At 59.2% G+C, this 115,343-nt stretch carries 88 protein-coding genes, 1 tRNA gene, 6 pseudogenes and 2 riboswitches (2 of these 97 running past the window's edge); of the genes and pseudogenes, 51 read left to right on the top strand and 44 right to left on the bottom strand.

Translation table 11 applies throughout. The features are described from left to right. The 3 genes from ACK83U_RS16115 to ACK83U_RS16105 all read right to left on the bottom strand — a co-directional run. Positions 1-485: the 5' portion of a DUF692 domain-containing protein gene (locus tag ACK83U_RS16115; protein ID WP_112606860.1), read on the bottom strand. 370 nt of this gene lie to the left of the window's left edge; only the first 485 of its 855 coding nucleotides appear in the window; the start codon lies at positions 483-485; its stop codon lies beyond the left edge, outside the window. Positions 486-593: 108 nt separating this feature from the next. Further along, positions 594-878, bottom strand: a complete 285-nt coding sequence (locus ACK83U_RS16110) for a DUF2282 domain-containing protein (protein ID WP_112606858.1) — start codon at positions 876-878, stop codon at positions 594-596. A 46-nt stretch (positions 879-924) separates the two neighbouring features. Next, positions 925-1,191, bottom strand: coding sequence for a DUF2282 domain-containing protein (locus ACK83U_RS16105; RefSeq protein WP_092718462.1), 267 nt, complete (start codon positions 1,189-1,191; stop codon positions 925-927). 292 nt (positions 1,192-1,483) lie between these two features. Here ACK83U_RS16105 and ACK83U_RS16100 point away from each other — a divergent pair. The 7 genes and pseudogenes from ACK83U_RS16100 to rfbC all read left to right on the top strand — a co-directional run bounded on the left by ACK83U_RS16100 (position 1,484) and on the right by rfbC (position 6,710). Further along, a pseudogene (locus ACK83U_RS16100) lies at positions 1,484-2,049 on the top strand (sigma-70 family RNA polymerase sigma factor). Further along, positions 2,036-2,671 (top strand): NrsF family protein, encoded by a 636-nt coding sequence (locus tag ACK83U_RS16095; protein WP_112606856.1) that lies wholly within the window; start codon positions 2,036-2,038, stop codon positions 2,669-2,671. The pseudogene ACK83U_RS16100 and the gene ACK83U_RS16095 overlap by 14 nt, the downstream one beginning before the upstream one ends. 240 nt (positions 2,672-2,911) lie before the next feature. Further along, a tRNA-Gln gene (locus ACK83U_RS16090) sits at positions 2,912-2,985 on the top strand. A 177-nt stretch (positions 2,986-3,162) separates the two neighbouring features. Next, positions 3,163-4,230, top strand: a complete 1,068-nt coding sequence (rfbB, locus tag ACK83U_RS16085; RefSeq protein WP_112606854.1) for a dTDP-glucose 4,6-dehydratase — start codon at positions 3,163-3,165, stop codon at positions 4,228-4,230. Next, complete coding sequence (rfbD, locus tag ACK83U_RS16080; RefSeq protein ID WP_112606852.1) at positions 4,227-5,129, top strand: dTDP-4-dehydrorhamnose reductase; 903 nt, start codon at positions 4,227-4,229, stop codon at positions 5,127-5,129. Before rfbB ends, rfbD begins: the two co-directional genes overlap by 4 nt. Before the next feature lie 85 nt (positions 5,130-5,214). After that, a complete protein-coding gene (gene rfbA / locus ACK83U_RS16075) occupies positions 5,215-6,102 on the top strand; it encodes a glucose-1-phosphate thymidylyltransferase RfbA (RefSeq protein WP_112606850.1) in 888 nt (295 codons plus the stop codon). A gap of 59 nt (positions 6,103-6,161) precedes the next feature. Further along, complete coding sequence (rfbC, locus tag ACK83U_RS16070) at positions 6,162-6,710, top strand: dTDP-4-dehydrorhamnose 3,5-epimerase (RefSeq protein WP_112606848.1); 549 nt, start codon at positions 6,162-6,164, stop codon at positions 6,708-6,710. Positions 6,711-6,904: 194 nt separating this feature from the next. Here rfbC and ACK83U_RS16065 read toward each other — a convergent pair whose 3' ends face one another. From ACK83U_RS16065 to ACK83U_RS16020, 10 genes are all read right to left on the bottom strand, one after another. After that, positions 6,905-7,702 (bottom strand): glycosyltransferase, encoded by a 798-nt coding sequence (locus ACK83U_RS16065; RefSeq protein WP_112606846.1) that lies wholly within the window; start codon positions 7,700-7,702, stop codon positions 6,905-6,907. A gap of 28 nt (positions 7,703-7,730) precedes the next feature. Beyond that, on the bottom strand, positions 7,731-8,885 hold the full coding sequence (locus ACK83U_RS16060; protein ID WP_112606844.1) for a glycosyl transferase: 1,155 nt from the start codon (positions 8,883-8,885) through the stop codon (positions 7,731-7,733). Then, positions 8,885-9,985: a non-hydrolyzing UDP-N-acetylglucosamine 2-epimerase gene (wecB, locus tag ACK83U_RS16055; protein ID WP_112606842.1), complete on the bottom strand. Its 1,101-nt coding sequence runs from the start codon at positions 9,983-9,985 to the stop codon at positions 8,885-8,887. The genes ACK83U_RS16060 and wecB overlap by 1 nt, the downstream gene beginning before the upstream one ends. Before the next feature lie 7 nt (positions 9,986-9,992). Next, entirely contained in the window at positions 9,993-11,276 is a 1,284-nt protein-coding gene (locus ACK83U_RS16050; protein ID WP_246712135.1) for a glycosyltransferase, read from the bottom strand. After that, positions 11,276-15,049, bottom strand: a complete 3,774-nt coding sequence (locus ACK83U_RS16045; RefSeq protein ID WP_112606840.1) for a glycosyltransferase — start codon at positions 15,047-15,049, stop codon at positions 11,276-11,278. Before ACK83U_RS16045 ends, ACK83U_RS16050 begins: the two co-directional genes overlap by 1 nt. Continuing rightward, positions 15,046-17,310, bottom strand: coding sequence for a class I SAM-dependent methyltransferase (locus tag ACK83U_RS16040; protein ID WP_112606838.1), 2,265 nt, complete (start codon positions 17,308-17,310; stop codon positions 15,046-15,048). Before ACK83U_RS16040 ends, ACK83U_RS16045 begins: the two co-directional genes overlap by 4 nt. A gap of 55 nt (positions 17,311-17,365) precedes the next feature. Then, positions 17,366-18,736: an ABC transporter ATP-binding protein gene (locus tag ACK83U_RS16035; protein WP_112606836.1), complete on the bottom strand. Its 1,371-nt coding sequence runs from the start codon at positions 18,734-18,736 to the stop codon at positions 17,366-17,368. Next, positions 18,726-19,544, bottom strand: a complete 819-nt coding sequence (locus tag ACK83U_RS16030; protein ID WP_112606834.1) for an ABC transporter permease — start codon at positions 19,542-19,544, stop codon at positions 18,726-18,728. The genes ACK83U_RS16035 and ACK83U_RS16030 overlap by 11 nt, the downstream gene beginning before the upstream one ends. A gap of 651 nt (positions 19,545-20,195) precedes the next feature. After that, on the bottom strand, positions 20,196-21,560 hold the full coding sequence (locus ACK83U_RS16025) for an O-antigen ligase family protein (RefSeq protein ID WP_112607056.1): 1,365 nt from the start codon (positions 21,558-21,560) through the stop codon (positions 20,196-20,198). A 155-nt stretch (positions 21,561-21,715) separates the two neighbouring features. Continuing rightward, the gene (locus tag ACK83U_RS16020; RefSeq protein WP_112607054.1) at positions 21,716-22,291 is read right to left on the bottom strand and encodes a sugar transferase; all 576 of its coding nucleotides are present in this window, start codon (positions 22,289-22,291) and stop codon (positions 21,716-21,718) included. Positions 22,292-22,479: 188 nt separating this feature from the next. Between ACK83U_RS16020 and ACK83U_RS16015 the strand changes: the two genes are divergently transcribed. Then, positions 22,480-23,409: a UDP-glucose 4-epimerase family protein gene (locus ACK83U_RS16015; protein ID WP_112606832.1), complete on the top strand. Its 930-nt coding sequence runs from the start codon at positions 22,480-22,482 to the stop codon at positions 23,407-23,409. Positions 23,410-23,424: 15 nt separating this feature from the next. On the opposite strand, the gene ACK83U_RS16010 is transcribed toward ACK83U_RS16015, so the two are convergent. Next, complete coding sequence (locus ACK83U_RS16010) at positions 23,425-24,711, bottom strand: nucleotide sugar dehydrogenase (protein ID WP_112606830.1); 1,287 nt, start codon at positions 24,709-24,711, stop codon at positions 23,425-23,427. Between the two features lie 262 nt (positions 24,712-24,973). Here ACK83U_RS16010 and ACK83U_RS16005 point away from each other — a divergent pair, with 262 nt between their 5' ends. The 4 genes and pseudogenes from ACK83U_RS16005 to ACK83U_RS15990 all read left to right on the top strand — a co-directional run bounded on the left by ACK83U_RS16005 (position 24,974) and on the right by ACK83U_RS15990 (position 29,781). Then, complete coding sequence (locus ACK83U_RS16005; protein WP_075853439.1) at positions 24,974-25,162, top strand: hypothetical protein; 189 nt, start codon at positions 24,974-24,976, stop codon at positions 25,160-25,162. A 1,254-nt stretch (positions 25,163-26,416) separates the two neighbouring features. Beyond that, positions 26,417-27,101 (top strand): annotated as a pseudogene (locus tag ACK83U_RS16000) (YoaK family protein). Positions 27,102-27,251: 150 nt separating this feature from the next. Continuing rightward, positions 27,252-28,235 (top strand): UDP-glucose 4-epimerase GalE, encoded by a 984-nt coding sequence (gene galE / locus ACK83U_RS15995; protein ID WP_112607052.1) that lies wholly within the window; start codon positions 27,252-27,254, stop codon positions 28,233-28,235. Beyond that, on the top strand, positions 28,213-29,781 hold the full coding sequence (locus ACK83U_RS15990) for an alkaline phosphatase family protein (protein WP_112606822.1): 1,569 nt from the start codon (positions 28,213-28,215) through the stop codon (positions 29,779-29,781). Before galE ends, ACK83U_RS15990 begins: the two co-directional genes overlap by 23 nt. A 6-nt stretch (positions 29,782-29,787) precedes the next feature. On the opposite strand, the gene ACK83U_RS15985 is transcribed toward ACK83U_RS15990, so the two are convergent. Next, complete coding sequence (locus tag ACK83U_RS15985; protein WP_112606820.1) at positions 29,788-30,294, bottom strand: DUF1993 domain-containing protein; 507 nt, start codon at positions 30,292-30,294, stop codon at positions 29,788-29,790. A 372-nt stretch (positions 30,295-30,666) separates the two neighbouring features. Between ACK83U_RS15985 and ACK83U_RS15980 the strand changes: the two genes are divergently transcribed. From ACK83U_RS15980 to ACK83U_RS15970, 3 genes are all read left to right on the top strand, one after another. Next, on the top strand, positions 30,667-31,593 hold the full coding sequence (locus ACK83U_RS15980) for a sugar ABC transporter substrate-binding protein (RefSeq protein ID WP_112336142.1): 927 nt from the start codon (positions 30,667-30,669) through the stop codon (positions 31,591-31,593). A 73-nt stretch (positions 31,594-31,666) separates the two neighbouring features. Then, positions 31,667-33,208 (top strand): sugar ABC transporter ATP-binding protein, encoded by a 1,542-nt coding sequence (locus tag ACK83U_RS15975; protein ID WP_112606818.1) that lies wholly within the window; start codon positions 31,667-31,669, stop codon positions 33,206-33,208. Between the two features lie 32 nt (positions 33,209-33,240). Continuing rightward, the gene (locus tag ACK83U_RS15970; RefSeq protein ID WP_112606816.1) at positions 33,241-34,266 is read left to right on the top strand and encodes an ABC transporter permease; all 1,026 of its coding nucleotides are present in this window, start codon (positions 33,241-33,243) and stop codon (positions 34,264-34,266) included. Positions 34,267-34,303: 37 nt separating this feature from the next. Here ACK83U_RS15970 and ACK83U_RS15965 read toward each other — a convergent pair whose 3' ends face one another. Further along, on the bottom strand, positions 34,304-34,567 hold the full coding sequence (locus ACK83U_RS15965) for a hypothetical protein (RefSeq protein WP_412474882.1): 264 nt from the start codon (positions 34,565-34,567) through the stop codon (positions 34,304-34,306). Between ACK83U_RS15965 and ACK83U_RS15960 the strand changes: the two are divergent. The 9 genes and pseudogenes from ACK83U_RS15960 (at position 34,457) to ACK83U_RS15920 (ending at position 52,070) form a co-directional block, all read left to right on the top strand. Next, positions 34,457-35,526: pseudogene (locus tag ACK83U_RS15960) on the top strand (dipeptidase). The gene ACK83U_RS15965 and the pseudogene ACK83U_RS15960 sit on opposite strands and share 111 nt — an antisense overlap. Before the next feature lie 36 nt (positions 35,527-35,562). Beyond that, complete coding sequence (locus ACK83U_RS15955; protein WP_112606812.1) at positions 35,563-37,203, top strand: ABC transporter substrate-binding protein; 1,641 nt, start codon at positions 35,563-35,565, stop codon at positions 37,201-37,203. Positions 37,204-37,245: 42 nt separating this feature from the next. Next, positions 37,246-38,292 carry an ABC transporter permease gene (locus ACK83U_RS15950; RefSeq protein WP_405048007.1) on the top strand — a complete coding sequence of 349 codons (1,047 nt, stop codon included), beginning with the start codon at positions 37,246-37,248 and terminating at the stop codon, positions 38,290-38,292. Next, positions 38,289-39,215 (top strand): ABC transporter permease, encoded by a 927-nt coding sequence (locus ACK83U_RS15945; protein WP_041677726.1) that lies wholly within the window; start codon positions 38,289-38,291, stop codon positions 39,213-39,215. Before ACK83U_RS15950 ends, ACK83U_RS15945 begins: the two co-directional genes overlap by 4 nt. Further along, complete coding sequence (locus ACK83U_RS15940) at positions 39,212-40,045, top strand: ABC transporter ATP-binding protein (protein WP_112606808.1); 834 nt, start codon at positions 39,212-39,214, stop codon at positions 40,043-40,045. The genes ACK83U_RS15945 and ACK83U_RS15940 overlap by 4 nt, the downstream gene beginning before the upstream one ends. Then, complete coding sequence (locus ACK83U_RS15935; RefSeq protein ID WP_112336150.1) at positions 40,042-40,791, top strand: ABC transporter ATP-binding protein; 750 nt, start codon at positions 40,042-40,044, stop codon at positions 40,789-40,791. The genes ACK83U_RS15940 and ACK83U_RS15935 overlap by 4 nt, the downstream gene beginning before the upstream one ends. 161 nt (positions 40,792-40,952) lie before the next feature. Next, the gene (locus tag ACK83U_RS15930) at positions 40,953-41,141 is read left to right on the top strand and encodes a hypothetical protein (protein ID WP_112606806.1); all 189 of its coding nucleotides are present in this window, start codon (positions 40,953-40,955) and stop codon (positions 41,139-41,141) included. A gap of 1,113 nt (positions 41,142-42,254) precedes the next feature. Further along, entirely contained in the window at positions 42,255-50,765 is an 8,511-nt protein-coding gene (locus tag ACK83U_RS15925; RefSeq protein WP_112606804.1) for a GH36-type glycosyl hydrolase domain-containing protein, read from the top strand. A 90-nt stretch (positions 50,766-50,855) separates the two neighbouring features. Continuing rightward, a complete protein-coding gene (locus ACK83U_RS15920; protein ID WP_112606802.1) occupies positions 50,856-52,070 on the top strand; it encodes an OpgC domain-containing protein in 1,215 nt (404 codons plus the stop codon). 347 nt (positions 52,071-52,417) lie between these two features. On the opposite strand, the gene ACK83U_RS15915 is transcribed toward ACK83U_RS15920, so the two are convergent. Continuing rightward, a complete protein-coding gene (locus tag ACK83U_RS15915) occupies positions 52,418-53,173 on the bottom strand; it encodes a DUF3800 domain-containing protein (RefSeq protein WP_112606800.1) in 756 nt (251 codons plus the stop codon). Positions 53,174-53,365: 192 nt separating this feature from the next. Beyond that, a complete protein-coding gene (locus ACK83U_RS15910; RefSeq protein ID WP_112606798.1) occupies positions 53,366-55,135 on the bottom strand; it encodes a glucan ABC transporter ATP-binding protein/ permease in 1,770 nt (589 codons plus the stop codon). A 379-nt stretch (positions 55,136-55,514) separates the two neighbouring features. Between ACK83U_RS15910 and ACK83U_RS15905 the strand changes: the two genes are divergently transcribed. The 3 genes from ACK83U_RS15905 (at position 55,515) to ACK83U_RS15895 (ending at position 60,415) form a co-directional block, all read left to right on the top strand. Beyond that, positions 55,515-56,255: an autoinducer binding domain-containing protein gene (locus ACK83U_RS15905; protein WP_112607050.1), complete on the top strand. Its 741-nt coding sequence runs from the start codon at positions 55,515-55,517 to the stop codon at positions 56,253-56,255. Positions 56,256-56,371: 116 nt separating this feature from the next. After that, positions 56,372-59,833 (top strand): pyruvate carboxylase, encoded by a 3,462-nt coding sequence (gene pyc / locus ACK83U_RS15900; RefSeq protein ID WP_112606796.1) that lies wholly within the window; start codon positions 56,372-56,374, stop codon positions 59,831-59,833. A 117-nt stretch (positions 59,834-59,950) separates the two neighbouring features. Then, a complete protein-coding gene (locus ACK83U_RS15895) occupies positions 59,951-60,415 on the top strand; it encodes a GNAT family N-acetyltransferase (RefSeq protein ID WP_112606794.1) in 465 nt (154 codons plus the stop codon). 18 nt (positions 60,416-60,433) lie between these two features. Here the strand turns inward: ACK83U_RS15895 and ACK83U_RS15890 are convergent, their stop codons facing one another. From ACK83U_RS15890 to ACK83U_RS15875, 4 genes are all read right to left on the bottom strand, one after another. After that, a complete protein-coding gene (locus ACK83U_RS15890; protein WP_112606792.1) occupies positions 60,434-61,693 on the bottom strand; it encodes an MFS transporter in 1,260 nt (419 codons plus the stop codon). A 263-nt stretch (positions 61,694-61,956) separates the two neighbouring features. Further along, positions 61,957-62,718 carry an amino acid ABC transporter ATP-binding protein gene (locus ACK83U_RS15885; protein WP_112606788.1) on the bottom strand — a complete coding sequence of 254 codons (762 nt, stop codon included), beginning with the start codon at positions 62,716-62,718 and terminating at the stop codon, positions 61,957-61,959. Further along, positions 62,715-63,395 (bottom strand): amino acid ABC transporter permease, encoded by a 681-nt coding sequence (locus ACK83U_RS15880; protein WP_015341657.1) that lies wholly within the window; start codon positions 63,393-63,395, stop codon positions 62,715-62,717. The genes ACK83U_RS15885 and ACK83U_RS15880 overlap by 4 nt, the downstream gene beginning before the upstream one ends. A gap of 85 nt (positions 63,396-63,480) precedes the next feature. Beyond that, the gene (locus ACK83U_RS15875; protein ID WP_112410950.1) at positions 63,481-64,254 is read right to left on the bottom strand and encodes an amino acid ABC transporter substrate-binding protein; all 774 of its coding nucleotides are present in this window, start codon (positions 64,252-64,254) and stop codon (positions 63,481-63,483) included. Between the two features lie 414 nt (positions 64,255-64,668). Between ACK83U_RS15875 and ACK83U_RS15870 the strand changes: the two genes are divergently transcribed. Beyond that, positions 64,669-65,736, top strand: a complete 1,068-nt coding sequence (locus ACK83U_RS15870; protein WP_112606786.1) for an SGNH/GDSL hydrolase family protein — start codon at positions 64,669-64,671, stop codon at positions 65,734-65,736. 67 nt (positions 65,737-65,803) lie between these two features. Next, the gene (locus tag ACK83U_RS15865; RefSeq protein WP_162708038.1) at positions 65,804-66,802 is read left to right on the top strand and encodes an acyltransferase family protein; all 999 of its coding nucleotides are present in this window, start codon (positions 65,804-65,806) and stop codon (positions 66,800-66,802) included. A 79-nt stretch (positions 66,803-66,881) separates the two neighbouring features. Here the strand turns inward: ACK83U_RS15865 and ACK83U_RS15860 are convergent. Beyond that, positions 66,882-67,753, bottom strand: a pseudogene (locus ACK83U_RS15860) (DMT family transporter). 256 nt (positions 67,754-68,009) lie between these two features. On the opposite strand from ACK83U_RS15860, the gene ACK83U_RS15855 reads away from it, so the two are divergent. Then, positions 68,010-69,209 (top strand): MFS transporter, encoded by a 1,200-nt coding sequence (locus ACK83U_RS15855; protein ID WP_112606780.1) that lies wholly within the window; start codon positions 68,010-68,012, stop codon positions 69,207-69,209. A 127-nt stretch (positions 69,210-69,336) separates the two neighbouring features. After that, complete coding sequence (gene ispG / locus ACK83U_RS15850) at positions 69,337-70,590, top strand: flavodoxin-dependent (E)-4-hydroxy-3-methylbut-2-enyl-diphosphate synthase (RefSeq protein WP_112336173.1); 1,254 nt, start codon at positions 69,337-69,339, stop codon at positions 70,588-70,590. A 30-nt stretch (positions 70,591-70,620) separates the two neighbouring features. Here the strand turns inward: ispG and ACK83U_RS15845 are convergent, their stop codons facing one another. Together ACK83U_RS15845 and ACK83U_RS15840 are read right to left on the bottom strand one after the other, a co-directional pair. Further along, complete coding sequence (locus tag ACK83U_RS15845; protein WP_112606778.1) at positions 70,621-71,262, bottom strand: LysE family translocator; 642 nt, start codon at positions 71,260-71,262, stop codon at positions 70,621-70,623. Between the two features lie 230 nt (positions 71,263-71,492). After that, complete coding sequence (locus ACK83U_RS15840) at positions 71,493-72,407, bottom strand: polyprenyl synthetase family protein (protein WP_112606776.1); 915 nt, start codon at positions 72,405-72,407, stop codon at positions 71,493-71,495. Positions 72,408-72,506: 99 nt separating this feature from the next. Between ACK83U_RS15840 and mtgA the strand changes: the two genes are divergently transcribed. The 3 genes from mtgA (at position 72,507) to rpmF (ending at position 74,469) form a co-directional block, all read left to right on the top strand. Next, entirely contained in the window at positions 72,507-73,337 is an 831-nt protein-coding gene (gene mtgA / locus ACK83U_RS15835; protein WP_412474676.1) for a monofunctional biosynthetic peptidoglycan transglycosylase, read from the top strand. Between the two features lie 126 nt (positions 73,338-73,463). Continuing rightward, on the top strand, positions 73,464-74,111 hold the full coding sequence (locus tag ACK83U_RS15830; RefSeq protein ID WP_112607046.1) for a glutathione S-transferase family protein: 648 nt from the start codon (positions 73,464-73,466) through the stop codon (positions 74,109-74,111). 172 nt (positions 74,112-74,283) lie between these two features. After that, a complete protein-coding gene (rpmF, locus tag ACK83U_RS15825; RefSeq protein WP_006724402.1) occupies positions 74,284-74,469 on the top strand; it encodes a 50S ribosomal protein L32 in 186 nt (61 codons plus the stop codon). A gap of 339 nt (positions 74,470-74,808) precedes the next feature. Here the strand turns inward: rpmF and phaR are convergent, their stop codons facing one another. Then, the gene (phaR, locus tag ACK83U_RS15820) at positions 74,809-75,381 is read right to left on the bottom strand and encodes a polyhydroxyalkanoate synthesis repressor PhaR (protein ID WP_112336177.1); all 573 of its coding nucleotides are present in this window, start codon (positions 75,379-75,381) and stop codon (positions 74,809-74,811) included. Between the two features lie 242 nt (positions 75,382-75,623). On the opposite strand from phaR, the gene ACK83U_RS15815 reads away from it, so the two are divergent. Then, on the top strand, positions 75,624-76,805 hold the full coding sequence (locus ACK83U_RS15815; RefSeq protein ID WP_112606774.1) for an acetyl-CoA C-acetyltransferase: 1,182 nt from the start codon (positions 75,624-75,626) through the stop codon (positions 76,803-76,805). A 163-nt stretch (positions 76,806-76,968) separates the two neighbouring features. Further along, positions 76,969-77,694 carry an acetoacetyl-CoA reductase gene (gene phbB, locus ACK83U_RS15810; protein ID WP_112606772.1) on the top strand — a complete coding sequence of 242 codons (726 nt, stop codon included), beginning with the start codon at positions 76,969-76,971 and terminating at the stop codon, positions 77,692-77,694. 449 nt (positions 77,695-78,143) lie between these two features. Here the strand turns inward: phbB and ACK83U_RS15805 are convergent, their stop codons facing one another. The 3 genes from ACK83U_RS15805 to ACK83U_RS15795 form a co-directional block, all read right to left on the bottom strand. Beyond that, entirely contained in the window at positions 78,144-78,398 is a 255-nt protein-coding gene (locus ACK83U_RS15805) for a YMGG-like glycine zipper-containing protein (protein WP_112336180.1), read from the bottom strand. Between the two features lie 45 nt (positions 78,399-78,443). Further along, positions 78,444-78,599: a DUF3309 family protein gene (locus tag ACK83U_RS15800; protein WP_015341639.1), complete on the bottom strand. Its 156-nt coding sequence runs from the start codon at positions 78,597-78,599 to the stop codon at positions 78,444-78,446. Positions 78,600-78,867: 268 nt separating this feature from the next. Next, positions 78,868-79,089: a hypothetical protein gene (locus ACK83U_RS15795; protein ID WP_112606770.1), complete on the bottom strand. Its 222-nt coding sequence runs from the start codon at positions 79,087-79,089 to the stop codon at positions 78,868-78,870. 771 nt (positions 79,090-79,860) lie between these two features. Here ACK83U_RS15795 and ACK83U_RS15790 point away from each other — a divergent pair. From ACK83U_RS15790 to ACK83U_RS15770, 5 genes are all read left to right on the top strand, one after another. Continuing rightward, positions 79,861-82,992, top strand: a complete 3,132-nt coding sequence (locus ACK83U_RS15790; protein WP_112606768.1) for a helicase-related protein — start codon at positions 79,861-79,863, stop codon at positions 82,990-82,992. Positions 82,993-82,995: 3 nt separating this feature from the next. Beyond that, positions 82,996-83,400, top strand: a complete 405-nt coding sequence (locus ACK83U_RS15785) for an RNA-binding S4 domain-containing protein (RefSeq protein WP_112398122.1) — start codon at positions 82,996-82,998, stop codon at positions 83,398-83,400. A gap of 206 nt (positions 83,401-83,606) precedes the next feature. Further along, positions 83,607-83,945 (top strand): ferredoxin FdxA, encoded by a 339-nt coding sequence (gene fdxA / locus ACK83U_RS15780; RefSeq protein WP_015341635.1) that lies wholly within the window; start codon positions 83,607-83,609, stop codon positions 83,943-83,945. 399 nt (positions 83,946-84,344) lie between these two features. After that, a complete protein-coding gene (locus tag ACK83U_RS15775) occupies positions 84,345-84,917 on the top strand; it encodes a CarD family transcriptional regulator (protein WP_015341634.1) in 573 nt (190 codons plus the stop codon). 409 nt (positions 84,918-85,326) lie between these two features. Next, positions 85,327-86,190: an RNA polymerase factor sigma-32 gene (locus tag ACK83U_RS15770; RefSeq protein ID WP_015341633.1), complete on the top strand. Its 864-nt coding sequence runs from the start codon at positions 85,327-85,329 to the stop codon at positions 86,188-86,190. A 36-nt stretch (positions 86,191-86,226) separates the two neighbouring features. Here ACK83U_RS15770 and ACK83U_RS15765 read toward each other — a convergent pair whose 3' ends face one another. The 5 genes from ACK83U_RS15765 to ACK83U_RS15745 all read right to left on the bottom strand — a co-directional run bounded on the left by ACK83U_RS15765 (position 86,227) and on the right by ACK83U_RS15745 (position 93,199). Beyond that, positions 86,227-87,651 (bottom strand): M48 family metalloprotease, encoded by a 1,425-nt coding sequence (locus ACK83U_RS15765; RefSeq protein WP_041678015.1) that lies wholly within the window; start codon positions 87,649-87,651, stop codon positions 86,227-86,229. Between the two features lie 378 nt (positions 87,652-88,029). Continuing rightward, entirely contained in the window at positions 88,030-88,758 is a 729-nt protein-coding gene (locus ACK83U_RS15760; RefSeq protein WP_112606766.1) for an ATP-binding cassette domain-containing protein, read from the bottom strand. Continuing rightward, positions 88,751-90,391, bottom strand: a complete 1,641-nt coding sequence (gene thiP / locus ACK83U_RS15755) for a thiamine/thiamine pyrophosphate ABC transporter permease ThiP (RefSeq protein WP_112607044.1) — start codon at positions 90,389-90,391, stop codon at positions 88,751-88,753. The genes ACK83U_RS15760 and thiP overlap by 8 nt, the downstream gene beginning before the upstream one ends. A gap of 7 nt (positions 90,392-90,398) precedes the next feature. After that, positions 90,399-91,391 (bottom strand): thiamine ABC transporter substrate binding subunit, encoded by a 993-nt coding sequence (thiB, locus tag ACK83U_RS15750; RefSeq protein WP_412474861.1) that lies wholly within the window; start codon positions 91,389-91,391, stop codon positions 90,399-90,401. Positions 91,392-91,476: 85 nt separating this feature from the next. Beyond that, a riboswitch (TPP riboswitch) is annotated at positions 91,477-91,593 on the bottom strand. Positions 91,594-91,663: 70 nt separating this feature from the next. After that, on the bottom strand, positions 91,664-93,199 hold the full coding sequence (locus tag ACK83U_RS15745; RefSeq protein WP_112606762.1) for an MDR family MFS transporter: 1,536 nt from the start codon (positions 93,197-93,199) through the stop codon (positions 91,664-91,666). A 164-nt stretch (positions 93,200-93,363) separates the two neighbouring features. Here ACK83U_RS15745 and ACK83U_RS15740 point away from each other — a divergent pair, with 164 nt between their 5' ends. The 5 genes and pseudogenes from ACK83U_RS15740 to ACK83U_RS15720 all read left to right on the top strand — a co-directional run bounded on the left by ACK83U_RS15740 (position 93,364) and on the right by ACK83U_RS15720 (position 101,117). Beyond that, positions 93,364-93,891 carry a MarR family winged helix-turn-helix transcriptional regulator gene (locus tag ACK83U_RS15740; RefSeq protein ID WP_112336187.1) on the top strand — a complete coding sequence of 176 codons (528 nt, stop codon included), beginning with the start codon at positions 93,364-93,366 and terminating at the stop codon, positions 93,889-93,891. A 72-nt stretch (positions 93,892-93,963) separates the two neighbouring features. After that, entirely contained in the window at positions 93,964-94,617 is a 654-nt protein-coding gene (locus tag ACK83U_RS15735; RefSeq protein ID WP_112398117.1) for a thiamine diphosphokinase, read from the top strand. A 2-nt stretch (positions 94,618-94,619) separates the two neighbouring features. After that, entirely contained in the window at positions 94,620-96,449 is a 1,830-nt protein-coding gene (locus ACK83U_RS15730; protein WP_112606760.1) for an ABC-F family ATP-binding cassette domain-containing protein, read from the top strand. A gap of 320 nt (positions 96,450-96,769) precedes the next feature. Then, positions 96,770-97,945 carry an efflux RND transporter periplasmic adaptor subunit gene (locus ACK83U_RS15725; protein WP_412474860.1) on the top strand — a complete coding sequence of 392 codons (1,176 nt, stop codon included), beginning with the start codon at positions 96,770-96,772 and terminating at the stop codon, positions 97,943-97,945. Further along, a pseudogene (locus ACK83U_RS15720) lies at positions 97,942-101,117 on the top strand (efflux RND transporter permease subunit). The gene ACK83U_RS15725 and the pseudogene ACK83U_RS15720 overlap by 4 nt, the downstream one beginning before the upstream one ends. A gap of 112 nt (positions 101,118-101,229) precedes the next feature. Here ACK83U_RS15720 and ACK83U_RS15715 read toward each other — a convergent pair. From ACK83U_RS15715 to ACK83U_RS15695, 5 genes are all read right to left on the bottom strand, one after another. Then, positions 101,230-101,958: an SIS domain-containing protein gene (locus ACK83U_RS15715; protein WP_112607040.1), complete on the bottom strand. Its 729-nt coding sequence runs from the start codon at positions 101,956-101,958 to the stop codon at positions 101,230-101,232. A gap of 23 nt (positions 101,959-101,981) precedes the next feature. Then, complete coding sequence (nagA, locus tag ACK83U_RS15710) at positions 101,982-103,139, bottom strand: N-acetylglucosamine-6-phosphate deacetylase (protein ID WP_112606756.1); 1,158 nt, start codon at positions 103,137-103,139, stop codon at positions 101,982-101,984. Next, positions 103,139-104,170, bottom strand: a complete 1,032-nt coding sequence (locus ACK83U_RS15705; protein ID WP_112410969.1) for an SIS domain-containing protein — start codon at positions 104,168-104,170, stop codon at positions 103,139-103,141. The genes nagA and ACK83U_RS15705 overlap by 1 nt, the downstream gene beginning before the upstream one ends. Beyond that, positions 104,167-104,940 (bottom strand): GntR family transcriptional regulator, encoded by a 774-nt coding sequence (locus tag ACK83U_RS15700; protein WP_112606754.1) that lies wholly within the window; start codon positions 104,938-104,940, stop codon positions 104,167-104,169. Before ACK83U_RS15700 ends, ACK83U_RS15705 begins: the two co-directional genes overlap by 4 nt. Before the next feature lie 123 nt (positions 104,941-105,063). After that, positions 105,064-106,089 (bottom strand): aldose epimerase family protein, encoded by a 1,026-nt coding sequence (locus ACK83U_RS15695; protein ID WP_112606752.1) that lies wholly within the window; start codon positions 106,087-106,089, stop codon positions 105,064-105,066. A gap of 371 nt (positions 106,090-106,460) precedes the next feature. Here ACK83U_RS15695 and ACK83U_RS15690 point away from each other — a divergent pair. Together ACK83U_RS15690 and ACK83U_RS15685 are read left to right on the top strand one after the other, a co-directional pair. After that, a pseudogene (locus ACK83U_RS15690) lies at positions 106,461-107,129 on the top strand (DnaB-like helicase C-terminal domain-containing protein); the annotation flags it as partial. A 306-nt stretch (positions 107,130-107,435) separates the two neighbouring features. Beyond that, the gene (locus tag ACK83U_RS15685; RefSeq protein ID WP_112606748.1) at positions 107,436-107,762 is read left to right on the top strand and encodes a hypothetical protein; all 327 of its coding nucleotides are present in this window, start codon (positions 107,436-107,438) and stop codon (positions 107,760-107,762) included. Positions 107,763-107,786: 24 nt separating this feature from the next. On the opposite strand, the gene ACK83U_RS15680 is transcribed toward ACK83U_RS15685, so the two are convergent. From ACK83U_RS15680 to ACK83U_RS15665, 4 genes are all read right to left on the bottom strand, one after another. Continuing rightward, positions 107,787-108,980: a vWA domain-containing protein gene (locus ACK83U_RS15680; RefSeq protein WP_112606746.1), complete on the bottom strand. Its 1,194-nt coding sequence runs from the start codon at positions 108,978-108,980 to the stop codon at positions 107,787-107,789. A 3-nt stretch (positions 108,981-108,983) separates the two neighbouring features. Further along, a complete protein-coding gene (gene metA, locus ACK83U_RS15675) occupies positions 108,984-109,910 on the bottom strand; it encodes a homoserine O-acetyltransferase MetA (protein ID WP_112606744.1) in 927 nt (308 codons plus the stop codon). A gap of 45 nt (positions 109,911-109,955) precedes the next feature. After that, positions 109,956-110,033: riboswitch (SAM riboswitch) on the bottom strand. Between the two features lie 79 nt (positions 110,034-110,112). Then, positions 110,113-110,532, bottom strand: coding sequence for an NUDIX domain-containing protein (locus ACK83U_RS15670; RefSeq protein WP_112606742.1), 420 nt, complete (start codon positions 110,530-110,532; stop codon positions 110,113-110,115). After that, positions 110,532-111,374, bottom strand: coding sequence for an AAA family ATPase (locus ACK83U_RS15665; RefSeq protein WP_112606740.1), 843 nt, complete (start codon positions 111,372-111,374; stop codon positions 110,532-110,534). The genes ACK83U_RS15670 and ACK83U_RS15665 overlap by 1 nt, the downstream gene beginning before the upstream one ends. Positions 111,375-111,537: 163 nt before the next feature. Here ACK83U_RS15665 and ACK83U_RS15660 point away from each other — a divergent pair, with 163 nt between their 5' ends. Continuing rightward, the gene (locus ACK83U_RS15660; protein ID WP_112606738.1) at positions 111,538-113,388 is read left to right on the top strand and encodes an ABC transporter ATP-binding protein/permease; all 1,851 of its coding nucleotides are present in this window, start codon (positions 111,538-111,540) and stop codon (positions 113,386-113,388) included. Positions 113,389-113,495: 107 nt separating this feature from the next. Here the strand turns inward: ACK83U_RS15660 and efp are convergent, their stop codons facing one another. Further along, complete coding sequence (efp, locus tag ACK83U_RS15655; RefSeq protein WP_015341611.1) at positions 113,496-114,065, bottom strand: elongation factor P; 570 nt, start codon at positions 114,063-114,065, stop codon at positions 113,496-113,498. 152 nt (positions 114,066-114,217) lie between these two features. Between efp and epmA the strand changes: the two genes are divergently transcribed. Further along, complete coding sequence (gene epmA / locus ACK83U_RS15650) at positions 114,218-115,282, top strand: EF-P lysine aminoacylase EpmA (protein ID WP_112606736.1); 1,065 nt, start codon at positions 114,218-114,220, stop codon at positions 115,280-115,282. Next, on the top strand, positions 115,279-115,343 hold the 5' portion of the coding sequence (locus tag ACK83U_RS15645; protein ID WP_112606734.1) for a lysine-2,3-aminomutase-like protein. It continues 988 nt past the right edge of the window; 65 of the gene's 1,053 nt are visible here — the first part of the coding sequence; it begins with the start codon at positions 115,279-115,281; its stop codon lies off the right edge, out of view. The genes epmA and ACK83U_RS15645 overlap by 4 nt, the downstream gene beginning before the upstream one ends.

The raw sequence follows: 115,343 nt of genomic DNA, 5'->3' as shown, positions 1-115,343 counted from the left end.
GCAAGAAATTCCGTTTCCTCGATCGTGCTTTCTTCGAAGAGCAGATAGGTAGCCGGATTCTCGAGCAGCATCTGGCGACCGAGGATTGTCTGCACCTGATCGATATGGGCGCAGACCTGCGCGAGCGTCGCTTCGGTATAGGGCAGGGGCAGAAGATCGTTGAGAAAGGTCGTATCGTGTGTCGACCAGGCGAGGTGCTCCGAAAAGCTTTCAGGCTCGTAGCGATCGCAGACGATCTTCAGGCGAGCAAGATGATCCTGGTCCAGCGGCTGCATTGAGCCGATTGAAAGGCCGACGCCGTGGATGGACACGGCATAATCCTCGCGCAGCTTGCGAAGCTGCGCATGCGGTGGACCGCCATCGCCCATATAGTTTTCGGCATGGACTTCGAAGAAGCCGATCGGCTGCGCGGCCGCATCGATCGCGGAAAAATGCTCCGGCTTGAAGCCGACGCCGGCGTGGCGGGGAAGTTCTGACGGTTTCATTGCAGGCCTCCGGGTGAGAGTATTTCCAGCAAAGTTACGAAGCGGTTTGCGTTCGGAAGGGGCGGCGCTTGTGAAAGGCTGCGCCGCCCACATGTTTATGCTGTCTTGTCAGACCGGCGCCGGACCCTGCGCCAGAGTGCCGTGGCCGTTCGGTGTCTTGATCGTCTCGCAGGTTCCGGCGGGAACCAGCTTCCACGAGTTGCGCTGATAGTCGACCTTCGACGTGCCGGCGCAGGTCGTGCCGGCGCCGGCGGCGCAATCGTTCTGGCCCTTGAGGGCGACGCCGTAGCATTTTTCCTTGGCATCGGCTGCAGATGCTGTCGTTGCGCCGGCAACCAGCGTCACCGCCGTTGCGACCGATGCGGCCAGGGCGAGTGCGGACATCTTGCTCATGACAAACTCCTTACGAGAGATGATTGACGATCAATTCGGTTTCGGATCAGGCCGGGGTCAGCGAGCCGTGGCCCTTCGGGGTCTTCATCGAGGTGCAGGTGCCCGTCGGAACGAGCTTGAAGGACATCTTGTCGTAGCTCATCGTCGACTTGCCGGCGCAATCATGCTTGCCGGCGGCACAATCGTTCTGGCCCTTGAGGGCGACGCCATAGCATTTTTCCTTGGTATCGGCGGCCGAAGCCGGGACGGCGACGGATGCAAGTGCCGAGGCGATCGAGCCAGCAATGGCCAGGGTGAGGATGCTGTTCTTCATGGATCTGTCTCCTAGATGGATGCGAGCCGTCATTGGCTTGCAATGAGGTCTACGGAGCGTCTCGAGCGGATGTTACAGCCGCATCGGAATTTTTTTCGAGATGGTGTCATTCATATTGTGCCGGCTATCTGCTGCGGCGGGCAATAGCCGAGCAGGTGTGGCGGTGAGGCCGGCATGTGCATGGGTAGCGGACGCATCCGGCGGAGAATCTGTCGCGGAGACGAAAGGGCTTGAAAAATAGTTGCCGTTGCCGGTAACGAAAGCTTGCGGTCCCGCGTAGAGGAGATGTCGGATGAATCATTCGGCGCGCGAAGAGGAATGGGCAGTCTGGATGCGTGCCGCCATCAGCGGCGATGCGCAAGCCTATCACCGTTTCCTCACCGCTGTGACGCCGCATCTGCGCGCCATGGCGCGCCGGCGCTGCGACCAGCTGGGCGCGCCGGTAAGCGAGGCCGAGGATGTGGTTCAGGAAGTGCTGCTGGCCATCCATCTGAAGCGCGGCACATGGGATTCATCCCGCCCGATCGGACCCTGGCTGTCGACGATCGTGCGCAACAAGCTGATCGACAGCCTGAGAAGGCGCGGGCGACATATGAGCGTACCGATCGACGACGTGATCGATTTCCTGGAGGCGGAAGAGCACACCGACGCCTTGGACCGGTTCGATGTCGATCGTATGCTGGAACGCTGAAAGACCCGCAGAAGACGATCGTGCGCTCGATTTCCGTCGAGGGAAGCAGTGTGCGGGAAACGGCGGGCCGGCTGAAGATGACGGAAGGGGCGGTGCGCGTGGCGCTGCACCGCGCGTTGAAGGCGCTTGCGGCTTTGTATCGGAGTGAGACCAGTGAAAACCGATGATCTCATCAATCTCTTGGCGCAGGACGCGCCGGTCCGCATGCGGATCGGCAAGGTCCTGACCCTGGCGGTCGTCGGGGGTATCCTGATCAGCGGCGGTATCTTCTTCGCCATGATCGGCTTTCGAGCCGATATCGATACAGCCATGGAGACCGTCCGTTTCCTGTTCAAATTCGTCGTGACCATCGCGCTTGCCGCAACGGCCTGCGCTGTCGTCTTCCGCATCGGGCGGCCGGGCGCTTCACTGCGCCTGTGGGGCTGGACGCTGCTCTTGGCGCCCATCCTGCTGCTTGCCGCCGCCGCTGTCGAAATGGCCGTCATGCCGGCCGACAGCTGGAGTGCGCGGATGATCGGGCACAATGCCCGCTTCTGCCTGACACTAATCCCGCTGCTGTCGATCGGGCCGCTTGCCTGCTTCCTGTTCGCCCTGCGCCAGGGCGCGCCGGAAAAGCCGGGTATTGCCGGCGCTGTCGCCGGCCTTGCCGCCAGCGGCATCGCGGCGACCTTCTACGCCTCCAACTGCACGGACGACAGCCCGCTTTTCGTCCTGCTCTGGTATCCGATCGCGATCGCCATGGTGACCGCTGTCGGATATGTCCTCGGCAAGCGCCTGTTGCGCTGGTGAGACGAACGGACGCGTGACGTCGAAACTGGCAAAATCCCCCGTCGGGCAGCCGACTTCGGCCATTGGGCAGCGTGGCTTGGAAAGTCTGCTAGCAGCAGGCGGATTCGTGACCTATCATGGCGGTCCAGAGTGACTTTCAAAAAATCGCGTTTCCGCGCGTTAAAGTGTTTGCATCCGCGGCAAATTCGATTATAGAGGCCCTGCTTTCCCCGCAGGGGCAGTTTACAGCCCGGCGGCTGTTGGGAAATAGTTCAATGGTAGAACAGCGGACTCTGACTCCGTTAATCTTGGTTCGAATCCAGGTTTCCCAGCCAATATCAAGCTTCCTGAATTTTATGAGCATTTTTGGTTTGTCTCGGTGCTTGAGGCGGATATCCGTCTTCCGATGATTGAGATCTTTTCGAAGGGGATAGGCCTCCTTGTCATAAGATTGATTTGTCTTGGATTATGTCGACAATTTAGCTGTGTGCCTAAAATGGAAAAGGCTTTAGATGACGATATTGGTTTCGGGTGGGGCTGGTTTTATCGGCGGGAACTTTGTCCTGGACTGGCTTGAGCGACACGACGAGACGGTCGTTAACCTCGACAAGCTGACCTATGCCGGTAATTTAGATACGCTGAAGGGTTTGAAGGGCGATGATCGTCATGTGTTCGTGCATGGCGATATTGGCGATCGCGAGCTGGTGAGCGATTTGCTGTCGCTTCATAGGCCGCGTGCGGTCATCAATTTCGCAGCTGAAAGTCATGTCGACCGCTCCATCCATGGGCCTGGCGATTTCATCCAGACCAATATCGTCGGGACCTTCAATCTGCTGGAAGCCGTGCGCGGCTATTGGGATGGCTTGCCGGACGGGGAGAAGCAAGGCTTGCGCTTCCTTCATGTCTCGACGGATGAGGTCTATGGCACGCTGTCGAAGGATGATGCGCCGTTCAATGAGCTCAATCGCTACGAGCCGAACAGTCCTTATTCGGCCAGCAAGGCGGCATCCGATCATCTTGTGCGGGCCTGGCACCATACTTATGGCCTGCCTGTCTTAACGACGAACTGCAGCAACAATTACGGACCTTACCATTTTCCGGAAAAGCTGATCCCGCTGGTGATCCTGAACGCGCTTTCGGGAAAAAGTCTGCCGATCTATGGCGATGGCCAGCAGATCCGCGACTGGCTTTATGTCCGGGATCATTGCAGCGCCATTCGTCGCGTACTGGAAGCCGGCAAGCTCGGGGAAACCTATAATGTCGGCGGCTGGAACGAGAAACCCAATCTCGATGTCGTGCAGACGATCTGCGCCATCCTCGATGAGCTGAGGCCGAAGGCTGATGGCGGACGCTACAGTGATCAGATCACCTTCGTTAGGGATCGGCCGGGTCATGACCGCCGTTATGCGATCGATGCGCGCAAGCTCGAGCGCGAACTCGGCTGGAAGCCGGCGGAAACCTTCGAGACCGGCATTCGCAAGACGATCGCATGGTATCTCGAAAACCAGGAGTGGGTCCGTAACGTTACCAGTGGTGCCTATCGTGAATGGGTCGGCAAGCAGTACGAGGCCCAGTTGTGAGCGCCATTCTGGTCACCGGCGCCAATGGGCAGGTTGGTTTCGAGCTGCAGCGTTCGCTCGGCACCCTGGGGAATGTCGTTGCCCTGACGCGTGCGGACATGGATCTGGCTAGCGAAGCAGGCATCCTTGCCGCTCTTCGTGAGCACAAGCCACATATCATCGTCAATCCGGCTGCTTATACGGCGGTGGATCGGGCCGAGAGCGATAAAGAGCTGGCGATGGCGGTCAATGCTACCGCTCCGGGGATACTGGCGCGCTGGGCGGCGGACAATGGTGCCTTGCTCATCCATTACTCCACAGACTATGTCTTCGACGGCACGAAAGCCGATCCCTATCGAGAAGAGGATGCTGTCAATCCGCAGTCCGTCTACGGCGAAAGCAAGTGGCGGGGCGAAGAGGCGGTGCGCGCCTCCGGTGCACATCATGCCATTTTGCGCACCAGCTGGGTCTATGGTCATCACGGCAGCAATTTCCTGAAGACCATTCTTCGGCTGGCTGGTGAGAGAAGTGCACTGAACATCGTTGCCGACCAGGTTGGTGCGCCGACCTCGGCGGCCTTGATTGCCGATGTCACACGCACGGTGATCGAGCGCATCATGGCCTCGCGAGCTCCAGGCGACCTCTCGGGAACCTATCATCTCACGGCACAGGGCAGCACTTCCTGGTATGGTTATGCCGCGCATATCGTTCGCGAGGCATTGGCAGCAAACGTTAGGCTTGCGCTGTCTCTCGAGGCGCTGAAGCCTATATCGACAGCTGAATATCCGACCCCTGCCAAGCGCCCGGCCAATTCGCGGCTGGATTGTCGAAAGCTGACGGATCGCTTCGATATTGCGCTTCCTCTCTGGCAGGAGGGCGTCGATGACGTCCTGGCAAGATTGCGGGCTGTGGGGAATTGAAAACCGTATTTTTGCCGATGATTTCCGGCCATGTCCTCCCGCCGGTGAGACAGAGGCAGATGCACTAAGGACGAGACGCAGGATAATGACGAAGGCACGCAAAGGAATCATACTCGCCGGTGGATCGGGAACACGGCTCTATCCGCTGACACTTGCGGTTAGTAAGCAGCTCCTGCCGATCTACGACAAGCCGATGATCTACTATCCGCTGACGACTTTGATGTTGGCGGGTATCCGCGAGATCCTCATCATCTCGACGCCGCAGGATACGCCTCGCTTCGAGCAATTGCTCGGCAATGGCAGCCAATGGGGCATAAAGCTTGACTATGCCGTTCAGCCCAGCCCCGACGGTCTTGCCCAGGCCTTCCTGATCGGCGAAGCGTTTCTGGATGGCGCGCCGTCTGCCCTGGTTCTGGGAGACAACATTTTTTACGGGCATGATTTTATCCGATTGCTGCACGAGGCGAGCGCCAAGGAAACGGGGGCGACCGTCTTTGCCTATCACGTGCAGGACCCGCATCGCTATGGCGTGGTCGAGTTCGATCAGAGCGGCCGGGCGATCAGCCTGGAGGAAAAGCCGGGGATGCCGAAGAGCAACTATGCGGTAACCGGCCTCTACTTCTATGACGAAACCGTCGTCGACGTTGCTAAATCGATCCGTCCGTCGCCGCGTGGCGAACTGGAGATCACCGATGTCAATGTTCACTATCTGCAGGCCGGCCGGCTGGACGTCCAGACGATGGGCCGCGGCTATGCCTGGCTCGACACCGGAACGCATGAATCGATGCTGGAGGCGAGCCATTACATTGCGACGATCGAGAACCGGCAGGGCCTGAAGGTGGCCTGCCCCGAAGAGATCGCCTATCGCAGCGGCTGGATCAGTTCGTCCGATGTCGAGGCGCTGGCGAACCCGCTGAAGAAGAATGCCTATGGACAATATCTCATTGGCATCTTGCGCGAGCAGATATTCTAATCGCTCAGGCGTTTTATGCCGCCGCATCTCCCTTGCAAACAATCCGAACAGGACGACGAATGAAAGCCATTGATACCGCTATTCCCGATGTCAAGATTATCGAACCGACGGTATTTGCAGACGATCGCGGCTTCTTCTTCGAAAGCTTCAATCAGGCGAAGTTCGAAGCAGCGATCGGCCGAAGCGCCGATTTCGTGCAGGACAATCACAGCCGGTCGGGCAGGGGGGTCCTACGCGGTCTCCACTATCAACTGCCGCCGCATGCGCAGGCGAAGCTGGTGCGAGTGGTGGCCGGCGAAGTCTATGACGTTGCTGTTGACATCAGGAAATCCTCACCGACATTCGGCCAATGGGTCGGCGTTCTTCTGTCTGCGGAAAACAAGCGCCAGCTCTGGATCCCGGAAGGCTTCGCCCATGGCTTCCTGACGCTGAGCGACCATGTGGAGTTTCTCTACAAGACTACCAACTATTACGCGCCGGAGAGCGATCGCGGCATCCGCTGGGACGATCCGCAGATCGCCATCGACTGGAAAATTGCCGATCAGCCAATGCTCTCTGCAAAAGATCAGCGCCAGCAACTTCTGGCAGAGGCCGAAACTTTTATGTGAGATGCAGAACACCATAGGGTCTATCATCGCGATTTGCTGACCTCGCCGAAGGATTCTAGGATTCCCTGCATGATGCATGCAGAAAATCGCCGATCAGCACCCGGAAAGATACGTGGGCTTGCTTACGCGTTTACCTCGAAAAATGGCTCGCAGGCGCGGTATGGGTGCGCGCTCGCGAACCGGCCACAGCCGGATTAAATCAATCTGAAGCCGAACTTTCGATAGAAAACCCAACCGGAACGGATAAATTGCTCGACGTGCCAGAGACCCTTGCGAGCCGCGTCTCCACCGCCATGAACGATCTTTACTGTTGGCAGGAAGGCGATGCGAGTCACCTGGGCGGCACGTATGGAAAGATCAAAATCTTCGAAATAAAGAAAATAATTCGGATCAAACCCGGCAAGATTTCGAAAAATCTCGCCTCTGAAGAGCATAAAGCATCCACTGACGATCGGCGGGTCCCAAAAAACTTCGTTATCGGGCATATCCGCCATCTGATAGCGGTCTAGCCGTTTTTGAAAAAGCTGTCTGAGCCGCTTTGGTGCAAAGCCTCTTAATGCAAGGTCAAAGACTGTGGGATAGCGCTTGCACAGATACTGGCGTATGCCGTCTGTTCCCAAAGCTGAGGGTGTCAATAGACCGCATTCGGGGTGCAGCTTCAGAAACTGCACGGCATTTTCCAAGCTATCTGGGCTCAAAACAACGTCTGGGTTAAGTACTAGGTGCAGGTCGCCTATATTATCTAGTACCATATTGTTCGCGCGAGCAAAGCCGACGTTGCCGTGTCCAGTAAGCAGGTGAATGGAGAGATCCCGAAAGTTCTCCCTCAGCCAATCGGAAAGAGAGCCCCTCGGAGAGTTATCGACTATCGTTATGTCGGTCTTTGTATCACTTAGATGAGCGACCGCGGCTCGCAGGCTTTCGAGAGTTGCCTGGAGGACAGCAAGATCCTGGCTATAGGTGACAATGCAAATAGAGAGCAGTGTCGTCAATTTTGTCGGTGGTTCTGAAGGAAATGGGTCATTCTTCACTGTCTTTAGCCGACGATGATACTATAGCTGCGCTACCATAGCTCTTGATTGGGAGACTTGCGCTATCGAATCGCCTAGGCCAGCCATTTTCCATAATGAACGACTGAGCGAACTCAGCAGAATCGCGATGCAACAAGGCCTCTCGTGCCAGGTGATCAATATCCTCCAGGGACCGACTTATAAATGTCCCTTGGGATCCTCGCCGCAATGACATCTCACCAAAATCTGTTGAGATCACAGGAAGCGCCATTGCTCGATACTCATAGAATTTGATGGGATCGACCGATGCGGTCAAAGGATTATTCTTGAACGGGATAATGCCGACATCGAAGTTCGCCATAGCGTTGATAGCTTCCTCATGTACACATGGAGGCAGAAGCTCGATGTTGGCTGGAAGCGATCCGGGTGCAGGAGCAAATGCCGGTCCGATCAATCTTACGATATCATTCGGTCGAGTATTTGCCAGTTTAATAACCCATTCCCAATCAAACCATTTAGCAATGGTGCCGATGTAGCCAAATATCTTCCTATCCTCGGCATTCCTAATCTTGCTCAGGTTCGAATACAAAGCTGGCTCAAGCCCGTTGGGGACAAAGTTGAGGTTGGATCGCAGTTTGCTCCATTGTTCGTGCAACCGCGTGCTACTTACCCACATATGGCGGCATTTCAACGCAAGAGCCCTCTCCCGCCTTTTCATAACGGCTTTTGAGAGGCCGCTATAGAATGCGGGAAATTCGTCCATGGCGTCATACAAGGATAGTATGTTTGGATGCCTTGAGACGAGAAGATCTGCCAAAAGACTTGGCTTTCCCGCTGCAATTAACGCGTCATGACCTTCCACAAAGTGCTTTACCTTGAAAAATATCCGAGCCCACATAAACCTGTTCATTGATGACAACCACGGTAGGGGCTCAATTGGTATAGCCTTTGGTTTAACGACCTCTATCCATGTGTGGAGATTTTTAGGTTTACCTGTCGTCGGCGCATTACGGTGTTTGAAGTCAAGCAGTCTCGGGAGTCGGGTTGGATAAGGATCGATCCAAAGAACCTCGCCGCCAGTACGCAAATGAAACCATTCGGCAAACTTATGAGGCCGCTGGGCAAAGCTAGCCCATGGTACGGGCGACAAATAAACGAGGCGCATCAGGAAAAGAACTCGCGCAGGGTTTCCGTTATGCGCTTTGAGGCGAGACCATCTCCGTAGGGTGAGACGCCACGTGCCATCTCCTTATAGGCGTCCTCATCGTCCAAAAGTCGCTGTGCTTCGCGGACAATATTCTCATAGTGGGGTCCGACGAGTTTCACGACGCCCTGTGCGACTGCCTCCGGTCGCTCAGTTTCGTCGCGCAAAACCAAAACCGGCTTTCCGAGCGCCGGCGCTTCTTCCTGAACGCCGCCGGAATCCGTCAAAATGAGGTATGCGCGCTTCATTGCTGCCACGAAAGGCGCATAGTCCAACGGTTCGCACAGGATAAAATTGGAAGTGGGCCCCAAAATCTCGTGCGCGACATCCTTGACGTTGGGATTTGGATGAACGGGATAGAGAAATTGTACACCGGGGTTGCGCTCCGCCAAAGTCTTCAACGCTTCGCAAATGTCTCGGAAAGGTTTCCCGAAGTTCTCGCGCCGATGGGACGTCACCATCACCAACCGTTTGCTGTCGTCGAGGGGGACCGTGGTTTCGAGCGGCCTTGATGCCGTCATGAGCAGCGCGTCTATCACCGTGTTGCCGGTGACGAGCACATCGCTTTCAGCAATGCCTTCCTTGAGAAGATTTTGCCGTGCGCCTTCTGTCGGTGCGAAATGCCACTTAGCGAGTTTGCCCGCGATGACACGATTTGCCTCCTCGGGAAAAGGATTCTGGATATCCCAGGTGCGCAAACCTGCCTCGACGTGTCCAATCGGGATACGGCGATAGAAACACGCCAAAGCAACAGTCATCACGGTCGTCGTATCACCCTGAACGAGGACAACATCGGGCTTTTCTGCTTCCAAAACCTCGTCGATGGCTAGAAGCAGGCGAGCAGTCAAACCAGCCAGAGTTTGGTTTGGGCGCATGATGTCCAAATCAATATCTGGCTTGATATCGAAAAACTCCAGAACTTGATCGAGCATTTGGCGGTGTTGCGCCGTTGCCAGAACTTTTACATCGGACCAAGCCTCTTGCTTCAGCGCCAGAATGACTGGAGCCATCTTGATAGCTTCAGGTCGCGTGCCGGCAACGCAGATGACTTTTTTCTTCATAGGAACCTCAGAGAACAGGATCGGCACTTGCGATCAGGGATTCTATCTTGGAAACGTAAGTTTCTGCCCGAATATCCCATTTGTTCGCATCAGCAAGATCACGCAAGCGCTGCTTAAATGAGGGATCATTCCGGACTTTCAATGCATTTTCAATAGCTCGGGTAAACTGCACAGCATTATTGCCAGAGAAAACCTCCTCGTACACAACGCACTCCTGCATGTCACCCGTCACCACGACTGGTTTCTCGAGAGCAAAATATTCGAAGAGCTTAAGCGGCGACGTGGCGCGCGCTATGTCACCCATCACGAAGGGTATGAAACAGACATCGAAAAGACGTGCATGGGACGGGAGATTTTTGTAGTCGACAGGCCCCAGGTAAAGTACGTTTTCCTTGCGCGGAAGTTGCGGCACACAACCGCTGTAATCGGGACCGATGAAGACGAATCCGATATCGGGCATCAGTTCGCTGACGTCCTCCATCAGTTCATACCACAGCCATGGGGCTATCGCTCCGAAATAGCCGACGACGTGGCGATGGTTTTCTTTGAACGCTCGCAGCGTGTGTGGGATGTCGTGTGAAGCATTTGCTTTATTTCTATAGTGCGAAACATCGACACCGTTGGGAACAAAAACACAGCGGGATGCGCCGCTCGCCTGAACAGCCTCTTCCTGCAGCAATTTCGCGGAGGAAACGACAAGATCAGCATGGGCGAACGCCCCCTGTTTCAACGTTAGAAGGCGTTTGAGGCTGTGCGTACCTCCAGAAATAGAGGCGTCGATGTGGTCGATGTATTCGTAGATCACGAATCCATTTCTCTTGGCGGACAAGAGGTCTTGGTCATCAGCGAACAAGGTAGTGCTATAAAAACAACGAACTGCGCCGTCGATCGATTCTACGTTCGGATCGTTCGTAAGCCAGACGTTATTCTCAATGGGGCGAAAGCCGACAACGCCATCTCCCGTCGTCCGATACAATACCAGACAGCCAAGCCTCCCCAGCGCAAGCGCCATATGGTGTGGTCGCTGATACAGAGTTACTTCCCAGTCGATATTGGCTTCCAGAATGAAGACAAGACGATAGCCCTTGTTGGAGAGCGGTCCGTCGCGAAAACTCTCCCAGCCGATATCATCGGCCTGTCGCTGCCCCTGGCTTCCTCCTTTGCGAAGCCACCGCACGAGAGAATGCCGAAAGCCATGCAGATGATGGCGCAGCGGTGCCGGCAGCGCCCAGAATATCTTCCGGAAGCTAGCATAAGCAAAATTTCGAACGATCCCACGCCAATAAGACATCATGCCGTCCGAATTTGAAATTCAGTTGCGCATTCCTTGTCTTGTGTTAGCTGCGCTTTCATGAGCGCGCTATATTTTTGATAACTCGTACTTCTTTCAAGCTTGCTTAGTTCGTCGTCGCTGAAATTCGGGCGAACGGGATTTGTCCAGATGCGGATCATCGCATCCGCCATTCGGCTTTCGAACTCTTCGGTAGATTTCAACTCCCAAATCGCCCCTCGATACTGCGCAATGTCTTGAGGGGGCGGAACAACTTCGATTCCGGGACGTCCCTCAAACGAAGAAGAGAAGCCAACTCTGCTGGTTACGATAGGCAGATTTGAGCGGATAGCCTCAAGCAGAATAAGCTGACCACCTTCAAAGAAGGCGCCGCTGACAAATGCGTCAGCCATGGCAAAATGTTCGTGGGACCGCGGCGCAGCTCCGCAGTATATGACTTTCTTTTCAAGGCCTTTGGCGGCAATGTACGCATTGAGCTCATCCATCAGAACGGTCTCGTAGACCGGCCCCAATATAGCGAGCTTGGCATTCTCGCATGCGCGCGCGGCGATCTCGAATGCCTTCAGCGTGCCCAAATGATTCTTCTGATGATTTACGGCGCCGATGTCGACAAACACGAAATCGTCTTTTTTGATTCCGTATTTCACGCGAAGGCTCTCGCGCGCTTCGGAGGGCACAAAATCATGGAATGGCGCAAAATCGATACCGTTCGGAATGACGACGCATTTCTCCTCGGGAACCCCGAGGCGGGAAATGCTGTAATCTCGAACATAGTCGGAAACGGCAATAAATTTGGTCGTAAGCTTGGCGTTGTCGGAAAACTCCTGCCGCTGCTGCTCATTAAACCACATGTAGACATTGTGGATGACTTGCAGGAACGGAATATCCCTGTCGTTGCAAGCCTGCAGTCCCTGCGTCGAATAATGAGCAAGGATCAATTTTGGCTTGAGATGGTCGATAACCCTTTCATAAGCCACCGGGCTATATGTTTGGCAAATCATCTTTTGACCGCGGCGGCGCGCCTGCTCCACTGCGGCTCCACGATTACCGAGCACAAGAAGGACGATTTTATAATTTGCCTTCGCAAGCGTATCGTTGAGATCAAGGACGACGTTCTCCAACCCGCCGGCTTCAAAATTGTCGACCTGAACGAGAATATCGCATTCGCGTGGGACGCTGGTCAGATCTGTCAAAGGGACACTGGCGGTCGCCTCGACAATAGGTCTGCGGACAGTGGGGGAGATTTTCCGCCAGAAACGGCGCGCGAACCGTCCACCAATTGTTTCAGGAGGAAGAGAACGGTGTAATCTCGTTGCGACGCGGGAACGGATGGTAGCCGCGCGTTGCGGAGAGAAAAATTGGTAAATCTGCTCTGCGCCTGATTGGCGGACCTCTTGGAGCCTTTCGTAAACGGCCAGATTTTCATGCGCCATCCGGGCACGGGTGCTTTCATCTGGTAATTCGGACGCGAGGAAGTCAGGTAGCGTAATGTACTGCATGCCGAGCGATTTAAAATCGCCGATATTTTCGGAATCGATAATGGGAACGATCCCCATCGCCAGATATTCGACGAGCTTGGTGGGGCAGGCGACCTTATTGACGATACTGTCCTCGCGCAGGATGAAGCCATAATGGCAATGCGGATAGATCTCCATCAATTCGGCATGTGTCTTCGATTCCACAACGACGGAATCCACCAGATTTGCCGATAGCATCGCCTTCACCGCGTCCGGTTGCGGAGTGTAGAAGCGGTGCTGGCAATGGTCCGCAGTTTTCGCGATTGCATCGATCATCTTCGGCACCTGTTGCCAGCGATGTAGCCCCCCGGCGTATACGACGATCGGTTTTCCGTTTTCCAGCGGTCGCGTCGCTATCGATGGCTCAAAGGTCGGGAACATCGGGAACGAAATGCTTCGAGCCTTTAGCGCATCGCGAAACTTCTGCCGGAGGTAATTCTCCATTGCCTTCGTGACGACAATCACGATGCCGGCTTTTTGAACTGCCAGGCGCTCCTGCTTGTCATAGATGAGTGCGCTGTAGAAATCGTCATGCATCCGGAATTCTTCCGGTACCACGCCATGGATGTCGACAGCCTTGCGTATGAAGGGCAGATGCAGAAACTTGCCGAAGCGATTGTCATACATCCGCAATACGCTGTGGAAATAAATCTTGCGCGTGCGAAGGACCGCTGCGGCGGCTAGCAGCCGCACCAGCATCTTCAGCTTTCTGTTGCCCATCACCCTCAGTACGAGAACATTCGGTTCCGGGCGATCAAACCATATATTGCGGCCGGTCAGCTCTTCGCTCTCTACATAAATGCGCCAACGATCCCGGAAGAGCCGGTCAACGATCTGAATTCGCTGAAAATACCCATCGCTCTGGCGCTCGGGGTAAAAATAGCCCCCGAAAAACACGATACCATCCAGCTGCCGCAGAAACCCGATGCCTCTTCTCGCAAGCCACATGAGCCTGGAAATTTTTCCGGCGGGACGGCCCGTTGGCGCCGCGCTTGAGGGGCGACGCAGTCTTGCTGTGGCGCCTTTGCCATCACGCTCGAGGGTCGAGACAAAGTCATGGACGGCAAAATTGCATTCGACGCGAATGTGGACCGCCTCCGCTATACTGTTCAGGTCGGCCGTGATCGTAGCGATGCTTTCCGCGGCGATCGAAGCGGTCTTCACGAGCTTGACGATTGTCGTTTTTGTACGCGTCCATGCGGCAGCTACGTCTCCAAATGCCTCTGCCGCCGACACCCGCTTTGCTAGATCCTCCGAAGCGAGGTCGCGATAGGCTTCGAAGGCCCCCGAGAGATTTTGGAACTCGGTTTCAAAATAGTCTATCTGACGGTCGAGATTGCGCATGTATGCCGCCAAATCGGAGCGGCATGAGGAATCGCCGGGTTTGCCAAGGGCAAACACCGCATCCATGCAAAAGGAGACGATCGGTTTTTCCGGTCGCCTGCTCCAGCTAAAGCCGTGCTTTTTCTCCAGATAGCGCTTGTTCTTTTCGGCCCGGGCGCTGAAATATTCATATTGCAGCTTGCCGAATGAAGCTGATCCCCAATGATGGATGAACGTATCGCGCGCCAGAAAGATATCGTAGCCAAGCTTTCGGGCGCGAAGGCAATAGTCGTCATCCTCGAAGCCGCCGGGAAAGAATGTTTCATCCAAAAGACCGATGTTCTGACAGGCGTCCCTGGTCAGAAGGACGCAGAAGAACGTGACGTCCGCCTCAACGAGATTGCCTTGCCAGGCTTCGTATCGGCGGTCGGCGAAATTCTTCACGCGCTGATAGGGCGCCTCGGAAATTTTCGTCGTGCCAGCCTCGATGAATTCGCTCAACTCTGCGCTGTAATCGACCGGTATGCATTGCTCGCTGTCGGCCTTGTTGGTGACGGAGCTGATGATATCCTTCCCATGCGCCAGCATTCTGTCCAGCCAATGATCCGTCACGATCACATCGCTATTTAGTAGACAGATGTGGGTTATCGTATCGTCAGCAAGAAATTCTCGGATGCCGACATTGTTGCCGCCCGAAAAGCCGAGGTTTTCCGGTTCCTCTATGTAACGCCAGTCGCTGCCAACCTCTTCGATGTGGGCTGTGATTGCCGACCTTATCTTGTCACGCTCGTCGGAATTGGATGCATTATCCACCAAGATGAGCTTAACCGAGCTTTCGTTATGCGCCCTTCTTACGCTGGCCAACGTCGCAATGAGCGCGTCGGGAGCGTTGTAGGAAACAATGACGATGCCAGTGGTTGCAGCTTTGGTCATGGATTGTTCTTCGAGATCAGCCTGGAGATTCGACGCGAGAGAAAACGAACGCCTCGCGCCATATGGAAACGCAACGGACTTTGCGTGCTCGCCAAATTGCGGGCAAGCTCTTGGGCACGTGCGTCCAACGCGATGACCTGGCGTCCGAGATCCTGCGCGCGCGCTTCAGTCTCGGCGACCTGGTGACCTAGCTCCTGCCTGGACGCTTCGGCACTGATGAGTTCGCGGGCAAGCGAATTGACCGTCGTCTCCAGTTCTTGCGTTCTTGCCGACGCGGCTTTCAGTTGCCTTTCGAAAAACCCTTGGCTTTCATAGCGGAAAAGCCCCGGCTTTGCGGCGTAGTCATCAAGCGAATCCAGCATGTAGGCGGCTCGTGCCGCCCTATCCATCAGCTGGGATATTTCCGGAAAGCCGAAAGGCAGCGGCTTTGTCGGAGTTCCGATTATGTTCAGCCAGGAGGCGGATATCAGGCGCTGTGCTTCGCCGACGCTTTTTTCCAGATACGTCCGTACCTGCGAAAGGTCGCCCTTGGCGAGCGCATAGATGCTCAGCCAATAGAGGGCATCAAGCGTCTTGTTTCCCAGCAGCGGGCTATAGGGCATAACGTCGATTGCCGCGCATCTGGAATAGAAGTCCGCGGCGACGCCTGCTTTCCCATGTCTTCTTGCTGCCTCCCCGATAGCAAACAGCAGCGAAACCTGCCATCGCAGCTGATGGGGCGATGGCGTTGCGATGGCAGCATAACGCAGAGCGGCTTCCTGCAGCTCCTGGAAGTGCGATTCCGTACATCCGTCCTGTTGAGCCGCGGCATAGATTTGGCCGCAAAGGGCGCTGCCGAAGTCCGCCGACGCGGGGCTGGATGCTTTCAGCACCTGCTCCTGCATGTCCGAAAGCAGTTTCTCGCAACGGGCGCGCATGCCGATTGCGACCATGCCTCTCACCAGCCAGGGATTTTCGTAGTCTCGGGCGAAGGCCGATACATGAAACTCCGGTGAGTCAGGCTGGTTCCAGGCGGTCTCATGATAGGCTGTGCCCTTGCCCGCGACCGGATCGGCCATGCACAAAAGCAGGACCCATTCGCCGTCCTGTTCGCTTTCTTTCCGCGGCGGCACTTCGATCCAGCTGCGGGGCGAATGATGGTAGCGCATGCCGCCGCCCGCCGTCTGGAAAAAGCCGTTCTCCAGCAGGAAATACGATCCGCACTCGTCGATGAGGCGTTCCCAGGTATAGACGTGGAGATGATAGGGATTGGGATCTTTGCCGGTTTCGTCAACCCAGTTATTCGGGGCACAAACCATCAAACGTCCGGATGGCTTGAGGACGCGCTTCAGCTGGGTCAGATAGGCATCGGGGTCCGGAACGTGCTCTATGGTCTCGAACGCAGTAATGAAATCGATGCTGTTATCAGGTATCTGCGAGAGAGCCTGGGCATCTCCAACCTCAAATCTGACGGCGTCCGAACGGCCGTAATGGGCATTTGCATAATCGATGCTAAAATCGCTGAGGTCTATCCCGATCACCGATCGGGCTTTCGATATGCTATAGAGGATGTGGCTCCCATAGCCCTGCCCACACGCGACATCGAGCACACGGTCGCCTGGGCGAATATATTCAGCCGCCTTATGATAGCGAATGCAATGTGCGTCACTTCGTCTGCCCGTTTCGCGAAGCATGTCCGTATGCAGCAGACGCTCCTCGACGAGAACGGTCAAATCATAGTGCTGCAGCGCTGCCCGAGGAACCTTTTCGAGCGGGATCAGGATATGGGCACCATCGCTGTTCAACGATTCATATGGGTTGATCTGGTAAAATAACGGATGCTTGCGGAAGCCGGCTTCAAAGCAATGGGTTTCCCACCATGTTCGGTCTTGAGACGCATGCGGCAAAGGGGCTTCTGCACTCAGTCCGGTCGACACTCGCAAAAAGACATAGCGGGACGAGACGCGATACAGCTCGCCCAACGCTGCCGTGATATCCCCGGCGTTCAACCTTTCGAGACAGCCGATCGAGACGACGGTTTCAAAACTTTCATCGGAAAATGGAAGCTCTAAGGCCGAACCTTCAATGCCGCGGCCGGGAAAGCTTGCATTGATACGCTTGACGTCCGCTTGGGATTGTTCGACGGCATAGCCGTCAACGCCAGCCTCCAGCAGCTTCGGCAGCAGCAAGTCCGTGCCGTTGCCGCACTCCAGGAGCTTGCCGTAGCCGCAGGACTCAAGGATCAGATCCACAAGTCTGGAGTTGGATGAGCGAGTTTGCATATTGTTCTCTGGTCGTTCTCAACGGTTTAAATGATGGCAGAGATGCAACTCGGCGTCACCACATCGCTTTCATGCGCAAATCGGTCATGCCACCAAACGCGTATTCGTTTTGGCGCATCAACGTCTGGAAAAATGCTGCTTCATCCTTCCAATGCAGTATGCGTTGCTCGGTATAATCCGGCTTCCCCTCATAGGAAATGGCGGCCTGGATCTCATATAAATTGGGACCGAGAGTGCAGCTGCATTCGAACCATACATCGAAATCTTCGTTCTCCTGAATTTCCCGCGTCCAGAATACTTCGCCGCCAAGGGCGCCGTTGAGAACCTGCATGTCCTGGTTCAGCGTTCCCCAAGAGTATATCTTGATGCCTTCCCGGCTTCTGATACGTATCGAAACGTTGATGCGATCAGTTGTGATTGTGGAATGGCACCTCACTCGTATTTTGACCGGATCTCCCGGATAGAAGACCGCACAGGTTTCACCGTCGGCATCGAAAGTCTGAACCGCTGTCACCTCGATGCCTCCGTCCCCGAAAGACAGGTTGTCGCTGCGTCCCGGCAAGGAAGTGCCCTTGTTCGCGCTGTTCGATGCCGCCGGCTTCTTAGAGCCGTTGGAGGCCGTGGTCTGCTTGGGCGCCAAGCGCGAGAAATAGGATGATTCTTCTTCGTGCAAAAGCTTCCGGTAGGAAAGCAGGACTTCCGAGGAGCTGCCTGTCAATACCTCCTGCCCACCTCTTAATAGAATGGCGCGATGCGTAAGCGTTCTAACGGACTCTTGATCGTGGGATACGAACAGTAGCGTCACTCCGTCCGAGAGCAGTTTCTCGATGCGAGCAAAGCAGCGCTTTTGAAACAGGGCGTCGCCGACGGCGAGCGCCTCATCGACGATCAGGATGTCGGGGTCGATCTGTACTTGAACGGCAAACGCGAGACGGACCAGCATGCCGCTCGAATAGGTTTTTACCGGCTGCTCGAGATAGTCGCCGATATCGGCAAATGCGGCGATCTTGTCAAAGCGCTCGTCGACTTGTTCGCGGGTCATGCCGAGCAACATGGCATTGAGATACACGTTCTCTCGCCCGGAAAATTCCGGGTTGAAGCCGGAGCCCAGTTCAAGAAGTGCGGCGATGCGCCCCTTCGTCGTCACGTTCCCGACGGTTGGAGCGAGAGTTCCGGTGATGATTTGCAGCAGTGTGCTCTTGCCGCTTCCGTTCCGGCCGACGATGCCAAAGGCCTCCCCTTTTTTGATCTCGAATGAAATGTCCCGCAATGCCCAATGTTCTTTGTAGTGGGCTACGACATCCCTTCCGATCACGCGTTGGATCGGCGGCAGAATAAACTGTTTCAGCCGTTCGCGCGGCGACGAATAGATCTCGTAACGCTTTCCGAGACCCTCGACTCTGATGGAGATTTCGTCAGAGGACATCGGCAAAACCTCTTCGCGTCTTCTGAAACCAGACGTAGCCGAACCATGCGAATATGCCGGAAAGAACCGTTTGAATAAGCCAGTGCCCCCAATGGAGGTCCTGTTTCCAGATCAAGACTCCTCGGGCTTCCTCAATGAGGAAAGTCAGTGGATTGAGCTGGAAGATGATGTGGAGCTGTTCCGGCAGAGCGCTTATGGGAAAGAAGACCGGCGAAAGGAACATCAATGCGGGAATGACCGCGGTAACGATTTGGTTCACGTCGCGAAGATAGACGCCTAGTGAGGAAAGGAACCAGGCAGATCCCATGGCCAAAAGAATCAGCGGAATCAGGATGAATGGAAAATATAAGGCTTGCACCGATGGCAGGCCGAAAAAGATGAGGTAGAACAACAGCCAAATAACCATGCTGGCCAAAAAATGAAATCCGGCTGAGGCCACCAAGACAAATCCCATTATCTCCAGCGGGAAAACGACCTTCTTGACGTAATTTACGTTGCCGACGATTAAGGAAGGCGCTCGTCCGAGACTTTCCGAGAAGAAATTGAAGATCAGCAGACCCGAGAAGAGGATCAAAGCAAATTCGGTTTTCGACTCGCTTCCGCCGGGCCAGCGCGCCTTGAACACCGTGCTGAAAAAGAATGTGTAAATCGTCAGCATCAGAAGCGGATTGAACAGCGACCACATAATGCCGAGAAACGATCCCTTGTAACGACCGATAACTTCGCGCTCGGTCAGCGCCAAAATGAGGCCGCGATTATTCCAAAAGCTTGTCAGCATTCCGATAGGAGATAGCGAAAAACGTTGCATCACTGAACGACCTTACAAGCTTCAGAGGCAAAGCAACCTATGTGGGAAATTACGGATTTATCCCCCGGGCTGCTCAGCATTGATGCAGATCTGGAATGGGATGTTTGCAAGCGCCAAGCTGGTCGACCGCTTTGTTTGCTGACAATGATTCCGTTCGTCTCACGGATGATTTTCGCGCGGTCCAGTGACGGTGTAAATCTTGGCGCATGCCTTTTTGATTGCGTTGGAGTTCCAAAGGCATAACGAGATTCTCCGTTCGCCCGGCGTGAGCTGAGTACTGGATCTAGGTTGTATCCGATCCTCTTATCCTCGATCCTGAAAATCAGCTGCGCCCCTCGAAAGATGGTTTTTCCGTAACTACCAAGGGTAGAGTGGAAAGCCCCGAGTCGTGGGCGCATATAGCCTAGAGCTCCGACAGAATCAAGAACGCGAGCTGTAAGCAGCAAATGGTGACGGAAGACCCTGCTGTTTGCCTGATGCGATCCCATCTGCGTCAATTTTCCTTTTTTCGTACAAGAGTGTGCGATGGCGTTTTGGATTCCTCTTTCGCGCATGGCGGGTTGAATTCAGCATGCGTCGCGGCGCTGCACCAATGATCAATGAATGTGTCGCTTGATGCCTTGTGGCTCAAGCGCTCACAACTGCCTACCGTCATATCGTTGAGTTCCCCGCAGCCAAATACTCCCCCTTCAGTCGCATGTGGCACCAGCAGGCGAAGGCGGAGCTTGCGAAGGCCAGGCTTTCGCCGATCGCCAGGCGGTTGTTGGAGTTGCTGAGGAGCGTCAATGAGAAAAAGAAAAGGCAGGCGATGTAGGCGTGCCATGCGGCGCGCGGGATGATGCCGGCCTTGCGGGCGCGCCAGACGGCGCGGATGAAGATGGCGAGCATGAAGCCCATGATTGCCGCACCGAACAGGCCGTAGCGCACTAGGATTTCCAGATAGCCGTTGTGCAGCAGCGTGTACTGGACATGCGAGTAGCGCGTCTCGGCCCAGCGTTCGAGCCAGCGGTTGCCCCAGCCGAAAATCGGTGCGGAGGAAAAGACCTCCCAGCTGTTCGACCAGAGCTGCAGGCGCTCGTCCATCGATACCGGCGTATTGCTGGAACTGATGGCGTTCGAAACCACGCCGCCCATCTCATGGCCGTTCGCCACATTTTCGACCATCGAAATGGCTGCCGACACAGTTGGGCCGGCCGTCTTGTCGAGATTGTGCCTGACACCATAGATGCCGGCGATCAACACGGCTGCGACGGCGATGATGATGATGACGCCGCTCTTCAGGCGCAAATAGGTGAGCGTAATGAGCGCCAGGACAGGCAGTGTTATGCCGAGTGCCAGCCAGACGCCTTTCGATTTGGCGCCGTAGATGGCGATGAAACAGAGCGCGAAGATGAAGGGCGAAACGATATAGGCGAAGCGGGCGATCCGGCGGTCGCTCGATTTGTCCGTCAGGTAGTGCAGCAGCCAGAACAGGGTGAAGATCACGATCATGCCGCAGGCAACGGCGCCGTGGATCTGGTTGTTCATGATCAACGGCCGGATGGTTTCGCCGGCAAAGACCTCGCGCAGATGCTGGGTGGCGACCAGCATGATAAGGACCATTGCGAAATAGGCCGCGACGATCTTCTCCATCAGCTCTTCATAGAGCAGGAAGGCGACGCCCATGATGGGGAAGAAGAAGGGAAAGGCATAGAGCCAGTCCGAGGCGCCGATATCGTGTTGCGGCGTCAGCCAGAAGGTGATGAAGAACCGCGCCATGACATAGAAGGCCCAGCCCATGCAGAGCCAGCCGATCCAGTCCGTGCGCGGCCGTATGGGCGCCTTCATGTAATAATAGAGGGCGATCAGGGAGAGGAGCGCCGTCGCATAGCGATAGGCGTCGCTCTCGACCACGGTCGGCGAGGCGACCAGCAGCCAGAGAATGCCGCCGATGACGGCGACCGGTTTCGTCAAGCTGCTCCCAGCCTTTGTGACGCCGATCGGCTCGGCTGCAAGGTCAGCATGCGGATTGTTCATGCGCGAGTCGTCCAATGTCGTCCGCCTTCGTCCAGAATCGGTTCATCATCCGGCATTTCTCGCCCCCATGACGGCCCCTATGGTCGCAAAAGGGCAGGAATACGGCAATTTTCCCATGCCGATGCGCCAACGATGTCGATTTCGCCGATTGTATGTTAATGAGCAACTCCGTCGCGCCGGACCACTTTCAGGGCTGTCAGGAAAATGATCTTGAGGTCGAAGAAAAAAGAGCGGCGGCGCAGATAATCTTCGTCCAGCGCCACCTTCTCGGGGATCGGCAGTTCGTCGCGGCCGTTGACCTGGGCCCAGCCGGTCAGGCCTGGCAGCAAAGCATCGACACCGCGCTCCGTGCGCAGGGCTATGAGGTCGTGCTGATTGAACAGCGCCGGGCGTGGGCCGACGATGCTCATCTCGCCTTTCAGGATGCACCAGAGCTGCGGTAGCTCGTCGAGGCTCGACTTGCGCAGGAAGGAGCCGATGGGCGTCAGATAGATATTCGGGTCCTTCAGCAGATGGGTCGCGACCGCCGGCGTATCTGTGCGCATGCTGCGAAATTTCGGCATGCGGAAGATCTTATTTTTCCGGCCGACCCGATCCGACCAATAGAGGATCGGACCCGGCGAGGTCAGCCGCACTGCGAGAGCAACGATCAGGATCGGAATGAAAAAGATGATGGTCGCGGCGAGAGCGGCGAGAAAATCGAAAAGGCGCTTGGCGATCGTATAAAGCATCGTCTCTTGTCGTTGCATCGCCCTCTGTTCTAAGGGTGATGAAGGTCGTCAATGCTCCGTCCATCTCATATCGCGATTTCAAGCACAACTATCCCCGGAAAGATTCCCCGCCCTTGTTCCGAGCGGATATCCCGTGCAAAGCATGTCTCCGCTATTCATGGTGCGGAAAAAGCGGAGGCAGTGCGCGGATGATCCTGGTAACGGGTGCGACGGGTTTTGTCGGACAGGCTCTGTGCACGGAGCTTTCCCGCCGGCGGATGGATTATCGGCCGGTCAGTCGCAACTTCCGCCCGGGCTTCGTCGCCATCGGGGCTATGGATAGCCACACGGATTGGTCCGATGCACTTGCTGGCGTCGATACCGTCATGCATCTGGCGGCCCGCGTCCATGTCATGAACGAGAGTGCCGCCGATCCGTTGGCCGCATTTCGCGCCGTCAATGTCAATGCAACGGTCAACCTGGCGCGACAGGCCGCAGGCGCCGGCGTGAAGCGCTTCGTCTTCCTGAGCTCGATCAAGGTCAACGGCGAGGGAACAGTAGCGGGAAAGCCCTTCAGGGCCTCGGACGTGCCGCATCCGGAAGATGCCTATGGCCGCTCGAAGCTGGAGGCGGAGACGGCCCTGCTCGCGATATCAGCGGAAACGGGGATGGAGGTCGTCATCATTCGGCCGCCGCTCGTCTATGGTCCCGGCGTTAAGGCGAATTTCGCAAGCCTGATGAAATGGGCCGCACGACCGTTTCCCTGGCCGTTCGGTGCGGTTCGAAACCGCAGGTCGCTCGTTTATGTCGGCAATCTCGTCGATTTCATGCTGCTCTGCGCGAAGCATGCGTCCGTCGGTAACCGCGTCTTCCTGGTCAGTGACGGCGAAGATCTTTCGATCGGCCAGCTGATCGCCAAACTATCCCTGTCGAGGGGGCGTAAAGCCTTGATGCTGCCGGTGCCACCCGTGTTGCTCGAGGGACTTGCGGCGCTGCTGGGGCGTCGAGCCGCCGCGCAGCGGCTGCTTGGCTCGCTTCAGGTCGATATCGGCGAGACGCGGGCGCTCACCGGCTGGTCGCCGCCTTACTCGGTCGAAGAAGGATTGGCGGCCACGGTCGCCGGTGCCGGGGCGAGTTGAGCTGGCCTTTCGGCCTTACAGGCTCCATACCGAATGACCTTCCAGCAGAGGATTGGCTCGATCGAGCGCCGCCTTCACGTCGACGACGACACCGTTCTCGCTCAAGAGATCGAGGATCTGGGCGGCCCCTTCGGCCAAATAGGATTTGTGGGGAACGGCAAGCACGAGGGCATCCAGCTTGTCGAAATCCTGCAGTTCTTTGAGCTTTATGCCATATTCTTCTTCAGCTTCCGAATGGCTTGCCATCGCATCGTGCACCAGCGGCTCCAGGCCGAACTGATGCAGTTCGCTGATAATGTCGGGAACGCGGCTGTTGCGCAGGTCGGGTACATTTTCCTTGAAGGTCAGCCCGAATATGCCGATGCGCGCCCCGTTGATCGGCTTTTTCGCCGCGACCAGCATCTTGATGAGTTTCTGGGCAATGAAGGCGCCCATGCCGTCATTGATGCGGCGCCCGGAGAGAATGACTTCCGGGTGGTAGCCGAGCTCTTCCGCCTTGGCCGTCAGGTAATAGGGATCGACGCCGATGCAGTGACCGCCGACCAGGCCGGGAGTGAAGGGCAGGAAGTTCCATTTGGTCCGCGCCGCCTTCAGCACGTCGGCCGTGCGGATATTCATTTTCTCGAAAATGATCGAAAGCTCATTCATCAGTGCGATGTTGACGTCGCGCTGGGTATTCTCGATCACCTTGGCGGCTTCGGCCACCTTGATGCTGGGGGCGCGGTGGATGCCGGCCTCGACCACGGCACCATAGATGGCGGCGATCCTTTCCAGCGTTTCCGCATCATCGCCGGCGACGACCTTCACGATGCGCTCGAAGGTGTGTTCCTTGTCGCCGGGATTGATGCGCTCCGGCGAATAGCCGACATGGAAATCCTCGCCCTGACGCAGCCCGGAAACCTCCGCCAGCACCGGGCCGCAGACGTCTTCGGTGACGCCGGGATAGACTGTGGATTCGTAGACGACGATCGAACCCTTGCGCAGAACCTTGCCCACCGTGCGGGAGGCCGAAATCATAGGCCGCAGATCCGGCTGCCGGTTCTGGTCGATCGGCGTCGGCACGGCGACGATAAAGATATTGCGATCCCTGAGATCCTCAATCTCGCTGCTGATGCGCAGTCCGCTCGACCGCAGCCGTTCGGTGGAAACCTCCCGGGTATCGTCCTCGCCCGCCTTCAGCGCGGAGACACGGGAGGCCTTTATGTCGAAGCCAACGACATCATGGAATTTTTCGGCAAGCGCAATCGCGACGGGCAGGCCCACATAACCGAGGCCGATAACGGCAATTTTTTCGTTCAACACAACATACCTCGAACACTCCGCCTGAATTAGCCCGAATACGAAGCGGATGTCAGCGCTTAATATTTGCCTTCAGGATCATTTCAGCTGTGGGTCGCATGAATGTGATGACCGGTCAGCGGCTTTGCAATGGCCCGGGCGTATAGCCTTATCGCATATTGCGCCTCAGCTTTGACGCAGATGCATAGGATGCCTATCGAAACTTTCTGGCTTCGACCCCATTTATTTGGGTGAGACCTAATTTTTTCGGAAAGCGTGGTTCGCAATGCGAAACAGCTATCTCAAACATCTACGCACCCAGCGCGAGCAGCTTGAAGCCAAGCTCGAGCTGCATATAGCCCGCTATTGTTTCGGCGACGAAGAGGTGGACGACGGCACGGAGGCGGAGCTGCGGCAACGCATCGCGGAACTGTCTGATGAAATCACCGAACTTGAAACCCAATGGGGTGAATAGTCGGACGATTGCTGAACGCAGTCGCTGCCTTGCGAGCTTCGGTCGGTACTCGGTGCGATAGAGGGTGCAAGGAAGTCCTGTACGGGATTCAGTTGCCAATCCGCGAAGGGTGGATTGGCGAAGCGAGCCGCCGAATCCGTGGATACCGGTGCTTGGCAGGCCGAAAACGGCTGGCCAGCCGCGCAGGCTCCGGCCTTTATCAGGTCGTCAGCGGAGGCTTGATCGGTCATCAGCCTGATTTTCATCGCTTCATCCGGCGTAAGCAGCCGTATCGAACTCGGAGCGGCACTCATTGCCATGTCGAGGATCGACCGATCGATGCCCATTTCCTTGAAGTAAGCGAGAAATTTTGATCGCTGTGATTTCGACAGCGTCGTGCTGTCGCGCAGCCCGATAAACTTGCGGCTGATTTCCTGGCGACTGATGAGGCGCTTCTTGCCGTTAACGATCTGATATTTCATCCGGTAGAGTATCCGCTCCCGATCATAGGTCGTCTTGACTTGATGCACGCCTACGATACCGAAAGGGCTGATGACGCGTCTGACGCCGGCGGCCAGTACGAAAGGGCAGGCCGAGAAACATCTGGCGCCAGCGGAATAGACGACGCCTTTTGCGCCGGCGTGCCAGCCATCGCCACAGAGTGGCTGGTCGTTCGGGCAGGATCGAAGTCTCGTGCCGCCCACCGCCACCGACAGGCCGCGCTTTCGGATGATCTCCCCCATTTCCATCGCAGCCGCTACATTTCCGCCGGGCGAGTTCACGATTATGGGCAGCTTCCTGCTGCCGATACTGGCCAGAAGTTTGCGCAGATCGCCAGGAGATTTCGCATCGATCATGCCTTCTGCGGCAATCCAGTCGACGCAGCCCTCGGGTCGACAGCTGCCGGAGCCGGGATCGGCATGGACCAGCATGAACTGCATGGGTGCGCCCGGTACCTGAGCTGCTGCCATCGGCGCCAAGGTAAAGAGCGCTAGTCCTGCTGCAGCCCCTAGCCGACAGTTTTGGACAAGGAGGCGCGCAAGATGCGAGAAAACTACTGGAATCATGAAGCGATGCCTCCCAGCATCTTTGTGACAGACGGCCAGTAAAACACAACTCCGTTAAGCAAGTCGATGCAACCTTATCTGCAGCATGCCGTCGCCGTCCGGTTGGCGTTCCACGGCGGTGTTTCGTTTCGCGGCCACGCAAGTATCTCGACATTGACGGCTGTTCGGCGCGATAAGGTCGGAGACGATAAAAGCGCGCGAGGAGCCGATGAAGTCGAGCCTGCCTACACTTCTGAGCATCAATGGCGGTTATGTCGATACCGCCGGGTTCCTTGCCCTGCATGGACTGTTCACAGCGCATGTGACGGGCAATTTCGTCACGCTTGGCGCTTCCCTGGCGCTTGGAACCTCGGGTGCGCTGGCCAAGCTTCTGGCGCTGCCGACCTTCTGTGCCATCGTCATCCTCGCACGTCTCATTGGCGGCGAGCTCTCGCGGCGCAATCTGCCGACGCTGCGGATCATCCTGACGCTGAAATTCCTGCTACTCGCGTTTGCGGCGATCCTCGCTTTGCGCTTTGGCCCGTTCGGCGATGGAGATGGCTGGCAGCCGCTTCTGATAGGCATGACGCTTGTCGCCGCCATGGCCATTCAGACGACGGCGCACCGCATTCACCTCGGCTCGACGCCGCCGACGACGATGATGACGGGCACGACGACGCAGATCATGATCGACATCGCCGATCTGCTGCGAGGCGCCAAGGCGGAGGAAAAAGCGGCAATGAAAGCGCGGCTGGGCCGCATGGGGACTGCGGTCGGGCGGTTTTGCCTTCGGTTGTGCGCTGGCGGCGGCGCTATTCTTGTTTGTCGGCATGGCCTGTTTCCTGCTGCCGCCGGTTCTGGCGCTTGCGGGAATTCTCATGCATACCGGCAAGGTGGAGGTGAAGCCGGCTTAGCTTTCGGCCTGGGCTTGCTCTTGATACTACCAATCTTGCTCCTTTCTTGCGCCTTGCAAGTCGGCTACAGCTCTCTAAGTGTAACCGTCGGATCGAACTGGTCCGTCGCGCTTTAGGCGGCAAATCCTTGTGAGTTAAGAAGGGATGGTCATGGCAGGAGAAACGGTGCTTGTGGTCGGCGGAGCCGGATATATCGGTTCGCACACATGTCTGGATCTGGCGAACAAGGGGTTCAAGCCCGTCGTCTACGACAATTTCTCCAACGGTCATCGTGAATTCGTCAAATGGGGTCCCGCCGAGGAAGGCGATATCCGCGATCGCGCCCGTCTCGACGAGGTGCTGGCCAAGCACAAGCCCGCCGCCATCCTGCATTTCGCCGCGCTGATCGAGGTCGGCGAGTCGGTCAAGGATCCCGTTTCTTTCTATGAAAACAACGTCATTGGCACGCTGACCCTGCTTTCGGCAGCCCAAGCGGCCGGTGTGAAGGCTTTTGTCTTTTCCTCGACTTGCGCGACCTACGGCCTGCCGCAGAGCGTGCCGCTGGATGAAAGCCACCAGCAGGTGCCGATCAATCCCTACGGCCGCACAAAATATATCGTCGAGCAGGCGCTCGCCGATTACGACCAGTACAAGGGGCTGCGCTCCGTCATCCTGCGCTATTTCAACGCCGCCGGCGCCGATTTCGAGGGGCGCATCGGCGAGTGGCATACGCCGGAAACCCATGCGATCCCGCTCGCCATCGACGCCGCCCTTGGCCGTCGCCAGGGCTTCAAGGTCTTCGGCAGCGATTATGATACGCGCGACGGTACCTGCGTGCGCGACTATATCCATGTGCTCGATCTTGCCGATGCCCATGTCCGTGCCGTGGAATACCTGCTTAATGGTGGCGATTCCGTCGCGCTCAATCTCGGCACGGGCACGGGAACGACGGTGAAGGAGCTGCTGGGCACGATCGAAACCGTGTCGAACCGTCCGTTCCCGGTTGAATATGTCGGCCGTCGCGAGGGCGATTCGACGACGCTGGTCGCCAACAACGACAAGGCCCGCGATATTCTCGGCTGGTCGCCGCAATATGATCTGACCGAGATCATCCAATCGGCCTGGAACTGGCATGCCAAGTCCAACCAGCACTGAACGGCGCTCTGTCGCCGGTGTTGGGAGTAAACGCCCGAACGTCCTGCTGATCTCAGCCGATCAATGGCGGGGAGATTGTCTCTCCGCCGTCGGGCATGAATGTGTAAAGACGCCGAATGTCGATGCGCTGGCGAAGGAAGGCGTGCTGTTCCGGCGGCATTATGCCGGAACGGCGCCCTGTTCGCCGGCGCGGGCGACGCTCTATACCGGCCTCTATCAGATGAACCATCGCGTTTGCCGCAATGGTTCGCCATTGGACGCACGTTTCGACAATATCGCGCTTGCCGCACGCCGGGCCGGCTATGATCCGACGCTGTTCGGCTATACCGACGCCGCACAGGATCCGCGTGACCGCGATCCCCATGATCCGCATCTGACGACCTATGAGGGCGTGTTGCCGGGCTTTACGGCGCGGCAGCTTCTGCCTGAACATGAGAAACAATGGCTCTCCTGGCTGCGGTCGCGCGGCCATGCCAATGCCATCAGCCGCAATATTCATATTCCGGTCGGCGCCGAGCCCGGCGAAATTTCCAACAATGCGCCCGCCTATTCCAAGGACGAGACGCAGACAGCCTTTCTGGCGGGCGAGTTCATCCGCTGGCTCGGCGAACAGGATCAGCCCTGGTTCGCGCATGTTTCGTTCCTCCGGCCGCATCCGCCTTTCTCGGTGCCGGAGCCTTATAACCGCATGTTTTCGGCGGCTGACGGCCCGGCTTTCGCGCGCGCCGCCGATCGCGAAGCGGAAATGACAGCGCATCCGCTGCTCGCTTTCGGCCTGCCGCTGATCGGCAAGGGCGGCTTCATCTATGGCGGCAAGGGCTCCATCGATGAGTGGACGCCGGAGGATTTTGCGGCGATCCGCGCCATCTATTACGGCATGATCGCCGAGGTTGACGCGCAGCTTGGCCGGATCTGGCAGGCATTGAAGGACGCCGGCGCCTGGGACGACACCGTCATCGTCTTTACCTCCGACCATGCCGAGATGATGGGCGACCACTGGATGCTCGGCAAGGGCGGCTTTTTCGACGGCAGCTATCATGTGCCGCTCGTTATTCGTGATCCCTACCAGCCCGCCATGTATGGCCGGCAGGTAGAGCATTTCACCAGTGCCGCGGATATTTTCCCAAGCCTGTGCGAACGGCTCGGCATCGCGCCGGCAAACCATGTCGATGGCGAAAGCCTGCTGCCGTTCCTCGCAGGATCCCAACCAATTCACTGGCGCGATGCCGCCTTCTGGGAGTTCGATTTTCGCGATATCGCCGAGGGTGTCCCGGAGCGGCATTTCGGCTTACGATCGAATGCCTGCAATCTGGCCGTCGTGCGCGATGAGCGTTTCAAATATGTCCATTGCGCCGGGCTTCCGCCGCTGCTCTTCGATCTGGCGAAGGATCCGACGGAGCTTTCCAATGTCGCCAATGACAGCGCCTACGCGGCGATCAGGCTTGCCTACGCCGAAAAGCTGCTTTCTCTTCGGGCGGAGCATCTGGACCAGACGCTCGCCTATACGGAGCTGACGGAAAAAGGGCCGGTGTCGCGCCGGCCCTGAATAATTTTAGCCGAGTGCACCGAGGTAGTTCATCTTACCCACCGCCAGGCCGCGGCTGCGCAGAATGTCGTGCGCCGTCGTCACGTGGAAGAAGAAGTTCGGCAGCGCGAATTTCGCCAGATAATCTTCACCTTTGAAAACGATCTTGTTGCCTCCCGGCGCGATCGTTACTTCCCGCGTGTCACTGCCTTCCATCGTGGCCGGGGTGATCGTCGCCAGGAAATCCTGCGTTTTCTTCAGACGTTCGCGCAGGTCTGCGACCGTCGTCTCGTTATCTTCGAAACGCGGCGCATCGATGCCGGCGAGACGGGAAATGGTAAGCTTCGCAGTATCGGAAGCGCGCTGATATTGGCCGGAAAGCGGCAGCATGTCGTCGATCAAGCGCGCGGAAACGAGCTCCTCCGCCTCAATGCCTTTTTCCGCCGCATGGGCTTCGATCTTGTCGAGATAGGCCGAAAGGTTTTGCAGGCCGCGTTGAAAGATCGGGACCGAGAAACTGTACATCGAGGGCATGCGTGTTCTCCATTGCGGGGCCGCGGCGCGGCTGGTTGGTTTGCCGACATTCTATTCCGTTCCCATGTCGATGGAATAACCATTCCATGGTGTCGGCGCCTGTATGTAGGGTTTGGCCGCCGTTTCTTACAGCAGCAGAGACGAGAAACTCGTCGTGGCCTGCGCCCCTCTCGGGGGCGAGAATTTGCTGTTGACCTTTGTCTTGAAAAATGGAATGAATATTCCGGATAAAGAATTTTACGGTTTGTTTGTTCCGTTTTCGATATGGCTGCCATGGGAGTGACAGCCGATTGAATAAAGGCCCCGCGGTCGAAACCGGGGGCTCCGGCATTCAGGAGGGGTGTGGCCGGGCACCGTATCTGGGAGGAAAACATGAAGAAATTTATCCTTGGCTCTGCGATGGCACTTCTGCTGTCGACCGCTGCCCACGCCCAAACCATCGGCGTTTCGATGGCCCTGTTCGACGACAACTTCCTGACGGTTCTGCGCAATGGCATGCAGGATTACGCCAAGGACAAGGGCGTGACGCTGCAGGTCGAAGACGCCCAGAACGACATCGCCAAGCAGCAGAGCCAGATCCAGAACTTCATCGCCAGTAAGGTCGATGCCATCATCGTGAATCCGGTCGATACCGACGCGACGGCCGCGATTTCCAAGCTTGCCGCCGATGCCAAGATCCCGCTCGTCTACGTTAACCGCGAGCCGGCAAACGTCGATAGCCTTCCGGACAAGCAGGCTTTCGTCGCCTCCAACGAACAGGAATCCGGTACGCTGGAGGCCAAGGAAGTCTGCCGGTTGCTTGGCGGCAAAGGCAAGGCCGTCATTATGATGGGCGAGCTTTCCAACCAGGCTGCCCGCATGCGCACCAAGGACGTCCATGATGTCGTGGCGACCGATGAGTGCAAGGGCATCAAGATCGTCCAGGAACAGACCGCCAACTGGCAGCGCACCCAGGGTGCTGACCTGATGACCAACTGGCTCTCCAGTGGCATCGAATTCGATGCCGTCATCTCCAACAACGACGAAATGGCGATCGGCGCCATCCAGGCGCTGAAGGCGTCCGGCAAGTCGCTGGACAAGATCATCGTTGCCGGCGTCGACGCCACGCAGGATGCGCTTGCCGCGATGCAGGCCGGCGACCTGAAGGTCACCGTGTTCCAGGATGCTGCCGGCCAGGGCAAGGGTGCGGTGGACGCCGCACTCAAGCTCGCCAAGGGCGATAAGATCGAGAAAAAGGTCTACATCCCCTTCCAGCTCGTCACCCCGACCAACGTCAAGGACTTCGTCAAGAAGAACTGACGACGAGAGTGATTGACGGATGCGGGCTTGAAAGCCCGCATCCTTTGAAATCCGATCTGCCCGGGAGGGAAAAATGGTTGTGAGCCCATCCACCATGGCGGCGGTGCGCGCCAGCGGCGTTGTCCCCAATGCCGCCTATCTGCTGAGCGCCGAAGGCATCCGCAAGGAATTTCCCGGCGTGGTCGCCCTGGACGACGTTTCCTTCCGCCTGAAGCGCGGGACGGTGCATGCGCTGATGGGCGAGAATGGCGCGGGCAAGTCGACGCTGATGAAGATCCTTGCCGGCATTTATATTCCCGATCAGGGCGAGGTACGTCTCAAGGGCGTCGAAATCCGGCTGAAGTCACCGCTCGACGCGCTGGAAAACGGCATTGCCATGATCCATCAGGAACTGAACCTGATGCCCTTCATGACGGTTGCCGAGAACATCTGGATCCGGCGTGAGCCGAAGAACCGGTTCGGTCTCGTCGATCACGCGGAGATGAGCCGCAAGACCGAGGAGCTCTTCCAGCGCCTCAACATTTCCATCGATCCCGAGATCCAGGTGCGCGAGCTTTCGGTCGCGAGCCGGCAGATGGTCGAAATTGCCAAGGCGGTTTCTTATAATTCCGACGTGCTGATCATGGACGAGCCGACCTCGGCGCTCACCGAGCGTGAGGTGGCGCATCTCTTTCAGATTATCCGCGACCTGCGCGCCCAGGGCATCGGCATCGTCTATATCACCCACAAGATGAACGAGTTGTTCGAGATCGCCGACGAATTCTCGGTGTTCCGCGACGGCAAATATATCGGCACGCACGCTTCGACCGATGTGACCCGCGACGACATCATCCGCATGATGGTCGGCCGCGAGATCACGCAGATGTTCCCCAAGGAAGAGGTGCCGATCGGCGAAACCGTGCTGTCGGTCAAGGATTTGAGCCTCGACGGCGTCTTCTCCAACGTGTCCTTCGACGTCAGGGCTGGCGAAATTCTCGGCGTGGCCGGGCTTGTCGGATCGGGCCGGTCGAATGTCGCCGAAACCATCTTCGGCGTGACGCCCGCCTCGTCCGGCACGATCGAGCTTTTCGGCAAGAAGACCGAGATTTCCTCGCCGGCCGCAGCGATCCGCCACCGCATGGCCTTCCTCACGGAAGACCGCAAGGATACGGGCTGCCTTCTCATCCTCAGCGTGCTGGAGAACATGCAGGTCGCGGTGCTGCATGACCAGTTCGTGCGCGGCGGCTTCGTGCAGGAAGGCGCGATCGAAGAGGCCTGCGAGGAGATGGCTAGAAAGTTGCGCGTCAAGACGCCGAACCTTGATGAGCGCATCGAAAATCTTTCCGGCGGCAATCAGCAGAAGGCGCTGATCGGCCGGTGGATGCTCACCAATCCCCGCATTCTGATCCTGGACGAGCCGACGCGCGGCATCGATGTCGGCGCCAAGGCGGAGATCCATCGTCTCGTCACCGAAATGGCGCGCAACGGCGTCGCCGTGATCATGATCTCCTCGGAAATGCCCGAGGTGCTCGGCATGAGCGACCGCATCATGGTCATGCATGAAGGGCGGGTCACCGGCTTCCTGGATCGCGCGGATGCAACTCAAGTGAAGGTGATGGAGCTGGCCGCGCAGTGACGCCGCCAATCATCGCAAGGGAGGACTGAACCATGGTTAGCAAAGTTGCAGAGGCGGCCGCTCCGGCAGTCACACGGCCAAGACGTCGCCGCGTGCCGCCCGAACTCGGCATCTTCCTGGTGCTGATCGGCATCGCGCTTCTCTGCGAGATCCTCGGTTGGATCTTCGTCGGCCAGAGCTTCCTGATGAACCTGCAGCGCCTGAAGATCATGATCCTGCAGGTGTCGGTCATCGGCATCATCTCGGTCGGCGTGACGCAGGTCATCATCACAGGCGGCATCGATCTGTCGTCAGGCTCCGTCGTCGGGCTGACCGCCATGGTCGCTGCGAGCTTTGCCCAGTCGTCGACCTGGGCGAGGGCCGTCTATCCCGCACTGACCGATATGCCCTTCTTCGTGCCGATCGGCATCGGCCTGCTCATCGGCCTCCTTGCCGGCTTTATCAACGGGCAGCTGATCACGAAGACGAAGATTCCGCCCTTCATCGCGACGCTTGGTATGATGGTCTCAGCCCGCGGCCTGTCCAAGCTCTACACCAAGGGCCAGCCGATCTCGGGCCTCACCGATCAGTTCAATTTCATCGGTTCCGGCATCTGGCCCGTCATCGTTTTCCTGATCATCGCAATCGCCTTCCACATCGTGCTGCGCTACACACGCTACGGCAAGTTCACCTACGCGATCGGCGCCAACGTGCAGGCGGCGCGCGTGTCGGGCATCAATGTCGAGGCGCATCTGGTCAAGGTCTATGCGATCGCCGGGCTTCTGGCGGGCCTTGCCGGCATCATCACCGCCGCCCGCGTGCAGACGGCGCAGGCCGGCATGGGCGTCAATTATGAGCTGGATGCGATCGCAGCTGCTGTCATCGGCGGCACGTCGCTGACCGGCGGCGTCGGCCGCATCGCCGGTACTGTGATCGGCACCGTCATTCTCGGCGTGATGATCTCCGGCTTTACCTTCCTCAACGTCGATGCCTATTACCAGGAAATCGCCAAGGGCTTCATCATCGTCGCGGCCGTTGCCATCGACGTCTACCGCCAGAAGAAGCGGGCCAAGCGCTGAAATGCCCGACACATCATCAGCGTTGTAAAGCATGCCTTCAAGGCGGGGTGTTTGCCCCGCCTTTTTCCATTCGAATATGCAGTTCCATGCAAATGCAAATTTTTTTCATTTGGGTATGGCGAATCCTGTCAGCTTTTCTATTCTGGCCGCTTTCCATTCGCTCGCTCGAGCGCTTCGTCCGGGATAGACAATGCAAGCCGTATTCGATGGTCACAACGACGTTCTCTTGAGGCTCTGGCATCACGCGCGCGACGGCGCCGATCCGGTTGCCGAATTCAGGGATGGGACGTCGAGCGGCCATATCGATGCCCCGCGAGCGCGCGCTGGGGCTTTGGCCGGCGGCCTCTGCGCCATTTACATTCCGTCGGGCATCTCGTCTTCGCCGATCCCGATAGCAACGGCCACTATGCCACGCCTTTGGCGGCTCCGTTGGAACGTGCGCCTTCCCTGGATATCGCTCTCGAAATGGCGGCGATCGCGCTGCGGCTCGACCGCGCCGGCGCCTGGAAGCTCTGCCGCTCCACCGCCGAGATTCGCGATTGCATGGAGAAAAGAATTTTCGCGGCCGTGATGCATATGGAAGGCTGCGAAGCGATCGACGCCGATCTCGTCGCACTTGAAACCTTCTATGCGGCCGGCCTGCGTTCGCTCGGCCCTGTCTGGAGCCGCAACAACGTCTTTGCCCATGGTGTGCCCTTCGCTTATCCGAGCTCCCCGGACACGGGACCTGGCCTGACCGACGCCGGCTTTGCGCTAGTCCGCGCCTGCAACCAGCTCGGTATCCTGGTCGATCTCGCGCACATCACCGAGAAAGGCTTCTGGGATGTGGCGAAGACCTCGGATCAGCCGCTGGTCGCGAGCCACTCCAATGCGCATGCGCTGACGCCTGTCGCGCGCAACCTCACCGACAAGCAGCTCGATGCTATCAAGGAGAGCCGCGGAATCGTCGGCCTCAACTATGCGACGGCGATGTTGCGCGACGATGCGCGCTCGGATGCCGATACGCAGCTCGAGGCGATGGTGCGGCATGTCGATCATCTCGTCGGCCGCCTTGGCATCGATTGCGTCGGCCTCGGATCGGATTTCGACGGCGCCACGATTCCGGCTGAGATCGGCGATGCCGCAGGCAATCAGAAGCTGATTGAAGCCCTTCGGAACGCTGGTTATGGTGAGGCCGATCTTGTAAAGCTGTGCAGGGAGAACTGGCTTCGCGTCCTGGCGTCCGCTTGGAAGGAAGGCAGCCGTTCGAGTGCGTCCTGAATATTGCGTAGAGTTTAAAAAAGGGGAATGAAAACAATGATGATGACCAAGATGAACCGCGGTTTGCGGGCACTGTCTGCCGGCGTGGCTCTCTCGCTTCTGCTGATGGCGGCGCCGAACGCTTATGCTGCGACGCCCAAGGACACGCTGGTCGAGGGCTTTGCCTTCGATGATATTCTGAGCATGGATCCGGCCGAAGCCTATGAACTGTCGGCTGCGGAAATCACCGGCAACACCTATAGCCTGCTGGTCCGTCTCGACATCAACGACACGTCCAAGATCAAGGGTGACCTCGCCGAGAGCTGGTCGGTTTCCGACGATCATCTGACCTATACGTTCAAGCTGAAGCCCGGCCTGAAGTTTGCGTCCGGCAATCCGATCACGGCTGAAGACGTTGCATGGTCCTTCGAGCGTGTCGTCAAGCTCAACAAGAGCCCGGCCTTCATTCTCACGCAGTTCGGCATCACGGGCGACAACGTGACGGAAAAGGCCAAGGCAACCGATGCGAACACCTTCACCTTTACCGTCGACAAGCCTTATGCGCCGAGCTTCGTGCTGAACTGCCTGACGGCAACCGTTGCCGAAGTGGTCGACAAGAAGCTGGTCCTGCAGCATGTAAAGCCGGCAACGCCGACTGCCGATTACAAATATGACAACGACTTCGGCAACAGCTGGCTGAAGACCGGCTTTGCCGGTTCCGGTCCGTTCAAGCTGCGTGAATGGCGCGCCAACGAGGCCGTCGTGTTGGAGCGCAATGACAATTACTACGGCGAAAAGGCGAAGCTGAACCGCGTCATCTATCGTTTCATGAAGGAAAGCTCGGCACAGCGCCTGGCGCTTGAAAACGGCGATATCGATATCGCGCGTAACCTGTCTCCGACCGACCTTCAGGCTGTCGAGAAGAACGCGCAGCTCGCTTCGACCAGCGCGCCGAAGGGCACCATCTATTATATGAGCCTCAACCAGAAGAACGCCAATCTGGCCAAGCCGGAAGTGCAGCAGGCGTTCAAGTATCTGGTCGATTACGATGCCATCGGCAAGACGCTGATCAAGGGCATCGGCGAAATCCACCAGACCTTCGAGCCGAAGGGCATGCTCGGCTCGCTAGATGAAAACCCGTTCAAGCTCGACGTCGCCAAGGCCAAGGAATTGCTGGCCAAGGCAGGCCTGCCCAACGGCTTCTCGATCACCATGGACGTGCGCAGCATCGAGCCGGACACGGGCATCGCGACTGCGATCCAGCAGACGCTCGGCCAGGCTGGCATCAAGGTGGAGATCATCCCGGGTGACGGCAAGCAGAAGCTGACGAAGTATCGTGCCCGCAACCACGATATCTACTTCGGCAATTGGGGCCCGGATTATTGGGACCCCCATTCCAACGCCGATACTTTCACCACCAACGACGACAATTCCGATACCAGCAGCAACAAGACGCTGGTCTGGCGCAACACCTGGACCACTCCCGAACTGGAAAAGCTCGCCAAGGCTGCGCTCTTCGAAGGCGATGCGACCAAGCGTGGCGCCATGTATCAGGACATCCAGAAGAAATTCCTGGAAGCAAGCCCTTTCATCATCCTCTATCAGCAGACGGAAGTCGCCGGCTATCGCAAGGACGTGAAGGACTTCAAGCTTGGTCCGAGCTTCGACAACAACTTCGTCTGGCCGATCTCCAAGTGATGATCCGGCAGGACTAGGTCTTTGAGCACTGTCGAACGGAAAATGCAGGTGCGGCCCAAGAAGGGCCGTGCCGCTCCCTTTTTCATGGGGCTACTACGATTCCTCGTCGTGGCCGTCACCACCTATCTCGGTCTGCTGGCCGTCACCTTCTTCATCGGACGCGTCATACCGATCGATCCGGCGCTGGCGATCGCCGGCGATCACGCGCCGCAGCAGATATTGGAGCGCCTGCGGCGCGAGATGCATCTCGACCAGCCGCTTTATCTGCAGTTCTATTATTACCTCGTGAGCGCGCTCAGCGGCGATTTTGGTACGTCGGTTCTGACAACCAATCCGGTCATGGATGACATCAGGCGCGTCTTTCCGGCGACGATGGAGCTTGCAACGGTCGGCACGATCATCGGGGCCTTGTTTGGGGTTCCCTTCGGCGTACTTGCCGCGGTGCGCCGCAACAGCTTCATCGACCAGATCGTCCGCGTGATCGGCCTCGTTGGCTATTCCGTGCCAGTCTTCTGGCTGGCTATGGTTTCGCTCGTCATCTTCTATGCGAAGCTGAACTGGGTGGCCTATCCCGGCCGCATCGACATCGCCTATGAATATAGTTTCACGCCGATTACGGGCTTTTTCCTGCTCGACAGCGCTCTGCAGGGGCAATGGGATGTCTTCTGGGACGTGTTCCGCCACATCATCCTGCCGGCGTCTCTGCTCGGCTATTTCTCGCTTGCCTATATCAGCCGCATGACCCGCAGCTTCATGCTGAACGAACTGGGCCAGGAATATATCGTGGCCGCGCGCGCCAAGGGTCTTTCCGAAACGCGGGTAATCTGGGGGCATGCCCTGCGCAGCGCCGCTGTGCCGCTGATCACGGTAATCGCGCTCTCCTATGCCGGGTTGCTCGAGGGATCCGTGCTGACGGAGATCGTCTTCTCCTGGCCGGGCATCGGCTTCTACATCACCAGCTCGCTGCGTAATGCCGACATGAATGCCGTTCTCGGCGGCACGATCATCGTCGGCACGGTGTTCATCGGCATCAATCTGATTTCCGATCTTCTGTATCGGACGCTCGACCCAAGGACCCGACGCAAATGACTGTCGAGACCACCCAACCCAGCTTGAGGGACTGGCTGCTCTCCGATCGGCCGCAGTCGCGCCGGCAGGCGAGGCTAGGGCGCGCCTACGTCACCTGGCGGCAGTTTTCCGCCAATCGTCTGGCCGTGATCGGGCTCCTCATCATTATCGCCCTCGTGCTGGTGGCAGCACTTGCCGATGTCATCGCACCGCATTCGCCTGTTATCGGCGACCTGACCAATGCCTATCTGAAGCCCCCCGGCACGCCGGGCTATCTTCTCGGCACCGACGATCTCGGGCGCGATATCCTTTCGCGCCTCATCTACGGGTCGCGCTGGACGCTTTATATCGTTGTTCTGGTCGCGATCATCTCGGCGCCGATCGGGCTGATCATCGGCATGGTGTCGGGCTATCTCGGCGGCTGGGTGGATGTGATCCTGATGCGCATCACCGATATCTTCCTTGCCTTTCCGAAGCTGGTGCTGGCGCTTGCCTTCGCCGGCGCGCTCGGCGCGGGCATCGAGAATGCGGTCATTGCGATCGCCATCACCTCATGGCCACCCTATGCGCGCCTGGCGCGGGCCGAGACGATGACGGTGCGGCGTTCGGACTATATCGCCGCCGTGCAGCTTATGGGTGCCTCGCCGCTGCGTATCATCTTTCGCCATGTCATGCCGCTTTGCATCTCCTCGGTGATCGTCCGCGTTACGCTCGACATGGCCGGCGTCATCCTAACGGCCGCCGGTCTCGGTTTCCTCGGGCTCGGCGCGCAGCCGCCGCTGCCCGAATGGGGCGTGATGATCGCAAGCGGCTTCAAATACTATCTCGATCAATGGTGGGTGGCGGCCATGCCGGGCATTGCGATCCTCATCGTCAGCCTCGGCTTCAATCTGCTCGGCGATGGCCTGCGCGATGCGCTCGATCCTAAGGAGAGCGGCCAATGACGACACTTTTGACCGTGGAGAACCTCAAGGTTCGCTATCCGACCCGTACCGGCGTCATCGATGCGGTGCGCGGCGTGTCCTTCACGCTCGGCCGCGAGCGTCTTGGTATCGTTGGCGAGAGCGGCTCCGGTAAATCGCAGACCGGCCGCGCGATCATGGGGCTGACGCCGCCGCATGGCCTCGTCACCGCGGACAAGCTGAATTTCAGCGGCATCGACCTCCTGTCGATTTCGGCCAAGGAGCGCCGGTCGTTGCGCGGCAAGCGCATCGCCATGGTGCTGCAGGATCCGAAATATTCGCTCGATCCCGTCATGACCATCGGCCGGCAGATCACTGAGACCCTGCGTACGCATGAGAAGGTGAGCAAGGCCGAGGCGCGGGACCGCGCCATGGCCATGCTGGAAGCCGTGCAGATCCGCGATCCCGGCCGTGTCTACGGCCTACATCCGCACGAGGTCTCGGGCGGCATGGGCCAGCGCGTCATGATCGCCATGATGCTCATCGCCGGACCGGAGCTTTTGATTGCCGACGAGCCGACCTCGGCGCTCGATGTCACGGTGCAGCTCGATGTCCTCAAGATCATGGACAAGCTCGTCTCCGAGCGTGGCATGGGGCTGATTTTCGTCTCGCACGACCTGCGGCTGGTGTCGTCCTTCTGCGACCGGGTGATCGTCATGTATGCAGGCAAGGTCGTGGAAGAACTTAAGGCTTCCGAATTGAACAATGCCCAGCATCCCTATACGCGCGGCCTGCTGAACTGCATGCCCGTCATCGGCGAAAACCGGCATCCGCTACCGGTGCTCGACCGCAAGCCGGAGTGGGCGGCATGACGACAGCACTCGTAGTTGATGGCCTCAGTGTCGTCTATGACGGTTATTATGCGCTCGATGCCGTCGGCGTCGAGGTCAACAAGGGCGAATCCTTCGGCCTGGTCGGCGAGTCCGGTTCCGGAAAGTCGACGTTGCTGCGCGCCGTTGCCGGTCTTGCGCCCGTCACGGACGGCAAGATCCAGGTTGGCGGCGAGCAGCTGAAGGGCGCCAGGCGCAGCAAGGCCTTCTATCGCCAAGTGCAGATGGTGTTCCAGGATCCCTATGGCTCCCTGCATCCGCGCCAGACGATCGACCGGCTGCTGCTGGAGCCTCTGTCGATCCATGGGATCGGCGATGCCGAAACCCGGATCGCGAGAGCGTTGGATGAGGTGGGCCTCGGAACAGGTTTTCGCTTCCGCTATCCGCACCAGCTCTCCGGCGGGCAGCGCCAGCGCGTCGCCATTGCCCGCGCACTGATCGTCGAACCGTCGATCCTGCTGCTCGACGAGCCGACCTCGGCGCTCGATGCTTCGGTGCAGGCCGAAGTTCTGAACCTGCTCGAACAGGTGCGTAAAGACCGCCATCTGACTTTCGTGATGGTGAGCCACGATCTCGGCGTCGTCACCCACATGTGCGAGCGACTGGCCGTCATGCGCAACGGCGCTGTCGTCGAGAGATTGACCGCCAAGGAGCTTTCGGCGGGTGACGTGAAGGAAGATTACACGCGCAATCTGATGGTCGCCAGCAAAGGGTTTGTCCGCGGCTAAGCGGGCGGCACCTTGCGCCTTCGCCGCATTAACGAATGGGGCGGTTAAACACGACCAATCGTATAGACTATTGACACCTGCCGCAATTCTGTCATGATCTCGTTAATGGCAGTTAACTTTCGTGATCCCGATGACGGGTCAGACGTTAAGTGGAGGCAGGCATGTTTTTCATGGGTGGCATGACCATGGGCTATCTTCATCCGCCGGTGCCGGCGAAGCGGGAAGGTGCACGGTCTGCCACTCTTTCTGAGGAAAACAGCCGCCGTCAGGCCGGATCTGCCGAAGAGCAGACGGCCGATACCAGCGCCATCGAGCGTAGCTTGATTTGGGCCCGCCGCATTCTCTGCTGATTAGGCGTTGCCGATCTTTCGGGTCCTCGACTTCAAATGGTTTAATTTTTCTCGGCTCGCGTTCTGGACGGAAATTCATCTCTACCTAATTGATAGGATATGTATGAATATCCGTCCCGGGCTTGACCTGAGAGACATATAAGAAACGAACGGAGGCGACACATGGCGAATTTGGGTATTTCGAATACGCATGTGAATCGGTTCGATGTTTCCAAGCGCGCTGCGAATAAGCGGCAAAAGATTCAAACGGCTGTTCACGTCGTCCTGTTTTCGGCTGCATTCCTCTTTGTCGCGGCCATTGTTTGCGGCATCGTCGTTTAAGGTGGTGCCTTTGGAAGCGGCAGGGAATACTGCCGCTTGTTTGGCCGATTTCTCGGCGACCCCCGGTAAATTCCATTCAGTTTTCCTGGCATCATTTTGCTGCGCAAAGAAATTTGCTCGGCCGATAGAATGTGCCGTGTGAAAACAGTAAACTTCCCCCCAAATACGCTCGCGTAAGCGCTTGGCGCGTTGCCATTCGGCGGCTCGGCATGGTCGCCATGCTATTCCGTATTGCCTCTCTTTTCGGAGTGAAGGCGAATCGCTGCGATGGCATGACAGGGAGGATGTGTCTTGGCTCTGCGGGGTTGCCATTCACAGGCAGGTATGGCGCTCAGTTCTGCGCAGCTTCGAAAAGCGATGCGCTCCGACAGGAATTTGCGAATCTTTTTATGGGGTTCAGTTTAAGTTCATCTTCTGCGGGATATGGAGGATTCAATATGCCGAACCATGCTGAATTTCCGAAACGGGATGAATCAGCCCAGGGAGAATGCCTCATGACCTTGATCGATTGTCGTTGACCTCTGCGGATCGCTGCCGGAACGATCTGGTCGCGTATCCAGTTTCACGGACACCCTTTTGGATGATGACGAATAGTCGCCGCAATCTTTAAGAACGCCCCGTGAAATCTTCGCCTGTATAAGTTTGTTCTAAGCCGTCACTTCGAATTCACCCCCTTCGCCCGCCGGGAAGCGAAGCAAAAGGGTCCAAATGCGTGAATTCTTGCGTCGGGCAGGGCAAAAACGATAAAGGCGACAATGCCACTCACTCTGTTTGGACCCAGAACCCGAATCCATGACATCTCAAAATCTCTCCACCGTTACGCCGCGCGATTCTGATGCCAAGCAGATCGATCATAATGATGCGATCCGCGCCACCTATTTCTCCAATGAGCAGATAAAGGAATGCGGCGCGGCCTTCGCCCGCAACGGCGCGAAAACCAAGCTGCCAGGCTTTGCGCCCTTTGATTTCTTCGCCCGGCACAAGGAAAACGAGAAAGAGATCCTGCGCGTCTATCGCTCGGCCAATGCCGATGTCGATGCGGGGGAATCGATCACGCCGGCGGCCGAATGGCTGCTCGACAACCACTACGTCATCGAAGAGGCCATTCAGGAAGTCCGACGCGATTTTCCGAAGAAGTTTTATGACCAGCTGCAGACGCTGACCATCGACGGCATGGTTATGCCGCGCACCATGGCGCTTGCCTGGCTCTACGTCGCCCACACGCATAGCACCGTATCCAATCAGGGCCTGCTGGCGCTCGTCGAAGGTTTCCAGTCGGTGGAGATGCTGAAAATCGGCGAGCTTTGGGCTGTTCCCTCGCTGGTGCGCTATATCCTCGTCGAAAACCTGCGTCGCATTTCGAGCCGCGTCGAGCAGAGCCGTATCACCCGCAAGAAAGCGAATGCCGCCGTCGACGAGCTGATCCGTCTGAACGACGACGCCAAGGTCGCCGAGTTCCTGAAGACGCTTGAGCCCTATACCTCGGACAACACCTTCGCCACACAGTTCCTCTACCGTCTGCGCGACGGCTCGCATACGTCCGGCCTCGCCGTCACCTGGCTTGAGAAGCGGCTTGCCGAGGCGGGCACCGACGCCGAAAGCGTCATGATGGCCGAGCATAATCGCCTGTCATCCGGCAATGTGACGATGGGCAACATCATCAAGAGCCTGCGTCTCATCGACGATACCGATTGGTCCGTCTGGGTCGAAGAGGTCAGCGCCGTCGACAAGCTGCTCTGGGACGAGACCGACTACGCCAAGCTCGATCCCGGCTCGCGCAACAGCTATCGCCGCCGTATCGAAAAGCTCGCGCGCCGTTGCGACAAGACCGAAATGGAAATTGCCCAGATCGCCATGGCGATGACCGAAGCCGCCAAGGCATCGAGCGAAGGGCAATCGCGCGAGCCGAATATCGGCGACTTCATCATGGGCCAGCAGACGCAGAAGCTGGAGAAGGCGATCGGGTATCGTGTGCCCCTTTCGGTGAGCTTCGTGCGTCAGTGGCGCAAGCTCAACTGGCTGTCGATCGCAGCCCCGGTGTTGTTCCTGACCGTCGTGGCCCTCGGTATCGTCGGTTATTTCATGCTGCATGCCGGCATGGGCTGGGCAGAGACCATCCTCTTGCTCCTGATGTTCTCGCTGCCGGCATCGGAAGGCGCCACCGGCCTCTTCAATTTCTTCGTCACCATGTATCTGACGCCGGCGCGGCTGGTCGGTTACGAATTCAAGGAAGGCATTCCGCAAGAGGCCCGTACGCTGGTCGTCGTGCCGACGCTGATCGGCAACCGCGACAGTGTCGATGAGCTCGTGCGCAATCTCGAGGTCCATTATCTCGCCAATCCGCGCGGCGAAGTCTATTACGCGCTGCTCAGCGACTGGCCTGACAGCCAGGAGGAAGAGAGCGAGCGCGATCTGGAAATCCTCGATTATGCCCGCCGCGAAGTCGCCAATCTGGCGGCGCGCTATGACGAGGACGGCATTCAGCGCTTCTACCTGCTGCATCGCCGCCGCCTCTACAATCCGTCCGAAGGCGCCTGGATGGGCTGGGAGCGCAAGCGCGGCAAGCTGCACGAGCTGAACATGCTGCTGCGCGGCGACCGCGATACCACCTTCCTACCCGGCGCCAATATCGTGCCGAAGGACGTGCAGTATGTCATGACGCTCGATTCCGATACGCGCCTGGTGCGCGATACGGTGACGAAGCTCGTCGGAAAGCTGCATCATCCGATCAACCGCCCGGTTTTCGATCCCGAGAGCAAACGCGTCGTGCGCGGCTACGGCGTGCTGCAGCCGCGCGTCACCCCGTCTTTGACCACGGGTAAGGATGCGTCGGTCTTCCAGCGCGTCTTCTCGGTCAACCGCGGTCTCGACCCTTACGTCTTCGCCGTTTCCGACGTCTATCAGGATCTGGTCGAAGAAGGCACCTTCACCGGCAAGGGCCTCTATCATGTCGATGCCTTCGAAGCGTCGCTAAAAGGCAAGATCGACGAAAACGCCGTCCTCAGCCACGATCTGCTCGAAGGCTCGATGGCGCGCTGCGCCCTCGTCACCGACTGCGAGCTGGTCGAAGATTTTCCGATCCGCTACGAAGTCGAGGTCTCGCGCCAGCATCGCTGGGCGCGTGGTGACTGGCAGCTGCTTCCCTATCTCTTCAACCCCAAGCGCGGCGTCACCGGCCTCGGCCGCTGGAAGATGATGGACAATCTGCGTCGCTCGCTGACGCCGATCGCCTGGTTCTTCGCCTCCGTGCTCGGATGGTATTTCATGGAGCCGCTGGCGGCGCTCCTCTGGCAGATCCTGCTGATCTTCTGCCTGTTCGTCGCCCCGACGCTGTCGCTCATCAACGGCATCATTCCGCGCACCAGCGATATCGTCGCCCGTGCCCATCTCTATACGGTCTGGTCGGATATCCGCGCCGCCAATGCCCAGGTCGCGCTGCGCATCGTCTTCATCGCCGATGGCGCCTGCGTCATGGCCGATGCCATCGGCCGTTCGCTTTACCGCGCCTTCGTCAGCCGCAAGCTGATGCTGCAATGGCGGACCGCGGCGAGCGCCCAAGCCGCGGCACAGACGACGATCCTCGGCCACTACCGCGTCATGTGGCATGCGCCAGTGCTTGCGCTGCTGGCACTTGCCTTCGCGTCGCTTTCCGGCAACAACGCCTTCTTCGTCGGCATTCCCTTTGCACTGCTCTGGGTCCTGTCGCCGGCGATCGCCTGGTATGTCAGCCAGTCGGCCGAGACCGAAGATCGGCTGGAAGTGCCGGAAAGCGTTTCGTTCGAACTGCGCAAGATCGCGCGGCGCACCTGGCGCTATTTCGAAACTTTCGTCGTCGAACAGCAAAACCATCTGCCGCCTGATAACGTGCAGCAGACCCCGAATGCGGTTGTGGCATCACGCACGTCGCCGACCAATATCGGTGTCTACCTGCTGTCGGTCATCTCGGCGCGTCATTTCGGCTGGACCTCCTTCGAGGAAACCATCGATCGCATGGAAAAGACCATGGCGACCGTGGCGAAGCTCGAAAAGTTCCGCGGGCACCTGTGCAACTGGTATCACACCGATACGCTGAAGCCGATGGGCGCTCGCTACATCTCGGCTGTCGATAGCGGCAACTTCGCCGGCCATCTGATCGCTGTCTCGTCCGCTTGCCGTATCTGGGCGGAGGCACCGTCTGCACATATGCAGGGCAATCTCGACGGTATCGGCGATGTCGCCGGCATTCTCGCCGAAACCCTTGCCGAGCTTCCGGATGACCGCAAGACGGTTCGCCCGCTGCGTCGCCGCCTGGAAGAGCGCATCGCCGGCTTCCAGAACGCGCTTGCTGCCGTCAAGCGCGAACATGAATTCGCCTCGATCCGCGTCATCAACCTGTCTGTTCTGGCGCAGGACATCCAGAAGCTTGCGGCAAACCTCGACCATGAGGTGAAGTCGACGCAGAGCGGCGAGGTGCTCACCTGGTCGCAGTCGCTGGTCAAGGTCTGCGAGGGCCATATCGCCGACAGCATCTTCGATCTCGCCAATGTGGATTCGCTGCGCCAGCGTCTGGCGAAGCTGCGCGACCAAATGCGCGAACTCGCCTTCGGCATGGAATACGCCTTCCTCTATCGTCCGGAACGGCGCCTGCTTTCCATCGGCTTCCGCGTCGAAACCAATGAGCTCGATGCCGCCTGCTACGACCTTCTGGCCTCCGAAGCACGCCTCACCAGCCTTTTCGCCATCGCCAAGGGCGATTTGCCGACGGAGCACTGGTATCGACTCGGCCGTCAGGTCGTGCCTGTCGGCTCGCGCGGCGCGCTGGTTTCGTGGTCGGGCTCGATGTTTGAATATCTGATGCCGCCGCTCGTCATGCAGGAGCGCCAGGGCGGTATCCTCAACCAGACGAATAATCTGGTCGTGCAGGAGCAGATGAACTACGCCAAGCGACTTGGCTCCGATATCCCCTGGGGTATTTCAGAAGCGGCCTTCAACGCCCGCGACCACTATATGCACTACCAGTACACCAATTTCGGCGTGCCTTCGCTCGGCCTCAAGCGCGGCCTCGGCCAGAACGCCGTCATCGCGCCTTATGCCTCGATCCTCGCCAGCCAGTATCGCCCGGCTGCGGCGCTCGAAAACCTGCAGAAATTGCGTAAGGTGGGCGCGCTCGGCATCTACGGCTTCCATGATGCCGTCGATTTCACGCCGACCCGCGTTCCCGAAGGCAAGAAGTGCGCGGTGGTCTACAACTACTATGCACACCATCACGGCATGTCGATCGCCGCGATCGCCAACGTCGCCTTCAACGGACGCCTGCGCGAACTCTTCCATGCCGATCCGGTGATCGAAGCGGCCGAACTGCTGCTGCAGGAAAAGGCGCCGCGCGATATTCCGGTCATGGCCGCCAAGCACGAGAGCGACCAGCCGGCTAATATCCAGGAGGACATGCTGCGTCCGGAAATCCGCAAGATCGCCGATCCGGCGACGCAGGATCGCGAGCTCGCCTTCCTTTCCAACGGTCATTATTCGGTCATGCTGACCGCGACCGGCGCGGGCTATTCGCGCTGGAACGGCCTGACCGTCTCGCGCTGGCGGGCCGACCCGACGGAGGACCGCTGGGGTACCTTCATCTTCCTGCGCGATACCGCCTCCGGCCAATGGTGGTCGGCGACCGCGGAACCGCGCAGCATCGAAGGGGAAAAGGCCAAGGTCGCCTTCAGCGATGAAAAGGTCGAATACAGCAAGACGGTCGGCGATCTCACCAGCGACGTCGAATGCATCGTCGCCACCGAGCATGATGCCGAAGGCCGCCGTGTGACGCTGCTCAACATGGGCACGGAGGACCGCTTCATCGAAGTGACCTCCTATCTTGAGCCGGCCCTTGCGAGTGACGACGTCGATTCCGGTCACCCGGTCTTTACGCGCATGTTCGTGCGCACAGAGATCGGCAACAGCGGTGACGTGATCCGCGCAGAGCGCAACAAGCGCGACTATAACGAGCCTGACATGTCGGTCGCCCATCTGGTCGTCGACAATGCCGGATCGGAACGTCCGACCGAATTCGAAACCGACCGCCGCAAATTCCTCGGCCGCGGCCGCACGCTTGCGGAAGCTGCAGCCTTCGATCCGGGTGCGACGCTCTCCGGCACGGACGGCTTCACCATGGATGCCTGCCTGTCGCTGCGTCGCGTCGTGCGCGTTCCCGCCGGCAAGAAGGTCAGCATCATCTTCTGGACCATTGCCGCGCCGAACCGCGAAGAGGTCGATAAGGCGGTCGAGCGCTACCGCAATCCCGACACCTTCGGCATCGAGCTGACGCAGGCGTGGACCCGCACGCAGATGCAGATGCGCCATGTCGGCGTTACCTCGCAGCAGGCGGCCGCCTTCCAGAAGCTCGCCCGCTATCTGGTCTATCCGGACATGCACCTGCGCGCCGACGGCGCCACCGTGCAGGCCGGCCTGCATTCGCAATCCGCGCTCTGGCCGGTGACGATCTCAGGCGATTTCCCGATCTTCACCCTGCGCATCAACGACGATATCGACCTCGAAATCGCCCGGGAAGCGCTGATGGCGGCGGAATATCTGCGTTCACGCGGCATCAGCGCCGATTTGGTGATCGTCAACGAAGGCGCTGTCGAGCAGGCCCAGGACATGCAGCGCGAGCTGGATAAGCTCGTCGAGCACGTCCGTCACAACCAGGGCGACGGTCTCAGGCAGAATATCTTCTCGGTTCGCAAGGACCAGATCGAAAACGAGACCTACCAGGAGATCCTTGCCGCATCGCGGGTGATCTTCCATGCCCGCAACGGCAAGCTCGTCGATCAGATCGCGCGCGCGGCGACGCTGTTTGCCTCGACCCAGTCCGATGAAACGACGCCGGTCAATCGTCTCTCCGTACCGCTCGCGCTGCAAGATTCCGTTTTTGCGGCCGAGCCTATCGAGGCGCAGGACGATCTCGATTTCTGGAACGGTTACGGCGGCTTCTCCAAGGACGGTCGCGAATATGTCGTGCGTCTGCCGGGCGGTCAGTCGACGCCGCATCCGTGGATCAACGTCATCTCGAACGAGCGCTTCGGCTTCCACGTTCCCGCCGAAGGCGGTGGCTTCACCTGGAGCCACAATTCGCGTGACTATCAGCTGACGCCCTGGACCAACGACATGGTCATCAACCGTCCGGGCGAGGCGCTCTACGTCGCCGACCTCGACAGCAACAAGGTCATGACGCCCTATGCCGGCTTGTCGCGCAATGCGAAGGTCCGCTTCGAGGCCCGTCACGGTCTCGGCTATTCCGTCTTCTCGAGCGAAGACAATGGCGTGGCGCTGGAGCTGACGCAGACCGTCGATCGCGAGCGTCCGGTCAAGCTCTTCCGTCTGCGGCTCAGCAACAAGGGCGCCGGCAGCCGGCGGCTGCGGATCTACAATTATGCGGAATGGGTGCTCGGCACCAATCAGAACAAGACCAGACCCTTCATCCTGTCGACGCTGGATGAGGAGACGGGCGCGCTGTTTGCCAACAACCCCTACAGTATCGACTACTTCAAGCGGACCGCCTTCATGGCGGCGAGCGAGACGCATTCGAGCTTCTCGGCAAGCCGTCGCGAGTTCATCGGCCGCCATGGCACGATCCAGATGCCGGAAGCCGTCGTGACGGCTGCCGCGCTTTCCAACTCGACCGATCTCGACGGCGATCCCTGCGGCGCTCTGGCCTTCGACGTGACGATTGCCGCCGGCGAGCAGAAGGAAATCTGCTTCTATATGGGCGATACGGCCACGGTCGAAGAGGCCCGCGCGCTGGTCTCGGAAATCCGCAAGGCCGATTTCGAGGCCGTGCTTTCGGCAGGTCGGGAGTTCTGGGACGGCTTCACCGGCCATGTGAAGATCTCGACGCCGGACAAGGCGATGAACAACATGATCAATGCCTGGCTGCCCTATCAGAGCCTTGGCTGCCGTATCATGTCGCGTACCGCCTTCTACCAGTCGTCGGGTGCCTTCGGCTTCCGCGACCAGTTGCAGGATACGCTGGCATTCCTGGTGCATAAGCCGGAGCTTGCCCGCAACCAGATCCTCAATGCGGCCCAGCGTCAGTTCCGCGAAGGCGACGTGCAGCATTGGTGGCTGCCGGGCAGCGGCGCCGGCGTGCGTACCCATATCTCGGACGACGTCGTCTGGCTTGCCTATGCCATCGACCAGTACTGCACGGTAACGGGCGACAAGTCGCTCCTCGATGAGGAACTTGCCTTCGTCGAGGGTGCGGCGCTGATGCCCGGCACGCATGACGTCTTCTACCAGCCGACCGTGTCGCAGGACAAAGTCAGCGTCTACGAACATGCGGCTCTGGCTCTCGATCTCGCGATCAAGCGCAAGGGCGGCAGTGGCTTGCCGCTGATCCTCGGCGGCGACTGGAACGACGGCATGAATCGCGTCGGTATACAGGGCCGCGGCGAAAGTGTCTGGCTCGGCTGGTTCCTTGCCGGCATGCTAACCGCATTCCTGCCCTATGCCGAAGCACGCGGCGACAAGGAGCGCGTCAAGCGCTGGTCCGACCATCTGCCGGAACTGCGCAAGGCACTGGAATCGGCCGGCTGGGACGGCGGCCACTACCGCCGCGGCTATTTCGACGATGGCAGCCCGCTCGGCTCCAGTGAGAATTTCGAGTGCCAGATCGATTCGATCGCGCAGTCCTGGAACATTCTCTCCGGCGAAGGCGATAGGGCGCGCGGCGAGAAGGCGATGAATGCCGTGCTCGAGAAGCTGGTGGACGATGAAAACCGTATCATCCGGCTGTTCACGCCGCCCTTCGCGAAGTCGGCGCGCGATCCGGGCTACATCAAGTCCTATCCGCCCGGTGTGCGCGAAAATGGCGGCCAGTACACTCACGCGGCCACCTGGGTGGTCATGGCGCTGGCAGAAATGAATCGCGGCGACGATGCCTGGCATTGCTTCGACATGCTGAACCCGATCAACCATGCACGCGATCGTGATCAGGCCGATACCTATCGTGTAGAGCCCTATGTGGTCGCTGCTGATATTTACGGCGAAGGACAGTTGACGGGCCGTGGCGGCTGGACCTGGTATACGGGATCCGCCGGCTGGCTCTATCGCGTCGCTGTCGAAGGCATTCTCGGCATCCGGGTGAAAAACGGACGACTTTTCGTCAAGCCGGCATTGCCTTCGAACTGGGATGGCTTTGCGGCAGATATCCAACTGCCGAGCGGAAATTACCGTATTTCCGTCTCAAAAGCGCCCGATGCGACGGGATACTCGGTCACTATCAATGACAGGGCGGTCGCCCATCCCGAAGAGGGCTTTCCGATCGGACAGTAGCGTTTCTGCACTGCTTCGCTTCGACGATCGGGGCCAAAGGGGGAACTCTTTGGCCCCGATTGCATTTGAGTGTCGGAACAGGAGAGTTTGATGAATTCAAGGGCGCAGATGAGCCTGGCACCGGCGCAACGGGTGAGCGTGCCGAAGCCGGTCTCGCAGAGGGATACCCGACTGGATGTTCTCAGAGCCCTGGCTCTGATCATGATCTTCATCAACCATGTGCCGGGGCAGATCTTCGAGGATTTGACCTCCAAGAATTTCGGCTTCTCCGATGGCGCCGAAGCCTTTGTGCTGATTTCCGGCATGTCGGTCGGCCTTGCCTATGGAACGAGATTTCTTCCGGGTAATCGGCTGAAGATGGCATGGAAGGCGATAAAGCGGGCCTTCACGCTTTATACGGCGCATATGATCACGACCTTCGTGACGCTGGTGCTCTTCATCTCCGGCGCGTGGATTTTCCACCAGAAGGGCCTGCTTTGCGAAGTGAATATCCTGGCCCTGCTGATGGATCCGGCGCGCGGCATTCCCGCGCTACTGACGCTCGGACATCAGATCGGCTATAATAATATTCTGCCGATGTACGGTGCCCTGTTCCTCATGCTGCCGCTGATCATGCTGCTGCAGGCGAGGAGCCCCTTGCTTCTGCTCGCAATTTCGGTCGGCGTCTGGCTGGTATCCGGCATCTATTACATCGCGCCGCACACGACGCTGCTTGACGGTTTCTGGTTCCTCAATCCGCTATCCTGGCAGCTGCTTTTCGTCATCGGCTTCGTCGCCTGCATGCATGTCAAGCGTGGCGGGCAAATCCCTGCCCATCCGGTTCTGATCGCGCTGGCCTGCGCCTATGTGCTCGTGTCCTTCATCTGGGTGACCGACAAGCTATGGATACTCGGCGACTACCTCGCCATGCTCGGTCTGCCGACCGTCGTCACCGGCTTCGACAAGACCTTCCTGTCGCTGCCGCGGCTGCTGCATGTTCTGGCGCTCGCCTATCTGATCGTCAGTATCCCCGCCATTTCGGCGTTCCTGCGCCGTTCGACGAACCACCCGCTGACGATTCTCGGGCGGCATTCGCTGAACATCTTCGTTGCCGGCACCATCCTCGCCATGGCCGGCCAGGTCCTTCTCTATGTGACCAACAAGAGCCCGGTCGTCGGTGCCATCTATGTCGTCTTCGGCATTACCGCACAATTCCTCTATGCCTATCATCTCGAGCACAAGCGGCTTCAGCTTGCTGGCCAGAGCACGGCGAAAGCACCGGCGAGGCCGGTCGCCATGCCTGCTCATTTCGTGAAGCGTCACTGAGGGCTCAGCCGCGCCGCGTGCCTGCGCGGGTCGGCCTATCGATCTTTCCGCAGTCGCCGAGGGAGCTGCGGCTCGATTAACTGGATCGGCACTGACAACTGGACGGGCCTGCTTAGGCTTCGAGTGCAAGTTCTGATCCAATGCCGGTCGGGTGCCGGCCTTAACTCCAGTCGGCATTCAGTCGTATTGACCTCCGATCAGAAAACGGCGGGGCTTGGTTTTCCCGCCCGGCTCTTTCTTGTTTCAGTTCTTAGGCGGAATTGCTATTTCAAGGAGCTTAGTGAACATTTTCGCTTAAGAGCCTCCTGGCCATCACCGCGGTCTAAAAATATAATCTTAAGTCGTCGTCAGGCGGCTGAAGCCTTGCCAAATATGCCACTAAGAATTCCGGCAGATTTCATCTCTAAGAGTTCTCTTCTGCCTAAATGAACTGCATTAACTCTATGTTCTAATAGGGCTTCGCAATCTTTTCGACGCGCTCGACCTTCCATCTGGTTCTTTTTGTCTTTGCACCATTGCCAAGCGAGCAAATCAGCCGCCTGAACCGCTGGGCTTTTCATCTTCTCAACGAAGCCGTGCCCAGCGTAACGATATTCATTCTGCTTCTGATTAAAGAGTTCGTTCATGACAGAGTTTGCATTGGAGGCACTGCTATGGCCGGCTTCAAAAAAGTACGAGATTTCTCCCGCTCGTGGATTTTCTCCGATCCAAGCTAGAACGCCAGCAAGAATCACATGAACTGAAAAAGAATAGGCGCTGTCATAAACTTTTTTGATTTCGGGAAGCTCTTTAAGGACCTGTTTGAACTCACTCTCGATAATAGTTACTGCAAATCCCTGTATCGACCGCTTCTTTATGAGTTCAATAAGCTTACTTTCTACATCTATTCTCTCTTGTTTTGTTAGATTCGCGAAATGTTCATTACCGTGCGCGCAATCCACCATATGAAAATATGGAATATTTTTCCACTTTAGTATTTTTCGCCACTCGTGGCCAAGTTTTGTGGCTTCGCTTTTTCTGAAAATATAGCCGGCGATTCCCAAAACTGGCGAACCGTCGTGAGAACCACTTTCATCAAAAAAAGCTTGAATCTTAATGGTCAATCAACAGTACCCAACCATGAGAAGCATCTAATCATCGAAAATTATTTTACACAGAAATACTTTTCCCGTGAACAATGATTCATGTTCAGCAGTCCGATACTACAAACGGCGACGCGGTAAAAAGAACATCTCATAGCAAAAAGCCGGAAGAGCATCGCTCTCCCGGCTTCGATCTTGAGGCCCTTGCGAAGATCAGGCGGCTTCGGTTTCCGTCGTGTGTGCCTTGCGGACTTCCTCGTCCGTCAGGATGCCGCTGGCACGCAGCAGAGCGGCAAAGCGACCATTGCTCTGGCTGAGCTCGTTGAAGCTGCCATTTTCGATGATGCGGCCGTTGTCCAGGAAGAGGACCATGTCGGCCTCGCGAACCGTCGACAGGCGGTGCGCAATGATGAAGGTCGTGCGGTTCTGGCGCAGGTTGTCGATCGCCGTCTTGACCCGGTTTTCGGTTTCGACGTCGAGCGCACTTGTCGCTTCATCGAGCACGAGGATTGGCGCATCCTTCAGGATGGCGCGGGCGATCGCGATACGCTGGCGTTCACCACCCGAGAGCTTGTTGCCACGCTCGCCGACGCGGGTATCGTAGCCGCTTTCGCGGGTTTCGATGAAGTCGTTGGCGGCGGCGGCCTGGGCAGCACGGATCATTTCTTCCTGTGTCGCACCTTCACGGCCGAGGCGGATGTTGTCGCTGATCGAGCGGTTCAGAAGACCAGCATCCTGGAACACGGTGGCGATGAAGCGGCGCAGCGACTTGCGGGTCACCTTGGTGATGTCGTGACCATCGACCAGGATCTGGCCCCTCTGCGGATCGAAGACACGCTGCAGCAGGTTGACGAGCGTCGTCTTGCCGGCGCCGGTCGGGCCGACGATGGCGACGGTCTGGCCAGCCTTCACCTTGAAGGAGATGTCGTGCAGGCCCTGCGACGAGTTGGCGAAGCCGAAGGAGACATCGCGGAATTCCACTTCGCCCTTGACGTCCTTGATTTCGGCAAGGCCGGCCGGCTCTTCGCGGTCGCGAACCGAATCTTCCAGCGTGTAGAAGTCTTCGAGCTTGGCACGGGCTTCGAAAATCTGGTTGGCGAAGTTGCGCAGCTGCTCCAGGCGGCCGATCAGCACGTTGGCAAAGGCGATGAAGGTGATGAGCGCGCCGAGGCTCAGGCTGCCATCCTGTACGAGGACGGTACCGATCATCAGGATCGCCATCATGGCAACGGTCGAGGCCGTGCGGTTCAATGCGCCGGCAAGTGCCCACCAGTCGAGGACCGGATACTGAGCTTGCAGGAGGCGTTCGGTGAACGACTTCAGCGCCTTCGTTTCAGCTTCGATGCGGTTGTAGCTATGCAGCACCGAGACGTTGCTGATCGAGTCGCTCACATGCGAGAAGACGGTATTGTAGTGGCTTTCGACCGAGGTCTGGCCATCCTTCGTGCGGCTCATGACCAGACGGCCTATGAACCAGTAGAAGACGCCGAGCAGGACGAGGACTGCGGACAGGCGCAGGTCCATGGCCATGGCTGTCGGGATCATGATGACGAGCGCGACGGCGGTCGTGAGGTGGTTGCGCATGAATTCGAGCCACAGGCCGAACAGCGCTTCGCAGGCGCGCAGCAGGGTGTTCAGCGCGCTCGCCGTGCCGCGCTGGCTATGCCAGGAAAGCGGCATCGAGATGATGCGGCCGAATGCTTCGGTAAGCAGGGAGGCGCGGCGACCATGCGCAAGGCGATCGGCCTCGCGCGACACCACGATGAAGGCGACAGCACTGAAGACGGCGAAGCCCGCCCACAACATCATGGTCGGCGTGACGGCTTCCTTCTTGGCAATGGCGTCGAAGATCCGGCCGAACAAAACCGGTTCGTAGATGGTGGTCATCGCAAGCGCGATGTTTGCGATCACGACCATCCATACGCGGTATCGATACGCGCCAAGATACTTCAGGGCTCTTGCATAGACTTTGAACAGTGACACGTCAGGCACCCTCTGTGCATCAGCAAAACTCGGAATGTTGTGACACTACAGATCGGTACCTGAACCGGCGATTAACGGAATCTGAAGCTGTTTTTTAAGGGGAATTTCTCGCGTTAGACGCGTTGCCGCGGAAAGTGGTGCTATCGTTCGCCGCAGGAATATGACAGTCTGGAAGTGAATCCACCGCTGCGTTAACCGTTACCTTTAAGTCACGCAAAGGACGGCTATTCAGGGTTGAACGGCAAAAAAATCGCCAAAGGCGTTCAATTTTGCGTCGGCCTGAGTATGTTGCCGCCGATTAAGCTCGGCTATGGGACCGGGCGAGCAGGATGGCAAGCTCGTCCGCCGATCATTCGGGCTGCGAGGCCAAGAGGTAACTGTGAATATCCATTCGCTAATACAATTGCTTGTCGTGATCGAGGAATGCAAGCTCGCGGAGGACGTCGTGGCCGAGCTCGAGCTCGCGCTTCGCTCCTATAAGTTCGATTTCTATGGCGTCTTGAAGCGAGCGCGGCCGAATGTCGATGTTGCGCATTTCATGCTGGCGGGCCGCTGGCCCGATCAGTGGCCGCTGACTTATGTCCGCAAGAGGTACATGCTCGTCGATCCGGTTGCGCGCTATGCGGCCCAGGCGCAACGCCCTTTCCGCTGGAGCGATGCCGTGGCGGCGCTGAAGAAGGACCCGCTGCGGCGGCGCATGGAGCAGATGATGGCGGACGCCCGCGCCAACGGGCTTGCCGACGGCTATCTCTTCCCGATCCATGGTCGCAACGGCCTGCTGGGAAGCATGACGATCGGCGGCGAGGCGGTCGATCTCTCTCCAACCGAGATTTCCGTTTTCGAGGCGGTTGCCAAAAAAGTCTTTTGGCGACTTCTGGAGTTTCGAGACGAGGCCCAATACCTTGAGAGAGTGGGAGCGGCCGAGCTGAAGCTGACCAAGCGTGAGATGGAAGTGCTCAGCCATCTGGCCGACGGCATGACCTCGATCGAGATCAGCCGGCTGCTGAAGATTTCCAATCATACCGTCGACTGGTACATGAACAGTATCCAGGACAAGCTGAAGGCCAGAAATCGGCAGCATATCGTGGCAATCGCCTTCAGAAACGGACTTATTCCGTAAAGGCAACTATTTTGATGCCGGATGTCGCAGGAGAAATTGAACTTCCCGTGACAAGAAGTTAAGAATTCTCTTCGCGGGTGCAGCATTGCCCGTTTCGATGCCGTGAGGAGACAGCATTGCCCATTTCCAAGATCCTGGTTGCCAACCGTTCCGAAATCGCCATCCGCGTATTCCGCGCCGCCAACGAACTTGGCATAAAAACGGTGGCCATCTGGGCCGAGGAAGACAAACTCGCGCTGCATCGCTTCAAGGCGGACGAGAGCTATCAGGTGGGCCGCGGTCCACATCTTGCCCGTGACCTCGGGCCGATCGAGAGCTATCTGTCGATCGAGGAAGTCATCCGCGTCGCCAAGCTCTCTGGCGCCGATGCCATCCATCCCGGCTATGGTCTGCTGTCGGAAAGCCCCGAATTCGTCGATGCCTGCGATGCCGCCGGCATCATCTTCATCGGGCCTCGCGCCGATACGATGCGCCAGCTTGGCAACAAGGTTGCTGCGCGTAATCTGGCAATTTCGGTCGGCGTGCCGGTCGTGCCGGCCACCGATCCCCTGCCTGACGACATGGCTGAAGTCGCCAAGATGGCGGCTGAGATCGGTTATCCGGTGATGCTGAAGGCCTCCTGGGGTGGCGGTGGCCGCGGCATGCGCGTCATCCGCTCCGAGGCCGATCTCGCCAAGGAAGTGACGGAAGCCAAGCGCGAGGCGAAAGCCGCCTTCGGCAAGGATGAGGTCTATCTTGAAAAGCTCGTCGAGCGCGCCCGCCATGTCGAAAGCCAAATCCTCGGCGACACGCACGGCAACGTCGTGCACCTGTTCGAGCGCGACTGTTCGGTGCAGCGCCGCAACCAGAAGGTCGTCGAGCGCGCGCCGGCCCCCTATCTCACGGAAACGCAGCGCCAGGAACTGGCCGCCTATTCGCTGAAGATCGCCAACGCGACGAACTATGTCGGCGCTGGCACCGTCGAATATCTGATGGATGCCGACACCGGCAAATTCTACTTCATCGAAGTCAATCCGCGCATCCAGGTCGAGCACACCGTCACTGAAGTCGTCACCGGCATCGATATCGTCAAGGCGCAGATCCATATTCTTGACGGTTTCGCCATCGGCACGCCGGAATCGGGTGTTCCGCGCCAGGAAGACATTCGCCTCAACGGCCATGCCTTGCAGTGCCGCGTAACGACGGAGGATCCGGAACATAACTTCATTCCGGATTACGGCCGCATTACTGCCTATCGCTCGGCATCCGGCTTTGGTATCCGTCTTGACGGCGGCACCTCCTATACCGGTGCGATCATCACCCGTTATTACGACCCGTTGCTGGTAAAAGTGACGGCCTGGGCGCCGAACCCGCAGGAGGCGATCGCCCGCATGGACCGCGCGCTGCGCGAATTCCGCATTCGCGGCGTGGCGACGAACCTCACCTTCCTCGAAGCGATCATCACGCATCCGAAATTCCGCGACAACAGCTATACGACGCGCTTCATCGACACGACGCCGGAGCTGTTCCAGCAGGTCAAGCGCCAGGACCGCGCCACCAAGCTCCTGACCTATCTCGCCGATGTCACCGTCAACGGTCACCCGGAGACCCGCGGGCGCCCCGCGCCATCGTCCAAGGCTGCCAACCCGGTACTGCCTTATATCGACAGCGCTATTCCGGATGGCACCAAACAGCTGCTCGACAAGCTCGGCCCGCAGAAATTCGCCGAGTGGATGCGTAACGAGAAGCGCGTGCTGATGACCGACACGACCATGCGCGACGGCCATCAATCGCTGCTTGCGACCCGCATGCGTACCTATGACATCGCCAGCGTCGCCGGCACCTATGCGCGCGCTTTGCCGCAGCTCCTGTCGCTCGAATGCTGGGGCGGCGCCACCTTCGATGTTTCCATGCGCTTCCTCACGGAAGACCCGTGGGAGCGTCTGTCGCTGATCCGTGAGGGTGCGCCGAACCTGCTGCTGCAGATGCTTTTGCGCGGCGCAAACGGCGTCGGCTATACGAATTATCCCGACAATGTCGTGAAGTATTTCGTCCGCCAGGCGGCCAAAGGCGGCGTCGATCTCTTCCGCGTCTTCGACTGCTTGAACTGGGTCGAGAACATGCGCGTGTCGATGGATGCCGTTGCGGAGGAGAACAAGCTCTGCGAGGCGGCGATCTGCTACACCGGCGATATCCTCAATTCCGCGCGGCCGAAATACGATCTGAAATATTACACCGATCTTGCCGTCGAGCTGGAAAAGGCCGGCGCCCATATCATCGCGCTGAAGGATATGGCGGGCTTGCTGAAGCCGGCGGCCGCCAAGGTGCTGTTCAAGGCGCTGCGCGAGGCGACCGGTCTGCCGATCCACTTCCACACGCATGATACGTCGGGTATTGCGGCTGCGACGGTGCTCGCTGCGGTCGATGCCGGCGTCGATGCCGTCGATGCGGCGATGGATGCGCTGTCCGGCAATACCTCGCAGCCCTGCCTCGGCTCGATCGTCGAGGCGCTGAAAGGCTCCGAGCGCGATCCGGGCCTCGATCCCGAATGGATTCGCCGCATCTCCTTCTACTGGGAAGCCGTGCGCCATCAGTACGCCGCCTTCGAAAGCGATCTCAAGGGACCGGCTTCGGAAGTCTATCTGCACGAAATGCCAGGTGGTCAGTTCACCAACCTCAAGGAACAAGCCCGCTCGCTCGGTCTCGAGACCCGCTGGCACAAGGTGGCGCAGGCCTATGCCGATGCCAACCAGATGTTCGGCGATATTGTCAAGGTGACGCCGTCCTCCAAGGTTGTCGGCGACATGGCGCTGATGATGGTGAGCCAGGACCTGACGGTCGCCGATGTCGAGAACCCAGCGAAGGATATCGCCTTCCCGGATTCGGTCGTTTCCATGCTCAAGGGCGATCTCGGCCAGCCGCCGTCCGGATGGCCGCAAGCGCTGCAGAAGAAGGCGCTGAAGGGCGATAAGCCCTATACGGTCCGTCCCGGTTCGCTGCTTGCCGAAGCCGATCTCGATGCCGAGCGTAAAGTCATCGAGACGAAGCTCGAGCGCAAGGTCGACGATTTCGAATTCGCCTCCTACCTGATGTATCCAAAAGTCTTCACCGACTATGCACTGGCTGCCGACACCTACGGCCCGGTCTCGGTATTGCCGACGCCGGCCTATTTCTACGGTCTCAAGGAAGGCGATGAGCTCTTTGCCGAGATCGAGAAGGGCAAGACGCTCGTCATCGTCAACCAGGCGATGACGGCGACCGACGAGAAGGGTATGGTGACGGTGTTCTTCGAACTCAACGGCCAGCCGCGCCGCATCAAGGTGCCGGATCGCGCCCATGGCGCCTCCGGCAGCGCGGTGCGCCGCAAGGCCGAGACCGGCAATGCGGCTCATGTCGGCGCGCCGATGCCGGGCGTCATCTCAACCGTCTTTGTCTCGCCCGGCCAGGCGATCCAAGCCGGCGACGTGCTTGTTTCCATCGAGGCCATGAAGATGGAGACCGCGCTGCATGCGGAAAAGGATGGTACGATCTCCGAGGTGCTGGTGCGCGCCGGCGACCAGATCGACGCCAAGGATCTGCTCGTCGTCTATGGGGCGTAGTCTTACGCTTCGCTTGGATGTGGAAGGCGACCGTTGAAGCCGGTCGTTTTCGAAATATGAGGCGCTTTCGTCTTGGATGGCGCCGGCGGGCAGGCGCACGGGGAGGTGCGAAGAGCAATGGCAACGACGCAACCTCCTACCTTGCGTGCGGCAGCGGATGCGGATGTCGATGCCATCCGTCAGCTGACGCGCGAGGCCTACGGCAAATGGGTGCCTCTCATCGGTCGCGAACCGCTGCCGATGATCGCTGATTATGCCGAAGCCGTCCGCAAGCACCGCATCGATCTTCTGGACATCGACGGGCAGCTTGCCGCATTGATCGAAATGGTCCCCGCTGCGGATCATTTGCTGATCGAAAATATAGCCGTGTCACCAGCGCAGCAGGGGCAGGGCATCGGTAAAAAGCTGCTTGCCCATGCCGAACAGGTTGCCGCGTCGCTTGGGGTGGCGGATATCCTGCTCTACACCAACAAGCGTTTTGTCGAAAACGTGCAGCTCTATCTGAGAAACGGCTATGCGATCGATCGGGAAGAGCCGCTCAAGGACGGCTTTTTCGTTCATATGCGCAAGCGTGTCGGATAGGCGATTGCGCGCTGTGCGTTAGCATGCCAGGCGCTGATGGCGCCGCTCGACGGAGGCGGCCCAGAATGCCGCCACGAGTGCGAGCACGGCCGATGCCAGCATCAGGGCGAACAGGGTATGGATATCGGCCGATTGCGCCAGAAACAGCCCGGCGACGGAGCCTATCAGCGCTCCGCCGGATATTCGCATGGCAGCGGCAAGCCCCGCGGCCGTTCCGACAAGATCTGACCGCACCGACATGGCGCCGCTATTGGCGGCGGGCATGGTCAAGCCGTTGCCGAGGCCGATGAAGATGCAGGGGCCGAAGAGTGCAAGACTATAGGTCATGCCCGACAGCGACAGGATCAAACCCGTCAAAAGGCCCAGGCAGGTCAGAAGGCGCGCAACGATCAGAATGGTGCCGAGCGGGACCTTGGCGGCATAGCGGCCGGCCAGATAGCTGCCGAGAATGAAGCCGGCGGGAACCAGGCCCATGTAGAAACCGAGCATGGCGCTCGAGCCGCCAAGGGTATTGCCGACCGTCAGCGGCGCCCCTCCGAGGAAGATGTAGAGCACGCCCATCGAGCAGGCCATGCAAAGGGTGTAGGCCCAAAACCTTGTCGAACGCAGCAGCAGGCCGTAGGAGGCGAGGTAGTTCCTGCTTGTTCCTGACGAGGGTGCTCGCGATCCCTTCAGTTCCCGCATCGAGAGAATGAAGGCGGCCATGCCGAGGATGGCGAGGACGATGGAGATCGATTGCCATCCGAAAAGCTCGTCCAGCGTTCCGCCGAACAGAGGGCCGACCATGGGAGCAAGCGCCCATCCCATGGCGAGGTAGCCGAATTTGCTGGCGGCTTCGCGTTCATCCGATGCTTCCTTGATGACGACGAGGGCGACGGAATAGCAGGGTCCGATGCACGCCTGCATCATGCGGAACAGCAGGAAGATGCCGATATTGGGCGCTAGGGCGCAGCCGATGGATGCGATGATGAAGATGGAGAGTGCCGTCAGGACTACAGGCCGGCGGCCGAACCGATCCGATAGCGCGCCGCCGATCGCCTCCAGAAAGGCCGTGACGAAGGAAAAGCCGGAAACCGAAAGGTTCACAAGGGCGAAATCGGCGTGGAATGCCGCAGCGATTTTCGGCAGCGACGGCAGGATGATGTTAACGGGCAGCACGGCAAGCGCCGAGAGCAGGACGAGGGTTATCAGCCGCGGCTGTGCGACGGTTGATGCGAGGGGCCGGTCTTCGGTTGCTTGGCTGGCTGAATGGTCGATGCGGCTTTCGGTGCGCGTCATGGCCTTGTCCGTCATGTGGATGGGAAGTCGAACGGGATCTGACGAGGCGCCGCCCGGAATCCGGGCAATAAAAAAGGCCCCGTCAGGAGCCTGCTTACCGCGCATGGGTGCTTTCGCCGGATGGCTACGCCATCCCGCCCATGCGCCTTCCTACCACTACGATAACGAGTGCCGCGTTCATGGCATTAGAGCTAACCGCAAAGCCGCGCAGCGTCAATGCGCGGCTTGCCCAAACATCGGAGCTTTCGACGGAGGTCGGCGGCTCAAATGTCGTAGCTGTGGCCGGCATTCAGCGTCGAGATGAACTGCTTGGTCCGCTCCTGTGCAGGGTTGGAGAAGATATTGCGTGAGGAGCCGGTCTCGACGATGTTGCCCGCCTCGAGGAACACGACATTGTTGGCAATCTTCGATGCCAGGCGCAGGTCATGCGTTGCCATGACCATGGTCGTACCTTCGTTGGCGAGCTTGCCCAGGACATCGACGACTTCAGCCGCGAGTTCCGGATCGAGCGCCGAGGTGGGTTCGTCGCAGAGCAGTACGCGCGGCGAGGGGGCAAGCGCCCGGGCGATGGCGACGCGCTGCTGCTGGCCGCCAGAAAGCGTCGAGGGCCAGGCGTCGATCTTGTGGGCCATGCCGACCTTGGTCAAAAGCTCGACGGCACGGGCGCGTGCCTTGTCTGCCGGCCAGCGCAGCACGGTGGTCAACCCTTCCATGACGTTGCCGATCGCGGTCTGATGCGGAAAGAGCTGGAAATTCTGGAAGACCATGCCCGTCTGGCGGCGGATTTTCTGGATATCCTGCCAGGAGGGCTTCTTGCCCGGCTGGAAGGTGGCCGTCTCCCCGCCGATGCGGATCGTTCCGGCGGTCGGGATTTCCAAAAGGTTGATGCAGCGAAGCAGCGTGCTCTTGCCGCCGCCCGAAGGCCCCACAAGCGCCGTCACCGTTCCCTCCGGGATCATCAGGCTGATATCCTTGAGGATGACATTGTCGCCGAAGCGCTTTTCGATATGGGAAAGCTCGATCATGCCTGTGCCTCCAGTGTGCCGCCCGAGCGGGCGAAGCGGCGTTCGAGGTAACCCTGCAGCGTCGAAAGAAAGGTGCTGAGCACGAGATATATGATGGCGGCCTCGATATAGAGGATCAGCGGCTCATAGGTCGTTGCCACGATGCGCTGCGCGGCCTGGAACAGCTCCGGCACGGTGATGGCGGCGGCGAGCGACGTATCCTTGACCAGCGAAATGAAGGTGTTCGACAGCGGCGGCACGGCGACGCGCGCTGCCTGCGGCAGGATCGTGCGGCTCATGGCCTGGCGCCAGTTCATGCCGATCGAATAGGCGGCCTCCCACTGGCCCTTCGGCACGGAGGAAATGACGGCGCGGATGATTTCGGACGTATAGGCGCCGACGCTCAGCGTAAAGCCGATGATGGCGGCGGGAAAAGCATCGAGCAGGATGCCGAGGCTCGGCAGGCCGTAGAAGATGACGAAGAGCTGCACCAGAAGCGGCGTGCCGCGGATCACCCAGACATAGAAGCGGGCGATGGCAACGAACGGCGCCGGGGCAAATAGCCTGACGACGGCGGTGAGCAGGCCGAGCAGAAGGCCGAGAACGAAGGTGATCAAGGTGAGCGGGATGGTGAAGACGAGCCCCGCCCAAAGCAGCGTGCCCAGTGACTCCCACATCAGTTGCAGCCAATGCTCCAAGGAGAAGCCTTTCGATAACAGAATGCGTCCGGAGGTGACCCCGGACGCATCTTTTTCACAGTTTTATGTCCCTGCCTATGCCTTCTTACTTCGAAACGTCCTGCCCGAAATATTTCTTGGAGATCTTGTCATAGGTGCCGTCGGCCTTGATATCGGCCAGCGCCTTGTTGATCGCAGCAAGCAGTTCCGGCTCGCCCTTGCGGATGATGACGGCGGAGAAATCGGCATTGGCCTGTTGGGCGACGATCTTCACCGGCGCGTCGGGCTTGTGCTTCTTGAAATCGAGGAAGGAAAGGCTGTCATTGATGGTCGCGTCGGCGCGGCCAGTCAGCACGAGCTGGATCGATTGGTCGAAGCCATCGGTGCCGACGAGTTCGGCGCCGGCTTCGGTTGCGAGCTTGCCGAAGTTGCTGGTCAGCGACTGTGCCGCCTTCTTGCCCTTGAGATCCGCGAAATCCTTGATGCCGGTGTTGCTGTCCTTGACGATCAGCACGGCCTTGGAGGCGATGTAGGGCTCGGAGAAGTCATACTTCTTCTTGCGGGCTTCGGTGACGCCGACTTCGTTGATGACGGCATCGTAGCGGTTGGCATCGAGGCCGGCGATCAGGCCATCCCACTTGCCTTCCAGGAACTGCGCCTTGACACCGAGCTTGCCGGCGATGGCTTCCGCGATCTCGACATCGAAGCCGGTCAGCTTGCCGCTCTCGTCATGAAAGGTGAAAGGCGCATAGGTGCCTTCCGTGCCGACCTTGAATACGCCGGCCGATTGGATCGCCTTGAGGTTTTCGCCGGCATGGGCGGGGAGCAGGAACGCTGCCTGCACGAGGGCGGCGGCGGCAACAGTCTTCAACCAGTTCATCGTTTTCTTCCGTTTCTGGAGCGGTTTCATTCAATGTCGCATACATCGCAGAAAATTTGCACCGCGAAAGCGTAGAAAACTGCAAGATAAACGGGCAAATGCGAATATTTTTCTCAAGAAATTGCGAACGGAGCGTCGAGGAAGCCGCTGCTTCCGTTACCGCTAATAATTGCTGATCAATGTTGCGGTGCGGCATAGTGACAATTCTCAATGCTGCCCTATTATTCTTAATGCTGCCCTATTTCGTCATCTCATCGATGTCTTGGCGCGGCACCTTTCATTCCAGGCATGCGCATGCGCCTCCATTAACGTGTCCCGGCAGTTTGCCGCGAGACACCGGCAGCAATCAAACTGCGATTCTACTAGAAATTTAAAGTGCAAAATTGATCTGACGCAGCCCGAAGAGGTGATGAATTGCCCGTCATTGCGCGCTGCCGGCCATGGCCGGTCATGAGGTTTGATGTCGCGATTGCGTTTCTTTTTCTGAGTTTATGTACATTCATGCCGTGCTTTGCGGCAGAAACGATCGAGCGGCCATCGAAATGGATCGGCCGCGTTGCTGCCAGCGATGCGGCTTTCGGTTGGCCGGGCAGTGGTTTTGCGTTGCATTTTGAAGGCACGTCGCTCTCGGCTACCCTCGTTGATACCGGGAAAAATAGCCTTGAGGTCGAGCTGGACGGCGTTCCCCAGCGTCTTGATCTGCAAGCGGGGCAGCACCGCTACCAGCTTGCCGATGGCTTGCGGCAAGGCGCCCACGAGATTCGCGCGACGCGTCGCACCGAGGGATGGATCGGCGATACCATATTCGTTTCCGCCGAAACCGATGGGTCGTTCCTTCCCGCGGAAATACCGGCCACAAAGCTGGTGGCAATCGGAGACTCCATTACCGCAGGCTATGGTCTCGAGGGTGTTGGTCCCGGATGTAAATTCAGCCCCGGAACGGAAAATCAATACCTGACATATGCCGCGGTCGCGGCGCGCAGCCTCGGGATGGAACTTACGACGCTCGCTGTTTCCGGAATCGGCCTTTCGCGCACAGGCAAGAATGCGAAAACCATGCTTGATGTCATCGACAGCGTGACGCCGTTGAGAAAGGGCGTGCCCGCTCTTCCTGACGAACGCGTTTCCGCGGTGGTCGTCAATCTGGGGACGAACGACTTTTCGGATAACAGGAATCCCAGCGATTTCATCGAGGAATACGTCAAGCTCATTTTCAGGCTCAGAAATCAGTTTCCAAAGGCCTATCTGTACGCCGCACTCGGCCCGATGATGTCCCAGAAGGATTTCGATGTGGCCGAGAAAGCAATCGAGGCCGTCGTCCAGGCGAGCGCCGCGAAAGGCGAAACTCGCCTGCGATATCTGAATTTACGCGTCAAACCGAAGGATTTCGGATGCGATTGGCATCCAAGCCGCAGCACCAATGCGGCTATGGCAACCTTGTTGGAACAAGCTATCAGAGCGGATTGGGGCCCTCATGATTAACGAACAGACGCTTTCCATTCGGCGGTCAAACTTAAAACAATTGGATTCTCTCCAGTTTCTTCGGTTCGTGGCCGCTTTTTCCGTCGTTCTCTTCCATTTCGGAAGCGGCCTTGCGATCGAATACCATCTCGATCGAAATTACTTCTTCATGGGTGCGACCGGCGTCGACGTTTTCTTCGTTCTCAGCGGCTTCATCATCAGCTACTCCTCCAATCCGACGCGGGGACTTGTCTATTTCGCACGCAAGCGCATTGCCAGAATCGTTCCGCTCTACTGGCTGTTGACGTTCGTCGTCGTCTTGATTGCGCTTGTGAAACCCAGCCTGCTCAATTCGACGATCGTGACCATGGAGACGATCGTCAAATCTCTTCTTTTCGTCCCCTATCAGAAAAGCGGCGGCGCCGTGCAGCCGATCCTTTTTCTGGGCTGGACGCTTTGTTACGAGGTGTTCTTCTACATAATTTATGGCGCCTGTCTGATCTTTGGCGCCAGGGCAACCTGGTTCGCCTCCGCGGCCGTCCTCTTCCTGATCGCGCTGCATGAGATTTGGCCGGAGGGATCGGTCGAATGGCGTTTCTATACAAATCCGATATTGATCGAATTCGTTCTCGGCATGATGCTTCATAAGGCATATTCGGCATACAGCGCCTTCAGGAGCGGATCGAATATAGCCGCCGCTCTGCTCATTCTTCTGGCCTGCGGGGCTCATTTCTTCATCGTGACATTCGCCGGCCCCAGTCTTTTCGCCTCGAGCCTGCTTGCCGTCCTGCTCGTCTCGGGCTTCCTGCTGATGCGGATGCCAGCCGGGAGAATATGGGCCATTCTGGTTCTGCTGGGAGACGCCTCCTATTCGCTCTATCTCATCCACCCCTACACGCTGCAGCTTCCGCTCAAGCTGTTGGGCAAGCATCTCTCCCTACCCTTTGTGACCGGAATACTGCTGGTGGTCACGCTTTGCACGATCGGGATTTCGGTGGTGCTCCTCAAGTTCTTCGAGCGGCCGATGCAGGCTCTTCTGATGCGGCAGCCGAAACCCATCGAACAGACCGTCGCTCCGGTGGGGTGACGGCTATCCGCCGGCGGTTGAAGCGTTTGCTTACGACTCGCTCTCTGGCTTGTGCTTGCCGAAAGCACATCTAGGCACCTCAAGCCGCCGCCGCCCGCCGCTTCATCCGTTCGCTGATAATGATGATGAACCCCGCGCTCAGGATCAGGATGGCGCCGATGAAGGTGTTGGGGCCGGGGATGTCGCCCCAGATCAGGTAGCCGAGCAGGAAGGCCCAGACGAGCGAGGTATATTCGAACGGCGCCAGCACCGAAACTGGCGCCTGGCGCATGCCTTCGAAAAGGGCGAGCTGGCCGGCGCCGGCGATGATGCCTGTCAGTGCCAGCAGCACGATCTGGAAGGGCGTCGGTGTGTGCCAGTGGGCGATCGCCATGCCGGCGGTCAGGATGATGAACAGAATGTTGGAGACTGCCATCTGGATATGGCTCTTTTCGTGCAGCGCGGTCTTGCGCAATAGCACCATGCCGCTTGCCCAGAGGACGGCGGCCTGCAGCGCCAGATAAACCGGCCAGGAAATCGATAGCCCCACGGGGTTGGAGGCGATCACCACGCCGCAGAATCCGACGCCGACTGCCATCCAGCGGGCGACGGTGCTTTTTCACGCAGCACGATGGTTGCGAGGATAGTGCCGACGATCGGTGCTGCATAATAGAGCGTCGTCACTTCGGCGAGCTGCAGGTAGGAGGCTGCCGAGTAATAGGAAATCCAGGCGATCAGAATGATGACGCTGCGCAGGATCATCGGCTTGATGATCGGCGAGCGCGCCACTTTCTGAACGAGCGAGGGGCCTTCGAAGACGAAGCAGCCGGCAAGAATGGTGCAGCTTCGGATGAACAGCACCTGCCAGACGGGGATGGAGGCGACGAGCAGCTTCACCGCCGAATCGTGGGCGGTGAACAGCATGTAGGCAAACACCGTAAGCAGGATGCCATAGCTGATGGAGTTTTTCACGGGGATGCACCAGAGGATGACCCGACTCGACGCCGGCCAAAGAATCTTTCTGGCCTCAACCGATAGGAGCCTAATTTTACGCCGTCAATAGGACTTTTTATCAGGGTGACGCCCGGTAGTGTTATTTATTCGGGGTTGTAGCGCCATCGTCCCCACTTTAACAGACGGAGACGAAATGTGACTGACGCGGCTTTTTCGATTGTTGAGATTTCAATCGATTTAAATAGACTGCGACACAGATTTGGGAGGAGTTTTTATGGACAACGGAACGAGACTGGAGGGTTTGAAGGAGCGCAGGAGCCCATTTTTCACCAAATCGCGCGCAGCCGTCTCGCTGATGTTCCTGATGAATGGCTTCATGGTTGGTTGCTGGGCACCGAAAATTCCCGAATTCGCCGAGCGGCTGCAACTGACGAAATTCGAGCTTGGGTTGATGATCCTCGTCTTTGGCGTCGGCTCGCTCGTGATGATGCCGCTTGCCGGCGCGCAGATCGCCGTGCGCGGTTCGCGCGTCGTCGTGCGCGCCTTCGCGGTGCTGCTGCTGCCGATGATCCTGGCGCTGACGCTCGCGCCGAATGTCTGGACCGCGGCCGTCGCTCTCTTCCTCTTTGGCGGTTTCATCGGTGCAATGGATGTGGCGATGAACGCCAATGCCGTCTCGGTCGAAAAATCCATGCGCCGGGCGATCATGTCCTCCTGCCACGCCTTCTGGAGCCTCGGCGGCCTTTTGGGCGCGGCGATCGGCGGGCTCTTGATTTCGCGCTGGGGCATTCTCGGTCATGCCGAGGCCTCGACCGCGATTGCCGTGCTTTTCGTCGCCATTGCCTGGCCGATGGTGCTTGGCGATCAGCCGCATCACGATGAGGCCAAGCCGAAGGCAAAGCTGCCGATGATTCCGCTGCCGTGGCTGCTCGGCATCGTTGCGCTGTTCTGCATGGTGCCGGAAGGCGCGGTCCTGGATTGGAGCGCTCTTTATCTCAGCCAGGAAAAAGGTGCGTCGGTGGCGCTATCGGGTTTCGGCTACGCCGCTTTCTCCGCCACCATGGCGACCATGCGCTTTGCCGGCGATTTCGTGCGCGATTGGCTGGGCGCCATCAGAACGCTGCGCATCTGCACGGTATTTGCCATCGTCGGCATGCTGACCGCGGCGCTGGCGCCGAATGCGGAGATCGCCATTCTCGGCTTTGCGCTCTGCGGCATCGGCATTTCCAACATGGTGCCGATCGCCTTTTCCGCTGCCGGCAATATTCCTGGCCTGCAGCCAGGGATCAGCATTTCCGTCGTCACGACGCTCGGTTATTCCGGCATGCTGGTCGCGCCGTCGGCCATCGGTTTTGCCGCCGAGCATGTCGGCTTCTCACCGGTCCTGATGACGCTGCCGGTGCTGCTGCTCGTCGTGCTAGCCTTCTCGTCGCTCGCGCGCTACGCCGACGGCATCGGGGATGCCAAGCATTAATTTCGTCGCTTTTGCTCGGTAACGGCTAAACTCCGTCCGATCAAAAGAGATCGCCGGAGCGGTTGACAACGACCGCTTCGTGATCCACCTGAAAGGCACCCATTTTCGAGGCCTGCGAGAGTTTTCCATGTCGTCCGCCACCGATTTCGATCCGAAACCGCGCCGTTCCTCCGTTGCCGTCGATGTCGGCGGCGTGATCGTCGGCGGGGGTGCCCCCGTCGTCGTGCAGTCCATGACCAATACCGATACGGCCGATATCGATTCGACCGTCGCCCAGGTCGCTGCCCTCTACAAAGCCGGCTCCGAGCTGGTGCGCATCACCGTCGATCGCGATGAAAGCGCTGCCGCCGTGCCGAAGATCCGCGAGCGGCTGCTGCGGCTCGGCATGGACGTGCCGCTGATCGGTGATTTCCATTATATCGGCCACAAGCTGCTCGCCGATCATCCGGCCTGCGCCGAGGCGCTGGCGAAATACCGCATCAATCCCGGCAATGTCGGCTTCAAGGACAAGAAGGACAAGCAGTTCGCCGAAATCATCGAGATGGCGATCCGCTACGACAAGCCGGTGCGCATCGGCGTCAACTGGGGCTCGCTCGATCAGGATCTCTTGACCGCGTTGATGGACAAGAATGCCGCCGAAGGCTCGCCGCTCTCGGCCCGGCAGGTGACGCGCGAGACGATCGTGCAATCCGCGCTGATCTCGGCCGATCTTGCCGAGGAGATCGGCCTGCCGCGCAACCGCATCATCCTGTCGGCCAAGGTCAGCCAGGTGCAGGATCTGATCGCCGTCTATTCCATGCTGTCGGAGCGTTCCGACCATGCGTTGCATCTTGGCCTCACCGAGGCCGGCATGGGCTCGAAGGGCATCGTCGCGTCGTCCGCTGCCATGGGCTATGTGCTGCAGCATGGCATCGGCGACACCATCCGCGTTTCCTTGACGCCGGAGCCGAACGGCGACCGTACCCGCGAAGTGCAGGTGGCGCAGGAGTTGCTGCAGGTCATGGGCTTCCGGCAGTTCATTCCCGTCGTTGCGGCATGTCCCGGCTGCGGCCGCACGACGTCGACGGTCTTCCAGGAACTGGCGCAGAACATCCAGAACGACATCCGCAAGAACATGCCGATCTGGCGCGAGAAATATCCGGGCGTCGAAGCGCTGAACGTCGCCGTCATGGGCTGCATCGTCAACGGTCCGGGCGAAAGCAAGCATGCCGATATCGGCATTTCGCTGCCCGGCACCGGCGAGACGCCGGCGGCTCCCGTCTTCATCGACGGCCAGAAGGCTATGACGCTGCGCGGCCCGAACATTGCCTCCGATTTCGAAGCGCTGGTGACCGATTATATCGAAAAGCGGTTCGGCCAGAAGACCGTCGCGGCGGAGTGATCCGCCGCTTAAACTTAAAGCGAGGCCGGATCAGATATTGCTCGTCAGCAGCTTGATGCCGGCAAAGCAATAGAAGCCGGCCATGGCGCCCTCGATCCAGCGCCGGGCATTGCGATATACTTTCAGCGCATGCGATGTCGAAAACAGGATCGCATAGCCCATGAACACCAGAAAACCGGTCGTGCAGCAGACGGCGATGATCAGCACGGCCACGGAAGCGGGCGCGCCCTGCGGCATGCCGAGCACAATGATGGCGAGCCAGGCGAAGATCGCCTTCGGATTGGTGACGTGAATGCCATAGCCGCGCAGGACCAGCGACCTGAAGCTGGGCGTTTTCGGGCCTTCGGTAGCGGTCGGCAGCTCGCCGCCGGCACGCACGGCACGGAATGCCTTGTAGGCGAGATAGAGCAGGTAGATGCCGCCGAAGATCTTCAGCAGCTCCAGCGCCATCGCATAGGTCTGCAGCAGCGTTGCGAGACCTGCCGCTGCGGCAATCGCCCAGGTCATCGATCCCCCGAAAATCCCGAGCGAGATGGACATGCCGGCCTTGCGGCCATGGGTCATCGAGGTGCCGATGATGGCCATGATGGCGGGGCCGGGACTGGCGACGGCGATGAGGTAGGCGATATAGGCCGGCAGGATCTGGGGCAGATAGGCAAGGGTCTCGTGCATGGAAGATTTCCCGGGGGTGTCGGCCGGCGCGAAGAATTCTGCGTTGTCGGCCAACTCGGATCGGCAACTTGTCATAAAACACGGCCGAAATCACCCGGCCCAATCATGGATTCTTGTGATGGTGACATTTCATGGCTGAATGGATGGCCATGGCTGAACAGGCATGGGCCGGTAGCCGTTGCCGAGTGGATGGGCTCACCCTCGGGCAATGCCATGAAGGTGCTTAGGGATCAGTTTCTACGGTTTGCGACGAAGCGGGCGGTTTCCGTCAGGACATCCGCCTTGTCGCCATAGCCGGACAGCAGGTCGGCAGCGTCGTTCACCAGCTTCGCGAGCGTCGTTTCGGCCCACTCCTGGCCGTGCAGGGCGACCAGCGTACCCTTGCCGCGGCTGGCATCCTTGCCGGTTGCCTTACCCATGGTGGCGGCATCGGCGGTGAGATCGAGAAGATCGTCGGCGAGCTGGAAGGCAAGGCCGATCTTTTCGCCGAAGATCCGAAGGCGCCTGCGGTCCTCGGCTGAGGCTCCAGCGATGATGGCGCCGGCCTCGCAGGCAAAGCGGATCAGTGCGCCGGTCTTCATTGCCTGCAGCGTCGTTATGCCATTTTCATCGGGCGTTTCCTTCTCCGCGGCGAGATCAAGCGCCTGGCCCCCGGCCATGCCGCCAATGCCAGCCGCACGCGACAGCGCCAGCACGAGTGCCATTTTCCGATCCGCCGGTAGCTCCGTCTCGGGGGCGGCGATAATGTCGAAGGCGTAGGTGAGCAGGCTGTCGCCCGCCAGGATCGCGGTTGCGTAATCGAAGGCGATATGCACGGTCGGCTGGCCGCGGCGCAGGTCGTCGTCGTCCATGGCGGGAAGATCGTCGTGGACGAGGGAATAGCAGTGCACGCATTCGAGCGCTGCGCCGACCCTCAGTGCCGCCTCGGCATTGCCGCCGAGAAGCGCCGCCGATTCCGCGACAAGGAATGGACGCAGCCGCTTGCCGCCGTTCAGGACGCCGTGGCGCATCGCCCTCAGCAGCCTGTCGGGACGGACGATCTCGTCATTCAGGCAGCCGTCGGCGAGAAGTCGGTTCAGCAGAGCTTCGGTCTTGCCGGCATTGTCCTTCAGGCGGTTCTCGAACGAGGAATGGGTGCTGTCCATGGGCGCTGTTTGGCATGAGAGACCGTTGCTGGCAATGACAATTGTCGACGGCGGGGTGGGAATTGCGCCGCGCTCTGGTCATCGCTTTATGTTGACGGTATGACGGGATGCAGCATCAGAGCGTTTCCCGGATGCATTAAGGGGTTGTACCGGGATGGAGCGATCGTGGACGTCAGGCACTTGGACATATCGACTGATAATGAGGAGGAGGAAGCCGAGGTGCCGCAACGCTCCTCCCCGTTGGCGCGCTTCAAAGCAAGGCCAGTTTGGCAGCGCGTCGTCCTCGTATTGATTGGCGTCCTCCTGCTGCCTTATCTTTTCATCGTCTTTTATCTGCTGCCGTTCGTCCACCCCGTTTCCACCCTAATGGTAGGCGACGCCGTTACCCTCCAGGGATATGACCGCCGCTGGGTTCCGCTCGATAAAATCGCGCCGGTGCTGGTGAAATCCGTCATGGTCTCGGAAGACGGGCAGTTCTGTTTTCACGGTGGTGTTGATTGGGGCGAGATGCGGGCGCTGGTCCAGGAAACGCTGCGCGGCAGGTCCACGCGCGGCGGCAGCACGATCCCGATGCAGACGGTGAAGAACCTGTTTTTATGGAACAGCCGCTCTTTCGTACGCAAGACGCTGGAATTGCCGCTGGCGGTTTCCGCCTCGGCCGTCTGGTCGAAACGCCGGATGATGGAGATCTATCTCAATATTGCCGAATGGGGACCGGGCATTTACGGCATCGAGGCGGCGGCGCGCTACCATTTCAAGGTGCCGGCCTCCAAGCTCACGGCACGTCAGGCAGCCCTCCTCGCCGTATCGCTGCCGAACCCGATCGACCGCGTGGCGAGCAAGCCGGGACGCGGGCTCAGCCAGCTCGCTTCGCTGATCCAGCGCCGCGCGCGCAACGCCGACGCATACATCAAATGCCTTTATGATTGATATCAGAACTTGTCGTTCGATCGGCTTGTCGTCCTCTGGCATTCTTGACCGTGACGTAAGGGCGATATGAATCATTTCAAGAATTCTTTCCCTTCAGAGTCCGGCACTGAAAAGGAACATGCGATCGTGGACAAGCTCACGCTTTATATCGGCAACAAGAACTATTCGTCCTGGTCGTTTCGGCCATGGATTGCTCTTGAAGGGTGCGGCATTCCCTTCGAAGAAGTGCTGATCCCTTTCGATTTTCCAGCCGGAAACCCGCGCATTCGTGAGGTGTCGCCGACGGGCAAGGTGCCGATGCTGGTTCACGGGGGCTTCAAGGTATGGGAATCCTTCGCCATCATCGAATATGCGGCCGAGCTTTTCTCGGACGCCGGGCTTTTGCCGAGAGATCGCCAGGCGCGTGCGCTGGCGCGATCCTACAGCATGGAAATGGTTTCCGGTTTCAGCGCCCTGCGCAACTTCTGCCCGATGAACATGCGCCGTCCGGTCGCCCGGCGCGATCTCCCCGGCGGAGTGATGGAGGACGTGGCGCGTATCGAGGCCATCTGGCGCGAGGCGAGAGCCTTTTCTGGCGGGCCTTTCCTGTTCGGGAATTTTTCCGGCGCGGACGCCATGTTTGCCCCCGTCGTCAGCCGTCTGGAGCGGTATGACATCGCGGTGGCGGCGGATACGCGGGACTATATGGCGGCCATGAAGGCGCTGCCTGCCTGGCAAAAATGGGAGGAAGCCGCATTGCAGGAAACATGGACCGTGCCGGAGGACGAGGACTGACCCGGTCTCGAATATCCGCGAATCTGGTGCGATGGGCAAAAAATGCTATTAGGGACTGGTCAAAGCCCGCCAAGCCATGTATAAGCCCGCCCAATTTCCGAAATTGATGCATGTCTGTTTCGGCCGCCTTGCTGGCCGTGGATATGTGTCGTCCGTACATGGAGTAACGAGAATGGCTGTACCGAAGAGAAAAACGAGCCCGTCCAAGCGCGGTATGCGCCGCTCTGCTGACGCCCTGAAGGCTTCGACCTACGTCGAAGACAAGAACTCCGGCGAACTGCGTCGCCCGCACCACATCGACCTGAAGACCGGCATGTATCGCGGTCGTCAGGTTCTGACGCCGAAGGAAAGCGCATAATCTAGCGCAGCCTTGATGGCGCATGAATAAAAGGCTGGCGGTTCGCCGGCCTTTTTCTGTTTTGATTGGGTGTGTTAGTGGGACGAAGTGGCTGCGCTTGTGCCGAAGCTCTGATACCCCCTTTGTCCCTTCAGGACATCTCCTCCACCAGGGGGAGGTCGGTAACTCGCGGCACTTTCTCGCCTCAAGCTACAATCGCATCTGCAGAAACTAAATCAGGTTACTTGCCAGAGCGGAGCGACATACTCCCAACAATCTCCCCCCTGGTGGGGGAGATGTCACGACAGTGACAGAGCGGGGTGAAAATTCTCCAAGGATTCAGGAGCGCATCGCCTGATTTCAGAGGCTATCCAGCTTGTTCTGCATGGCGCGGAGCTGTTCCTTGAGCTCATCGATGTCCTTGGCCTCGGCCTTGCGGCTTTCCTTGGCCGGCGGCTGCATGAAGGGCGAGAACATCTGCATGGCCTGCTGAAACATCTCTGTGTTGCGGCGGACCTGCTCCTCGACCATCTTGATGGGGAGTTGCAGGTTCTTGCCGAGCGGCGTTTCGCCGAAAGCGCGATTGATCTGCTCGCGCATCTGCGTCTGCTGCTCGGTAAAGGCACGCATGGAGTGCTCGAGGAAGCTCGGCACCACCATCTGCATCTGATCGCCGTAATAGCCGATCAGCTGGCGGAGGAACGAAATCGGCAGCAGCGTGTTGCCGGTCTTCGATTCCTGTTCGAAAATGATCTGTGTCAGGACCGAATGCGTAATATCATCACCGCTCTTGGCGTCCTGGACGATGAATTCCTCGCCCTTCTTCACCATCTCCGCCAGGTCGTCCAGCGTCACATAGGTGCTGGTGCCGGTATTGTATAGGCGGCGATTGGCGTATTTCTTGATTACGATCTGGCCCTCATTCTTTGCCATTTATCAGTCTCCTGGCCCCGTCTGATTGTATGGAATATTCCTCCACTCCGGAGTGTAGACGCAAAAGAAGCTTGGTGACAATCGGTTTGTGCGATGCGGCAAGGCCTTTCCTTTGATTGGATTTTTTGAAGGCGGTGACAGCTTCGTGAAATCTGTACGATGAAAATTCTTGCTGTTTGACTCAGGAGCAAAGCTTTGACAGTTTCGCCTCATATACGTGTTCATTCTGTGAGGAGGCTTCCATGAGCAGTTCATCCATCGTCGTCGCCAGCGCTGCCCGCACTGCGGTCGGTTCGTTCAACGGCGCGTTCGCGACCGTTCCGGCGCATGAACTCGGCGCGGCCGCGATCAAGGGTGCGCTGGAGCGCGCCGGCGTCGATGCCAAAGAAGTCGACGAAGTGATCCTCGGCCAGGTGCTTCAGGCCGGCGAAGGGCAGAACCCGGCTCGCCAGGCCGCGATGAAGGCCGGCATTCCGCAGGAAGCGACCGCATGGGGCGTGAACCAGCTGTGCGGCTCGGGCCTGCGTGCCGTGGCGCTCGGCCTGCAGCAGATCGCAACCGGTGACGCCAAGATCATCGTCGCCGGTGGCCAGGAATCCATGTCGATGGCGCCGCATGCCGCGAATCTTCGCTCCGGCACCAAGATGGGCGACATGAAGATGATCGACACCATGATCAAGGACGGCCTGACGGATGCCTTCTACGGCTACCACATGGGCATTACGGCCGAAAATATTGCCCGCCAGTGGCAGCTGTCGCGCGAGGAACAGGATCAGTTCGCCGTTGCCTCGCAGAACAAGGCGGAAGCCGCACAGAAGGCCGGCCGCTTCAAGGACGAGATTATTCCCTTCACCATCCAGACGCGCAAGGGCGACGTCACGGTCGATGCCGACGAATATATCCGCCTTGGTGCGACGATGGAGGCCATGGCGAAGCTGCGCCCGGCCTTCGACAAGGAGGGCTCCGTCACCGCCGGCAACGCTTCCGGCCTTAACGACGGTGCTGCCGCTGCCGTGCTCATGACCGAAGCGGAAGCCTCGCGCCGCGGCATCCAGCCGCTCGCTCGCATCGTCTCCTGGGCAACAGCCGGCGTCGATCCGCAGATCATGGGTACGGGGCCGATACCGGCCTCCCGCAAGGCGCTGGAAAAGGCCGGCTGGTCCGTCAACGACCTCGATCTCGTCGAGGCCAATGAGGCGTTTGCTGCCCAGGCCTGCGCCGTCAACAAGGATCTCGGCTGGGATACGTCGATCGTCAACGTCAATGGCGGCGCGATTGCCATCGGCCATCCCATCGGCGCTTCGGGCGCTCGCGTCCTCAACACGTTGCTGTTCGAGATGAAGCGCCGCGGCGCCCGCAAGGGACTTGCCACGCTTTGCATCGGCGGCGGCATGGGTGTCGCCATGTGCTTCGAGGCGCTCTAGAATCAAAGAAATAGAGCATGATGTCGTCCGAAAACCGCATGACACTTTTCGGCATCATGCTCTAAGGCGTTTTGAAGGGAATTTTCCAGAAGAAGTGATGAAAGCGAGCGGGCGACCCGACCTTCGGGCGTCCCGCCTCCGCAACAAAAAAGGGGAGTGGCACATGAGCAGAGTGGCATTGGTAACCGGAGGTACGCGCGGCATCGGAGCTGCCATTTCGATGGCGCTGCACAATGCGGGCTATAAGGTGGCCGCAACCTATGCCGGCAATGATGAGAAGGCCCGGGCTTTCCATGATGTGACGGGGATTTCCGTTCACAAGTGGGATGTCACCGACTACGAGGCTTGCGGCATGGGTATCGCCAAGATCGAGCATGATCTTGGTCATGTCGACATCCTGGTCAACAATGCCGGCATCACCCGCGACGCCATGTTCCACAAGATGACGCCGCAGCAGTGGCACGAGGTCATCAATACCAATCTCACCGGCCTCTTCAACATGACGCACCACGTCTGGCAGGGCATGCGCGACCGCAGCTTCGGCCGCGTCATCAATATCTCGTCCATCAATGGTCAGAAGGGGCAGATGGGGCAGGCGAACTACTCCGCAGCCAAGGCGGGCGATCTCGGCTTCACCAAGGCGCTTGCGCAGGAAGGTGCTGCCAAGAACATCACGGTCAACGCGATTTGCCCCGGCTATATCGGCACGGAGATGGTGCTGGCGGTACCGGAGAAAGTGCTCAACGAGCGCATCATTCCGCAGATTCCCGTCGGGCGCCTCGGCGAACCCGAGGAAATCGCCCGCATCGCCGTCTTCCTGGCCAGCGACGATGCCGGTTTCATTACCGGATCGACCATATCTGCCAATGGCGGCCAGCTCTTCGTCTAGGCAATTCAGGAAAAGCGCAGACCAGTCTTCCGCTGGGAGCTGCGCAAGAGCTATAAAAAAGCGGCTCAGGGCTACGGAGCCGCTTCAGCCTGTATAGCGCGTTACGAACGGAATTACTGAGCTCCGCCGGCAATCATCCTCTTATTGAGGCCTGCTGCCGATGTCGTGGCTTGAATTCCAGGATGACCGCCTCAAGGGCGACCTGCCGCTTCTCCCTGTCTCGAGCTCTCGCCGCACTTACGAGCGCGTGAAAAGTGGTGCCGGTAAGCACGAGTGCTGCAATGCTTGCGATGATTGCGGCCATGATGCCGTTCCTTTCTCAAAACACTGCCACCTCGCCGTGACCGACGGCGCAGGAAGACGATTTTGTTGAGGGAACTGCCGCTCCCTGAATTTGTTCCGAGAGCGAATCCTGACCGGCCGCCGGTGGCGACCGGTCAGGCAATGCCTTAGCGGCAGCGAGCCTCATAACGGTGACCATAGCGGTCGCGATAGATGCAGTAGCCGCGACGATCTTCCGAACGCCCGATGAGGTTGCCGACTACGCCGCCAGCCACCGCGCCGACGGCGGCGCCGCCCCAGCTATGGGTGGCGACGCCACCGATCAGCGCGCCGGTGCCGGCGCCGATCGCCGTACCTTTTTCCGTTGCCGTGCACGACGCCAATGCGCCGACGAGGGCGATCGCGACGATAATCTTCTTCATGGTGTTAGCTCCCTGATGTTGCGAGGTTTGAACAATGTCGGCGGATCAGATGCGCCCCATTAATAACAGAATGAGGACAATGACGAGAACAAGCCCGAGACCACCCGATGGGCCATACCCCCAAGACCGGCTGTAACCCCAGCTGGGAAGTGCGCCAACCAGCAGCAGAATCAGTATGACAAGCAATACCGTACCAAGCATGATATGTCTCCTCCATGTCCGTCCGGGCTCGAATATCCCGCCATTATCGCCGTTCGACATGGCGTTAACCTTCCAGCTTTCCCACTCGAAACTGTTCCAGTGAATGGACGAATTCCGCAATTCTGCTCATAGAAACTTGCATGCGCGACAATTGTTCCGGCTAAGAAATAAAAATGCGTGCGCGCAGCAGTCGGGATGGTTAGCGAATCCTTAAATTGGATCGCATCGGGTGGCGGTTAAAAGCGCGGCGGCAAATTCGTTTGTATGGTTAAAATACCATTAAAATACAATGGGTTGTGGTGAACGAAACGGGAAAGGCCGGATGTCCGTGATTCGTCGGCGATTCGTTCTGCATTTGAACTTTGGTTAACGGCTGGGCGTTTGCCGACATGCCGAATACAAGGATGCTGCCGTCGGCAAATGTCGTCCAGGTGGTGTGTTCGCGGGCGAATTCGTTAATTCGCAGCGAACTCCGCAACAGCATTGCCATTCAAGCTGACCTCTATGTCGCGATGCTGCTCCGGCGAAATACAACATGTAGCCGTGAACAAGTGCGATACCCGCTGATATCCGCGATTCGTCACCGATTCGTTCCGGCTTTGATCGGTGTGTTAATGGCTGCACTTTTTGCGTGCATTTGTCGATTCACTATAGCTGCGCTCGTCAAAAGACGAACCGCAATCGCAGATTCGGCTCGGATTCGCGTCTCAACCATTCAGAGTCCGGTATCCTCCTGACGAGAAACCGCTAGATATTGTGGAGAACAAAACAGAATCGCTTGGAATCCGCGATTCGTCGCCGATTCGTTTCGGCTTTGGCCTGGATGTTGATGTCGTCCGCTGATTCACGCGAAACCTTATCATTTACAGATTGTTAACGACGGCACGCCGCGAAATTTCTCTGGCCGAGGATTGTCCGCTTGACTCCTTTTTTCTGCGGAAAGCCGTGTAAACGAGATTCAGCATTTGGTGGCAATCTTTTCATTGCAATCCATATGTAGTCGTGAACAAATAAGGAACATGACGGAGTCAGCGATTCGTCTCCGATTCGTTCTCAGGCTGTTCTGGATTCGCCCGGACTCGCATGGGATGCAACGTAAATGTAGCTTGTGGTTGAAGCGCTCAAATATGAAATCGAATGTTGCCGCATCTGTTTTTTCATTCGGGTCTTGCCTTTGTCACATATGGTCGTCATCTGTTCGTTTCCTCCAGGAGGAACTGGCTGATCGGAAGACGGCTGTTTCTCGCCTATGCACGGACCTATGACTCAGACTTCGCAGCCCATGATCCTGAGCGGACGCGGCGTGACCGCAGTGCTCGGACCGACCAATACCGGCAAGACCCATTATGCCATCGAGCGCATGGTGGCACACGGCAGCGGCGTGATCGGCCTGCCGCTGCGGCTGCTTGCCCGTGAGGTGTATACGCGCGTCGTCGAGAAGGTCGGCGCGCACAATGTCGCGCTGGTGACCGGCGAGGAAAAGATATCGCCGCCCAATGCTCGTTATTCGGTCTGCACGGTGGAGGCCATGCCGCGCGAGACGCGCGCCTCCTTCGTCGCGATCGACGAAGTGCAGCTTGCCGGCGATCTGGAGCGCGGACATATTTTTACCGACCGCCTTCTGCATCTGCGCGGCCGCGATGAAACCCTGCTGCTCGGCGCCGGCACGATGCGGCCGATCCTTGAACAACTTCTGCCTGGGATTACCGTCCTCGAACGGCCGAGGCTATCGCATCTTTTCTACGCCGGGCAGAAGAAGATCACGCGGCTGCCGCAGCGCACGGCCATTGTCGCCTTTTCCGCAGACGAGGTTTATGCGATCGCAGAGCTTATCCGCCGCCAGCGCGGTGGCGCGGCCGTCGTCCTCGGGGCGCTCAGCCCGCGTACCCGTAATGCGCAGGTGGCGCTCTATCAGGCCGGCGATGTCGAATATCTGGTTGCGACCGATGCGATCGGCATGGGGCTCAACCTCGATGTCGATCATGTCGCCTTTGCGCAGGACCGCAAGTTCGACGGTTATCAATTCCGCAATCTCAATCCGGCCGAGCTCGGTCAGATCGCAGGTCGCGCCGGCCGCCATCTCAAGGACGGCACCTTCGGGGTGACGGGACAAGTCGATCCTTTCGACGATGAACTCGTGCGCCGGATCGAGGGACACGAATTCGACATGGTCAAGGTGCTGCAATGGCGCACCAAAGACCTGGATTTCGCTTCGATCGCGGCGTTGCGTGCAAGTTTGGAAGACGCGCCTCGCGTGCAGGGCTTGACGCGCGCGCTGCCTGCGGTAGACCAGCAGGCATTGGAATATCTGTCACGCGATCTGGAGATAGTCGATCTTGCCAGCAACCCGGCTCGGGTTGAGAAATTGTGGGAGGCCTGTGCGCTTCCCGACTATCGGCGCATCACGCCTGCCCAGCATGCTGATCTCATCGCCACCCTCTTTTCTGATCTCGTGCGCTATGGCACGGTGAAAGAGGATTTCCTGGCCGAACAGGTGCATCGCGCCGATCGGACGGATGGCGAGATCGACACGCTTTCGGCGCGAATCGCGCAGATAAGGACTTGGACCTATGTGTCGAACCGGCCCGGCTGGCTTGCCGATCCGACACACTGGCAAGAAAAGACGCGGGAAATCGAAGATCGATTGTCCGACGCGTTACATGAGAGGTTGACGAAACGCTTTGTTGATCGCAGGACATCTGTGCTCATGAAGCGCCTGAGAGAGAATGCGATGCTGGAAGCTGAAATCAGTGTGAATGGAGATGTCTTCGTAGAGGGGCATCATGTGGGACAGTTGACCGGATTCCGGTTCACGCCTATCGCAGGGACCGAGGGGCCGGATGCCAAGGCTGTCCAGACCGCCTCGCAGAAGGCGCTCGGGCTGGAGTTCGAGGCACGTGCCGCACGTCTGCATGCGGCCGGCAACGGCGATCTCGCGATCAGTGCCGATGGCCTCGTGCGCTGGCTCGGCGACCCCGTCGCGCGCCTGTCAGGCAGCGATCATGTCATGCGTCCGCGCGTCATCCTGCTTGCCGACGAACAGCTGACCGGCAATGCGCGCGATCATGTCGCCGCCCGTATCGAGCGTTTCGTGAACCATCACATCAGCACGATCCTGAAGCCGCTGGACGATCTCCAGCGTGCCGAAGATCTGCAGGGCCTTGCCAAGGGGCTGGCTTTCCAGCTGGTGGAGAATCTCGGCGTTCTGTTCCGCCGCGACGTTACGGAAGAAGTGAAATCGCTGGATCAGGACGGGCGTGCCTCGATGCGCCGCTACGGCGTTCGCTTCGGCGCATACCATATTTTCGTGCCCGCCCTGCTGAAGCCGGCTCCGGCCGAGCTCATCACGCTCCTCTGGGCGCTGAAGAACGATGGCCTGGACAAGCCGGGCTATGGCGATCTGATCCCGGTTCTGGCCGCTGGCCGTACCTCGGTTGTCACCGATCCGGGCTATGAGCGCACATTTTACAAGCTTGCCGGCTTCCGGTTCCTCGGCAAGCGCGCGGTGCGCATCGACATCCTCGAGCGTCTGGCGGACCTTATCCGTCCGCTGCTGCAGTGGAAGCCCGGCCAGGCTTCGCGCCCTGACGGCGCTTATGACGGCCGTCGCTTCACGACGACGACCGCGATGCTCTCCATTCTCGGCGCGACGCTCGAGGACATGGAGGAAATCCTCAAGGGTCTCGGCTATCGCGCCGATGCGGTGAAGGCGGAGGAGGCTACGGCCTTCCTCGCTCAGCAGGATGCGGCTGCAGCGCCCGCCGCACCGGCTGGGGACGCCACAGCCGAAAAAGCCGATCATGATGATGCCGACACTGCAACTGACGAGCCGGCTAAGGAAGTAGAGGCCGTTTCGCAGGAAGCAGCCGCTCCCGCCGAGGCACCTGCTGAGACGGAAGTTGCCGCAGCTGCCGAGCCTGTCGCCGCTGCAGAAGTCACCGCAGAGCCGGCGGAACCGAAGCCTGTTCTGCTCTGGCGTCTGGGTGGCCGTAACGACCATCAGCAGCGGCAAGGCGGCCGTGGCCATGGCGATCGCCGCGGCCAGCAGGGCGAGGGGCGCGGTCAACAGGGCAATCGTCGTGGTGGCGAGCAGGCAGCCGGTGAAGGCAATCGCGAAGGCGGCCGTGATCGCCGCGATGGGCGCGACAATCGTGAGGCTCGTGGCAGTGACAAGGGTCCGCGCGGCAATCGCGAGGGCGGCCGTCCGCAGCATCAGGGCAACCGCGGCGAACGCGGTGATCGTCAGGAACGTGGCGACCGGAATGATCGCAACAATCGCGGTGCCTCGCAGCCGTTGCGCTTCGAAGCCAAGCCGCCGCGCAAGGAAAAGCCGATCGATCCGGATTCTCCTTTCGCCAAGCTCGCTGCCCTCAAGGAGCAGATGAAGAAATAGGTCATGACGGACGAAAAACAGCCATTTTCCGGTTCGCGCCAGCGCATCGACAAATGGCTGTTCTTTGCCCGCATGGTGAAATCCCGCTCATTGGCGCAGGTCTATGTGCAGAACGGCAGCGTCCGGGTGAATGGCGAGCGGGTCGTGCAGCCGAGTTTCGGCATCAAGGCCGGTGACCGCATCGAGCTCTCGCTGGAGCGGCGGGATATAGTGTTGATCGTGCGGTCGGCCGGCGAACGTAGGGGTCCCTTCGAAGAAGCCAGGCTGCTTTACGAAGATCTGACGCCGCCGCCCGATGAGACAAAACGCCTCACCTCGTTCGAGCAGGCGTTGCGGGCACCCGGCAGCGGCAGGCCCACAAAAAGGGATCGGCGTGCGATCGATCGCCTCATCTCCGACGATGATTAGAAAACTCTGCCTGTTGCGGAGGGGTTTTGCGATTGTTTGTCCTTGAAATTGGGTGACAAAGTCGATACCTCACGATCACCCTGCCGGTAACCAGCCGGGCGGCGCGTTTGCGTGTGATGCATTCGTCTGCCCGTTCGGCGCCGTGGGAAGGTGCGACGTTCCAGGTTGCGCGTCCGCGGAAGCTCAATACATCCCTGGAGTGCTTCATGACATATGTCGTGACTGACAATTGCATTCGCTGCAAATATACCGATTGCGTGGAAGTCTGCCCTGTCGACTGCTTCTACGAAGGCGAGAACTTTCTCGTCATCCATCCCGACGAATGCATCGATTGCGGCGTCTGCGAACCGGAATGTCCTGCCGAGGCGATCAAGCCCGATACGGAACCGGGTCTCGACAAGTGGCTGAAGGTCAATGCGGAATACGCCGCCATTTGGCCGAACATCACGGTCAAGCGTGACCCGATGCCGGAAGCCAAGGAAATGGATGGCGAACAGGGGAAATTCGAGAAGTATTTCTCGGCCAATCCCGGTACGGGCGACTGATCGAAGGCCGTGACAGGCCTTCGATAAAGGTGTAGTCGATATCGCAGAAAGCGAATCATTGCCATTGGGCCGCTGGCCGGCCAACGTGGCCAATTTGGCGCGTGCGCAGCAAATTATTGATTTCCTCAGATTTTTGTGATAGGGTCGTCACACTGATCCACTGCGGCATTTCGCATGCCCGAAACCATCACGAAAGCAAATCACCAATCCGTACGCGGTTTCCTTGACATATCAACGTATTGTGTTGTCGGGTCCCTGATCGCGATGGGTGGGTTTCTGTTTGCATAAGTCTGGCTGGACCAGGATGAAGTGACCCGACGGTACGTCCGTCTCATCCGGGCCTGACTGACCCGGCACCCCGGCCCTAACGGGGCGCATAACAGGGAGTTTTTGAAAAGAATGACGACCCAGCAGAAAAAACCTTCAGCAGCACGCCATGGCTTCAAGACTGGTGAAGCGATCGTTTATCCGGCCCACGGTGTCGGCACGATCACTGCGATCGAAGAACAGGAAGTCGCAGGCATGAAGCTCGAGCTGTTCGTGATCGACTTCGAGAAAGACAAGATGCGCCTGAAGGTTCCGGTGGCCAAGGCCATGAGCATCGGCATGCGCAAGCTTTCCGAGACCGATTTCGTCGAGCGTGCATTGAAGGTCGTGCAGGGCAAGGCCCGCGTCAAGCGCACCATGTGGTCGCGCCGCGCGCAGGAATACGATGCCAAGATCAATTCCGGCGATCTGATCTCGATCGCAGAAGTCGTTCGCGATCTCTATCGCGCCGAGAACCAGCCGGAACAGTCCTATTCCGAACGTCAGCTTTATGAAGCTGCACTTGACCGCATGGCGCGTGAAATCGCCGCTGTCAACAAGATGTCGGAAACCGAAGCCGTTCGCCTTGTCGAAACCAACCTGAACAAGGGACCGAAGCGCGGCAAGGTCGTCGAAGAAGACGACTCGCAGGACGAAGCCGCATAAGGCGAGACGCCAATATCGCTTCAAAAAACCCGGCCATGGTGCCGGGTTTTTTCTTTGGAACCTTTTCCGTTCTGATGCGTTGAAGCCCTGTGTTGGCGGTCCGTGTGGGTACACTCCTGTGGAGAGGGGTATTCAGACAGGCCGTTTTTATGGACATTCACGAGGACCGGCCTATGCGTTTTCACTCGAAGCTCCCCGGCGATCTGAAGATGATTCAATCGTCAGACCCGTTCGATGAGATCGAACTAGACTAGTCACCGATCATCCGGTGACCCGGATAATCGGTTTCCAATTTGCAATTTCATTCATTGATTTCCATCCGAACAGCGATGTTCGGAAACGATGCTTGCTGCCTTTTTCGTCGACCGCGGCATAGAGACGATTTGAGGCCGAAACCCAGGAGATGCATATGACGAATATGTCTGCAGATCGGCGCATGATCAAAGTTGCCATGGCTGCTCCCTATCTGGCTCGCGACGAAGAACACGATCTCGCCATGCGCTGGAAAGACCACGATGATCGCGGCGCCCGCAATCAGATCGCAACTGCCCATATGCGCCTCGTCATCTCCATGGCGGGGAAGTTTCGTAACTTCGGACTGCCGATGAGCGATCTGGTGCAGGAAGGCTATGTCGGCCTGCTGGAAGCGGCCGCCCGCTTCGAACCGGAGCGGGAAGTTCGCTTCTCCACCTATGCAAGCTGGTGGATTCGCGCTTCGATCCAGGACTATATCCTGCGCAATTGGTCGATCGTACGCGGCGGCACGAGTTCCGCCCAGAAGGCGCTGTTTTTCAATCTGCGCCGCTTACGCGCCAAGCTTGCCCGCAGCAATTCCAACGTCACCGTCCAGTCCATCCATGAGGAAATCGCCGTGACGCTCGGCGTCAGCCTTACGGATGTGCAGACGATGGATGCGCGCCTCTCCAGTAGCGATACCTCCCTGCAAGCCCCCTCCATTGCTGGCGATTCCGAAAGCGCAGAGCGCATCGATTTCCTGATCAGCGACGAGCCGCTTCCCGACGAGCAGGTGTCCGACATGATCGACGGCGAGCGCCGCCGCGTTTGGCTGGCGTCGGCGCTGAAACATCTCAACGAACGTGAAATGAAGATCATCCAAGCCCGCCGCCTGGTCGAAGACGGCGCGACGCTCGAAGAGCTCGGTGCCGATCTTGGCATTTCCAAGGAGCGCGTGCGCCAGATCGAAAGCCGCGCGATGGACAAGCTCCGCAACGCCCTGGTGGATGCGGATCCCCGCATGGCCAGCTACGCCTGAGTGTGCGCTTCTCCCTTGGGAGAAGTCGTCCCGCTATTATTCCGAAATGATTTTGACCTTGTCGCCCGGTGCAATGTTTGCCCCGGTTGGCAGGGCATTTATCAGTTTGAACAGGTCGAGCTTGCGGTCTGTGCCCATCATGCGGGCGGCGAGCGTGGTGATGGTGTCGCCGGGTTTGACGGTAACGACGCGAACACGCAGCGGCTTCAGCGAGGCCGCCTCTTCCGGGGTCATATGCCGGAAGCTGGCACGCAGCACATTGGCGGTCTGATCAAGCTGAGCGATATTCCCCTTCGGCACCGCCGTCAGGAAGCGGAAGATCTGCGTGCGGTCGCGGATCACGGTCACATCGAAATCCCAGCGGTCGGCTGAGGCGCGCGCAGTGGCCGCCGGCATGCCGTTGACGGTGATCGACCTGATCGAGGAGGGATCGAGGCCGGTGACCCAGCCGCTGGAGATATAGTTCGTCAGATTCTGGTTCTGGGTGTCGGCCACGCCGTCGAAGCGGATGGCGATGTCGCCGGGGCCGGTCGCCATGACGGCTTCGACCTTGTTGTCGATACGGAAATCGGGCGGGACGTCGAAGCGGATGCCGAGGCCGCCATGCAGGAAGGTCTGGCCACGCACATAGCCTTCTTCGGGGCTGTCGCCATAGAGCAGGCCGTCGATGCCGTTGAGATAATAGTCGCGGCCGATGTCGCCGACCTTGCCTTCCTCGCCGAATTCGCGCGCGTGCGCCTTGGCAAGGTCGATACGCTGCGGCGTGCTCGGGTGGCTTGAAAGGAAGTCCAGGCTCTGGTCGACGTCGGAATTGGCCGACATGAAGCGGCTATAGTCCTCCATCGCGTTCAGGAAGCGCGCGGCGGCGTAAGGATCGTAGCCGGCCTGGCCGAGTGTGCGAATGCCGATCTCGTCGGCCTGGAGTTCCTGCTGCCGCGAGAAGGCGGCGAGACGCAGCTTGCCGCGGGCAAGCGCCTGCTTGCCGGCCAGATCGCTCGACAGGACTTCCGAAACGACGCGGCTGGCTATGACTTCGGCTTCTTCGCGTTTCTGCCGCTCGATGCCGTGATTGGCTGTTACGTGCGCCATCTCGTGCGACAGCACCGCGGCGACTTCGGACGCATCATTGGCAAGCGCCAGAAGGCCGCGCGTCACATAGAGATAGCCGCCGGGCAAGGCAAAGGCATTGATCGAGGGCGAATTGAGAATGGTGATGCGATAGGACTGCTGCGGATTCTCCGACACGCTCGTCAAGGCGCCGGCGATGCGGGCAACGAGCCTCTCCGTCTTGGCATCCTTGTATTCGCCGCCATAGCTTGCGAGGATGCGCGGATGCTCGCGAGCGCCCATTTGCGCGCGCGGATCGTTCTTCTGCACTTCGGAAACGATCTGCGGATTGGCGGAGGGCGAAACGCTCGGCTGATAGGATTGATCCATCACCGTCTGGCAGCTGTTCAACATTGCTGCGGCTGCAAGGAAGGGCACAAAACGGCGCAAACGGGCTGCGACGGTCAAATCGATCCTTCGTTCTGCTCGCTTGCTCTGCTTCAGGACCTGCATCCTACTCATTTCGCTGTCATGCCGGCTCGGCGCCAAATCCGGTTGATCGTTACCGGGTCGATCATGGTCGTGCACCGATAAAGGTTGTTTTCGCCCCCATCGATCCGCATTTACCCGGACGGCTTCGACCTCTTGCTGTAGCCGATTTTGGCACCGGTTGCATAGCGAGACTCCGTTTAAATATGGCAGCGTTGTATTTTAGCAAGCATTTCCGAGGACTTTCAGCCGCTTCGCTAGACGAAATTAAGGCAAAGCCGGCGGCAAGCTGCCATGACACAATCAATGTTGCAGAAATGTGGTCAATGCCGGAATCCCGCCCGCCTGCAGGAAGGTTTCGATGGGCGCGGTAAGCTTGATCGTGCCGCCGTCGATGAAGACGGCGTGGTCGGCAAGGCGCCGCACTTCGGCCGGGTCATGCGAGACGATCAGCACCGTATTGCCGGTTTCGCGATGCAGAATTTTCAGAAGTTCGACCATGCCGGAGCGCAGGCCGGGATCGAGCGCGGCGAAAGGCTCGTCCAGCAACAGGATTGGCTTGTCGCGCACCAGAGCCCGAGCGAAAGCGGCGCGCTGGCGCTCGCCACCGGAAAGCGTTCCCGGCTTGCGCTTTTCAAAACCGGCTAGTCCGACCCGCGCCAAAGCCTCCGAGACCTTTTGCCGATCCTCCTTCGAAAGCCTCAATGACGGGCTGATGCCAAGGCCGACATTGGTGAAGAGATCGAGATGAGCGAAGAGGTTGTTGTCCTGGAAGACGAGAGACATCGGCCGTTCGGCGGGATGCAGGCGGCTCACGTCCTGTCCGGCGAGCAGGATACGGCCGCGGTCAGGCTGTTCGAAGCCGGCCAGTAAATTGAGAAAGGTGGATTTGCCCGACCCTGACGGCCCGGCAATGGCGATGATCTTACCCTGCGGCAATGCGCAATCGAAGCGGAAGTCATGCGTGCCGAGGCGCAGTTCGACCCGTTCCATGCTGATGCCTTCTGCCTTCATGATGCTGCTGTCAGTCATTTCGTCTGCTTTCGTCATCCGGGACGCCTTGGCCCGCGGTTCCGGCTATGGTCAGGAGAAGGCATACCAGGCCGAGTATCAAGGCATATCCGTCGGCGTCGTTGGTGCGGTAGCTACCGAGCTTGCTGTAGACCAGCCAGGGCAGGGTCATCAGGCTGTCGGAGCCGAAGAGTGCGACGGCGCCGAGATCGCCGAGTGACAGGGCCATGGCGAAGGAGAGCGCCGTGAAGAGCGGTTTGCGCAGACCCGGCCAATCGACCACGCGCAGGCGCGCAATGCCGTCAAGGCCGAGGCTTGCCACCAGCCGCCCGGTGCGGCTGACATGGACCGTATAGGCCGGCTCGATGACGCGAATGACGAAGGGCAGCGCCATCAGCGCATTGATGACAATGATGAGGACGGCCGCAAAGCGGCTAGGATCGCCCAATGGCCTGAGCGCCAGGAACCAGCCGGTTGCCAGCACGATCGGTGGCACCAGCAGGATGAGGGAGGCGCTTGCGCCTAATGCGATCGCCAGGCCGTACAGGCCGAGGGACTTTCGGCGATCCGCCGATATCACCGAGCGGGCGCGAATGATCGCGAAGGATGTCAGCACGGCCAGAAGGCCCGCAGCAAGCGCGATTGCAAGACTTGTGACTGCCGCCTGCAGGAAGATCGGCTGGGAGACGAGCTTGAAAAGATTGGCCTTGAGGCCGGTCACGACGACCGCAGCAAGCGGCATGCCGAGAAAGAGCGTCGCGGCCGCCAGCAGCGCAGTATCGACGTACCGCGCAGCCATCCCCTGTCCATCGATGCGGCGCAGCGCCCGGCCGGCCGTCAATCCGTGATCGTCGGGAGCTCGAAACAGCGTCATGACGCCGAGCACAAGCAGGGTGACGACGATCTGCAGCAGCGACAGCATCACGGCGCGGCCGGGATCGAAATCGAAGCGGAGCGCCTGGTAGATCGCCACTTCCAGCGTCGTCGCGGCCGGACCGCCGCCGAGGATCAGGACCAGCGTGAAGCTGGTGGCGCAGAGCATGAAGATCAGGCCGGCGATGCCGGGAACGAGGCCGCGCAGGATAGGCCATTCGATGAAGCGGAAGACCGAGATGGGCTGCATGCCCAGCCCGCCGGCCACGAGCCAATATTCCCCTGGCACACGCTCCAGTCCGACCAGCATCAGTCGGCAGGCGAGCGGCATGTTGAAGAAGACATGCGCAAGCAGGATACCGGCCAGGCCATAGATGCTGACGGGCTGCGACAGGCCGAGTGCTGATAGCGCCTGATTGATGAGCCCCTGCCGGCCCCATATGCCGAGCAGGCCGAGCGCGCCGATCAGCACCGGCAGGCCCATCGGCACGGCCATCAGTCGGATCAGCCACAGCCGGCCGGGAAAGCGCGGCTGGCGCGCCAATGCGCGGGCGACCGGAATGGCGAGCACAATGGAGAGCAGTGTCGAAAGCACCGCCTGCAGCAGTGTGAAGCGCAGGATGCGCAGTAGATATGGGTCTGTGAGCGAGGTGTCGCTGCCGGATTCGATGCCGGCGGAGAGAAGAACAAGAACGGCGATCCCGACGAAGAGCGCAATGCTGCCGAGGCTGAACGCCCCGCCGGAAATAGCGCGTCTTCGCTCGGGTGCCGTGAGTATGATCAAGGCATCAGTTGCCGCTGGTGGCGGTCAGCCATTCGTCGATCCAGGCTTTACGGTTCTTGTCGACGTCCGCAGGGCTCATCAGGAAGGTCTTCGACGGCACCACGAGCTTGCTGAAGGCATCCGGCAGCGGCTCAGAAGTGGCGGAAACCGGCATCATCCAGTTGCTTGTCGGAATGATGTCTTGGAAGCCGGTGGAGATCATGAATTTCAGGAAATCGCGGGCAAGTTCCTTGTTCGGCGAGGACTTGATGAGGCCGGCGACCTCGATCTGAATGTAATGCCCTTCCGAGAAGGCGGCGGCCTGATAGCGATCGGTCTTGTCTTCGATCATGTGATAGGCCGGTGACGTCGTGTAGGAGAGCACCATCGGCGCTTCGCCCTTGGTGAACAGGTCATAGGCTTCCGACCAGCCGGGGGTGACCGTCAGGATGCGGCCTTTGAGCTTCGCCCAGGCATCGGCGGATTTGTCGCCATAGATCGACTTGACCCAGAGCAGCAGGCCGAGACCCGGCGTCGAGGTGCGCGGATCCTCGATGACGATCTTCTGCGCGGGATCGCCTTCGACGAGATCCTTCATGCTCTTGGGCGGGTTCTTGACGGTCTGGCTGTCATAGATCACGGCGAAATGGCCGTAGTCGTAGGGCACGAAGACGTCGTCCTTGAAACCGCCGGGAACCTTGAGGGCCGAGGTGTCGACGCCGCTTGCGTCGAAGAGGCCGGTATCCTTGGCTTCGTCGATAAGATTGGTGTCGAGACCGAGAACGACATCGGCCTTGGTACCCGTTCCTTCCAGTTTGAGGCGGGAGAGAAGTGCAACGCCATCGGTGACGGCAACGTAGTTGACCGTGCAGCCGCAGGTCTTTTCGAAAGCTGCCTTGACCTTGGCACCAGGACCCCAGTCGGCGGTGAAGCTTTCATAGGTGTAGATGGTCAGGGTCTTGTCGGCTGCTTCAGCCGTCTGAGAAGCAAAAAACGTTGCGCCGGCGGCAAGGGCCAGGCCGGTGAAGAATGACAATAGCGATCGGTTTTGCACGACAGCGCCTCCACTTTGGTTTCGTCTTGAAGGGGAAAGGGCGCTATGATTTCGTCACGCGTCTAATCCCTCCGCCGGTGTTAGCCGGATCAGGTTCCGCGGGTTGGCCGGTGAAAGCCTCTCAGCCAAATGTCCTGAAGGACATAAGGCACCCCGTTAGAGCGTCGGCAGATTTAGCCTTGTGACGGAGGGATGACAAGGGAAATGATTCCCTTGCCGATTGCAGCAGGAAGGATTTACTCGGCAGCTTCCGCGACCGCCGGGCTTTCGAATTTCTTCGCGGCACCCGGGAGCTGCACATTCTTCAGTGTCAGCGAGGTCAAGAGACCAAACATGCAGATGCCGGCTGCCGTTATGAACAACGGGCTGAAGGCGCTCGCATAGGCGTTGGCGACGGCCTCGCGGGTAATCTCGGGCAAGGCGGCCATCATCTTGGGCGTCAGCTCCTCGATGTTCGGTACGCCGGATATGGAGACGCCGACATTGCCGAGTTTGGCGGCGATGATGGCGCCGTAAATGGAGATGGCAATGGAGGCGCCGCCCATGCGCGACAGCGTGACGGCACCGGTCGCGGCGCCAACGTCGCGGGCAGCCGCTGCATTCTGTACGCCGATAACGGGCACCTGCTGGGCAAGGCCGATGCCGATGCCGTGCAGCAGCATCAGGCCGCCAATGAGGACGATGGGCGTACCGGCATGGACGAAGGCGAGCGAGGCGAATGCGATGGTGCTGCAGCTGGCGCTGGCGACGGCAAACGGCTTGTAACGGCCTTTGGCCGCGATCAGCCGGCCGGCGGAGAGCGAGCCGCAGACGATGCCGCCGGTCAGGAGAATGAACAGCAGCCCGGCCATGGAGGGAGAAAGGCCTGTCGTCGTCTGCAGGAAGAGCGCGAAGTAATTGACCATGCCGATGGCGACGGCGCCGCTGGTGATCGAGAGGATCAGCAGAAGGCCGAATGTCGGATTGCGGAACAGCGTCATTGGCACAATCGGCTCGGGCGCGCGGCGCTCTATGAAGACCCAGGCGATGGCGCAGATCACCCCGAAGGCAATAATACCAAGGCATTGCGGCGATAGCAGCGACCCGAAGAGTTCGCTTCCGTCGGCAGCAAGCACAATGCTTGTCGTCGTCAGGGCAAGGACGATGGCGCCGGCATAATCGATCTTCGGACGGCGGGCAGGCTTGCGGTAGGGCAGCATGAAGGCCAGGCCGGCAAGCACGATGAAGCCGATCGGCACGTTGACGAGGAAGATCGAACGCCAGCCGAAAAGATCGCTCATCGTGCCGCCGAGAACGGGGCCGATGGCGCCCGACGCCATCAGCACGAGGCTCGAATAGCTCTGGTAGCGCGCACGCTCGCGCGGCTCGAAAAGATCGGCGTTGACGGCGAAGATCGAGACCATGATGCCGCCCCCGCCGAAGCCTTGAAGGACGCGGGCGGCGATCAGTGTATCCATCGAGACGGCTAGACCGCAGACGGCAGAGCCGACCGTGAAGATCGCGATCGCCGTCATCATCACATATTTGCGGCCGAAGAGATCACCGAGCTTGCCGTAGACGGGCATGACGGCGGAAAGTGAGAGAAGATAGGCCGATCCGATCCAGCCGAAGCGATCCAGATGCCCGAACTCGCCGACGATCGTCGGCAGTGCCGTCGAGACGATCTGGTTGTCGAGCGTTGCCATGAACATGGCAGTCATCAGAAAGAGGAAAAGAATAAGCCGCCGTTTGTGATCCGCCACGAGCGGTGTGAAGCTTGTCTGCATGTCCATGGAGCAAGAACCCGAACTGGGCCGGAACGCTGCGCTATCGAGCGAATGCGCGGGACGCCCGGTCTTCATGGGTGAATATATGTGCTATTAGCATATAATTGTCAATGGCAGGTGAATGCCATTTGCATGTTTTGTTTCGTCCCGACCTCTGCTATGCTTTAGGGATGACATCTGCGCCGAATACAAAAGATATCGAAGTTCCGACGCTGGCCGAAGACGAGAAGTTTCTGCGCATCGGTCAGGCGATGATGCGCATGCGCTTGCTGACCGGCCGTCGCATGATCGGCAGGCTCGCCATTCAACACGTGGCTCCGGGGCTTGAGCTTTCGCATCTCGATGTGCTCGATGTCGTGCGGCGGGCGGAAGATACGGGCGAAGTGACCGTCGGCACGATTGCCGAGCTCTTGCGAATCGATCCATCGCGCGCGAGCCGCATCACTGCCGACATGGTGACGCGTGGTGTGTTGCGGCGAAAGGCATCGCAGGCGGACGCGCGGCGTATCGTCGTGGTGCTGACCGCACTCGGGCAGCGCTTGCTGTCGGAAATCCAGGTGCAGAAATACGCCGTTATCGGAAGCATCTTTGCCGATTGGTCGCCCGAAGACATCGAGAGCTTTTCGTTTCTCTTCGATCGTTATGTCAGCGGCTATGAACGTGTTGTCCAGGCCGCCATGAAGGAAACAACCGAATGATCGGCTTGGCCGCACCGTTCCGGTAACGGCGCTCTTCCCTAGGGATATGACTTTGCGCTATGGGCTTGCCTCATGAGCCAGTCCACCACCTTCACCATCCTGCTCGGCGGCGAGCTTCGCCTGACGGAGCGATTGCGCGCCGCGGTTTCCGGCAGCCGCTTCATCGCGGCTGACGGCGGCATGCGCCATGCCCTTGCGATTGGGGTGGAACCGGAGCTGTGGGTTGGCGATTTTGATTCCACGCCTGCCGATCTGCAGGGAGCCTTTCCGAATGTGCCCAGGCAGCCCTATCCGGCGGCGAAGGCTGCGACCGACGGCGAGATCGCCGTCTCGGAAGCGATCGATCGCGGCGCCACGAGACTGATCCTGGCGGGCGCCATGGGCGGCGAACGCTCCGATCATGCGATCCAGCACCTGCTTTATGGTATCCAGCTCGCCGAAAAAGGCTTCGACGTGCTGCTGACGTCGGGTGACGAGGAGGCGGTGCCGCTTCCGTCAGGCGATCTCACGCTGGCACTGCCGGCTGGCTCGCTGTTCTCCGTTCTTGGTTTCAGCGATCTGGCGGGCCTTTTCATCGACAATGCCCGTTACCCCTTGCGCGATTTTCATTTGCCCTTCGGCGCGTCGCGCACCATTTCCAACGTGGCGGAAGGCGATGTGCGCTTTTCGCTCGGCAGCGGCAGGGCCATTGTTCTTGCCCGCCCTTATGACCTTTCCGGAGTCTGATCTTGGCCCCTCCCATTCTGAAACTCGACGACATCTTTCTGAGCTTCGGCGGTGCGCCGTTGCTCGCCGGTGCCGGCCTGCAGGTGGAGCCGGGCGACAAGATCTGCCTTGTCGGACGCAATGGTTCCGGCAAGTCGACGCTGTTGAAGATCGCCGCCGGTCTCGTCGAAGCGCAATCGGGCGAAGTCTTCCGTCATCCGTCGTCGACCGTGCGCTATCTTGAGCAGGCACCTGATTTTGCCGGTTACAAGACGGTGGCGGCCTATGCCGAGGCCGGTCTTGGGCCTGGCGATGATCCCTATCGCGTCACCTATCTGCTCTCTCATCTCGGCCTGACCGGCGAAGAGGATCCGAAGAACCTTTCCGGCGGTGAAGCGCGCCGCGCGGCACTGGCGCGCGTTCTGGCGCCCGAACCGGATATCCTGCTGCTCGACGAGCCGACGAACCATTTGGACTTGCCGACCATCGAATGGCTGGAAGGCGAGCTGCAGAAGAGCCGCAGCGCGCTCGTTCTGATCTCGCACGACCGGCGTTTCCTGGAGAAGGTTTCGACCGCGACCGTCTGGCTCGATCGCGGCACTTCGCGTCGTCTGGACAGGGGCTTTGGCCATTTCGAAGCCTGGCGCGACCAGGTGCTGGAAGCCGAAGAGCTGGAGCAGCACAAGCTCGGCAAGCAGATCGAGCGCGAAGAGCACTGGCTGCGCTACGGCGTGACGGCGCGGCGCAAGCGCAACATGCGCCGGCTCGGCGAATTACAGGATATGCGCTCGCGCTATCGCGGTCACAAAGGCGCTTTGGGCACGGTACAGGCGGCTGCTTCCGATGCGCAGGAAAGCGGCAAGCTGGTGATCGAGGCGGACAAGATCACCAAGTCCTATAATGAGCGGGTCATCGTCGCGCCGTTCTCGATCCGCGTACATCGCGGCGATTGCATCGGCCTCGTCGGCCCGAACGGCGCCGGCAAGACGACGCTTCTGAAGATGCTGACCGGGCAGCTGGAGCCGGATAGCGGCACTGTAAAGCTCGGCACCAATCTGGAAATCGCCACCCTCGACCAGAAGCGCGAGGAGCTGAACCCGGAAGATACGCTCGCCAACTATCTGACCGACGGTCGCGGCGAGAACCTGCTCGTCAATGGTGAGCAGCGGCATGTGACCGGCTATATGAAGGAATTCCTGTTCCAGCCGGAGCAGGCGCGCACGCCGATCAGGAACCTCTCCGGCGGCGAACGCGCGCGGCTGATGCTGGCCCGTATCCTGTCGCGGCCGACCAATCTTTTGATCCTCGACGAACCGACGAACGATCTCGACATCGAGACGCTCGACCTGCTGCAGGAAATCGTCTCCGGCTTTGCCGGTACGGTCATCCTCGTCAGCCACGATCGCGATTTCCTCGACCGTACCGTGACCTCGACGATCGCGCCCGCCGATCCGGAAGAGCCCGACGGGCGCTGGATCGAATATGCCGGCGGCTATTCCGACATGCTCGCTCAGCGCAAGGGGGCAATCGAGGAGCGCAAGCGGGCGGAAAAAGCAGCCGAAAAGCCGAAATTGGCCGAAGCTACAGCGCCGGCCGGCGAGAGCTCGAAGGGAAAGGGCAAACTTTCCTACAAGCAGAAATTTGCGCTCGAAAACCTGCCGAAGGAAATGGCGAAGGCGGAAGCCGAGATTGCCGCGCGCGAAAAGAAAATGGCCGATCCGAACCTCTTTTCCAAGGATCCCACAACCTTCAACCGCCTTGCGGCGGAAATGGAAAAGCTGCGCGAAAGCCTGATCAAGATGGAAGAGGAATGGCTGGAGCTCGAAATGCTGCGCGAGGAGCTGGAGGGCTGATGTTTCTATCGGCTCATCCTATGCGCGTCTTTACTATCCAGTAAAAACAATCGGTTGCGCTCGATCGCTGGCGGTTCATTCCCTGTTGTCGAATCCGATAAACCGTTTATACATAAACGCATGTTGCCGGACCACGCTCCGGTTGATACCCCCGGGCCGGCGCGGCCCGTGGCGCATGTTGGGGAAGTGCGAAGCGACCTGGTTTCACCGCGCCTGATGGCGACAGGTTCTTCGCGGAAAGTTGCAGACAAATTTCGTGAGCGTACCGTAATGACGGCGCCTGCTGCCGCATGCGGTTTTTCAAGGGGTGCTTCATGCCGATGCTGCCGCGTGCCGTCTTGTTGAGCTGTGTTATTGCCGTTTTATCGAGTGCCCAGGCGCTTGCGCAGGGTGCGCCGCCGGCACCGCCCGTTACGGTCGCCAAACCTGTCGTTCGCGATGTCGTCGATAGCGACGAGTTCATCGGGCGCTTCCAGGCGGTCGATGAGGTTTCCGTGCGCTCGCGGGTCGGCGGTTACCTGCAGGAGGTGCATTTCCAGGACGGCGCGATCGTCAAGCAGGGAGATCTACTTTTTGTCATCGACCAGCGGCCCTTCATCACCACGCTGAACGAGGCGACCGCCTCGCTGGAAGTGGCAAAATCGTCGCTGACGCTTGCTGATGCGCAATATAAGCGGGCGGAATCCCTGTCGACGACGGGCAGCCAGTCGGCTTCGACGCTCGATGATCGACGCCGCGATCTCATTTCGGCGCAGGCGAATGTGCGCGGTGCGCAGGCGACGGTCGATCGCGCCAATCTGGACATGGATTTCACCAGGATTACCGCGCCGCTCAGCGGCCGTATCGACCGGCGGCTGATCTCGGTCGGCAATCTCGTACAGGCTGATCAGACCGTGCTGACGACCATTGTGTCGCTCGATCCCATCGATTTCTATTTCGATGTCGATGAGCGCCGGCTGCTCTCCTACGCTGACGAGGCCCGCAAGAATGGCAGCGCCCTGCAGCAGGGCGGTGGCGGTCTCGATGTGACCGTGACGATTGCCGATTCCAAGCAGAAGCCCTTCAAGGGCAAGCTCGATTTCGCGGAAAACCGTGTCGACAACGAGACCGGAACGATCCGCGTCCGTGCCCGCTTTCCCAATCCCAATCTCGTTCTGCAACCCGGCCTTTTCGGACGTATTCAGGTGCAGGGGTCCAACAGCTACAAGGCGATCCTCGTGCCGGATGAAGCCATCGGTTCGGATCAGAACCAGCGCGTCGTCTATACCGTCGATACCGCCGGCAACATCACGCCGAAATCCGTGCGTCTCGGGCCGAAGCTCTATGGCTATCGCGTCATCCGCGACGGCATGAGCGGCGACGAGACCATTGTCGTCAACGGGCTGATGCGTATCCGGCCCGGCGTCAAGGTGACGCCCCAGCTGATCGAGCTGCCGCAGCAGGCGACGAATGACGAGCCGCCGGCCCAGGCCGATGCACAGGGGACGAGCCAATGAGGTTTTCCCACTTCTTCGTCGATCGGCCGATCTTTGCATCGGTCCTATCCATCGTGCTGCTGATCGTCGGCGGCATCGCCTATTTCCAGCTGCCGGTGGCGCAATATCCCGAAGTCGCGCCGCCGACCATCGTTGTGCGTACCTCCTATCCGGGTGCCGACGCGCAGACCATAGCCGATACGGTGGCGACGCCGATCGAACAGGAAATCAACGGCGTCGAGGACATGCTCTATATGTCCTCCTATTCCAGCGCTGACGGCTCCATGGCGCTGACGATCACTTTCAAGCTCGGCACCGATCTCGACAAGGCACAGGTGCTGGTGCAGAACCGCGTCGCCATTGCCGAACCGCGACTGCCCGATGATGTCCGCCGCATCGGCATCACGACGGTCAAGAGCTCGCCCGACCTGATGATGGTTGTGCATCTCCTCTCGCCGAACAATCGCTACGACCAGCTCTATATTTCCAACTATGCCCGTACGCGCATCCGCGATCTTCTCGTTCGTCTCGATGGCGTCGGCGACGTCCAACTCTTCGGCGAGCGCCAATATTCGCTGCGCATCTGGCTGGATCCAGAAAAGCTCGCCGCCTACGGCATGACCGCCGGCGACATCGTTCAGGCGCTTCGCGATCAGAACGTGCAGGTTTCCGGCGGTACGATTGGCGGGCCACCGGTGTCCGGCACCAACGCGTTCCAATATACCGTCACCACGCAGGGGCGTTTTTCCGATGCGCGGCAATTCCGCTATGTCATCGTGAAGGCGACGGGCAACGGTCGTCTCGTGCAGCTGCAGGATGTCGCCCGCATCGAGCTCGGCGCGCAGGACTACGTCACCAACAGCTATCTGAACGGCAGCCCGGCGGTGGCGCTCGGCGTCTTCGCACGCCCGGGCACGAACGCGCTCGATGCCGCCGCCGATATTCAAAAGACGATGGAAAGCCTGGCGCAGGATTTCCCGCAGGGGCTCGAATATCGCATCATCTATAACCCCACGGAGTTCATCGCCGAATCCATCCATGAGGTCTACAAGACGATCTTCGAGGCAGCTATCCTCGTTGCCATCGTCGTGCTGGTCTTCCTCCAGTCCTGGCGGACGGCGATCATTCCAATTGTCGCCATACCGGTATCGCTGATCGGTACCTTCGCCTTCCTGCTGGCTTTCGGCTTCTCGCTGAACATGCTGACGCTGTTCGGCCTGGTGCTCGCCATCGGCATTGTCGTCGATGACGCGATCGTTGTCGTTGAGAATGTCGAGCGAAACCTCGCGCTCGGCATGACGCCAAAAGAGGCGTCGCATGTGACGATGAACGAGGTGGGTACGGCGGTTCTGGCAATCTCGCTGGTGCTAATCGCCGTCTTCGTGCCGACAGCCTTTATCCCCGGCATCTCAGGCCAATTCTACCGGCAGTTCGCGGTGACGATTTCGGTCGCGACGGCGATTTCGTGCCTGAACTCGCTGACGCTCTCGCCGGCGATCGCCGCGATCGTGCTGCGGCCGCATAGCCACAAGAAATCCAACAACATCTTCGCGCGCTTCGGCCGTGGGCTAGGCGATGGGTTCAACCGCGGCTTCGAGCGGATGAGCAGCGGCTATTCGTGGATCATCCGGCACCTTGTGACGACCTGGGCGGCGCTTGCCTGTGCACTTCTCGTCTTCGCAGGGTTGCTCGCGGGAACCTGGTATATGGGCAGGATCGTCCCGCAAGGCTTCGTTCCAACCATGGATCAGGGCTATGCCATTGTCGTCGTGCAACTGCCTGACGGCGCGTCGCTTGCGCGCACCAATGCCGTCATCCAGAAGGCGACCGATATCATCAGCAAGACGCCTGGTATCGCCAATGCCGTCGCCTTCGCCGGCTTCAATGGTGCGACTTTCACCAATGCCTCGAATTCGGGTGTCATCTTCACGCCGTTCAAGCCATTCGAGGAACGGTTGAAAACCGGAGATTCGGCGACCAAGATCATCGGCCAGCTCTTCGGCAGCCTGCAAGGTATCCAGGAAGCCTTCATTATCGCCATTCCGCCGCCTTCGATCCGCGGCGTCGGCAATTCCGGCGGCTTCAAGATGCAGATCATGGACCGGGAAAATCCGGACATGCGCCGCATCCTGCCGCTCGCCTATCAGATGATGGGCGCTGCCGCACAGAACAAGGGCGTCAGCGGCGTCTTCACCACCTTCTCCGCCAACAGCCCGCAATATTTCCTGGCATCGACCGTGATAAGGCGCGCGCACTCAATGTGCCGATCCCGAATATCTTCGAGACGCTGTCGATCAACCTCGGCACATCCTATGTCAACGACTTCAACGCCTTCGGCCGCGTCTACCAGGTGCGGGCGCAGGCCGATCAGCAATATCGCATGGATCGCGAGGACATTCTGGCGCTGAAGGTGCGCTCGGCGACGGGCGCGCTGGTGCCGCTCGGCACGCTGGTCGATATCCGCGACACGACCGGGCCGGCGCTCGTCCAGCGCTACAACATGTATGTCTCGGTCCCCCTGCAGGGCAATCCGGGGCCGGGGGTTTCCACGGGTACGGCACTCGACACCATGGAGGGGCTGGCCAAGAACCTCTTGCCCTCGGGCACGACCTTCGAATGGACCGAACTCGCCTATCAGGAAAAGCATACCGGCAATACGGCGATCTATATTTTCGCCCTATCGGTCATCTTCGTCTTCCTGGCGCTGTCGGCGCAGTATGAAAGCTGGATCCTGCCGCTTGCGATCATCCTCATCGTGCCGCTGGCGGTACTGGCGGCGCTGATCGGCGTGCATCTGAGAGGAATGGACAACAATATCCTGACGCAGATCGGGCTAATCGTGCTGATCGGCCTTGCGGCCAAGAACGCAATCCTGATCGTAGAATTTGCCCGGCAGGCGCAGGCAGAGGGAAAGAGCGCCGTCGAGGCGGCCATCGAGGCCAGCCACCTACGTCTGCGTCCGATCCTGATGACGGCCTTCGCCTTCATCTTCGGCGTCGTGCCGCTGATGGTTGCGACAGGCCCTGGCGCGGAAATGCGCCAGTCCCTCGGTACCGCCGTCTTCTCCGGCATGCTGGGCGTTACGCTGTTCGGCCTGTTCCTCACGCCGGTCTTTTATGTCGTCCTGCGCAGGCGGCGCAAGCAGGCGGAAGCCGCGCAGGAGCCCTCGGCCACAGATGCCGCAGCACAATGATATCTAACAGAGGAGAGGCCGAGCGTTTCACGGGAACCGCTCGGCCTCTTTATCTGGCTGCTTTCAGGCGATGCCAGACGCAAAGCGGTTCGATGCTTTTTCGCTGATTGCTTTAGAGATGCGGATTGCGCGGCCTATATTTCTTGACCAGCCGCTGATTGGTTTCCTTGGCGCCTGGCATGTTGGCGCTGAGGTAGACGGGTGGATTGCCATCTTTACAGAGTTCGGCGGCGACATCAGCGAAGATGGCGTTCAGCACCGTCGCGCCGACGGCTGTTGAGGCTGGCCCGACCTTCAGCTCCGTACCCGACAGCTCTATCATCGCGTCACCGGGCGGCAGGCCGTTGTCCAGCACGATATCGGCGATATCGGCGAGCTTTCTGCGTCCATTGGCGATGGCGGCCGAATAAGCGAGCGACGTGATGGCGATGACCGTTGCGCCGATCTCGCGGCCATAATCCGCCGCCTCGATCGGTGCTGCGTTGACGCCGGAATTAGAGGCGATGATCAGCACGTCGCCCGGCTGCATGCCATAGCGCTCGAAGACTGGGCGGATAAGGCCTTCGGTGCGTTCATAGACCGAACTGATGACGGCGCCTTCATGCAGCATGGCGGAGCCCACGAGCACGGGAATGGTGAAGGCGAGGCCGCCGGCGCGATAATGCACCTCTTCGGCCAGCATGTGCGAATGGCCGGTGCCGAAGACATAGACGCGGCGGTCGGCGCGTGCGGCGGCACAGATGGCAGCCGAAGCCTTGGACATGGGCTCCGCCAGCGTTTCGCGCAGGGTCTCCAACCGACCAATGAGAGCAGAGAAATAGTTGTCCGTGACTGCGCTCATGCCGAGCTTCCTCATACGCTGTGTCAGGCCGAAGCTTGACCTGAGATCCATGTTTCCGTGACTTCGATGCCGTCGTTTATGTGAACGAGATCGGCACGCATTCCCGGCGCCAAATGGCCGCGATCGGCAAGCCGGAGGAAGCGGGCAGGGTAGGAGGTCGCCATGCGCAGGGCTTCAGCCAATGGCAGCTCGAGAATATTGACGCCATAGCGAATGGTCGAGGCCATATCGACATCCGAGCCTGCCAGCGTGCCATCATCGAGCGTCAGCTTGGAGCAATAGCCGCCCTGGGTGCGATAGACCGTGCGGCCATTCAGCGTGAAACTCGGAAGATCGGTGCCGACGAGCGACATGGCATCGGTGACGAAGAACAGACGGCCCTCACCGCGTTTCGCGCGCAGTGCAACCCTGAGCGCCGTCGGCTCGACGTGATGACCATCTGCGATGATGCCGCACCAGGGGGCGGGATGGTCGATCGCTGCACCGACGAGGCCGGGCGCACGATGGCCCATCTGGCTCATGGCATTGAAAAGGTGGGTGACGCCGCGGGCACCGGCATCGAAGCGCGCATCGGCGGCTTCAGCCGTGCAATCGCTATGGCCGATGCTGACGATGACGCCGCCTTCGGCGAGCGCCTGCACCTGCCGCTCCGTTACCTGTTCGGCCGCCATGGTGACCAGCAGCGTGCCGATCGCCTCGCGGGCGCGGATGAAAGTCTTGACGTCGCTGTCTTCGACCGGACGCATCAGTTCGGCCAGATGCGCACCCTTGCGGGCCGGTGCCAGATGCGGGCCTTCCAGATGCAGGCCGGCGACGCCGCGATTAGCTTTTACGGCCTCGACGGCCGCTTCGATCGCCGCCGTCGTTGCGGCTGCGACATCGGTTATCAGCGTCGGCAGCACCGATGTCGTGCCGTAAGGGCGATGCCCTTCGGCGATCATGTACATGGACGCCGGCGAGGGCTCGTCATTCAGCATGCGGCCGCCGCCGCCGTTGACCTGCGCGTCGATGAAGCCCGGAGAGAGAACGCCGCCCTTCAGCTGAATGGTTTCGGCATTATCGGGCACATCGTTGATACCGGTGATGGCATGGATGCGGCCATTGCCGATCACCAACGCGCTATCCTCGTGAAACCGGTCGCCATCGAAGATGCGGGCGCCGGTAAAGACCTTGTAGTCCATCACATGGTCTCCGTTACCTTGAGAAGATTAGCCGGCTTATCCGGGTCGAAGCCCTTGCGGCGGGTCACCGACTCGATGAGGCGATAGTAGCACAGCAGCGACACGAGCGGGTCGAGCAGGCCGTTGCCTGTCGTCGGCATGCGCAGGTTGATGCCGGCAAGCGGCGCGGTCGAGAAGGAGACGGCGGTGGCGCCGAGCTTCTGGAGCCGTTCCAGCGCCTTGGCATTGTTAGCGAAGGCTGCGTCGTCGGGCGAAAAGGCGACGATCGGGAAGCCCGGCTGTACGAGGCGCATCGGCCCGTGCATGAGTTCGGCGAGCGAGAAGGCTTCGGCATGAAGGCCGGCGGTTTCCTTGGCCTTCAAGGCCGCTTCGAGCGCAATGGCGAAAGCCGGGCCGCGGCCGCCGGTATAGAGCGAGGAGGCGTCGAAGAGCACATCTTCGGCCGCCCTGCCGTCGATGCCCGAGGTCGCGGCAAGCGCCTCCGGCAGCTTGGCAAGACCATCGATCAGCGCCTTGTCCTGCGACACTGCAGCCGTGACACCGGCAAGAGCGGCAACCGAGGCGATGAAGGATTTGGTCGCGGCGACGCTCTGTTCCTTGCCGGCGTTCAGGCCGAGCACGATGTCGGCTTCCTTGGCGAGCGGACTGTCGGTGACGTTGACGACGGCGATCGTCGTTGCGCCACCCTTCTTTGCGGCGGCCTGCATGGCGATGATATCGGGGCTGCCGCCGGACTGGGAGACCGTGAAGTGAATGCCGCCCTTCAGGTGCAGCGGAGCGCCATAAACAGAAGCGATCGACGGGCCGACGGAAGCGACCGGGATACCGCAGGAGATTTCGAAGAGATATTTGAAGAAGGTGGCGGCGTGGTCGGACGAGCCGCGCGCGGCCGTCGTGATCAGGGATGGGCGACCGGTCGAGAAGAGCTTCGCGATCTCGGCAAAAGCAGGCTTTTCTTTTTCAAGCAGCGTCGCAACCACCTCAGGCGATTGGCCGGCTTCCGTCAGCATCAGGGATTGGGTCTCGCTCATAGGTCATCTCCAATTCTCAATTCAGCAACAAAATCATAGGCATCGCCGCGGTAATGCGAGCGGGTATATTCAACAACGCGCTGGTCCGCGAGGCGGGAGACACGCTCGATCAGAAGCGCGGGCGCTCCGGCCTTCACGGTCAGGATCGAGGCGGAGGTTGGGTCGAGCGTCACGGCGGTCAGCCTCTGCTGGGCGCGGACGGGCTTGAAGCCTTTGGCGGCCAGGGCGTCATAAAGCGATCCCTCGGATATGGCCTCCTCACCCAGGAACTTGATGGGAACGACGGCGCGCTCGATGGCGAGCGGCTGGCCATCCGCCAGACGCAGTCGATCGAGCCGCAACACGGGCTCATCAAGGCCGAGGCCGAGCAGGAAGGATTCCTCCGGCGCGGGCGCGCTAACAGTGCGGGACAGGATGCGCGCTGCGGGTTCGCGGCCGCGCGATCGCATGTCTGCGGAAAAGGAGGACAGCCGCCAGAGCGGCTGCTCGATGCGCTCCACATGCTGCGAGACGAAGGTGCCGCTGCCGTGGCGGGATTCGATGACGCCTGAAGTGAGCAGGTCGCGATAGGCCGTTCGCACGGTAACGCGGCCGATTTCCAGTGCGCTGGCGAGATCGCGCTCCCCCGGAAGTGCCGTGCCCGGTTTCAGTAGGCCCTCTTGGATCAGACCCGTCAGCGCTTGTGCCAGGCGCTTGTATAGCGGGCCGCTACCAGCCCCGTCGCTGAGGCCGCGATTGGTCAGTTCGGCGATCAAACTGGTTCTATCCATAGCCGTCATATAGAACCTATTTAGAACCAATTCACAAGATGAATCTGTCCGCAGTGCAAAAAAGAATCGGCCGGGCGCTTTGGACGCCCGGCCGATTTTCAAGTGAGCAAGGCACGCCCGGCTCTAGTTCTTGGTGAAGATGTAATCCGTTTCCTGCCGCAATACCTCGCCCGGGCGGAGCACGGCATTGGGGAAGCCTTCGTGGTTGATGGCGTCGGGCCAGACCTGCGTTTCCAGGCAGAAACCGGCAAACGGGCCGATCTTGCGGCCGTCATGACCTGGAACCGGCACATCGAGCTTGAAGCCGGCATAGAACTGCACGCCGGGCTCGGTGGTGCGCACTTCGAGCGAGACACCGGAATTAACGCTGCGGGCGAGCACGACGGAACGCTTGGCGGTGCGTTCGCTAGAGAGGCAGAAATTATGGTCGTAGAGCGCCTGCTCGCCTCCTTCGAAGCGCTTCATCGGCGACATCTCGCGGAAATCGAAGGCCGTGCCTTCGACGGAGCGGATTTCCCCTGTCGGTATCTGCTTGTCATCGGTCGGCGTGTAGTGATCGGCGGCGATCATGATGTCGTGGCCGAGCGCATCGTCGCGGCCGTCGAGGTTGAAATAGGCGTGCTGGCAGACATTGGCGAGCGTCGGCTGATCGGTGGTCGATTCATAGGTGACCGACAGTTCGCCATTGCCATGCACGCGATAGGTCGCCTGGATCGTGCAGTTGCCGGGATAGCCGGCGCGGCCATCGGGATCGACAATCTTCAGGACGACGCGGTCGGTATCGTGCTCGACGATGGTCCAGTTGCGCTTGGCGATATTGTCCTTGCCGCCGTGCAGATGGGTGACGCCCTTTTCATTGAGCTCCAGCTGATAATGCTTGCCGTCGAGCGTGAAGCGGCCAGCGCCGATGCGGTTGGCGCAGCGGCCGGGCGTGGCGCCGAAATAGGAGGAGTGGAGGGGATAATCGGCGAAATTGTCGAAGCCGAGCAGAAGCGAGGGCTCGTGGCCGTCAAGGCGCAGATCCTGGATGACCGCCCCCCAGGACATGATATGGGCGGTCAGGCCGCCACCGACGATTTTGACGCGATAGACGGTATCCCCATCGGCCGTCGTCCCAAAATGTTCCCGCTGCAAAGTGCTTTCCGTCATATCAGCTCATCCATTGCTTTTGAGTATGCGAGGCCAGACCCTGCCCCCATTCGCGCCATTCCGCAACCAGTTCGATGGCGAAATTTAGAGGTGAGCAGAGGGGGATCAAGACTTGCTCTGGCTTTCCATATCGGTTCCGGAACCGCCAAACTGCGCCGTAAATGTGCAGAGCGCACGGCAGGTGATTCATCATCAGTGGCTATTTGGGGCCTGATGAGGATATTCGCTTAGCAACAATCCCGCTGAAAATACACCTGCCGCTCAAGTTGTTGCTAGCGTTAGATGCGAGTGGTAGCGTGAGGTCGGCTGATGCCAAATTCTGGGAATATCAAATGAACATGAAGGCTGCCAAAATCCGCAACACAGAACGCGGCTTCCATTCAATCGAGGAGGCGACGGTTCTCGCGCTCGACAGAGCGGCTACCGCTCTGGAGCATGGTGATCAAGTTGGTATTTCAACCGGCGTAGCTGCATTTGACAATAGGATGAAGGGTCTCCAACGTTCCGACTTAACAATCCTCGCCGGTGGCCTTGGTGTGGGCAAGACATCCTTAGCAACTAATATCGCATACAATATCGCCTCCACCTATGAGCGAAAAGCCCACGTGAGCGATGCACCAAAGGTGAGGAGAGGTGGTGTCGTTGGTTTCTATTCATTGGCGATGTCGGCTGAAGAACTGGCGACACGCATTATCTCCGAACAGACGAGCGTTCCGGTGTCGAGAATTAGGCGCGGCGACATTACGGAAGTCGAATTTGAAAAACTTGTTGCCTGTTCACAAGAAATGCAGAAGGTTCCGCTTTATATCGACGAGACTGGCGGCATTTCGGTCGCTCAGCTCTCTGCGCGTGCGCGCCGCCTGAAGCGCCAGCGTGGACTTGATGTTCTAATTATCGACTATCTCCAACTATTGCTTCCACGACAGGGAGGCGGGAGAGATCATGAAGTCGCAGAATTAGCCCAAATTATCAGCGGACTAAAATCTCTGGCTAACGAAATCGACATTTCAATACTGGTCGTTTTTGAAATACATGATGCCGGGACACCTGAATATACCCGGGATATGAGGTTCCTACACGCTGAGCTCGATAAGAGAACTGTTGACTATGCGACAATGATGGGAAGACCGGCAAATGCGGATGCCGTCGAAATCTCTTTTTTGGATACGGGGCAAGTGGGTTCAACCGGCGCCGTTTTTAATTATGGTGTCGAACACGCCGACCCTGAGAGCCTCACTATCGATTTGTCCGATTATATGGCACATAAAATGAAGGATTGGGATCAAACTATTCAGAGGATAGATGAGAACCTAAGGCGATTTCAGTTGGCTAGTGAGAGCTGAAAAATGGTTTCACTTGCTGACATGCTTAAGAAAAGCAGCGATGCTGTCCAGGTACTCGAACGGATTGACGAACTATTTAAACGGGTTGAACGTCAAGGCGCGCAAATAGTTGAACTCCAATCCGAGGTCACCGTCCTCAAGACTTTACTTGATGAGCGAACCAAATCGCTAGAGAGACTGATAACAGAACGCGGCAATACAATAAGGGCCGAGGTTGCCAGCGAAGCGCTCGAGACCCTTGGAGATAAGCTCTACGATCTCAATGATCGATTTAATGAGAAGCTTGTTGGTCTAGAGAAGCGGTTTACAAAATCCATCGAAGAACGCTAAACGCGAACGCGCCGTACGCAGTGTTCAGCGCGACAATTCCCGCGTCGCCCTTTCCAGCCCGCCCAGCGTCAGAGGGTACATGCGCTCGCTCATCAGGCGGCGGATCATCGAGATCGAGGTCGTGTGGCCCCAATAGCTTTCCGGCACCGGATTGATCCAGATGCATTTGCGGAAATGGCCGGTCATTCGGGCGAGCCAGGCCTCCCCAGCCTCCTTGTTCCAGTGCTCCACCGAGCCGCCGGCTTGAGTGATCTCGTAGGGGCTCATGGATGCGTCGCCGACGAAGACGACGCGGTAGTCGGGACCGAAGGTGCGGATGAGATCCGTCGTCGCCGTGATGTCGACGCGCCGGCGGCGATTGTCCTTCCACACGCCCTCGTAGAGGCAGTTGTGAAAGTAGAAATACTCCATGTGGCGGAACTCCGCGCGGGCGGCGGAGAAGAGTTCTTCGACGACGCGGATATGGTCGTCCATCGAGCCGCCGACATCGAAGAACATCAGCAGCTTCACGGCGTTGCGGCGCTCCGGCCGTGTCTGGACATCGAGATAGCCATGTTCGGCGGTGGAGCGGATGGTGCCGGAAAGATCCAGTTCTTCGGCGGCGCCTTCGCGTACCCAGCGGCGCAGGCGTTTCAGCGCTACCTTGATGTTGCGGGTGCCAAGCTCCACGCCATCGTCGAGATTCCTGAAGTCGCGTCGATCCCAGACTTTTACCGCGCGGCGGTGGCGCGAGGTTTCCTGACCGATGCGCACGCCTTCTGGGTTATAGCCATAGGCGCCGAAGGGCGAGGTGCCTGCCGTGCCGATCCATTTCGAGCCGCCCTGATGCCGGCCCGTCTGCTCGGCCAGCCGCTCGCGCAGCGTCTCCATCAGCTTGTCGAAGCCACCGATCGCCTCGATCTGCCGTCTTTCCTCTTCGGTCAGATGCCGCTCGGCGAGCTTGCGCAGCCATTCCTCGGGAAGGACGGCCGGCTCCGCCGCTTCTCCATCGGCATTGCCGCCGATCGCCTCGACGCCACGAAAGTAATCGGCGAAGACCTGGTCGAAACGGTCGATGAAGCGTTCGTCCTTGATCAGCGTCGCGCGCGCCAGATAGTAGAAGGCCTCGACGTCGTATTCGGCGATCCCTTCTTCCATTCCTTCAAGCAGCGACAGGAATTCCCGGAGCGTCACCGGAACCTTCGCTTCCTTCAGCTTCAGGAAGAAGGGAATGAACAAGCCTCAAATCCTTTCCTGGCCGATCTCCTCCAGATCATATGGCGTGGTCTGATAGATCTCGTTGATCCAGTTGCCGAAGAACAGATGCGCGTGGCTGCGCCACCGGTTCTGCGGCGGGATCTCAGGGTCGTTATGCGGGAAGTAGTTGTGCGGCATCTTGATCGGCACGCCGGCATTCACATCCCGGAAATACTCATCCGCTAGAGAGGTGGAATCATACTCCACGTGATTGAACATGTAGAGCCGGTTGCATGCCTGTTCATGCACGAGGCAGACGCCCATTTCGCTCGAATCCATCAGTATTTCCAGACCAGGCACCTTTTCGATGTCGGCGCGGCGCACTTCGGTCCAGCGCGAGACCGGAATGGCGAAATCGTCGGAGAAGCCGTTGAGATAGACCGAGGAGGGCTTCAGGTTCTGATGGCGGTAGATGCCGAAGGCCTTCTCCGTCAGCGTATATTTCGGCACTTTGTGGAAATGGTAGATCGCTGCCATCGCACCCCAGCAGACGTTCATCGTCGAATGGACGTTGGTCGTCGTCCAATCCAAGATCTCCTGCATCTCGTTCCAGTAGGTGACGTCCTCATATTCGAGCAGCTCGATCGGCGCGCCGGTTATGATGAAGCCGTCGAACTTACGATGCTTCACTTCCTCCCACGTCTCGTAGAAAGCAAGCAGATGCTCCTGCGAGGTGTTCTTGGCCTTGTGGCCGCCAACGCGCACCAGGGAAAACTCCACCTGCAGCGGCGAGGCGCCGACCAGGCGCGCCATCTGGATCTCGGTCTTGATCTTGTTCGGCATGAGGTTGAGAAGCCCGATCTGAAGGGGGCGGATATCCTGACGGAACGCCACCGTTTCGGTCATCACCCGCACACCCTCGTTCTGGAGGGTTTCAAACGCGGGGAGCGTATCGGGAATCTTGATGGGCATCTTTTCACTCGCCAAATACAAAAAAACCGGCCGCGATGAATCGCTACCGGTCCGCACGCGGCCCTTTAGCGACTTATTTAACGTGGCTGCAAGCCGGCCGGCCAAATCACCACAAGGGAAATTTCATAAACCCGACATCTCCGCGGGTCAATGGGGCAAGCGTCGGGGAAAGGCTGAGCTGAGCTTGGAGGCGCGATGTGGCCTACAGATATTCAATGAGAGCTTCCATGCCATAACCGAGGCGATGCCTGGCAGCCTCGATCGGTAGCCAGAAGAAGCGGAAGCCGATCGGGTCGCCACCGTCGAAAGGCGTCATTTCGTGGTGGAGCCAAGTGGCAGGCGCTCGCTCGGAGATACCACAGCGGAAATAGTGCCGTTGGTGATAATAATCGCGGCCGTTCTTTTCGAAACGGTAGTCGTGGACGCCCAGGGAATAGAGTTCGCGCGGCGCAAAACCGGTCTCCTCGAATTCGCGCGCTGCGGCCGCTACAATGTCCTCACCGGATTCGACAGTGCCACCAGGAACTTGGAGCTGGACGGCGGGGAAGTCTGGCTCATCGAATACCAGCAGATGCCGATCCCGAACAGCATAGATCAAAACCTTTACGGCATCGGGTTGCATTATCTACCCTGCCCACGTGCCATGAAGGCCAGCCGCTCGAAGAGGTGCACATCCTGCTCGTTCTTCAGAAGCGCGCCATGGAGTTTCGGCAATACGTTCTTCGCATCGGCGCGCAGCGTTTCTGGATCGATATCGTCTGCGACCAGCAGGCGGATCCAGTCGAGCGCTTCCGAGGTCGAGGGCTTCTTCTTCAGGCCCGGCACGTCGCGGATTTCGAAGAATTGCGTCAGTGCCGCATGGACGAGCGTCTGCTTGATGCCGGGATAGTGCACCTCGACGATGCGCGTCAGCGTCTGCATGTCGGGGAAGCGGATATAATGAAAGAAGCAGCGGCGCAGGAAGGCGTCCGGCAGCTCCTTCTCATTGTTCGAGGTGATGATGACGATCGGGCGGATCGCGGCCCGGATCGTCTCGCCGGTCTCGTAGACATGGAATTCCATGCGGTCGAGTTCCTGCAGGAGATCGTTCGGGAATTCGATATCGGCCTTGTCGATCTCGTCGATCAGCAGCACGCATTTCTGCGGCGAGGTGAATGCCTGCCAAAGCTTGCCCCGGCGGATGTAGTTGCTGACATCATGAACTCTGATGTCGCCGAGCTGGCTGTCGCGCAGGCGCGAAACCGCATCATATTCGTAGAGACCCTGCTGGGCCTTCGTCGTCGATTTGACATTCCACTCGATCAGGCCAAGGCCGAGCGCGGTGGCCACCTGGCGTGCGAGTTCGGTCTTGCCCGTACCGGGTTCGCCCTTTACGAGAAGCGGACGCTCCAGCCTTATGGCGGCATTGACGGCGACCATCAGATCCTTGTCGGCGATATAGTCGGCAGTTCCCTGAAATTGCATCGGAAGGCTTTCTCAATTTTTCAAGCGCAAGCTAATTGCTGGCCTTATTCGGTTTAAGACGCGAAACCGTGTATATAGGAATGTGATCCCACCGATCTATTGCAAGGGTGGACATGAGGGCGGCTCATGATTAACTGACGGGACGCGTGGCAGGGAAGTGCTGATGGCAGTTGATACGCAAGCCAAGCCGAATGGGCAGGGGAACGAGCAGGTCGGATACGATTTGAGCCTCTTCTTTCGGTTGAGGATGATGTTTTCCGCGTTCTGGAATTCGCCGGTCCGCATCAAGCTCATTATTCTCGTCGTCGCGCTTTTCGCAATCATCCTCGTCACGGCCTATGTTCAGGTGCTGCTCAACAATTGGAACGCGCCCTTTTACGATTCGCTGGCAAGGCGCGATATCACCGCTTTCTTCCATCAGCTCGGCGTCTTCGGCATCATCGCCGGTTCGCTTCTGGTCCTCAACGTCATCCAGGCCTGGCTTAACCAGATGACCGCGCTGTACATGCGCGAGGGTCTGGCGCGTGATCTCGTCAATCAGTGGCTTCAGGCGAAGCGCGCGCTTCGTCTCGCCTCTTCCGGCCTGATCGGCGTCAATCCCGACCAGCGTCTGCATGAAGATGCCCGCAACCTCGCGGAAAGCACGACCGGGCTCGCCATCGGTCTGGTGCAGGCGACGATCCTGCTGCTGAGCTTTATCGGCGTGCTCTGGGAGCTTTCCAGCGGCATGGTATTCAAAGTCAACGGCATGAATTTCGCCATCCCCGGCTACATGGTCTGGGCGGCAATCCTCTATGCCGGATCGGCATCGTTCCTCAGCCAATTCGTCGGCCGCCGCCTCGTGCGGCTGAATGCGGATCGCTATTCGAAAGAGGCCGAGCTGCGCTTTGCGCTCATGCATGCCAACGAGCATATGCCGGCGATCACGATTGCCGGCGGCGAAGAGAACGAGCGCCGGCGGATCAATCTCGATATATCGGCCGTGCTTGCCGTCATCCGGCAGCTTGCCATCGCCAATACCAATCTCACCTGGGTGTCCGCCGGCTATGGCTGGCTGGTGCTCATCATTCCGATCCTCGTTGCTGCGCCCGCCTATTTCTCCGGAGGCTTGACCTTCGGTCAGCTGATGGTGGCGGTCGGCGCCTTCAATCAGGTCAATTCGGCGCTGCGCTGGTATGTCGCGAATTTCGGCCCGATCGCCGAATGGCGCGCGACGCTGATGCGCGTGACCGATTTCCGCAAGGCGCTGACGGAGATGGACGACAAGACGCCGATGCCGCACACCCTCGTCTTTGAGAAGGCGGCACCCGGGACGATGGCTTGGACCGATCTGGAAATTTCGACGAAGACCAGCGACGAGGCGACTGAAAACGGCTTCCGCATCGCGGAGGGTACGGTCACGATCAATGCCGGCGAGCATGTGATGATCAATGGCGATCACGGCGTAAACCGCAGGCTGCTGTTCGAGGTGCTGGCGCACCAGTGGTACAGCGGCTCCGGCACGGTCAGTCTGCCGCCGATGGATGACATGCTCTTCGTGCCGCACACGCCCTATGTGCCGACCGGCACGCTCAGAGAGGCAATCTGTTTTCCGGATGATCCGGACGCCTACGACGATGCCGCTGTCGAGGCCGTCATCGACAAGGTGGGCCTCGGCCGGCTCAAGAGCCGTCTCGATACGCAGGCCCGCTGGGATCGATTGCTCGATACCGAAGAGCAGAAGGCTGTCGGCTTTGCGCATCTGCTGCTCGCGAAGCCGAAATGGATCGTCTTCGATGATGCCATGGATGGGCTCGAGGCTGAAGTTCAGGCGAAGGCTTTTGCTATGCTCACCGAATTGAAGGATGCGACTCTGATCTATATCGGGCGCTCAGAAGCCTTCATGCAATCCATGTCGCCGCGCATCCTGCATCTGCAGTCCCTCGCTCCGCATGAGCACAGCACCGATATGCAAACGCCGCCCGAGACCGCCGGTGCAATGCGGACGGGCGGGAAAAAGGCCAGTGCTCCCTAATACGGTGGGATCCATCTTCATGTGATCCTCTGGCTTCAACCGCCCAAAACGCAAAACGCCCCGTCGCGAGGACGAGGCGTTTTTCATGCAAGCTATGAGCTTGAGGCTCAGTCCTTGGCGCGCTCGACGTAGGAATTGTCTTCCGTGGCGATGACGACGCGGGTGCCGGCGGTAATGTGCGGCGGCACCAGTGTGCGGATGCCGTTCGACAGTATGGCAGGCTTGTAGGAAGACGATGCCGTCTGGCCCTTTACGACCGGCTCTGTCTCGCTGATTTCGAGCGTGACATGGCGCGGCAGTTCGATCGCGAGCGGGATGCCTTCGTGGATCGACAGGATGCAGGTCATGCCTTCCTGGAGATAGGCCTTCTGGTCGCCCATGGTTTCGACATCTACCACAACCTGGTCGTAGGTGGCCGGGTTCATGAAGTGGAAGCCTTCGCCGTCTTCATAGAGGTACTGGAAGTTCACGTCTTCGACGAAGGCGCGCTCGACCTGTTCGGTGGTGCGCCAACGCTCAGAGACCTTCACGCCGTCGACGATGCGGCGCATGTCGACCTGGGTAACCGGCGTACCCTTGCCCGGATGAAAGTTCTGAGCGGTGAGAACGACGTAGAGCTTGCCGTCGACATCGAGAACGTTGCCCTTGCGGACCGAAGAGGCGATGACCTTGACCATAAGACTTCCTTGTAACGCTGCGTTTTGCGTCGTAGAGGGACTGTCGAAATGCTCTCCGAGACGCAGCAATTGTTTGCTTGGGGGCGCAACTACCCTAAATCAATGGAAATTGCCACCCCCTTGCGTGGCTCGTGCCCCGAAGAAAGCTAGGAATGAAGCCAAAGACGAGCAAAGCGTCCCCCTGGTGGACCCGCAATGTCCATGCGGACCGGCGGCCGTTCCTCATCGGCCGCAATGCCATTCAGGCTGCGTTGCGGGTTTTCTTCGCGCGCAACGACTTCATCGAGGTCGATATGGCGACACTGCAGGTATCGCCCGGCAACGAGGCCCATCTGCATGCTTTCGTGACCGAGGCGGTGACGACGGATGGCAAAACGCTGCCCCTCTATCTGCACACCTCACCGGAATTTGCCTGCAAGAAGCTGCTTGCGGCGGGCGAGGAGCGCATCGCCTGCTTTGCCCACGTTTACCGCAATCGCGAGCGCGGACCGCTGCATCATCCGGAATTCACCATGCTTGAATGGTATCGAGCCGGCGAAAGCTATGAGGTCCTGATGGCAGATTGCGCTGCAATCCTGGGGCTTGCGGCCGAGACGATGGGAGCGAAGAAACTCAGCTATCGCGGAGCCGAAACCGATCCGTTCCTCCAGCCCGAGCGCATCAGCGTCGCAGCCGCTTTCGAACGTTATGCCGGCATCGATCTCTTTGCCTCCATCGGTCTCGACGGATCGACGGATCGCGAGCGTCTGGCGGCGGATATGCGCAAGGCGGGCATCCGTGTTGCCGACGACGATCTTTGGCAGGATCTTTTCAGCCGCGTGCTGGTCGAGAAGATTGAGCCGAATCTAGGCTTCGGCCGCGCAACGATCCTCGACGAATATCCCGTTTCCGAAGCGGCGCTTGCCCGGCCGTCGGCAGCCGACCACCGCGTTGCCGAGCGTTTCGAGCTCTATGCCTGCGGCGTTGAGCTTGCCAATGCCTTTGGCGAGCTTACCAATGCCGAGGAGCAGCGCCGCCGGTTCGAGATCGAGATGGCGGAAAAGCAGCGCGTCTATGGCGAGACCTATCCGCTGGACGAGGAGTTTCTGGAGGCGCTTGCCGTCATGCCTGACGCAAGCGGCATCGCGCTGGGTTTCGACCGGCTCGTGATGCTGGCAACCGGCGCTTCGCGGGTCGAACAGGTGCTGTGGGCACCAGTCGCGGAGTATGACGCATGAATGTGATGCGCCCAATCCGGACTATCGGCGAACTTGAGCGCGCCGGGCTGATCGACGCCGA

Source organism: Rhizobium sp. WW22, assembly GCF_047041135.1.
Lineage (GTDB): Bacteria > Pseudomonadota > Alphaproteobacteria > Rhizobiales > Rhizobiaceae > Rhizobium.
This window is presented reverse-complemented; position numbering and strand designations above follow the sequence as displayed.

Excerpts from the sequence above, each read along its gene's own strand:
- ACK83U_RS16110 (WP_112606858.1), bottom strand. The coding sequence starts at position 878 with ATGAGCAAGATGTCCGCACTCGCCCTGGCCGCATCGGTCGCAACGGCG.
- ACK83U_RS16105 (WP_092718462.1), bottom strand. The coding sequence starts at position 1,191 with ATGAAGAACAGCATCCTCACCCTGGCCATTGCTGGCTCGATCGCCTCG.
- rfbB (WP_112606854.1), top strand. The coding sequence starts at position 3,163 with ATGACGATATTGGTTTCGGGTGGGGCTGGTTTTATCGGCGGGAACTTT.
- rfbA (WP_112606850.1), top strand. The coding sequence starts at position 5,215 with ATGACGAAGGCACGCAAAGGAATCATACTCGCCGGTGGATCGGGAACA.
- rfbC (WP_112606848.1), top strand. The coding sequence starts at position 6,162 with ATGAAAGCCATTGATACCGCTATTCCCGATGTCAAGATTATCGAACCG.
- ACK83U_RS16060 (WP_112606844.1), bottom strand. The coding sequence starts at position 8,885 with ATGCGCCTCGTTTATTTGTCGCCCGTACCATGGGCTAGCTTTGCCCAG.
- wecB (WP_112606842.1), bottom strand. The coding sequence starts at position 9,985 with ATGAAGAAAAAAGTCATCTGCGTTGCCGGCACGCGACCTGAAGCTATC.
- ACK83U_RS16050 (WP_246712135.1), bottom strand. The coding sequence starts at position 11,276 with ATGTCTTATTGGCGTGGGATCGTTCGAAATTTTGCTTATGCTAGCTTC.
- ACK83U_RS16045 (WP_112606840.1), bottom strand. The coding sequence starts at position 15,049 with ATGACCAAAGCTGCAACCACTGGCATCGTCATTGTTTCCTACAACGCT.
- ACK83U_RS16040 (WP_112606838.1), bottom strand. The coding sequence starts at position 17,310 with ATGCAAACTCGCTCATCCAACTCCAGACTTGTGGATCTGATCCTTGAG.
- ACK83U_RS16035 (WP_112606836.1), bottom strand. The coding sequence starts at position 18,736 with ATGTCCTCTGACGAAATCTCCATCAGAGTCGAGGGTCTCGGAAAGCGT.
- ACK83U_RS16030 (WP_112606834.1), bottom strand. The coding sequence starts at position 19,544 with ATGCAACGTTTTTCGCTATCTCCTATCGGAATGCTGACAAGCTTTTGG.
- ACK83U_RS16025 (WP_112607056.1), bottom strand. The coding sequence starts at position 21,560 with ATGAACAATCCGCATGCTGACCTTGCAGCCGAGCCGATCGGCGTCACA.
- ACK83U_RS16020 (WP_112607054.1), bottom strand. The coding sequence starts at position 22,291 with ATGCTTTATACGATCGCCAAGCGCCTTTTCGATTTTCTCGCCGCTCTC.
- ACK83U_RS16015 (WP_112606832.1), top strand. The coding sequence starts at position 22,480 with ATGATCCTGGTAACGGGTGCGACGGGTTTTGTCGGACAGGCTCTGTGC.
- ACK83U_RS16005 (WP_075853439.1), top strand. The coding sequence starts at position 24,974 with ATGCGAAACAGCTATCTCAAACATCTACGCACCCAGCGCGAGCAGCTT.
- galE (WP_112607052.1), top strand. The coding sequence starts at position 27,252 with ATGGCAGGAGAAACGGTGCTTGTGGTCGGCGGAGCCGGATATATCGGT.
- ACK83U_RS15990 (WP_112606822.1), top strand. The coding sequence starts at position 28,213 with ATGCCAAGTCCAACCAGCACTGAACGGCGCTCTGTCGCCGGTGTTGGG.
- ACK83U_RS15985 (WP_112606820.1), bottom strand. The coding sequence starts at position 30,294 with ATGCCCTCGATGTACAGTTTCTCGGTCCCGATCTTTCAACGCGGCCTG.
- ACK83U_RS15980 (WP_112336142.1), top strand. The coding sequence starts at position 30,667 with ATGAAGAAATTTATCCTTGGCTCTGCGATGGCACTTCTGCTGTCGACC.
- ACK83U_RS15975 (WP_112606818.1), top strand. The coding sequence starts at position 31,667 with ATGGTTGTGAGCCCATCCACCATGGCGGCGGTGCGCGCCAGCGGCGTT.
- ACK83U_RS15970 (WP_112606816.1), top strand. The coding sequence starts at position 33,241 with ATGGTTAGCAAAGTTGCAGAGGCGGCCGCTCCGGCAGTCACACGGCCA.
- ACK83U_RS15965 (WP_412474882.1), bottom strand. The coding sequence starts at position 34,567 with ATGGCCGCTCGACGTCCCATCCCTGAATTCGGCAACCGGATCGGCGCC.
- ACK83U_RS15955 (WP_112606812.1), top strand. The coding sequence starts at position 35,563 with ATGATGATGACCAAGATGAACCGCGGTTTGCGGGCACTGTCTGCCGGC.
- ACK83U_RS15950 (WP_405048007.1), top strand. The coding sequence starts at position 37,246 with ATGCAGGTGCGGCCCAAGAAGGGCCGTGCCGCTCCCTTTTTCATGGGG.
- ACK83U_RS15945 (WP_041677726.1), top strand. The coding sequence starts at position 38,289 with ATGACTGTCGAGACCACCCAACCCAGCTTGAGGGACTGGCTGCTCTCC.
- ACK83U_RS15940 (WP_112606808.1), top strand. The coding sequence starts at position 39,212 with ATGACGACACTTTTGACCGTGGAGAACCTCAAGGTTCGCTATCCGACC.
- ACK83U_RS15935 (WP_112336150.1), top strand. The coding sequence starts at position 40,042 with ATGACGACAGCACTCGTAGTTGATGGCCTCAGTGTCGTCTATGACGGT.
- ACK83U_RS15930 (WP_112606806.1), top strand. The coding sequence starts at position 40,953 with ATGTTTTTCATGGGTGGCATGACCATGGGCTATCTTCATCCGCCGGTG.
- ACK83U_RS15925 (WP_112606804.1), top strand. The coding sequence starts at position 42,255 with ATGACATCTCAAAATCTCTCCACCGTTACGCCGCGCGATTCTGATGCC.
- ACK83U_RS15920 (WP_112606802.1), top strand. The coding sequence starts at position 50,856 with ATGAATTCAAGGGCGCAGATGAGCCTGGCACCGGCGCAACGGGTGAGC.
- ACK83U_RS15895 (WP_112606794.1), top strand. The coding sequence starts at position 59,951 with ATGGCAACGACGCAACCTCCTACCTTGCGTGCGGCAGCGGATGCGGAT.
- ACK83U_RS15890 (WP_112606792.1), bottom strand. The coding sequence starts at position 61,693 with ATGACGCGCACCGAAAGCCGCATCGACCATTCAGCCAGCCAAGCAACC.
- ACK83U_RS15885 (WP_112606788.1), bottom strand. The coding sequence starts at position 62,718 with ATGATCGAGCTTTCCCATATCGAAAAGCGCTTCGGCGACAATGTCATC.
- ACK83U_RS15875 (WP_112410950.1), bottom strand. The coding sequence starts at position 64,254 with ATGAACTGGTTGAAGACTGTTGCCGCCGCCGCCCTCGTGCAGGCAGCG.
- ACK83U_RS15855 (WP_112606780.1), top strand. The coding sequence starts at position 68,010 with ATGGACAACGGAACGAGACTGGAGGGTTTGAAGGAGCGCAGGAGCCCA.
- ispG (WP_112336173.1), top strand. The coding sequence starts at position 69,337 with ATGTCGTCCGCCACCGATTTCGATCCGAAACCGCGCCGTTCCTCCGTT.
- ACK83U_RS15845 (WP_112606778.1), bottom strand. The coding sequence starts at position 71,262 with ATGCACGAGACCCTTGCCTATCTGCCCCAGATCCTGCCGGCCTATATC.
- ACK83U_RS15840 (WP_112606776.1), bottom strand. The coding sequence starts at position 72,407 with ATGGACAGCACCCATTCCTCGTTCGAGAACCGCCTGAAGGACAATGCC.
- mtgA (WP_412474676.1), top strand. The coding sequence starts at position 72,507 with ATGACGGGATGCAGCATCAGAGCGTTTCCCGGATGCATTAAGGGGTTG.
- rpmF (WP_006724402.1), top strand. The coding sequence starts at position 74,284 with ATGGCTGTACCGAAGAGAAAAACGAGCCCGTCCAAGCGCGGTATGCGC.
- phaR (WP_112336177.1), bottom strand. The coding sequence starts at position 75,381 with ATGGCAAAGAATGAGGGCCAGATCGTAATCAAGAAATACGCCAATCGC.
- ACK83U_RS15815 (WP_112606774.1), top strand. The coding sequence starts at position 75,624 with ATGAGCAGTTCATCCATCGTCGTCGCCAGCGCTGCCCGCACTGCGGTC.
- phbB (WP_112606772.1), top strand. The coding sequence starts at position 76,969 with ATGAGCAGAGTGGCATTGGTAACCGGAGGTACGCGCGGCATCGGAGCT.
- ACK83U_RS15805 (WP_112336180.1), bottom strand. The coding sequence starts at position 78,398 with ATGAAGAAGATTATCGTCGCGATCGCCCTCGTCGGCGCATTGGCGTCG.
- ACK83U_RS15800 (WP_015341639.1), bottom strand. The coding sequence starts at position 78,599 with ATGCTTGGTACGGTATTGCTTGTCATACTGATTCTGCTGCTGGTTGGC.
- ACK83U_RS15795 (WP_112606770.1), bottom strand. The coding sequence starts at position 79,089 with ATGGCAATGCTGTTGCGGAGTTCGCTGCGAATTAACGAATTCGCCCGC.
- ACK83U_RS15790 (WP_112606768.1), top strand. The coding sequence starts at position 79,861 with ATGACTCAGACTTCGCAGCCCATGATCCTGAGCGGACGCGGCGTGACC.
- ACK83U_RS15785 (WP_112398122.1), top strand. The coding sequence starts at position 82,996 with ATGACGGACGAAAAACAGCCATTTTCCGGTTCGCGCCAGCGCATCGAC.
- fdxA (WP_015341635.1), top strand. The coding sequence starts at position 83,607 with ATGACATATGTCGTGACTGACAATTGCATTCGCTGCAAATATACCGAT.
- ACK83U_RS15775 (WP_015341634.1), top strand. The coding sequence starts at position 84,345 with ATGACGACCCAGCAGAAAAAACCTTCAGCAGCACGCCATGGCTTCAAG.
- ACK83U_RS15770 (WP_015341633.1), top strand. The coding sequence starts at position 85,327 with ATGACGAATATGTCTGCAGATCGGCGCATGATCAAAGTTGCCATGGCT.
- ACK83U_RS15765 (WP_041678015.1), bottom strand. The coding sequence starts at position 87,651 with ATGTTGAACAGCTGCCAGACGGTGATGGATCAATCCTATCAGCCGAGC.
- ACK83U_RS15760 (WP_112606766.1), bottom strand. The coding sequence starts at position 88,758 with ATGACTGACAGCAGCATCATGAAGGCAGAAGGCATCAGCATGGAACGG.
- ACK83U_RS15745 (WP_112606762.1), bottom strand. The coding sequence starts at position 93,199 with ATGGACATGCAGACAAGCTTCACACCGCTCGTGGCGGATCACAAACGG.
- ACK83U_RS15740 (WP_112336187.1), top strand. The coding sequence starts at position 93,364 with ATGACATCTGCGCCGAATACAAAAGATATCGAAGTTCCGACGCTGGCC.
- ACK83U_RS15735 (WP_112398117.1), top strand. The coding sequence starts at position 93,964 with ATGAGCCAGTCCACCACCTTCACCATCCTGCTCGGCGGCGAGCTTCGC.
- ACK83U_RS15725 (WP_412474860.1), top strand. The coding sequence starts at position 96,770 with ATGCTGCCGCGTGCCGTCTTGTTGAGCTGTGTTATTGCCGTTTTATCG.
- ACK83U_RS15715 (WP_112607040.1), bottom strand. The coding sequence starts at position 101,958 with ATGAGCGCAGTCACGGACAACTATTTCTCTGCTCTCATTGGTCGGTTG.
- nagA (WP_112606756.1), bottom strand. The coding sequence starts at position 103,139 with ATGGACTACAAGGTCTTTACCGGCGCCCGCATCTTCGATGGCGACCGG.
- ACK83U_RS15705 (WP_112410969.1), bottom strand. The coding sequence starts at position 104,170 with ATGAGCGAGACCCAATCCCTGATGCTGACGGAAGCCGGCCAATCGCCT.
- ACK83U_RS15700 (WP_112606754.1), bottom strand. The coding sequence starts at position 104,940 with ATGGATAGAACCAGTTTGATCGCCGAACTGACCAATCGCGGCCTCAGC.
- ACK83U_RS15695 (WP_112606752.1), bottom strand. The coding sequence starts at position 106,089 with ATGACGGAAAGCACTTTGCAGCGGGAACATTTTGGGACGACGGCCGAT.
- ACK83U_RS15685 (WP_112606748.1), top strand. The coding sequence starts at position 107,436 with ATGGTTTCACTTGCTGACATGCTTAAGAAAAGCAGCGATGCTGTCCAG.
- metA (WP_112606744.1), bottom strand. The coding sequence starts at position 109,910 with ATGCCCATCAAGATTCCCGATACGCTCCCCGCGTTTGAAACCCTCCAG.
- ACK83U_RS15670 (WP_112606742.1), bottom strand. The coding sequence starts at position 110,532 with ATGCAACCCGATGCCGTAAAGGTTTTGATCTATGCTGTTCGGGATCGG.
- ACK83U_RS15665 (WP_112606740.1), bottom strand. The coding sequence starts at position 111,374 with ATGCAATTTCAGGGAACTGCCGACTATATCGCCGACAAGGATCTGATG.
- ACK83U_RS15660 (WP_112606738.1), top strand. The coding sequence starts at position 111,538 with ATGGCAGTTGATACGCAAGCCAAGCCGAATGGGCAGGGGAACGAGCAG.
- efp (WP_015341611.1), bottom strand. The coding sequence starts at position 114,065 with ATGGTCAAGGTCATCGCCTCTTCGGTCCGCAAGGGCAACGTTCTCGAT.
- epmA (WP_112606736.1), top strand. The coding sequence starts at position 114,218 with ATGAAGCCAAAGACGAGCAAAGCGTCCCCCTGGTGGACCCGCAATGTC.